The sequence below is a fragment of the uncultured Psychroserpens sp. genome (assembly GCF_947494225.1).
Classification (GTDB): Bacteria; Bacteroidota; Bacteroidia; order Flavobacteriales; family Flavobacteriaceae; genus Psychroserpens.
Window position 1 is genome coordinate 57,672 of the sequence record NZ_CANLUG010000004.1, and the last position, 115,343, is coordinate 173,014.

General features: G+C 33.3%; 114 protein-coding genes and 1 other RNA gene (2 of these 115 cut by a window edge). 63 read left to right on the forward strand and 52 right to left on the reverse strand.

Annotated features, from left to right (window positions below):
* The 10 genes in view from Q0893_RS10610 to Q0893_RS10655 are tightly spaced (at most 59 nt apart) and all read left to right on the forward strand, a layout consistent with a single transcriptional unit that may run on beyond the window.
* On the forward strand, positions 1-236 hold the 3' end of the coding sequence (locus Q0893_RS10610; RefSeq protein ID WP_299275299.1) for an oxygenase MpaB family protein. Its footprint begins 529 nt before the window's first position; the window shows 236 of its 765 coding nt (coding positions 530-765); its start codon lies beyond the left edge, outside the window; its stop codon occupies positions 234-236.
* Positions 237-295: 59 nt separating this feature from the next.
* Positions 296-1,693, forward strand: coding sequence for a DUF4173 domain-containing protein (locus tag Q0893_RS10615; protein WP_299275302.1), 1,398 nt, complete (start codon positions 296-298; stop codon positions 1,691-1,693).
* Between the two features lies 1 nt (position 1,694).
* Positions 1,695-2,069, forward strand: a complete 375-nt coding sequence (locus tag Q0893_RS10620) for a hypothetical protein (RefSeq protein ID WP_299275305.1) — start codon at positions 1,695-1,697, stop codon at positions 2,067-2,069.
* A complete protein-coding gene (locus Q0893_RS10625) occupies positions 2,066-2,557 on the forward strand; it encodes a Coq4 family protein (protein WP_298902650.1) in 492 nt (163 codons plus the stop codon). Before Q0893_RS10620 ends, Q0893_RS10625 begins: the two co-directional genes overlap by 4 nt.
* 1 nt (position 2,558) lies before the next feature.
* Positions 2,559-2,849 carry a hypothetical protein gene (locus Q0893_RS10630; RefSeq protein WP_298902649.1) on the forward strand — a complete coding sequence of 97 codons (291 nt, stop codon included), beginning with the start codon at positions 2,559-2,561 and terminating at the stop codon, positions 2,847-2,849.
* Positions 2,850-2,853: 4 nt separating this feature from the next.
* Positions 2,854-3,483 carry an ElyC/SanA/YdcF family protein gene (locus Q0893_RS10635; RefSeq protein WP_298902647.1) on the forward strand — a complete coding sequence of 210 codons (630 nt, stop codon included), beginning with the start codon at positions 2,854-2,856 and terminating at the stop codon, positions 3,481-3,483.
* On the forward strand, positions 3,480-3,863 hold the full coding sequence (locus Q0893_RS10640) for a DUF2809 domain-containing protein (RefSeq protein ID WP_298902646.1): 384 nt from the start codon (positions 3,480-3,482) through the stop codon (positions 3,861-3,863). The genes Q0893_RS10635 and Q0893_RS10640 overlap by 4 nt, the downstream gene beginning before the upstream one ends.
* Positions 3,851-4,528, forward strand: coding sequence for a DUF1361 domain-containing protein (locus Q0893_RS10645; protein WP_299275311.1), 678 nt, complete (start codon positions 3,851-3,853; stop codon positions 4,526-4,528). Before Q0893_RS10640 ends, Q0893_RS10645 begins: the two co-directional genes overlap by 13 nt.
* A complete protein-coding gene (gene xrtK, locus Q0893_RS10650; RefSeq protein WP_298902643.1) occupies positions 4,515-5,033 on the forward strand; it encodes an exosortase K in 519 nt (172 codons plus the stop codon). Before Q0893_RS10645 ends, xrtK begins: the two co-directional genes overlap by 14 nt.
* Positions 5,017-7,827: an MSEP-CTERM sorting domain-containing protein gene (locus tag Q0893_RS10655; RefSeq protein ID WP_299275315.1), complete on the forward strand. Its 2,811-nt coding sequence runs from the start codon at positions 5,017-5,019 to the stop codon at positions 7,825-7,827. Before xrtK ends, Q0893_RS10655 begins: the two co-directional genes overlap by 17 nt.
* A 6-nt stretch (positions 7,828-7,833) precedes the next feature.
* On the opposite strand, the gene Q0893_RS10660 is transcribed toward Q0893_RS10655, so the two are convergent.
* A complete protein-coding gene (locus Q0893_RS10660; RefSeq protein WP_299275317.1) occupies positions 7,834-9,039 on the reverse strand; it encodes an NAD(P)-dependent oxidoreductase in 1,206 nt (401 codons plus the stop codon).
* A 217-nt stretch (positions 9,040-9,256) separates the two neighbouring features.
* Here Q0893_RS10660 and ssrA point away from each other — a divergent pair.
* The 18 genes from ssrA to Q0893_RS10750 all read left to right on the forward strand — a co-directional run bounded on the left by ssrA (position 9,257) and on the right by Q0893_RS10750 (position 33,654).
* Positions 9,257-9,651: a transfer-messenger RNA gene (gene ssrA, locus Q0893_RS10665) on the forward strand.
* 148 nt (positions 9,652-9,799) lie between these two features.
* Positions 9,800-10,015 carry a hypothetical protein gene (locus Q0893_RS10670; protein WP_298902620.1) on the forward strand — a complete coding sequence of 72 codons (216 nt, stop codon included), beginning with the start codon at positions 9,800-9,802 and terminating at the stop codon, positions 10,013-10,015.
* 418 nt (positions 10,016-10,433) lie between these two features.
* A complete protein-coding gene (nrfH, locus tag Q0893_RS10675) occupies positions 10,434-11,030 on the forward strand; it encodes a cytochrome c nitrite reductase small subunit (protein WP_298902618.1) in 597 nt (198 codons plus the stop codon).
* Positions 11,031-11,044: 14 nt separating this feature from the next.
* Positions 11,045-12,544: an ammonia-forming cytochrome c nitrite reductase gene (gene nrfA, locus Q0893_RS10680; RefSeq protein WP_298902617.1), complete on the forward strand. Its 1,500-nt coding sequence runs from the start codon at positions 11,045-11,047 to the stop codon at positions 12,542-12,544.
* Between the two features lie 72 nt (positions 12,545-12,616).
* Positions 12,617-15,754 (forward strand): cytochrome c biogenesis protein CcsA, encoded by a 3,138-nt coding sequence (gene ccsA / locus Q0893_RS10685; RefSeq protein ID WP_299275349.1) that lies wholly within the window; start codon positions 12,617-12,619, stop codon positions 15,752-15,754.
* 411 nt (positions 15,755-16,165) lie between these two features.
* A complete protein-coding gene (locus Q0893_RS10690; RefSeq protein ID WP_299275352.1) occupies positions 16,166-16,828 on the forward strand; it encodes a succinate dehydrogenase cytochrome b subunit in 663 nt (220 codons plus the stop codon).
* A gap of 7 nt (positions 16,829-16,835) precedes the next feature.
* Entirely contained in the window at positions 16,836-18,746 is a 1,911-nt protein-coding gene (locus Q0893_RS10695; RefSeq protein WP_299275356.1) for a fumarate reductase/succinate dehydrogenase flavoprotein subunit, read from the forward strand.
* 6 nt (positions 18,747-18,752) lie between these two features.
* Entirely contained in the window at positions 18,753-19,496 is a 744-nt protein-coding gene (locus Q0893_RS10700) for a succinate dehydrogenase/fumarate reductase iron-sulfur subunit (protein ID WP_299275359.1), read from the forward strand.
* Between the two features lie 123 nt (positions 19,497-19,619).
* The gene (locus tag Q0893_RS10705) at positions 19,620-20,039 is read left to right on the forward strand and encodes a hypothetical protein (protein ID WP_299275363.1); all 420 of its coding nucleotides are present in this window, start codon (positions 19,620-19,622) and stop codon (positions 20,037-20,039) included.
* A 16-nt stretch (positions 20,040-20,055) separates the two neighbouring features.
* Positions 20,056-21,357, forward strand: a complete 1,302-nt coding sequence (locus Q0893_RS10710; protein ID WP_298902609.1) for an anaerobic C4-dicarboxylate transporter — start codon at positions 20,056-20,058, stop codon at positions 21,355-21,357.
* Positions 21,358-21,383: 26 nt separating this feature from the next.
* Complete coding sequence (aspA, locus tag Q0893_RS10715) at positions 21,384-22,802, forward strand: aspartate ammonia-lyase (protein ID WP_366915886.1); 1,419 nt, start codon at positions 21,384-21,386, stop codon at positions 22,800-22,802.
* 23 nt (positions 22,803-22,825) lie between these two features.
* A complete protein-coding gene (locus Q0893_RS10720) occupies positions 22,826-23,965 on the forward strand; it encodes a porin (protein WP_298902608.1) in 1,140 nt (379 codons plus the stop codon).
* A gap of 63 nt (positions 23,966-24,028) precedes the next feature.
* Positions 24,029-25,636, forward strand: a complete 1,608-nt coding sequence (locus Q0893_RS10725; protein ID WP_299275368.1) for a tetratricopeptide repeat protein — start codon at positions 24,029-24,031, stop codon at positions 25,634-25,636.
* 104 nt (positions 25,637-25,740) lie between these two features.
* Complete coding sequence (locus Q0893_RS10730; protein WP_299275371.1) at positions 25,741-28,065, forward strand: T9SS type A sorting domain-containing protein; 2,325 nt, start codon at positions 25,741-25,743, stop codon at positions 28,063-28,065.
* A 107-nt stretch (positions 28,066-28,172) separates the two neighbouring features.
* Positions 28,173-29,474: a T9SS type A sorting domain-containing protein gene (locus Q0893_RS10735; RefSeq protein WP_299275374.1), complete on the forward strand. Its 1,302-nt coding sequence runs from the start codon at positions 28,173-28,175 to the stop codon at positions 29,472-29,474.
* A gap of 241 nt (positions 29,475-29,715) precedes the next feature.
* A complete protein-coding gene (locus Q0893_RS10740; protein ID WP_299275378.1) occupies positions 29,716-31,002 on the forward strand; it encodes an acetyl-CoA hydrolase/transferase C-terminal domain-containing protein in 1,287 nt (428 codons plus the stop codon).
* A gap of 21 nt (positions 31,003-31,023) precedes the next feature.
* The gene (locus Q0893_RS10745) at positions 31,024-32,844 is read left to right on the forward strand and encodes a pyruvate kinase (RefSeq protein ID WP_299275381.1); all 1,821 of its coding nucleotides are present in this window, start codon (positions 31,024-31,026) and stop codon (positions 32,842-32,844) included.
* Positions 32,845-32,925: 81 nt separating this feature from the next.
* Entirely contained in the window at positions 32,926-33,654 is a 729-nt protein-coding gene (locus Q0893_RS10750) for a hypothetical protein (RefSeq protein ID WP_299275384.1), read from the forward strand.
* 8 nt (positions 33,655-33,662) lie between these two features.
* Here the strand turns inward: Q0893_RS10750 and Q0893_RS10755 are convergent, their stop codons facing one another.
* The gene (locus Q0893_RS10755) at positions 33,663-34,313 is read right to left on the reverse strand and encodes a hypothetical protein (RefSeq protein ID WP_299275387.1); all 651 of its coding nucleotides are present in this window, start codon (positions 34,311-34,313) and stop codon (positions 33,663-33,665) included.
* A 111-nt stretch (positions 34,314-34,424) separates the two neighbouring features.
* Between Q0893_RS10755 and Q0893_RS10760 the strand changes: the two genes are divergently transcribed.
* A complete protein-coding gene (locus Q0893_RS10760; protein WP_299275390.1) occupies positions 34,425-35,441 on the forward strand; it encodes a trypsin-like peptidase domain-containing protein in 1,017 nt (338 codons plus the stop codon).
* A gap of 56 nt (positions 35,442-35,497) precedes the next feature.
* Entirely contained in the window at positions 35,498-36,328 is an 831-nt protein-coding gene (locus Q0893_RS10765) for a universal stress protein (RefSeq protein ID WP_298902598.1), read from the forward strand.
* Positions 36,329-36,393: 65 nt separating this feature from the next.
* Here the strand turns inward: Q0893_RS10765 and Q0893_RS10770 are convergent, their stop codons facing one another.
* Positions 36,394-36,819, reverse strand: a complete 426-nt coding sequence (locus tag Q0893_RS10770; protein ID WP_299275394.1) for a TerB family tellurite resistance protein — start codon at positions 36,817-36,819, stop codon at positions 36,394-36,396.
* Positions 36,820-36,957: 138 nt separating this feature from the next.
* On the opposite strand from Q0893_RS10770, the gene Q0893_RS10775 reads away from it, so the two are divergent.
* On the forward strand, positions 36,958-38,007 hold the full coding sequence (locus Q0893_RS10775; protein ID WP_298902596.1) for an adenylate/guanylate cyclase domain-containing protein: 1,050 nt from the start codon (positions 36,958-36,960) through the stop codon (positions 38,005-38,007).
* Positions 38,008-38,025: 18 nt separating this feature from the next.
* Here the strand turns inward: Q0893_RS10775 and Q0893_RS10780 are convergent, their stop codons facing one another.
* The 7 genes from Q0893_RS10780 to Q0893_RS10810 form a co-directional block, all read right to left on the reverse strand.
* On the reverse strand, positions 38,026-38,436 hold the full coding sequence (locus tag Q0893_RS10780; RefSeq protein WP_299275398.1) for a hypothetical protein: 411 nt from the start codon (positions 38,434-38,436) through the stop codon (positions 38,026-38,028).
* A 332-nt stretch (positions 38,437-38,768) separates the two neighbouring features.
* Entirely contained in the window at positions 38,769-39,668 is a 900-nt protein-coding gene (locus Q0893_RS10785) for a DUF5050 domain-containing protein (protein WP_299275401.1), read from the reverse strand.
* A 5-nt stretch (positions 39,669-39,673) separates the two neighbouring features.
* Complete coding sequence (locus Q0893_RS10790; protein ID WP_299275405.1) at positions 39,674-40,012, reverse strand: DUF2834 domain-containing protein; 339 nt, start codon at positions 40,010-40,012, stop codon at positions 39,674-39,676.
* Positions 40,013-40,026: 14 nt separating this feature from the next.
* A complete protein-coding gene (locus Q0893_RS10795) occupies positions 40,027-40,824 on the reverse strand; it encodes a formylglycine-generating enzyme family protein (protein WP_298902582.1) in 798 nt (265 codons plus the stop codon).
* Positions 40,825-40,827: 3 nt separating this feature from the next.
* A complete protein-coding gene (locus tag Q0893_RS10800) occupies positions 40,828-41,505 on the reverse strand; it encodes a hypothetical protein (protein WP_299275409.1) in 678 nt (225 codons plus the stop codon).
* 12 nt (positions 41,506-41,517) lie between these two features.
* The gene (locus Q0893_RS10805) at positions 41,518-42,567 is read right to left on the reverse strand and encodes a DUF2911 domain-containing protein (RefSeq protein WP_299275412.1); all 1,050 of its coding nucleotides are present in this window, start codon (positions 42,565-42,567) and stop codon (positions 41,518-41,520) included.
* 221 nt (positions 42,568-42,788) lie between these two features.
* Positions 42,789-43,262, reverse strand: coding sequence for a hypothetical protein (locus tag Q0893_RS10810; protein WP_299275415.1), 474 nt, complete (start codon positions 43,260-43,262; stop codon positions 42,789-42,791).
* A gap of 81 nt (positions 43,263-43,343) precedes the next feature.
* Here Q0893_RS10810 and Q0893_RS10815 point away from each other — a divergent pair, with 81 nt between their 5' ends.
* Together Q0893_RS10815 and Q0893_RS10820 are read left to right on the forward strand one after the other, a co-directional pair.
* Complete coding sequence (locus Q0893_RS10815) at positions 43,344-44,447, forward strand: sensor histidine kinase (RefSeq protein ID WP_298902576.1); 1,104 nt, start codon at positions 43,344-43,346, stop codon at positions 44,445-44,447.
* Complete coding sequence (locus Q0893_RS10820) at positions 44,447-45,211, forward strand: LytTR family DNA-binding domain-containing protein (protein ID WP_299275418.1); 765 nt, start codon at positions 44,447-44,449, stop codon at positions 45,209-45,211. The genes Q0893_RS10815 and Q0893_RS10820 overlap by 1 nt, the downstream gene beginning before the upstream one ends.
* Positions 45,212-45,250: 39 nt before the next feature.
* Here the strand turns inward: Q0893_RS10820 and Q0893_RS10825 are convergent, their stop codons facing one another.
* From Q0893_RS10825 to Q0893_RS10860, 8 genes are all read right to left on the reverse strand, one after another.
* On the reverse strand, positions 45,251-46,033 hold the full coding sequence (locus Q0893_RS10825) for a hypothetical protein (RefSeq protein ID WP_298902574.1): 783 nt from the start codon (positions 46,031-46,033) through the stop codon (positions 45,251-45,253).
* Between the two features lie 83 nt (positions 46,034-46,116).
* The gene (locus Q0893_RS10830; protein ID WP_299275421.1) at positions 46,117-46,713 is read right to left on the reverse strand and encodes a hypothetical protein; all 597 of its coding nucleotides are present in this window, start codon (positions 46,711-46,713) and stop codon (positions 46,117-46,119) included.
* 25 nt (positions 46,714-46,738) lie between these two features.
* Positions 46,739-47,269, reverse strand: a complete 531-nt coding sequence (locus Q0893_RS10835) for a hypothetical protein (protein ID WP_299275424.1) — start codon at positions 47,267-47,269, stop codon at positions 46,739-46,741.
* A 38-nt stretch (positions 47,270-47,307) separates the two neighbouring features.
* A complete protein-coding gene (locus tag Q0893_RS10840; protein ID WP_299275427.1) occupies positions 47,308-47,790 on the reverse strand; it encodes a hypothetical protein in 483 nt (160 codons plus the stop codon).
* 21 nt (positions 47,791-47,811) lie between these two features.
* Entirely contained in the window at positions 47,812-49,017 is a 1,206-nt protein-coding gene (locus Q0893_RS10845; protein ID WP_298902570.1) for an IPT/TIG domain-containing protein, read from the reverse strand.
* Positions 49,018-49,174: 157 nt separating this feature from the next.
* Positions 49,175-50,905: a helix-turn-helix domain-containing protein gene (locus Q0893_RS10850; RefSeq protein WP_299275431.1), complete on the reverse strand. Its 1,731-nt coding sequence runs from the start codon at positions 50,903-50,905 to the stop codon at positions 49,175-49,177.
* Between the two features lie 2 nt (positions 50,906-50,907).
* The gene (locus Q0893_RS10855; protein WP_298902568.1) at positions 50,908-51,603 is read right to left on the reverse strand and encodes a LytTR family DNA-binding domain-containing protein; all 696 of its coding nucleotides are present in this window, start codon (positions 51,601-51,603) and stop codon (positions 50,908-50,910) included.
* Positions 51,600-52,424, reverse strand: coding sequence for a sensor histidine kinase (locus tag Q0893_RS10860; protein ID WP_299275435.1), 825 nt, complete (start codon positions 52,422-52,424; stop codon positions 51,600-51,602). Before Q0893_RS10860 ends, Q0893_RS10855 begins: the two co-directional genes overlap by 4 nt.
* A 203-nt stretch (positions 52,425-52,627) precedes the next feature.
* Here Q0893_RS10860 and Q0893_RS10865 point away from each other — a divergent pair, with 203 nt between their 5' ends.
* Complete coding sequence (locus tag Q0893_RS10865) at positions 52,628-53,305, forward strand: type II CAAX endopeptidase family protein (protein WP_298902565.1); 678 nt, start codon at positions 52,628-52,630, stop codon at positions 53,303-53,305.
* A gap of 190 nt (positions 53,306-53,495) precedes the next feature.
* Here the strand turns inward: Q0893_RS10865 and Q0893_RS10870 are convergent, their stop codons facing one another.
* Both Q0893_RS10870 and Q0893_RS10875 read right to left on the reverse strand, forming a co-directional pair.
* Positions 53,496-54,335, reverse strand: coding sequence for a T9SS type A sorting domain-containing protein (locus tag Q0893_RS10870; RefSeq protein ID WP_299275439.1), 840 nt, complete (start codon positions 54,333-54,335; stop codon positions 53,496-53,498).
* 82 nt (positions 54,336-54,417) lie between these two features.
* Positions 54,418-55,155, reverse strand: a complete 738-nt coding sequence (locus tag Q0893_RS10875; protein ID WP_299275442.1) for a hypothetical protein — start codon at positions 55,153-55,155, stop codon at positions 54,418-54,420.
* Between the two features lie 180 nt (positions 55,156-55,335).
* On the opposite strand from Q0893_RS10875, the gene Q0893_RS10880 reads away from it, so the two are divergent.
* The gene (locus Q0893_RS10880) at positions 55,336-57,003 is read left to right on the forward strand and encodes a dockerin type I domain-containing protein (RefSeq protein WP_299275445.1); all 1,668 of its coding nucleotides are present in this window, start codon (positions 55,336-55,338) and stop codon (positions 57,001-57,003) included.
* 69 nt (positions 57,004-57,072) lie between these two features.
* Here the strand turns inward: Q0893_RS10880 and Q0893_RS10885 are convergent, their stop codons facing one another.
* From Q0893_RS10885 to Q0893_RS10930, 10 genes are all read right to left on the reverse strand, one after another.
* Positions 57,073-59,019 (reverse strand): alpha/beta fold hydrolase, encoded by a 1,947-nt coding sequence (locus Q0893_RS10885; RefSeq protein WP_299275448.1) that lies wholly within the window; start codon positions 59,017-59,019, stop codon positions 57,073-57,075.
* Positions 59,020-59,156: 137 nt separating this feature from the next.
* Positions 59,157-59,993, reverse strand: a complete 837-nt coding sequence (locus Q0893_RS10890; protein ID WP_298902558.1) for an AraC family transcriptional regulator — start codon at positions 59,991-59,993, stop codon at positions 59,157-59,159.
* Between the two features lie 331 nt (positions 59,994-60,324).
* Positions 60,325-61,062 carry a hypothetical protein gene (locus Q0893_RS10895; RefSeq protein ID WP_299275453.1) on the reverse strand — a complete coding sequence of 246 codons (738 nt, stop codon included), beginning with the start codon at positions 61,060-61,062 and terminating at the stop codon, positions 60,325-60,327.
* 80 nt (positions 61,063-61,142) lie between these two features.
* Entirely contained in the window at positions 61,143-61,643 is a 501-nt protein-coding gene (locus Q0893_RS10900) for a hypothetical protein (protein WP_299275457.1), read from the reverse strand.
* Positions 61,644-61,890: 247 nt separating this feature from the next.
* A complete protein-coding gene (locus Q0893_RS10905) occupies positions 61,891-62,814 on the reverse strand; it encodes a hypothetical protein (RefSeq protein WP_299275460.1) in 924 nt (307 codons plus the stop codon).
* Between the two features lie 13 nt (positions 62,815-62,827).
* Complete coding sequence (locus Q0893_RS10910; protein ID WP_298902554.1) at positions 62,828-63,331, reverse strand: Pvc16 family protein; 504 nt, start codon at positions 63,329-63,331, stop codon at positions 62,828-62,830.
* A 154-nt stretch (positions 63,332-63,485) separates the two neighbouring features.
* A complete protein-coding gene (locus tag Q0893_RS10915; protein WP_298902553.1) occupies positions 63,486-64,571 on the reverse strand; it encodes an MBL fold metallo-hydrolase in 1,086 nt (361 codons plus the stop codon).
* Positions 64,543-65,307 (reverse strand): hypothetical protein, encoded by a 765-nt coding sequence (locus Q0893_RS10920; protein ID WP_298902552.1) that lies wholly within the window; start codon positions 65,305-65,307, stop codon positions 64,543-64,545. Before Q0893_RS10920 ends, Q0893_RS10915 begins: the two co-directional genes overlap by 29 nt.
* 15 nt (positions 65,308-65,322) lie before the next feature.
* On the reverse strand, positions 65,323-68,229 hold the full coding sequence (locus tag Q0893_RS10925) for a HAMP domain-containing sensor histidine kinase (protein WP_299275465.1): 2,907 nt from the start codon (positions 68,227-68,229) through the stop codon (positions 65,323-65,325).
* A gap of 121 nt (positions 68,230-68,350) precedes the next feature.
* Entirely contained in the window at positions 68,351-70,663 is a 2,313-nt protein-coding gene (locus Q0893_RS10930) for a transglycosylase domain-containing protein (protein WP_299275468.1), read from the reverse strand.
* A 239-nt stretch (positions 70,664-70,902) separates the two neighbouring features.
* On the opposite strand from Q0893_RS10930, the gene msrB reads away from it, so the two are divergent.
* The 6 genes from msrB (at position 70,903) to Q0893_RS10960 (ending at position 73,918) form a co-directional block, all read left to right on the forward strand.
* Positions 70,903-71,364 (forward strand): peptide-methionine (R)-S-oxide reductase MsrB, encoded by a 462-nt coding sequence (msrB, locus tag Q0893_RS10935; RefSeq protein ID WP_298902549.1) that lies wholly within the window; start codon positions 70,903-70,905, stop codon positions 71,362-71,364.
* Positions 71,364-71,915, forward strand: a complete 552-nt coding sequence (gene msrA, locus Q0893_RS10940) for a peptide-methionine (S)-S-oxide reductase MsrA (protein ID WP_298902548.1) — start codon at positions 71,364-71,366, stop codon at positions 71,913-71,915. The genes msrB and msrA overlap by 1 nt, the downstream gene beginning before the upstream one ends.
* 105 nt (positions 71,916-72,020) lie before the next feature.
* Positions 72,021-72,506, forward strand: coding sequence for a peroxiredoxin (locus Q0893_RS10945; RefSeq protein WP_299275472.1), 486 nt, complete (start codon positions 72,021-72,023; stop codon positions 72,504-72,506).
* Positions 72,507-72,509: 3 nt separating this feature from the next.
* Positions 72,510-72,773, forward strand: a complete 264-nt coding sequence (locus Q0893_RS10950; protein WP_298902545.1) for a glutaredoxin family protein — start codon at positions 72,510-72,512, stop codon at positions 72,771-72,773.
* 18 nt (positions 72,774-72,791) lie between these two features.
* Positions 72,792-73,643, forward strand: a complete 852-nt coding sequence (locus tag Q0893_RS10955) for an alpha/beta hydrolase (RefSeq protein WP_299275477.1) — start codon at positions 72,792-72,794, stop codon at positions 73,641-73,643.
* Positions 73,644-73,648: 5 nt separating this feature from the next.
* The gene (locus Q0893_RS10960) at positions 73,649-73,918 is read left to right on the forward strand and encodes a hypothetical protein (protein WP_298902542.1); all 270 of its coding nucleotides are present in this window, start codon (positions 73,649-73,651) and stop codon (positions 73,916-73,918) included.
* A 10-nt stretch (positions 73,919-73,928) separates the two neighbouring features.
* Here the strand turns inward: Q0893_RS10960 and Q0893_RS10965 are convergent, their stop codons facing one another.
* The 5 genes from Q0893_RS10965 to Q0893_RS10985 form a co-directional block, all read right to left on the reverse strand.
* On the reverse strand, positions 73,929-76,322 hold the full coding sequence (locus Q0893_RS10965; RefSeq protein ID WP_299275481.1) for a protein-disulfide reductase DsbD domain-containing protein: 2,394 nt from the start codon (positions 76,320-76,322) through the stop codon (positions 73,929-73,931).
* A 129-nt stretch (positions 76,323-76,451) separates the two neighbouring features.
* The gene (locus Q0893_RS10970; protein ID WP_298902540.1) at positions 76,452-76,850 is read right to left on the reverse strand and encodes a rhodanese-like domain-containing protein; all 399 of its coding nucleotides are present in this window, start codon (positions 76,848-76,850) and stop codon (positions 76,452-76,454) included.
* A 12-nt stretch (positions 76,851-76,862) separates the two neighbouring features.
* Entirely contained in the window at positions 76,863-77,177 is a 315-nt protein-coding gene (locus tag Q0893_RS10975; RefSeq protein WP_298902539.1) for a rhodanese-like domain-containing protein, read from the reverse strand.
* 109 nt (positions 77,178-77,286) lie between these two features.
* Positions 77,287-77,895 (reverse strand): thioredoxin family protein, encoded by a 609-nt coding sequence (locus tag Q0893_RS10980; protein WP_298902538.1) that lies wholly within the window; start codon positions 77,893-77,895, stop codon positions 77,287-77,289.
* A 7-nt stretch (positions 77,896-77,902) separates the two neighbouring features.
* Positions 77,903-78,427: a TlpA disulfide reductase family protein gene (locus Q0893_RS10985; RefSeq protein ID WP_298902537.1), complete on the reverse strand. Its 525-nt coding sequence runs from the start codon at positions 78,425-78,427 to the stop codon at positions 77,903-77,905.
* Positions 78,428-78,535: 108 nt separating this feature from the next.
* Between Q0893_RS10985 and Q0893_RS10990 the strand changes: the two genes are divergently transcribed.
* The 13 genes from Q0893_RS10990 (at position 78,536) to Q0893_RS11050 (ending at position 89,538) form a co-directional block, all read left to right on the forward strand.
* Positions 78,536-78,991: a MarR family transcriptional regulator gene (locus Q0893_RS10990; RefSeq protein WP_298902536.1), complete on the forward strand. Its 456-nt coding sequence runs from the start codon at positions 78,536-78,538 to the stop codon at positions 78,989-78,991.
* Positions 78,992-79,033: 42 nt separating this feature from the next.
* A complete protein-coding gene (locus Q0893_RS10995) occupies positions 79,034-79,606 on the forward strand; it encodes a YceI family protein (protein WP_298902535.1) in 573 nt (190 codons plus the stop codon).
* A gap of 261 nt (positions 79,607-79,867) precedes the next feature.
* Entirely contained in the window at positions 79,868-81,268 is a 1,401-nt protein-coding gene (locus Q0893_RS11000; RefSeq protein WP_299275492.1) for an anthranilate synthase component I family protein, read from the forward strand.
* A complete protein-coding gene (locus Q0893_RS11005) occupies positions 81,265-81,828 on the forward strand; it encodes an aminodeoxychorismate/anthranilate synthase component II (RefSeq protein ID WP_298902531.1) in 564 nt (187 codons plus the stop codon). The genes Q0893_RS11000 and Q0893_RS11005 overlap by 4 nt, the downstream gene beginning before the upstream one ends.
* Position 81,829: 1 nt before the next feature.
* The gene (gene trpD, locus Q0893_RS11010; protein ID WP_299275496.1) at positions 81,830-82,822 is read left to right on the forward strand and encodes an anthranilate phosphoribosyltransferase; all 993 of its coding nucleotides are present in this window, start codon (positions 81,830-81,832) and stop codon (positions 82,820-82,822) included.
* The gene (gene trpC, locus Q0893_RS11015; RefSeq protein WP_299275499.1) at positions 82,822-83,607 is read left to right on the forward strand and encodes an indole-3-glycerol phosphate synthase TrpC; all 786 of its coding nucleotides are present in this window, start codon (positions 82,822-82,824) and stop codon (positions 83,605-83,607) included. The genes trpD and trpC overlap by 1 nt, the downstream gene beginning before the upstream one ends.
* Positions 83,604-84,269, forward strand: a complete 666-nt coding sequence (locus tag Q0893_RS11020; protein ID WP_298902527.1) for a phosphoribosylanthranilate isomerase — start codon at positions 83,604-83,606, stop codon at positions 84,267-84,269. Before trpC ends, Q0893_RS11020 begins: the two co-directional genes overlap by 4 nt.
* A 3-nt stretch (positions 84,270-84,272) precedes the next feature.
* Entirely contained in the window at positions 84,273-85,454 is a 1,182-nt protein-coding gene (trpB, locus tag Q0893_RS11025) for a tryptophan synthase subunit beta (RefSeq protein WP_298902525.1), read from the forward strand.
* Positions 85,454-86,548, forward strand: coding sequence for a carbohydrate-binding family 9-like protein (locus tag Q0893_RS11030; protein ID WP_299275505.1), 1,095 nt, complete (start codon positions 85,454-85,456; stop codon positions 86,546-86,548). Before trpB ends, Q0893_RS11030 begins: the two co-directional genes overlap by 1 nt.
* Complete coding sequence (locus Q0893_RS11035; RefSeq protein WP_299275508.1) at positions 86,545-87,633, forward strand: family 10 glycosylhydrolase; 1,089 nt, start codon at positions 86,545-86,547, stop codon at positions 87,631-87,633. The genes Q0893_RS11030 and Q0893_RS11035 overlap by 4 nt, the downstream gene beginning before the upstream one ends.
* Positions 87,626-88,393 carry a tryptophan synthase subunit alpha gene (gene trpA, locus Q0893_RS11040; protein ID WP_298902521.1) on the forward strand — a complete coding sequence of 256 codons (768 nt, stop codon included), beginning with the start codon at positions 87,626-87,628 and terminating at the stop codon, positions 88,391-88,393. The genes Q0893_RS11035 and trpA overlap by 8 nt, the downstream gene beginning before the upstream one ends.
* A gap of 25 nt (positions 88,394-88,418) precedes the next feature.
* Positions 88,419-88,886, forward strand: a complete 468-nt coding sequence (locus Q0893_RS11045; RefSeq protein ID WP_298902520.1) for a tRNA (cytidine(34)-2'-O)-methyltransferase — start codon at positions 88,419-88,421, stop codon at positions 88,884-88,886.
* A 475-nt stretch (positions 88,887-89,361) separates the two neighbouring features.
* Positions 89,362-89,538 carry a hypothetical protein gene (locus tag Q0893_RS11050; RefSeq protein WP_298902518.1) on the forward strand — a complete coding sequence of 59 codons (177 nt, stop codon included), beginning with the start codon at positions 89,362-89,364 and terminating at the stop codon, positions 89,536-89,538.
* Here the strand turns inward: Q0893_RS11050 and Q0893_RS11055 are convergent.
* Genes Q0893_RS11055 through Q0893_RS11065 form a run of 3 tightly spaced genes read right to left on the reverse strand, consistent with a single transcriptional unit; the run spans position 89,522 to position 91,264 of the window.
* The gene (locus Q0893_RS11055; RefSeq protein WP_298902517.1) at positions 89,522-89,761 is read right to left on the reverse strand and encodes a VF530 family protein; all 240 of its coding nucleotides are present in this window, start codon (positions 89,759-89,761) and stop codon (positions 89,522-89,524) included. The two genes, Q0893_RS11050 and Q0893_RS11055, sit on opposite strands and share 17 nt — an antisense overlap.
* Positions 89,761-89,976, reverse strand: a complete 216-nt coding sequence (locus Q0893_RS11060) for a DUF6500 family protein (protein ID WP_298902516.1) — start codon at positions 89,974-89,976, stop codon at positions 89,761-89,763. Before Q0893_RS11060 ends, Q0893_RS11055 begins: the two co-directional genes overlap by 1 nt.
* A 1-nt stretch (position 89,977) precedes the next feature.
* Positions 89,978-91,264 carry a DEAD/DEAH box helicase gene (locus Q0893_RS11065; protein WP_299275515.1) on the reverse strand — a complete coding sequence of 429 codons (1,287 nt, stop codon included), beginning with the start codon at positions 91,262-91,264 and terminating at the stop codon, positions 89,978-89,980.
* 197 nt (positions 91,265-91,461) lie between these two features.
* Between Q0893_RS11065 and Q0893_RS11070 the strand changes: the two genes are divergently transcribed.
* Positions 91,462-92,439 carry a class I SAM-dependent methyltransferase gene (locus tag Q0893_RS11070; RefSeq protein WP_299275518.1) on the forward strand — a complete coding sequence of 326 codons (978 nt, stop codon included), beginning with the start codon at positions 91,462-91,464 and terminating at the stop codon, positions 92,437-92,439.
* Between the two features lie 6 nt (positions 92,440-92,445).
* Here Q0893_RS11070 and Q0893_RS11075 read toward each other — a convergent pair whose 3' ends face one another.
* The 7 genes from Q0893_RS11075 to Q0893_RS11105 form a co-directional block, all read right to left on the reverse strand.
* Positions 92,446-93,099 (reverse strand): uracil-DNA glycosylase family protein, encoded by a 654-nt coding sequence (locus tag Q0893_RS11075; protein ID WP_298902512.1) that lies wholly within the window; start codon positions 93,097-93,099, stop codon positions 92,446-92,448.
* On the reverse strand, positions 93,099-93,857 hold the full coding sequence (gene yaaA / locus Q0893_RS11080) for a peroxide stress protein YaaA (RefSeq protein ID WP_299275523.1): 759 nt from the start codon (positions 93,855-93,857) through the stop codon (positions 93,099-93,101). The genes Q0893_RS11075 and yaaA overlap by 1 nt, the downstream gene beginning before the upstream one ends.
* 133 nt (positions 93,858-93,990) lie before the next feature.
* Positions 93,991-95,370, reverse strand: a complete 1,380-nt coding sequence (locus Q0893_RS11085; RefSeq protein ID WP_299275525.1) for a DUF5672 family protein — start codon at positions 95,368-95,370, stop codon at positions 93,991-93,993.
* The gene (locus Q0893_RS11090; protein WP_299275528.1) at positions 95,363-96,541 is read right to left on the reverse strand and encodes a glycosyltransferase family 9 protein; all 1,179 of its coding nucleotides are present in this window, start codon (positions 96,539-96,541) and stop codon (positions 95,363-95,365) included. The genes Q0893_RS11085 and Q0893_RS11090 overlap by 8 nt, the downstream gene beginning before the upstream one ends.
* A gap of 151 nt (positions 96,542-96,692) precedes the next feature.
* Positions 96,693-96,935: a hypothetical protein gene (locus tag Q0893_RS11095; RefSeq protein WP_298902505.1), complete on the reverse strand. Its 243-nt coding sequence runs from the start codon at positions 96,933-96,935 to the stop codon at positions 96,693-96,695.
* 61 nt (positions 96,936-96,996) lie between these two features.
* Complete coding sequence (locus Q0893_RS11100) at positions 96,997-98,037, reverse strand: RluA family pseudouridine synthase (RefSeq protein WP_298902504.1); 1,041 nt, start codon at positions 98,035-98,037, stop codon at positions 96,997-96,999.
* Between the two features lie 2 nt (positions 98,038-98,039).
* On the reverse strand, positions 98,040-98,603 hold the full coding sequence (locus Q0893_RS11105; protein WP_298902503.1) for a PASTA domain-containing protein: 564 nt from the start codon (positions 98,601-98,603) through the stop codon (positions 98,040-98,042).
* Between the two features lie 160 nt (positions 98,604-98,763).
* Between Q0893_RS11105 and Q0893_RS11110 the strand changes: the two genes are divergently transcribed.
* From Q0893_RS11110 to coaD, 3 genes are all read left to right on the forward strand, one after another.
* A complete protein-coding gene (locus Q0893_RS11110; RefSeq protein ID WP_298902502.1) occupies positions 98,764-99,741 on the forward strand; it encodes a D-alanine--D-alanine ligase in 978 nt (325 codons plus the stop codon).
* Between the two features lie 452 nt (positions 99,742-100,193).
* On the forward strand, positions 100,194-100,385 hold the full coding sequence (locus Q0893_RS11115) for a hypothetical protein (protein ID WP_299275535.1): 192 nt from the start codon (positions 100,194-100,196) through the stop codon (positions 100,383-100,385).
* Positions 100,386-100,426: 41 nt separating this feature from the next.
* Entirely contained in the window at positions 100,427-100,882 is a 456-nt protein-coding gene (coaD, locus tag Q0893_RS11120; protein ID WP_298902499.1) for a pantetheine-phosphate adenylyltransferase, read from the forward strand.
* A 492-nt stretch (positions 100,883-101,374) separates the two neighbouring features.
* Here the strand turns inward: coaD and Q0893_RS11125 are convergent, their stop codons facing one another.
* Positions 101,375-102,325 (reverse strand): GSCFA domain-containing protein, encoded by a 951-nt coding sequence (locus tag Q0893_RS11125; RefSeq protein WP_299275539.1) that lies wholly within the window; start codon positions 102,323-102,325, stop codon positions 101,375-101,377.
* Between the two features lie 6 nt (positions 102,326-102,331).
* Positions 102,332-104,947 carry an alanine--tRNA ligase gene (alaS, locus tag Q0893_RS11130; RefSeq protein WP_299275542.1) on the reverse strand — a complete coding sequence of 872 codons (2,616 nt, stop codon included), beginning with the start codon at positions 104,945-104,947 and terminating at the stop codon, positions 102,332-102,334.
* A 107-nt stretch (positions 104,948-105,054) separates the two neighbouring features.
* Here alaS and Q0893_RS11135 point away from each other — a divergent pair, with 107 nt between their 5' ends.
* Genes Q0893_RS11135 through Q0893_RS11155 form a run of 5 tightly spaced genes read left to right on the forward strand, consistent with a single transcriptional unit; the run spans position 105,055 to position 108,239 of the window.
* Positions 105,055-106,026, forward strand: coding sequence for a M23 family metallopeptidase (locus tag Q0893_RS11135; protein WP_299275544.1), 972 nt, complete (start codon positions 105,055-105,057; stop codon positions 106,024-106,026).
* Positions 106,027-106,030: 4 nt separating this feature from the next.
* Entirely contained in the window at positions 106,031-106,360 is a 330-nt protein-coding gene (locus Q0893_RS11140; RefSeq protein WP_299275547.1) for a MerR family transcriptional regulator, read from the forward strand.
* A gap of 12 nt (positions 106,361-106,372) precedes the next feature.
* The gene (locus tag Q0893_RS11145) at positions 106,373-106,972 is read left to right on the forward strand and encodes a LemA family protein (RefSeq protein ID WP_299275550.1); all 600 of its coding nucleotides are present in this window, start codon (positions 106,373-106,375) and stop codon (positions 106,970-106,972) included.
* A gap of 2 nt (positions 106,973-106,974) precedes the next feature.
* On the forward strand, positions 106,975-107,412 hold the full coding sequence (locus Q0893_RS11150; protein ID WP_299275554.1) for a TPM domain-containing protein: 438 nt from the start codon (positions 106,975-106,977) through the stop codon (positions 107,410-107,412).
* Positions 107,412-108,239, forward strand: coding sequence for a YgcG family protein (locus Q0893_RS11155; RefSeq protein ID WP_299275559.1), 828 nt, complete (start codon positions 107,412-107,414; stop codon positions 108,237-108,239). Before Q0893_RS11150 ends, Q0893_RS11155 begins: the two co-directional genes overlap by 1 nt.
* A gap of 180 nt (positions 108,240-108,419) precedes the next feature.
* On the opposite strand, the gene Q0893_RS11160 is transcribed toward Q0893_RS11155, so the two are convergent.
* The 5 genes from Q0893_RS11160 to der all read right to left on the reverse strand — a co-directional run.
* The gene (locus tag Q0893_RS11160) at positions 108,420-111,200 is read right to left on the reverse strand and encodes an outer membrane beta-barrel protein (protein WP_298902489.1); all 2,781 of its coding nucleotides are present in this window, start codon (positions 111,198-111,200) and stop codon (positions 108,420-108,422) included.
* 154 nt (positions 111,201-111,354) lie between these two features.
* Complete coding sequence (locus Q0893_RS11165; protein ID WP_366915888.1) at positions 111,355-111,558, reverse strand: helix-turn-helix transcriptional regulator; 204 nt, start codon at positions 111,556-111,558, stop codon at positions 111,355-111,357.
* A complete protein-coding gene (locus Q0893_RS11170) occupies positions 111,552-112,028 on the reverse strand; it encodes a hypothetical protein (RefSeq protein WP_298902486.1) in 477 nt (158 codons plus the stop codon). The genes Q0893_RS11165 and Q0893_RS11170 overlap by 7 nt, the downstream gene beginning before the upstream one ends.
* A 137-nt stretch (positions 112,029-112,165) precedes the next feature.
* Positions 112,166-114,604, reverse strand: a complete 2,439-nt coding sequence (locus tag Q0893_RS11175; protein WP_299275564.1) for a T9SS type B sorting domain-containing protein — start codon at positions 114,602-114,604, stop codon at positions 112,166-112,168.
* A 12-nt stretch (positions 114,605-114,616) separates the two neighbouring features.
* Positions 114,617-115,343: the 3' portion of a ribosome biogenesis GTPase Der gene (gene der / locus Q0893_RS11180; protein WP_298902483.1), read on the reverse strand. 584 nt of this gene lie beyond the right edge of the window; only the last 727 of its 1,311 coding nucleotides appear in the window; the start codon falls outside the window, past its right edge — the gene reads right to left on this strand; its stop codon occupies positions 114,617-114,619.

The following is a 115,343-nucleotide window of genomic DNA, read 5'->3' on the forward strand; positions in this document are numbered from 1 at the left end:
AGTATAGGAAACATTTGGGGTTTATGAGATATAAACTGTTACTAGAGTCTCAGCGACTCATTTGCCCAAAAATGGTTAATGCTTATTTAAATAAGAGAAAAGCATCACTATTAAGACCTCTTATTTATCTATATAAATTATGTAGATCCATAAGGCTAGACGCCCTACTTAAAAACATGCTATTGCCATCAAATTATAAAAAAGAAATCAAATCATTAAACCATATAAACGCCTAGATAACGTCATTTTTTTTAATCTTAAACTTTGAAATTCAAAGTACTTTAAAACAAGCATTATGAAACATATAATAACCATTATTGCCTCCTTAGCATTCAGTACACTTTTTTATGAAAAGCATATAGGACTAAATCTTTCCATTTTTTCTATAATAACGATTGGTGTATTGGCATTTTACAATCTAAGCGCCTTTAAAAACAAACAAACGATACTGCATACGTTTATTTATTTGGTAACGGCTGTAATTGTATTCATGCAACACTCTTACCTTTCAATTATTGCCAATTGCGCCGCATTTTTCACCTTAATAGGTGTAGTTTCACAACGTGATACTTCGGTGTATATCTATTGGCTAAATGGTCTTTACACTTCTATTGCTGGATTTTTTCACAGAAATTTTGAAGCTAGCCAGACGAAAGAACAAGTTAAACCTAAAAAAGAAATAGATTGGATTCACCTCACTAAACTTGTTGGTATTCCGTTGGTGTTTATTATCGTTTTTGTAATGCTCTATAAAAATGGAAATCCAATGTTCAATAATTTAGTCTCTCAAATTAATTTCAACTTTATCAATATACAATGGGTACTATTTTCTGTTTTAGGTTATTATTTATTCAGCAACATTTCTAAACCTATTCAGGTAGAACAGGCAACCTTGGCCGATTTAAAAACAACTAACCATTTAAACAAATCAGAGCACATTTCCGAAGAAAAATTAAAAAAGGAAAAACAACTTGGAACCTTATTGCTTGGATTGCTAAATCTTTTAATTGTAATATATATCATTACCGATATTCTGTACTTAAAAACGCATGATATCACTAAAGCATCTACCCTTTCTTATCAAGTACACAATAGCATTAATACGCTTATCGCTTCTATTATTATTGCCATAATTATCATTCTATATTTCTTTAGAGGCGATCTCAATTTTTACGTCAATAATAAAAACCTTAAAGCCGTTACTTACCTCTGGATTATCTTAAACATTGTCCTTATTGCACTTATTGCTATCAAAAATCAAAATTATATTAGTTCATTTGGACTTACCTATAAACGTATTGGTGTACATGTTTATATTTTCCTTACCCTTATTGGCCTGGTTACGACATTTATTAAAGTCTTGAATATAAAAAACCTCATTTTCTTGTTTCGAAAAAATGCACAAATAGCCTTTGCTCTGTTGGTTATTTTAAGTGCCATAAATTGGGATTATACCATCACCAATTATAATCTTACAAAGGCAAAAGCATATGACATTGATTATCTCATAAAACTCACAAATAGGAATGCTGTTCTACTCCACAACAAAAAAGATGATATCATCATTTCAAATGCCAATAGACTTAGAATCGAAAATAAATACCGGAATTATCTAAGTACGGTGAGACAGCGGGATTGGCAAGAGTGGAGTTATGACAACATTGCATTAGACCATAATACTAGAACTAAATAATATGAATATTCGAAATAACCTTGCAAAATCTTGTGTTTTGGCAGCGCTTGTCTTTTGGATAATCACTGGATTAGGCTTTGAAGAAAGCAATATGGTTCTTCTTGTATTGGTGTCTTTTATACCCATATTTTTTATAGCGTCGCTAGTTATTTTAAGTACAATTTGCTCTGTGTTTTGGATAACAGAAAAAAACGGTTTAAGCAAAACACAAGTTTATAAAAGGTATTTCCCCTACTATGCTATTTTTACTTTTGGGATTGCGGCATTTGGAATCATATCTACCAATTTTAGCATTTTCAGCATCGCATTTTTTTCGTCCGCTTTTATAACCACAAGCCAATCATGGATTTGGTTTGCTAAAAACAAACAGGTATGAAAAACATACGAAAACAATTTATAGAATGGTTATTTGAGCACTCTCAAAACCTTTACACCAAACTATTTAAAAATCATGAAGCCTGGGGTATTTATAGGGCAGAACTCCTCAATTATCCTAAATCTTCATTTGGTAGACATCTAGGTGAGTTTTTAGACACTAACGATTTTGAACTCATTGCCAAAGTAGAACGCCATGATGCCTATCACACCTTAACAGGCTATGGCGTAACAGTAGAAGATGAAATTGCTTTACAATGCTTATGTTTTGGTAACGGAAAACGTAGTCCCTACCTCTATGGTGCCATGATTTTAGGCATTGTTATACTACCCGATTATTACAACTATTACTACCGCTCTTATCATATTGGAAAACAGGCTAACACGTTTCATCACTTTGATTACAAACACCTGCTTCATGTAGATATTAACGACTTAAGACAGGCTATTTTTTCGAGATCACAGCGTAAAACTCTTATACTCAATTAAAATGGATAGACTACAATTTGTGACAAAAGCAGCATTAACATTTTTTAGTATTGGAACCTTACTTTTAATACTACAACTTTGTTTTAAAACCGAATCTGGGATTGCAATAATTGACCTATACTATCTGTTATTTGCTATAGTGATCAATAGTCTGATCCTCTTGGTTTTGATTGGATACTTAATTATTAAAGACAATAAACTAAAAACTTTAAAATCTATAGGCATTTTAATCACTAATATACCCATCGCAGATGGTTATTTCTATGTGGTGATTTACTATAACTTATTTTAATATTATGAAGAAACTTAAACTTTTAGCGCTCCTCGCTGTATTTCTCTTATTTGGTCTCATTATCACCAACTATATGGTAAGTTATCAAGCTAAAGATTATATATATAAGTCGACAAGCTCTATACCAAAAAATAAAGTTGGTTTACTTCTTGGGACAGCTAAGTTTTTATCTAACGGAAATATCAACTTGTATTACAGTTATAGAATTAATGCTGCCGTAGCGCTATATAAGTCTGGTAAAATTGAATATATACTGATAAGTGGTGATAACGGAAGTAAAAGTTATGACGAACCTACAACATTTAAAACCGATTTGATTGCCAGAGGTATTCCCGAAAACAAAATATTTTTAGATTATGCTGGGTTCAGAACATTAGACTCTGTCATACGTGCCAAAGCAATTTTTGGTCAGGATTCTATAACAATTATATCTCAGCAATTTCATAACGAGCGTGCCATTTATCTCGCCAAACATAATGAGATTAATGCCGTTGCATTTAATGCTAAAAATGTTCAAGGGCGTTACGGACTTAAAGTACAGCTCAGAGAATATCTCGCACGAGCAAAAGCATCAATGGATGTATTGTTTAATGTAGAACCGAAATTTTTAGGACAACAAATAGAAATCAAATGACCATCAAATTCAACAAATCCTTTTTTGCATCCAGTCTGTTGCTATTTCTTGTAGAAGTATGTATAGCAATATTTTTATCTGAAGGTTTTATAAGACACACCTTTGGAGATTTCTTGGTGGTCATTTTGATCTATTGTTTTTTCCGCAGTTTCATTCAAACCAAACCCATCTATATCGCTATTGTCGTATTCTTTATTGCTTATACCATAGAGTTTTTACAACTTTTTAATCTGTTAGATTATTTAAACTTGAGGCATAGTGAATTAGCAGTTATCATACTTGGTAGCACTTTTGAAGTTACCGATCTTATTGCCTATACCTTGGGCATTCTAGTCATTTTATTAATCGACATAAATATTAAAAACTCATGGAATCTATAAAAACACTCATTTTTACCCGATTTAAGATCTTGTCTTTACTCACAATCTCAATGGCTTTGAGTATCGTTTTACTCATGATTAGAATGAAAATGCATCAGTCTTTTTATTTATTATTTTTAGTCTGGAATTTATTCTTAGCCATCATTCCATATGCCATTACAATTGGGCTTATAAGTACTCCTAAAACAAACAAATTGGTATTCGTAATATGGTTTAGCATTTGGTTGCTCTTCTTACCAAACGCACCTTATATTGTTACCGATTTACTGCACCTCATAAACTCTAAATCGCATTTAATGTGGTTAGATATTCTTGTGATTCTATCTTTCGCATTTAACGGATTGATTTTATTTTTCCTTTCACTGTCAGATATGGAAAAGCATATAAAACAGTATGTGCCATCAAGGTATATCTTTCCTTTGATGCTTAGTATTTTTGGTCTCACTGCCTTTGGTATATACTTAGGGCGTTTTTTACGCTATAATTCATGGGAAATTATAAACGAACCATTGCAAATATTCTCGGATATTTTCAGAATTATATTGGAACCTAATACCGAAGCTTGGATTTTTACATTAACTTTTGCTTCCTTTTTAGCCATTTCTTATTGGATGCTCAAAGCATTTACAATACCAAAAATAGATCTCGCAGATGATAAAAAATAGTATGTATTACCTTATTGCTTTTGTTTTAGTGGTGATTCTAAAATTCATGTATGCTCATGCAGATAATGATATGGTTTTATTTATGCTAAAACCTATTAATGGTGTCGTCGAAACCATTGCAAATCAGAATGCCACTTACACAAGCGCTATTGGATTTTATTTTGAAAATTTAAACATCATTATAGACAAATCCTGCTCTGGAGTGAATTTCTGGCTTATTAGCTTTATGCTTTTCATGTTTTCATTATTAAAACATACACGCACTCTTTTTGAAAACATAATTGTCTTTCCTATCGCTTTTGCAGTTACTTATCTCTTAACCTTATTTGCAAATATATCTAGAATACTTATATCAATTTTCATTGAAAAAAACACAAGTTTTGACTATACATGGATGCATCAGGCCCAAGGTGTTTTTGTATACCTCACGTTTTTAATTCTGTTCTATTTACTAACCAATCATTTTATTTCTAAATCCAATATACGTCATGCGAAATTTGCTTAACCCAAAATGGCTATTAGCTATAAACACACTTCCAGTAGTGCTTCTAATACTAATTGTATATAGCGATTTTAGCATTATTAAAACCTTATTGTCTGAAGAAAATCTATCGTTGTGGAAAGGGTTTGGTCTAACCTTAATTATCTTAACCCTTTTACATTTAGGATATACAATTACATGTATTGTTAGGAAGCAAAATATCTCCATGTATTATGCTTATATAAGTTTGGTTGTTTATATCGCTTATATATACATCTATAGTTTATATACCCAAGACATATTGCCTTGGAGTATCCCACGATGGATGTTGTCTGGAGACATACTATTGTATGTTGGTACTTTTTTAATGCCTACGCTTGCACATTCCTTGTTTATTATTGTCATTAAATTAACATCAAAAGATAAAGATTATAAAGCTTGGCAGAATATTTTGGCTGCAGTATCCATTCCCATAATTTGCTATCTTTTCTTCCAAATTATTTTACCACTATGGAATTTTACAACTTCGGGGTTTGGATCACACGTGATGGTCGTTTTATCTATTGTAGCTGTTATTTTATTCTTATTCTTCTTAATTCGTGGCATCTATATTCTAGCCACAAAAAAAGGAAAGGCTTGGAAAAAATATCAGCTCTTATGGAAAATACCCATAGCCATTCTTTTCCCTTTATTGGGACTTGCCGTTAACAGTGGATTTCTAATTGACCATTTTAGCGGTACACACACTGGTATTTTTGGAGATTTCAGTCATTACTGGTTTTATGTTTTAGCACTTGTAAATGGTATTTTAATTTGCTTACCTAGCGGCTCAAATACAACTCAAAGGCTTTTTTTATTTATTGCGCGTAGCATTACATTTGCCTATACGCTGTACTTTTTTATTGTATTCTTACCCTATTTACCACTTTCGGTATTTGCTATTATTGCCATTGGTGTAGGGTTTTTAATGCTAACGCCATTGGTACTTTTTGTTATTCACATCCAAGAATTAACCTCAGATTACAACTTTCTAAAAGCACACTTCTCGAAAGCTCTTCTCATAACTTTCGCCCTTTTAGGTTTCTTAGTCATTCCAGCATGCATTACAGCATCATACACCAAAGACAGAGTGGTTTTACATGAGGCGTTAGATTATCTCTATAGTCCAAATTATTCTGAGCGTTATGCTATTGACAAACAATCGCTGCAAAACACATTAAATGTGGTTCGTCATAATAAAGATCGAAATGATGATTTCTTTTCTTCGAGTCAGAAACCATATTTGTCTAAATTTTTTAATTGGATTGTTCTTGATAATTTAACGTTATCTGATGGCAAAATAAATACCATAGAGCGTGTCTTTTTTAACACAGAATCTTTTGGTATTATGCCAGAAAACATAAGAAATACTGATGTAAGCATCACCAATGTTTCATCATCAAGCACCTATAATACTGTTGATAATACATGGACGAGCTGGATTGATTTAGAAATCACGAACGCCAATACCGAGCGTTTATTTTCAGAATATGCAACAACCATAGATTTGCCAAATGGTGCATGGATTAACAATTATTATCTCTATGTTGGAGATAGAAAGGAAATGGGCATTTTGGCCGAAAAGAAATCGGCTATGTGGGTGTTTTCACAAATACGAGGTGAAAATCGAGATCCAGGACTATTACATTATCTCACAGGTAACAAGGTTTCATTTAGAGTGTTTCCGTTTAGTGAAAGTGAGGTTAGGAAAACAGGAATTGAGTTTATTCATAAAGAACCTATGGTTATTGATATTGACAGCCATAAAGTTCAATTAGGTGATTCACTAACTCAAAAAAGCGTAACATCTGTTGAACAAAATGATGTGGCTTACATATCTTCAAAAACAAAAGAGGGATTAACTACAGTAAAACGACAACCATATTACCATTTTATAGTTGATATTTCCGCAGAAAAACAAAACCTTATAGACAATTATATATCTACATTAGACTTGTTTTTAAAGAACGATGCGTTAAAGACTCCGCATAAAATAAGTTTCGCCAATACTTATACCAATACGATAGATTTAGATGACGACTGGAAAACAGCATTAAAAAACCAACAATTTGAAGGCGGTTTTTATCTCGAAAGAGCTATTAAAACTGTTTTTTATAACACGCAGCAACAGATATCTAATACGTATCCAATAATTATTGCTATTACTGATACAATGAACAGCTCGATTATTTCTAAAGACTTTAAGGATTTTAAATTTGCATTTCCTGAAAACAACCTCTTTTATCATCTTAATACAATGAGTTATCTCGCATCTCACGATTTGACTAAAAATCCGAAACAATGGATTGATGATGACACTACAGTACGACTTAACGATTCTGTATTGGCCTGGCCAAACGCAAACAAGACTTTAGCGTATTTACCCAATAACACCAAACCAGATGTTGTTTTAAAAACGTCTAATTTTCAATTGGATGAAGCTGAAATAGAGCCAAACAAATGGACATCTGGGTTAGTCATGGAAGGACAATTTAGATCAAATGTTTTACATCCTGAACATGCCGAACGCGATTGGCACAGCCTTGTAAAATATAGTTTTATGTCGCAAATAATGACACCACACACCTCTTATATTGTAGTTGAAAATGAAGCACAAAAGGCTATTTTAAAGAAAAAACAAGAGGCTGTACTTTCAGGTAAAAAATCATTAGACTTAAATGAAGATACCCAACGTATGTCTGAGCCAGAATTTTATGTATTACTTATTCTAGTGGGCCTATTTTTAGTGCTAAAGCAGAAAAAGTTCAGGTGGTTTTAATAGTTATTAATTACCATCTACATAATCTTGTAAGTACTTAAAGCGCTCTGTAAGTTGGCCATCTGGAGTTGTGATTTTAGCACGTTTTAAGATACCACGTTGGTCATCATTAAAAAATGCAGGAATGACATGTTCTAAAAACATCTCTCCAAAACCTTCACTAGCATCTTTAGGCAACTCGCAAGGCAAATTATCTACAGTCATCATAGTAATAGCGCCTTTAGCATCAAATGCGACCTCACTTTCTGACATCGGGTCATAACCATAAAATGGATCTGCTATAGTAGACGGTCTAATGGTACTTGCTACTGGACCATCAATATCACATGAAATATCGGCTACAAGATTAATTCTAAAATCTGGATGCTTGGCATCTTCTCGTGTAAAAATGAAAGGAGCGCCATCACCATAAAAATGACCTGCAATAAAAACGTCTGACTCTTTTGCGTAAGGCATAAAGTTGCTTTCGTAACCGCTTGGATCTTTATAGAAGGCATACTTATCTCCTACTTTCCCATCTTTACGTTTGGCATATTCCATAACATCTGCCATGACATAAACAGGTTCTGTAAATTGTGAGGTTAGATAGAGTGCATCACTCACTTGCTTTATTTGAAGGTGATCTAAAATCTCTTTGGCTCCTAGGGCTACTTTACCCGTTCCTGTTAAGACTATTTTTATATTTGGCAATGTGATCTTATCGAGTTCGGTCTTTACTTCGTCTAAGTCGGCTAAATGCTCCACCTTAGGTAGTTCGAACAATCCATCACGTAATCCTAAAGCTCTAAATCCGTTATAAGCACCTACCAAACCTGCATAACGTCCAAAACCTATAAGTCTTGCGCCACTTTGCTTAACAATGGTTTCGTGGTCATACATTTCGATATGCTTGTTAAGCATGTCTACTAAGAGCTTTCTATTGTAAGGTTGTTTTTTTATAGTATGGGAGAAGTAGAAATATTTTTTACTAGGAATAAGTGCATCTAATGGCACTTCTTTTACACCAATCATGACATCACAATCAGACACATCATCGGTAACAGTAAATCCTTGAGCGCGATAGGCATCATCTGAAAATACGCGAATATCTGATGATTCTACGACAAATTCTGCTTGCGGGAATTGTGCTCTGGCTTCGGCTAGTTTTTCTGGTGAAAATACAACACGTCGATCTGGTGGATTTTTACGTTCTTTAATAATAGCGAATTTCATAGTGTAAAGGAATTATGACATCAAAACTGACAAGTTTGCCAGAATTGGGATTGGTACAAAATTTGCACGAAAATAACAGTAAATGTAGGGTTATACAAACTTTTTGATAACTTTGCATGCTGCGTTAAGGATGGAACGGTTTGTTTGAGCTCCTCGTAGAGAGCGAGTAGTGAGAGCCTGACCTGAAAGAGAACGCCAACATAAATATTACTACAATGGGGTCGACTGGTTTTGACAGCGAGACTCATTAAACGGTAAGCACGTCGTGTAATGGCATTGAAACACGTTAAAGGCTAGACCAAATTTTAAACGGCGAGAATAACTACGCTTTAGCTGCATAATCTGAATTATAGTAAGATTAAGCCTCGTCCTACTAGGTAGGAAAGCTAAATGTCTCCAGAAAGCCTTGGTTAATGGCGTTCTATTTAGAGGCATCGTAAATATTAACTAAGATGATGTAGCGCTTTGATGCATTTTCGAGATTAAAAAGCTAAGTTGTAAGTAGGTTGTCTTTTGCCAGCTTACAGTCGAAAATCTAATAATAGAATAAGCGTGTAGAAAGCTCTTTAATAGCTTGTTTGGACGAGAGTTCGATTCTCTCCGACTCCACAATTAACCCTTGTATTTACAGTAAATACAAGGGTTTTTTATTTAGGTGTCAGTCATAACTTTTTTTAGGGCTCATTTTAGCCATAAGGCAAATTTTATAAAAGGAAATTCCTAATGTACTTTTATTGAAAAAAATTATTAATAATTAGATATGACAACAATTACAAGTATTAAAGAAGACATTATAGAAGTATTGCGAGATGAAAAAACTAGAACATTCCAAATTGATGAGCAATATTTAAATGAAATTAGTTTGTGGCCTAACGGTATTAAAGTCAAAATTAAATTTGACAATACCTCACAAAAATATATTATCACACCAATTAACTGGATTCAAAATTCTGTAAATAGCATAAAGTTGTATTAGTAGTTTTACTAAGCAAATAAACAGTCAAGTGATATTAAATAAACAAATGTCTAAGCTCATCAAAACAAAAAAAGAGTTAAAACAAAACTCCAAACAACAAGGTATAAATTTAATTGCTCGTTTTGTGTACTCGGAAAATCCTTTAGCTGATTCATGCTCATTTTCCTTTACTAATTTAATTCCAGCCAACTCAACTTTCCACATACAAAACCGTTGGTAAATATTTTAGAAAAAGATCTCATTTACACTAAAATTCTATTGAAAAATGTATCTTTAAACGTTGGTTATTCACAATTATTGCTTCATAAGGTATGAGCTCAATAAAAAACAGAATACGAAATAGCAATGCTAATAATTGAGCTTGGGTTCAATTAAAAGTTATACCGACATTACTTAACAATGCAATAAAACAATAGGATTGATATTTAAGTTCAACATCTTGCCAAAAAACTCTAAATGGAGAAAAACAGCTATGTTCTTTATTGCTGTCGTTATTGGTTTGGGTTTATTTATGGCAAGAGAATCTAAAATAGCCTCCTATTTATCAGATGACCCTCAGGCTTGTGTTAATTGCCATGTTATGACATCCGTTTATAATAGCTGGATGCATAGTTCACACCGCGAATGGGCAAATTGCAATGATTGCCATGTGCCTCATGATAACGTCATCAATAAGTATTATTTCAAAGCCAAAGACGGCTTATATCACGCCTCAGTTTTTACAGCAAGAGCAGAGCCTGATGTTATTGAAATGAAAGAAGCGTCTCAAGAAGTTGTTCAAAACAATTGCATTCGTTGCCATGTTCAACAAGTCACACAAGCCAAATATGATGGTTGGTTAGAAGGTCATAATGAAAATAGAACGGGTCGCCAATGCTGGAGTTGTCATAAAATGATTCCGCATGGTAAAGTACATGGTCTAACTACAATAAAGTTTAACCTAGCGCCTTTACCAACAGATCAAGAAGAAATAGTCATTCCGTCTTGGATGGAAGAACAACTTAAAAAAGAATAATAAAACACTATAACATGAAAAATAAAGTATTATTCATTGTAACCATTATTGTCGTTTTCTTACTTGGGCTTTTGGCTTCAAGTATTGTCAATAGAAAATCAGAGGCCAAGTATCAATATGTTCCTAAAGTAAACATTGCTGAAAATGAGCCTAGAAATGAGGTTTGGGGCGAAAATTTCCCACTAGAATATCAATCCTCATTACAAACATTAGACACATCATTTGCTTCCTATCAAGGCGGTTCTCGTATGCGGGATGTCCTTGAAGAAGATCCCCGCTTAGTCATTTTGTTTGCAGGTTATGGGTTTTCTAAAGATTATAACCAAGGTCGTGGTCATGCCTATGCTATTGATGATATTCATAACACGTTAAGAACTGGAGGTCCAGAAGGCAAAGGAGATGGTCCAATGCCTGCTACATGTTGGACGTGTAAAAGTCCTGATGTGCCGCGTTTGATGAATGAGATTGGAATTGCAGAATTTTATAGTGGAAAATGGGCAGATAAAGGAGAACAAGTTGTAAACCCTATTGGTTGTGCAGATTGTCACGATCCTAACAGTATGAAATTACGCATTACGCGTCCTGCCTTAGTTGAAGCCTTTGATGCTATGGGAAAAGACATCAATCAAGCGACACACAATGAAATGCGTTCTCTAGTTTGCGCACAGTGTCATGTCGAATACTACTTTGATAAAAAGCTCCCAGGTAAAGAAGGTGTACCGTATCTAAAATTCCCTTGGAAAGATGGCTTCACTGTTGAAGCAATGGAGAACTATTATGACAACATAGAGTTTTCTGATTGGACACACAAAATAAGTAAAACACCAATGCTCAAAGCTCAACATCCAGGTTATGAAACCTTCGTAACAGGAGTCCATGCAGACAGAGGAGTATCTTGTGCAGATTGTCATATGCCTTATAAAAGTGAAGGCGGTCAGAAATTTACAGATCATCATATTCAATCCCCTTTAAATAACACATCTAATGCTTGTCAAGTATGTCATAGAGAAGAATCAAAAAATCTTATTGCAAACGTCTATGAAAGACAGCGCAAAGCATCTGAAAATCGTATTAAATTAGAAAACTTATTGGTGAGTGCTCATTTAGAGGCCGCTAAATGTTGGGAATTAGGTGCGACAGAAACACAAATGAAACCGATCTTGACTGATATTCGTCATGCGCAATGGCGTTGGGATTACTCGGCTGCAGCACATGGAGCCTCTTTTCATTCACCAGTTGAAACTGCTCGCGTTATTGGAAGCGGCTTAGTCATCGCACAAGAAGCTCGTGTAAAACTCGCACGAATGTTAGCAAGTCTTGGTCATAATAAACCAATTGAGATGCCAGATATTAGCACCAAAGAAAAAGCACAAGAATTTATTGGGTTAGATATCGAAAAATTAAGAGCTGAAAAAGACACATTTAAAAAGAACCTGTTGCCAAAATGGCTTGAAGAAGCAAAAGCGCGTGAAGCAACTTATCAAACTAAAAATGTAGTAACAGCTACTAATTAACTAAAACAAATCTCTTATTGTAAAAATACCTTTCTATACTTATGAGAAGGTATTTTTTTTAAACTAACTTAAATGAATAAACTCTTTCGACTGCTTGCCTCACCAATTCTGGCTATTGTATTACTTTTTACGTTTGCAATAGCGATGGCTGTAGCAACATTCGTAGAAAATGATTTTGGTACTGCAACCGCTTGGAAATTAATTTATGATGCTTGGTGGTTTGAATTTGTTATGGCTGGTTTAGGTGTTTGTTTCATAATAAACATATATAAGTACAAACTTTGGCGCTTAGAGAAATGGCCCTTATTAACGTTTCACCTTGCCTTCGTTATCATTCTTATTGGAGCCAGTATTACACGTTACAATTCTTACGGTGGTATTATGCGTATTCGAGAAGGGGCTTCCTCAAATGTTATTATTTCTGATGCCAATTTCCTCCATGTGCACCTTACTGATGGAAACACAACAAAATCAGTAAAAAAGCAACTGAGTTTTTCGACTTTAAGTGATAATGATTTTAGTATTCAAACAGAGTTTAATAATAAATCTGTTGCTGTGTCGTACAAAGATTTTATAGCGGATGCTATTCCGCAAATAAAAGAAGACCAACCTAACGGAAAGCCCATGCTTCAAATGGTGGTTTCGGCAGGAAATGGAAGAGAAACGGTCTTTCTAGAAAAAGGTGAAATTGAAGCTATTGGGCAACATCAGCATAAAGTTGGTTTTGAAGTTGATGCACCCGATGTTATAAATATCATAGAAAAAGACGGTGTATTTAGTATGCTTTCACCTAGAAACTTAAGCTCTTTTGTCATGGCAACCGAAACGGCAAGCACTATCAAAAAAGACAGTTTGCACACCATGTCATTACGAACATTGTATCGCGATGGTGACGCGTCTTTTGTACCATTATCCTACCATCCAAAAGCAACGATTGGTTTGGTTAGCGAGGCTGAAAAGCCAAAAGATAACGATGAGTTAAAAGACGATGCCTTAGTTGTAAATGTAAACGTAAATGATACGGAGAAAGAGTCGACCTTATTATACAGACAAGGTTTTCTACCAACAACGCATGATGTCGATATAGATAACATAAAAATCTCATTGTCTTATGGCGCTGAACCTGTAATCACGCCTTTTTCTATTCATTTAGACGATTTTCAATTGGAACGTTATCCTGGTTCTACAAGTCCGTCTGCTTATGCGAGTGAGGTCAAAGTGATCGATAATAATACTGAAACACCGCATCGTATATTCATGAATAACGTTTTGGACTATAAAGGTTATCGTTTTTTTCAAGCGAGTTATGACACTGATGAATTAGGAACTGTATTAGCTGTGAACCATGACGCCATAGGTACAAATGTGACGTATTTAGGGTACTTTTTAATGATGATAGGCATGTTTTTTACGCTCTTCGGAAAAACATCAAGGTTCACTTTAATCAATAAGAAGTTAAAAAAATTGAAAAGCGCCTCTCTTCTTCTATTCATTTTAAGTATTTCAAATGTTGCGCTTTCTCAAACTGAAAAACCTGAAATTCCAGAAGTTACTATTGAAATCATAAATCAACAAACTGTTGATAAGCAACATGCTGAATTATTTGGCCGCTTAATGGTACAAGATTTAGATGGACGTATAAAACCTTTGAATACGCTAGCTTCCGAATTTTTAAGAAAGCTCTCTCGCAAGCCCTACTTCAAATTCACTAAAGAAGGAAAAAGTGTTCGATTAGATGCTAATCAAGCATTTTTGGCGATGCAGTCTTCTGCAAATGTTTGGCAATTTATTCCGATTATAAAAGTTGATGCTCAAAAAGGAGGAGAGCTCTTTAAAGGTTTAGATATAAGTGAAGATGGATTAGTATCCTTTATTGGGTTATTAGATGACAAAGGAAAATACATATTAGGTAAGGTCATTGAACAAGCGAATAAAAAGAAACCTGCCGAACGAAGTGAATTTGATAAAGAGGTTATTAAAGTTGACGAGCGTTTTAATATTTTGTTTAATGTCTTTTCTGGCAACTACTTAAAAGTGTTTCCAAATAGTAATGATGATAATAATACATGGCATAGTCAAACACATCACTTTAAGGATTTTCCAGAGGAAGATGGACAATTCGCTCAACAAATCATTCCGAATTATTTTAAAGATGTTAACGACAAAAACTGGATAGATGCTAGCGAAAAACTAAGCTATATTAAAACGTTCCAAGATGTTTTAGGAAAAGACATTATTCCGAATAGAAAACGTATTGAAGCTGAATTATGGTATAACCAACTCAATCTAAATTTCTGGCTTTTTCAAGTGTTCTTTACTTTAGGAGCCATTCTTTTAGTACTATCAATCATCAAAATTTTTAGTCAGAAAAAGGGTGTCGAATTTGTTTGGAACACCTTCATTATATTGACTCTTATTAGTTTTATCATATTCACAGGAAACATCATTTTGCGTTGGTATGTTGCACAACATGCCCCTTGGAGTAATGGTTATGAAATGCTTGTTTTTGTGGCTTGGGTTTTACTGCTCTGTGGGTTCTTAACGTTCAGAAAATCTGATTTTGCGTTACCGTTGTCTACTTTGTTTTCTGGAGCGCTTTTATTTGTAAGCTATTTGGATTGGCTAAGTCCAGAGATTACCAACTTAATGCCTGTCTTAAAATCATTTTGGTTAAAAGTGCATGTAGCAACAATTGTGAGTAGTTATGCGCCTTTAGCCTTATCTGCTGTTTTAGGATTTATGGCCTTATTACTTTTTATTTTTAGAACAGAAAAAACAAAAGAAGTTATTAATATTCGCATTAAAGAATTGACGTATATCAACGAAATTTCAATGACGATTGGCTTATTTGTTTTAGCAGTAGGCACATTTTTAGGAGGCATTTGGGCTAATGAAAGTTGGGGGCGTTATTGGGCTTGGGATCCAAAAGAAACTTGGGCACTTATTAGTATAATTGTGTATGCCATAGTTTTGCATTTGCGTTTTATTCCAGCATTAAAAAGCCGTTATGTATTAAATGTTGCAAGCGTATTTGCGTTTGGTTCTATTATTATGACATCTTTTGGTGTAAACTATTACCTGTCTGGTTTACATAGTTATGCAGCTGGTGACCCAGTTCCTGTACCTAAATTTATTTATGTGCTAATTGCGATAGTGATTATTGTTTCGGTTTTAGCGTATTTTAGAAAGAAAGCGTTCAAAAAATCTTGATGTAAGTATTCATTTTAAAATTCTTTGTACTTCTCTTTGATTCGTTTTCTTTATCAATATTTCTAATGAAATTATTATTAACTACTGATAGAGCAATTTAACGCCAAATAAAGCATATATTTTGAAGAATTTAAATTTTATAGAAAAATGATTTTTATCATATCCTCCAAGGTTTTATCATACGAACTTTGCATAAGATATTATAAGAAGCCGTTTTATTTAAATATAAAATAATGGAAATTTTACAAATTTGTTTGAAATTATTAATCCTTATAACACCATTAGTTAGTATTGGTTTATATGGATTAATAAAAGTAAATAAAGACTTAAAGAAGTAATGTTTTTTCACTAAATTAGTAGGTAATATTCTAAGATTTAGAAGAAGTATCCAATCAATCAAAATTAACTTCGATGAATCCACTCTTTTTTAGAAAAACAATTATTGCTGCGACAGGTCTTTTTCTGTGTGTGTTTTTGATTGTGCATCTCTCGGCAAATTGTATTTTACTATTACCAGAGGATATTGCCAGAGATCTATATAATTCTTATTCAACAACTTTAAGAGAAAGTCCTTTAATTAAAATCATAGCTTACGTTTTATATGTATCTATTATCCTTCACGCATTTTATGCTTTATTAATAACGCTTAGAAATCGCAAAGCTAAGCCCCAAAAATATGTTGTCAATCACTCAAACGAGAATAGTACCTGGACATCTCAAAACATGGGATTGATCGGTACACTAATATTACTCTTTATTATTGTGCATTTAGCAAATTTCTGGGCACGAATTAAACTCGGTATGGGTGAAGACGTTCGGTTAGATCACATGGGTAATAAAGATGTTTATGAAGTAACATATAGCTTATTTCAAAACATCTATTTTGTGATTTTCTATACCTTAATTTCTATTCCTCTGGCATTACATTTACATCACGGCTTAAAAAGCGCCTTCAAAACCTTAGGGTTTTATCATAAGAAGAGCTTAAAAATTTTAGCAAAAATATCCTTGATATATGCAATTATAATGGGTGTTGGTTTTGGGATTATTCCTTTTATCGTTTATTTCAAATAACTAGAAGATGACATTAGATTCAAAAATTCCAGAAGGAAAACTCGAAGATAAATGGCGTAACTACCAAGTTAAGTCCCGATTAATAAATCCTGCGAACAAGAAAAAACTCAATATCATTGTTGTTGGTTCTGGGTTATCTGGTGCTGGAGCAGCGTCTACTCTAGCTGAATTAGGTTATGATGTGAAGTGCTTCTGTTATCAAGATTCTGCCAGACGCGCCCATTCTGTAGCAGCTCAAGGCGGAATAAATGCAGCTAAGAACTATCAACATGATGGCGATAGTGTGTATCGTATGTTTTACGACACATTAAAAGGTGGTGACTTTAGGTCACGTGAAGCCAACACTTATCGATTAGCAGAATTATCTGCTCCACTCATTGACCATTTTGTACAGCAAGGTGTGCCTTTTGCAAGAGAATATGGAGGCACCTTGGTCAATCGGAGTTTTGGTGGTGTACAAGTCCAACGTACGTTTTATGCTCGTGGGCAAACAGGACAACAATTGCTTTTAGCGGCTTATTCTCAATTATATAAAATGGTTCGTGCTAAAAAAGTGGAAATGTTTCCGCGAAGTGAAATGTTAGACTTAGTTGTTATTGACGGAAAAGCAAAAGGTATTATTGTGAGAGATTTAGTCACTGGAGAGTTAAAACGTTTTGCTGCTGATGCTGTTGTGCTAGCAACAGGAGGCTATTCTCGTGTATTTAGACTATCAACTTTAGCTATTGGTTGCAATGGAAGTGCATTATGGAAAGCACATAAAAAAGGCGCATTATTTGGTGCACCAAGTTTTACTCAAATTCATCCCACAGCATTACCACAATCTAGCGAAGCACAATCCAAACTTACCTTAATGTCTGAATCACTTCGTAACGATGGGCGTATTTGGGTTCCAAAACAAAAGGATGACTTACGAAAAGCAAACGAAATACCTGAAGATCAACGCGATTATTACTTAGAGCGACGTTATCCAAGTTTTGGAAATCTTGCACCTCGTGATATTGCATCACGCGCAGCAAAAGAGCGTATAGATGCTGGTTTTGGCGTGGGAAAACTAAAAAACGCAGTGTATCTAGATTTTAAACATGCTATTGAAAAATTCGGGTTAGAAACTATAAAAGATCGTTATGGTAACCTATTTACCATGTATGAAAAAATAACAGGAATAAACGCTTATAAAGAGCCAATGCAAATCTCACCTGCAGCGCATTTCTCAATGGGTGGACTATGGGTAGATTACGAATTAATGACAACCATTCCTGGATTATATGCCATTGGAGAATGTAATTTTTCTGATCATGGCGCAAATAGATTAGGTGCTAACTCATTATTACAAGCAAGTGTTGACGGTTATTTTATATTACCAAATACAATTAACAATTACTTAGCTTCCGAAATAAAAACAGATCACCCAACTACAGATCATCCAGAATTTGAAAAATCAGAAAAAGAAACCAAAGCGCATATAGAACAAATTCTAACTATAAATGGAACAAAGACAGTCGATCATTTTCATAGAGAGCTAGGCAAAGTCATGTGGCAAGAATGTGCCATGAGCCGAAATAAATCTGGATTAGAAAAAGCAATCACTCAAATCAAAACAATTAGAGATCAATTTTGGAGTGATGTGAAAGTTACAGGTCATGATAAGGAAATGAATACTGAACTTGAAAAAGCATTACGCTTGGCCGATTTCATTGAGTTAGGAATTTTAATGTGTACAGACGCTTTAGAACGTGAAGAATCATGTGGTGCACACTTTAGAGAAGAGTTTCAAACTGAAGATGGTGAAGCTGTACGTGTAGATAAAGACTATAGTTATGTTTCAGCTTGGGAATATGATAATGGTAATTTCAATTTACACAAGGAAGAATTAGAATTTGAATTTGTTAAACCTTCTGTGAGAAGCTATAAGTAAAATACTATGAAAGTAACATTTAAAATTTGGAGGCAGGAAGGTCCTAAAGATAAAGGAGCCATAAGAGATTATGAAGTAGATGGTTTAACTGAAGAGATGTCTTTTTTAGAAGCTCTAGATCATTTAAATGAATTGCTTGTTCTTAAAGATGAGAAAGTAATAGCTTTTGAATATGATTGCCGAGAAGGTATTTGTGGACAATGCGGAGTATTTATTAATGGTCGTGCTCATGGCCCTCATGATAATATAACTACCTGTCAATTACACATGCGTAGTTTTAATGATGGAGATACTATTGTTGTTGAACCATGGAGAGCAGCGTCATTTCCAGTAATTAAAGATTTAGTAGTAGACCGTTCTTCATTAGATAGAATTATTGAACAGGGCGCTTTTATAAGTGCAAAAACAGGAACAGCACCAGAAGCAAATGCAATTCCAATACCAAAAGAAATATCAGATAGAGCAATGGATGCAGCAGCCTGTATTGGTTGTGGCGCTTGTGTAGCAACTTGTAAAAATTCATCTGCTGCGTTATTTACTTCAGCAAAAATAAATCATTTAAATACATTGCCTCAAGGTAAAGCAGAAGAACATAAACGTGTGGCAGAAATGACATTTCAAATGGAAATTGAAGGCTTCGGAAGTTGTACCTTTACTGGTGCATGTGAAGTAGAATGTCCTGAAGGTATTTCAATAATTAATATTGCCGAAATGAATGCTAGAGTTACAAAGTCTAGGATTTTTGGGTAATGAATATCTGACTGCAAAGTAATGTTAAAGTTTTGAAAACATGACGTTTATCATCATTAATAGTAAAGTCTATTTTGAACTTTGCAAGAGTAATTAAATAAATAGTAATCAATTTTTAATCTAATGGATTTAAAGAAAATTTTTATCATCGTAATCAGTTGTTTTTGTTTTCAAACTGTTATAGCACAAGAATTAACTGAAGAACAAAAAGAGCGTCTAGAATACAGAGTAGATGTTTTTTTATCAGACAACGAAGAAATACAGGCTTTGTGGTATGAAGACCTTATGGACAGAATGAAACTTAAGGGTGACACAAGAGTCGTTTATCATAATGTAGTAAAGTATCATGCTTACAAAATGAAGCGTTTGGATAATCCGAATATTAAATTATCAAAAAAACAGATAAAATCGGAAATCCAAAAACAAGTAAAGTTATTAAATGAAGATGTTAAAGAGATTCTTGATAGTGATCAGTTAAAGCTTCACAAAGCTGGTTGGAATGCCATACTAAAAGCGATCACAAAAAAAATAAATGATAACTAATTAAAAACAGATAATTATGATTTGGATAGAATTATTAGTCGTTCTCTTTTTTATCTTCCTGGGATCTAAAATGGGAGGCATTGGTATTGGGTATGCTGGTGGTGCTGGTGTTGTTGTACTCACACTTATCTTTGGATTAAAAGCAGGCTCCGTACCTGTAGATGTTATATTAATTATTATGGCAGTCATCTCTGCGATAGCAGCAATGCAAAAAGCTGGTGGACTGGATTATTTAGTTCATTTATCTGAAAAAATATTGCGCAAAAACCCTAAGCGCGTTACGTTTATTGCGCCTACTGTTACGTACTGGATGACTTTATTAGCGGGAACGGGGCATACTGCTTACGCAGCACTTCCTGTAATTACAGAGGTTGCAAAAGAAGGTGGTGTGAGACCATCAAAACCTTTAAGTATTTCTGTTGTGGCATCTCAAATTGCGATCACAGCTTCACCCATTTCAGCGGCAGTTGTCATATTTGCTAGTTTTTTAGAACCTTTGGGCGTTTCATACTTACAACTACTCGCTGTAGCAATTCCATCTACAATCTTGGCATGTTTAGTAGGTGCAATAGTTGCTAACAAATTAGGAAAACCATTAGCCGAAGACCCAGAGTATCAAAGACGTGTTGCTGCTGGATTAGTAAAAGCGAAAAGTCAAGAAAACTATAAAGACTCAAAAGAAGCAAAACGGTCTGTCGGCATTTTTTTAGTAGCAATTATATTAATTGTTACATATGCAAGTATGATTTCTAAAAAAGTTGGTCTTATAGAGAACCCTATGATTGGTAGAAACGAAGCTATTATGGCTGTAATGCTATTAGCTGCAACAGTAATCGCTTTAGTTTGCAAAATAAAAATGAATGACATTACAAGTATGTCTACTTTTAAATCAGGTATGAGTGCTGCTATTTGTGTTCTTGGTGTGGCTTGGTTAGGTGATACTTTTGTTAGCAATCATATAGAAGAAATTAAGAGCGCAGCTGGTGGTGTTTTAAACGAATATTCTTGGATGTTGGCTGTTGTTTTATTCTTTGCTAGTATGTTATTATACTCGCAAGCCGCAACAACAACCGCGTTAATGCCTGCAGCTTTAGCTTTAGGGGTTAGCCCTATAGCTGCTATTGCTTCTTTTGCAGCAGTAAGTGCATTATTCGTATTACCAACTTATCCTACACTATTAGCCGCAGTTGAAATGGATGATACTGGAACCACAAAAATAGGTAAGTATGTATTTAACCACTCATTCATAATACCTGGCGTCGTCACAATAGTATCTAGTGTCATCTTCGGATTTATATTAGGAGGTTTAATTTTATAAACAATCATCACAAAAAACAAAACATCATGAAAACAAGAAAAGAAACAGACCTTTTAGGAGACTTAGAAATTTATGACGAATTATATTATGGTGTTCATACGCAAAGGGCAATTAACAACTTTAAAATTTCTGGCTCTAAAATTGGTGATTTTCCAATTTTTGTTAAAGGCCTAGTTCTAACCAAAAAAGCATGCGCAGCTGCTAATAAAGAAATTGGAACTATTCCATCAGACAAGGCAGATATGATTATTCAAGCTTGTGATCACATACTTGATAACTTAAGAAAATATGCACAATTTTTCCCTTCAGATGTATTTCAAGGAGGTGCTGGAACTTCAGTAAATATGAATGCTAATGAAGTTATTGCAAATGTAGGTCTTGAACTAAATGGTCATGAAAAAGGAAGTTATGACATTTTACATCCTAACGACCATGTAAATAAGTCTCAATCTACAAATGATGCATATCCAACAGGCTTTAGAGTTGCTGTTTATTATTATATGAATCAGTTGTTAGAACGTATTAACCTTTTAACATCGAGTTTAGATAAAAAAGCCGCAGAATTCAAGAAAGTTCTTAAAATGGGAAGAACACAATTACAAGATGCTGTACCAATGTCTTTAGGTGACGAATTTGGGGCTTGGTCTGCAAATTTAAAAGAAGAAACAAAGAATCTAAAACACTGTCGTGATCTTATTTTAGAAGTTAATTTAGGCGCAACTGCTATTGGTACAGGTGTAAATGCACCAGATGGCTTTACACAATTATCTATAGGATATTTACAACAATACACTAAGGCAAGTTTTGTTCCTGCAGAAAATTTAATTGAAGCCACTTCAGATTGTGGTGCTTATGTTATGATTTCTGGAGCATTAAAACGTACCAGTGTTAAGCTATCTAAGATTTGTAACGATTTAAGATTATTATCTTCAGGACCACGTTGTGGGTTCAATGAAATCAATCTACCAGAAATGCAAGCAGGTTCTTCAATTATGCCTGCCAAAGTAAATCCGGTAATACCTGAAGTTGTTAATCAAGTTTGTTTTAAAATTATTGGTAATGATGTCACAATTTCTTTTGCTGCAGAAGCTGGACAATTACAATTGAATGTTATGGAACCAGTAATTGCACAATGCATGTTTGAGTCTGTAGAATTACTATCAAATGCTTGCATTACACTTGCTGAAAAATGTGTAGATGGAATAACTGCAAATGAAGAGCATACCAAACAAATGGTGTTTAATTCAGTAGGTATAATTACATTTTTGAATCCATATATAGGTCATCATATGGGTGATATTTTAGGCAAAGAGGCTGTAGAAACTGGTAAAACAATTCGTGAATTAGTGCTTGAGAAAGAATTACTTTCTGAAGAAAAGTTAGATGAAATCTTAAGTGTAGATAATTTAATGAATCCTAAATACACGGCAGCATTACATAAATAATTTGTTAATCAAAAATTATCGAAATGAAAACTCATTTTAACATATTCACGAAAATGACATTATTGTTGGTGTTATGTTCCATTCCTTGTCATACATATGGGCAAGAAAATAATAAAAAAGAAACTGAAACTAATACAAATTGGATAGAAGAAATAACCTCTCGAGTAACACCTTACGGAAGTATAAGACTTGGTGCTGGTTTTGCAGATGAAGGTGAGATAGGAGTTTCAAATAATGCACCACGAATAGGTTTAAAATTTAATCATCGACTCTCCCAAAATGAAGATGATAATTTTAATATTATTGGGCGTGTCGAATTTGGATTGAATTTAACCTCTAGAGATGACACTGTCCAATTTGCTGTTGATGCAGATGAAGGTATAGCTCAAGTGGGAGATGCCGTTTTTACAAGAATTGGTTATGCAGGGGTTTCTTATAAAGAGTTCTCTCTTATTTTTGGAAAAAACAATTCTATATATTATAGCCTAGCTGCAAGTGAATTGGATAATTTTCTAGCTTTTGGTGGAACTGGATTAGGTGTATGGAACATCTCTGATGGTGGCATTTCTGGAACAGGTAGAGCAAATCAAGTATTACAACTAAACTATAAAAAAGAGGGGTTGAGTCTTGCTGCGCAAGCACAAACTCGAAACATTTCTGAAAATAGTGAAAGTATTGACACCTATGGATTTGGAGCCAATTACAAAATAAAGGGGTTTGCTATAGGTATAGCTTATAACAAAGTAAATGACGGTGTAGAAGACCCTGAACCCAACCAAGCAAAAGTAGATGATGAAGCCTTTATTACTGCGGCTTCTTTTGAAAAAAATCGTTTTAGAGTAGCCTTGTCTTATGGTATCTTTAAGAACCATCATAGAACAGGAGATATGTTCTACGACAGTAAAGGCATAGAGTTTTATTCACGTTATAAGTTTTCTACTAATATGAGATGGCATGTAGCAGCTGGATTTAGTTCATTAAAACCAGACTCAGGACAAAATTTAGGTGATTTCGATACTAAATTTGGGATCACAGAGATAGGGTATAATTTCAAAAAATCAAGCCATATTTTTATCAGTACTAAACAGGATTTTAGTAAAAATAGCTCAGGCGAAGATAGAAGTCAAAATATTTATGGTGTTGGGATTCGCTTTGCCTTTTAAAAACTTTCAAAAACTATATTAATAAAGATGTAACTTTGTTTTTAATCTCTGATTAACATTTCTATGACATTCATTATGAGGTTCTATCTTTTTTTAGTATTTACTTTATCTTCAGCGATAATAAGTTTAAAGGCGCAAGAAGAAGCCAATCTAATTATTAAAGATGGCGTAAATGCTATGGTAGAAAAGGATTACTCAAAATCTCTTGAACTACTCAACCAAGCCAAAGAATTGGCAATTAAAAATCAATGGTACGAACAACAATTTCTAGCCATTAATAATATTGGTGCCAATTATTATAATATGCTCGATTATGGCAAGGCTCTAGAATATTATTTGGAAGCATATACCATTGCAATTAAAGACTTAGAACCTCAGCAAGAAATGATTGTTCTAAATAATATTGCAATTCTCTATTCTAAGGAAGAAAAGTTCGATAAATCTGAAGAGTATTTTCTCAAGGCATATGACATCGCTAAAAAAAATAATGCAGCTGTTAATTTAAGTATCTATGCTATTAATCTAGCCTCTGTTGCAAACAAAAAAAATGAATTATCTAAAGCGAGATCATTTTTAGATGAAGCCATTAATTTGTCCCAAGAATCTCCTGATTTTTTATTAGAAGCTAAAGCCTTGTTAGTAGAGAATTATTTATTAAGAGATAATACTGAAAGTTCAAAAAAATTAGCTTTTGAATTACTACCACAATTAAATGATGTTACTAATTCTGAACTTAAAAACAATTTATTATTATTGATTTCTAGGGCTTTTGCAAAGGAAAACCATATAGAAGATGCTATTACTTATGCCGAAATGTCTGTGGAAGCTAGTATCACTTTAGAAAGTAAAATAAATGCTTTCGAACAACTTTCTAATTTGCTAACCAAAAATGAATCCTATATGGCAGCTTTAAATATAAAAGATTCATTGATTATTGCTAAAGAGAAATTAAATACCATAAATGATGGTCAATTATTTGAAAGAAGTAAAGAAAAATTTGAAATTGAAAATTACAAAAAAAAGCTAAGTGATCAGCAACAAGAAATTAAAAAAGAGAGAAAGACCTTCTATACAATTTTGGGCGCAGCTTTATTATTGTTCCTTCTAATTATTTGGGCTTTAAGAAACCAAGTTTTAAAAAATAAACAGCGTAAAATTCTTGAAAAAAGAAATCAAGAAATTCTGACTTTAGAATTAGAGAAAGAAAAAAATGAAAATTTATTACTCGAAAAGCAACTAAAAAGCGAAATTGAGTCCAAAAACAGAAAACTCTCGGCAAAGGCGCTTTTCTTATCAGATAGAAATAAGCTTGTTACAACTATTATTTCTGAATTAGAAGCAAACAATACCTTGGAACATTCTTCAACGATTAAACAGCATATTAAAAACCTAAAGAGCTACTTAAAAACAGATGAAGAATGGGACAGCTTTATTAAGCATTTTGAAGAAGTGAACCAAGGATTTTTAAGTAACCTTAAAAGAAAGCATACTTCAATTAATGCTAATGATATTCGGTTCATTTCTTATGTATATATGGACCTTTCTCCAAAAGAGATTGCTACAGTTTTTAATATCACCCCCGAAGCTTGTAGAAAACGAAAAGAGCGTATTTCAAAAAAACTTGGATTAGGTGAGAGTAACGATCTCTACCACTATTTAGCTTCCCTATAAAGTATTGTCACGTTATTCTAATAAAATGTCACACTATTTCGGTCTACATTTTTGCTAGATATTTTGGTTTTTAGAAAGATTTGTCAAAATCTAAATTAATTACCATGAAAACAACTTTACAATCATTATTTACACTAATATTAATTATTAGCTGCACTTATAGCTCATTTGCTCAAATTAGCTATGAAGGAAGCACCACATACGGAAGGTTAGACGATGTAACCTATGACCTTAATACAGAAAATACATTATATGCAGTTACACTTGGAAACCATCTAATGAAGTCTATTGACAATGGTATTAATTGGGAAATCATGTATTCGTTTCCTGAGAGTGGTACTCAAATTAGTGACTTAAGATTAATGGAGAACGACACCCTTAGTTTTATTATTAAAAACTCTGGTCAGAACGCAAATAATACTATTTATTTTTTTGATTTAAACACTCAAAATATATCACAACAGATTACAGCACCTAACCCTGGTCTATCAGATCAACAATGGGTTACATCCTATGATATTTATAATCAAGACCCAAACATTATCTTGTTTGCTCAAGGGTTTAATTACCAAAACATAAATTATGTAAAAGTGTTTTACACTACTAACGCTGGAAATACTTGGTCTGAAATATATTTTAATACTAATTATGATTCTGTATTTGTTAATAATGTTGCTATTAACCCAAATAATCCTGACAGTTTATATATTTCGAGAACTTATGGCCCAAATGGAGTTGATGGTGGCTTATTTGTATCAAATGATGCTGGTGGAACATGGACTGAAAAATTAACAGGTATTGTATTGAGTCCAATTACTTTTAATCCTCAAAATGCATCTGAAATGTTATTAGGAACTTCTTCATCGTTTGGTGGTGGAGATCAGAACTTATACCATTCTTTAGATAATGGTGACACTTGGCAACCTATGACTATAACATGGACCAATCTATATGACTGGGCTGAGGACGACATCACCCGAATAGAATATGATCCAACCGATAGCAATAAGATAATCGTACTAGACACCAATGAAATGATTATATCAAATGATGGAGGTGCAACATGGACTAACCATGTTTACCCGCTCAATGATGACTTCACTGAGAACCCAGACTCTTATTTTTATGGACTTAATGTGTCCTTCAATCCTTTCAACAGCAATGAATTGATGGTCAATGCTAACTATCATCCCTTTAAATCGACTGATGGTGGTGTCACTTTAGAAAAATTAGAGAATCCTTTCTTTCTTTCTAATAAAGTAGCAGTCTCTGAAATTGGATCTGAAAATTTATATTATGGTGTACAAGGTGGTTTAGTACATAAAGACATGACTACAAATTTAGAAACAGCACATAATATCATACCTATTAACATTGGAAATATTGGTAATGGAAATACGTATTTTATAGATAGAACTATGGAGGGAAGAGTATATAGTTTTACAAGTGGTGGCTTTGGCAATACATTACTCAATGTGAGTAATGAATTTGGAGCAAATCCATTTCCTATTTACGGTGTACAATTTGACAATCTCCTTAGTACTACTACAGATCCATCTAATAATAATATTGTTTGGGCGTCTTTTCAAAACTCAGGAACCTATAAAATTGATTTTTCAGATCCAATGAGTCCTACACCTACACAAATTACACTTCCTGAAAGTGGATTACATTGGTCAACAGCTTTTGATAGCCAGAATCCTAATACTGTATTCGTTTCAGTGAGTACAAACTTTTACAAATCTTCAGACAATGGTATTACTTGGGAATTGAAGAGCGACGGAATTTCTTTAACACCAAATAGTGATGCTATTTTAGATATTAAACAAAATCCAAATAATAACCAAGAAATCGTAATTGCAACAACTCAAGGTATATATAAAACAACCGACTATGCTGAAAACTGGACACAAGTTTACTCAGGTGATAACGTTACTTCTATTAAATATTCTGGCACTAATCATCTTGCCGCTTCAATATATTCATCCCCAACAACTGAAGCGCAAGTTTTAGTTAGTTTAGATAATGCGGACACATGGATTGAAATTCCTGTTCAAGCCATTGAAAATGTCGGTTCTCAGAGTATGGACTTTATTTTTGATAACAATTCTATTGTGGTATATATAGCAACTCCCGATCTTGGAATTATGACCTATAATATTGATACAAATACCTTATCAACTCCAGATCATGAATACAGTGAATTAGATATTAAAATGTATCCAAATCCTGCAAAAAACACTTTAAATATTCAAATCCCAGAACATTTAAATATTGATAACGTGAGTATATTTTCAGCAACAGGTCAAAAAGTCAATGACTATAACACACTTCAAAATATAAACGTGTCTTCCCTATCAACTGGGTTATACTTTGTACGTATCCAAAGCGGAAAAACGGTTTGGATAAAAAGACTTAGCAAACTCTAATCTTAACCTTCTATATAAAAGTATAGACAATCATATTCTTATTTCATTTGGAACTAATTGTATAATTGATTAGCACCTTATTTTTTTAACTACTAAATCTTATTTAAATGAAAAGAAACATACTTGTCATTAGTAGAATTGTAACTTTTATCATAATTCTATTTATGTATTCGAACAACTGTAGCGCACAGTTAATTATTCTTGAGCCTGGATTAATATTAACAGATGTTAGCAACGATGGCTCCATTGCTGTAGGGCATAACAATATGGAAAATTTTATATGGACTGAAGCTAATGGCGTTACCTTTATTGGAGGTGTAGAACCATCATTTTATGGTGGGCAAACTAAAATTAATGGAAATGGATCTTTAGTTGCAGCTACTCGTATTAATCCAAGTAATAATCTTGGAGAACTAAGCTCGTATGATATAACAAATCAGACGTGGACATCACACGGTTCTTTAGGTTCCTCGTCTCAAGGTTCTGCAAGTTCTGCCTGGGCAATCTCATCAGATGGATCCACAATTGTTGGATTAGGTTGGGTCAATGCTGGATCGGCACATGCCATAAAATGGACTGAGGTTAGTGGCATAGAAGATCTTGGAAGTACAGTATCTGGTCAAAGTACAAGAGCGAATGCCGTCAATAATGATGGTAGCGTAATTGGTGGATGGCAAGATAATTCAGATGGAATTCGGCAAGGCGCTATATGGACCAATGGCGTTCAGACCTTATTAACCCATTCTAATAATGACCCTGCTGCTGAGGTAGGCACTTTGTCTGATGATGGTCTTTGGGCAGGTGGCGGTGGACAAGGATCTGCAAATAATTTTCAGGCTTGGAAATGGAGCCAATCAACAGGAATTATTAATATTGGGCCTTCTCCAGTAAATGGATGGAGAGGAACCACAACTGGCTTATCATCCGATGGTGAAATAGCAGTTGGTTATTACAGACAATGGCCAGGACCAGCAGCTTTCGGAAGAGGTTTTATACATACAGAAAGTGAAGGATTGGTGGACCTTACCGATTATGCTATTTCATTAGATATAGATGTTCAGGGTGCAATATTAGCACTACCTTTAGGGTTGTCTGATGATGGCTCTACCATAGTTGGAGTGACAAATAACGGAAGTGGATTTATTTTTAGATTACCTCTACTTGGAGTTGAAGATCATGTATTTGATAGTTTTTCATTTTATCCAAACCCAGTAACAAACGTTTTGACTTTTCTAAACCCAGAAGGTATAAAAATAGATAACGTAAGTATACTTTCTGTAACAGGTCAAAAAATAAATGAGTTTGATACGCTTCAAAACATCAATGTATCTTCACTCTCAACTGGATTATACTTTATACGCATTCAAAGTGGAAAGAACGTCTACATAAAGCAATTTAGCAAACTCTAACTCTCTAATTTTTTTTATAAATTATAGATAATCCCTTTAATTTATTTGAGCTGGCATCAATTTTAATTGGTGCCAGTTTTGTATTTAATAAATTATTATGATTCAATTTTCTAAATGGTTAATATTAAAGTAAATTTAAAGAATAGATTATTTTAATATCATTTTGAATAATTAGGAAGATTGAAATTTAATTCTCTAATTAAGAAAAGTGGTTTCAATTATCGTTTTAAAAAATATTCCTATGAGTTATAATTCATTAAAAATAGTTGATATTGACACCTCAGTTTCCATTGTGAAATCTGGAAATCGTGTTTTTTTTCAAGGAGCAGCTATGACACCCAATTTATTAATAGATGCACTATGTAATCGTTACAATGAACTGAAAAATGTAGAAATTTTACAAATTCATACTGACGGCGAAGCAAAATACATGGAAGCCCCTTATAGTGAATCTTTCAACCTGTGCAGTTGTTTTGTTGGTGGTAACGTTAGAAAAGGAGTTAACTCAAATAATGGTGATTATATTCCTATTTTTTTAAGTGAAATTCATTGGTTATTCCGAAGAGACATCTTGCCCATAGATGTTGCTTTCATTCAAGTCTCTCCTCCAGACAAACATGGGTATTGCTCGTTAGGGGTTTCTGTAGATATTACAATTCCAGCAATTGAAAAAGCCAAAACAGTTGTCGCTTTAGTAAACCCAAAAGTACCAAGAACTCATGGTGATGGGATTATTCATATTAGTAATATTAATTATGCCGTAGAAGTTGATACACCTATACATCAATCCATAATATCTGAGCCTTCATTTATTGAGACACAAATAGGCAAACATGTTGCTGATTTGATAGAAGATGGTGCTACGCTACAAATGGGTATCGGTAATATTCCCAATGCTGTATTGAATAATTTAACGAACCATAAACGTTTAGGTATTCATACTGAAATGTTTTCAGATGGCGTACTTCCATTAATAGAAAAAGGTATTATAACTGGTGAAGACAAAAAAGTAAAACCCGGAAAAATACTAACTACGTTCGCTGTTGGCTCACAAAAACTATATGATTATATAGATGACAATCCTGTGGTTCATTTTAAAGAAGCATCTCATACTAATGATACTTCAATAATAAAATTGAATCCTAAAGTAACAGCTATAAACAGTGCCATTGAAATAGATTTCACTGGACAAATTTGTGCAGACACTATAGGTGCTTATCAATATTCTGGTGTTGGTGGGCAAATGGATTTTATACGAGGTGCCGCATTATCAAATGATGGTAAAGCAATTATAGCAATGCCTTCTACGACAAAAAAAGGGGACTCTAAAATTGTACCATATTTAAAACACGGAGCGGGTGTAACAACAACTCGAGCTCACGTGCATTATGTCGCCACAGAATACGGTGTTGTAGATTTATTCGGGAGAAGTTTAAAACAACGGGCTAAAGCGCTTATTAATATTGCACATCCAGACCATAGAGAAACATTAGATCGTGAAATGCACAATAGATTTAAATTAATATAACTTAACATTTATAATTAAAAAATGAAAGTTAATCCTAATAAGATAAACAAACTTATAGTACAAATTGAATCTCTTATTCAAACTCTTATTCATGAAGAACAGCGCTTTAAAGATCCTTTTAAATCTGCTCACGTCTACTATTTAGAGAGTGCCAGAAATTTAGTCCATTACAACAGTCTTAGGAAAGTAGATTTAAGATCCCTTCAAAAAAAATTGCAGAATTTAGGTCTTTCGCGATTAGCAAAAGCAGAAGGGCACATTATGTCTAGTTTGATAAAAACTAGATTTGTTCTCTATAAACTATTGGATGAGCAACCGCCAAATACAATTAAACCTGGATTATCAATTAAAAATGGAAAACGTTTATTAAACAAGCATTCAAAAGAACTTTTAGGATTTCGGTCTAAAGGGAGACGCGTCAGAATAATGGTAACTCAGCCAACGCAGGCTGCCTATGATTATGATATGGTTCATAAAATGGTTGATTTAGGAATGAACTGCGCTAGAATTAATTGTGCGCATGACGGACCAGAAGTTTGGCAAAAAATTATAAACAATATAAAAAAGGCATCTAAAGCTCATGGTAAAACCATAAAAATAACAATGGACTTAGCAGGGCCAAAAATTAGAACTGGCCATATTACTCCTGGTCCAAAAATCAAAAAATTCTCACCTAAAAGAGATGGATCAGGCAAAATAACTAATCCTGCTATAATTGAACTCATTCCGATCATAATGGAAAATTCAGAGTACAACTCATTACCTATTTCCGAAGAATGGCTAAATAAGTTAGAGAAGGATGATGTTTTATTTTTAAAAGATTCGAGAGGCAAGCATAGAGAACTCAAAGTCATAGAAGCATCAAAAAATAAGGCAACTGTTCATTGTTACGAAACGTTATACATAGAAACAGGAACATTAATTTGTTGTAATAGATCTGGCATGTTGGATACTCCTGTTGGAGAATTACCTTCAATTGAGCAACACATATTATTAAAGACAAATGATAGTCTTATCATTACAAAAGAAAACGTTCTTGGTAATCCTGCTGTATATGACGATGAAGGAAAGTTAATCGAAAATGCTCATATCTCTTGTCAAACTCCAGAAGTGTTTAATCGTATCAAAGAAGGTGACATCATTCTATTTGATGATGGCAAAATTGAAGGCCGCATAGATACGATTCTTGATGACCGTATGGAAATACAGATTACAAGAGCAAAAGATACAGGCTCTAAGTTAAAAGCCGAAAAAGGAATGAACTTTCCAACAACTAATCTTGGTATTAGTGGTTTGACAGAAAAAGATAAGATTGATTTAGAGTTTGTAGCTAAGAATGCTGATGTCGTTAATTTTTCTTTCGTCAATTCTAAAGAAGACGTTGAAGAATTACTTGTGGAATTAGAAAAATGGAATGCCACTAATTCTTTAAGCATTATCTTAAAAATTGAAACGCGGTTTGCCTTTGATAATCTTGTAGAGATATTATTAACTGCCATGAAGGTGAAACAAATTGGCGTTATGATCGCAAGAGGAGATTTGGCCGTTGAAACTGGCTGGGAAAATATTGGTAGAATTCAAGAGGAAATATTAGCACTATGTAGTGCTGCTCATATCCCAGTAGTTTGGGCAACGCAAGTATTAGAAAACTTCGCAAAAAAAGGATTACCATCTAGGTCAGAAATCACTGATGCAGTATACTCACTTCAAGCTGAATGTATTATGTTAAACAAAGGACCTTATATGGGTGATGTTCTCCAATTATTAACCAAAATTCTATCAAACATGGAACATTATCATGAAAAAAATGAAGTCATGCTTCCTAAGATGGAAAAAGCTTAACTTGTCTAACTCATAACTATATCACTCAATTTTTGTTCAGAAAAACCAACACCTAAAGCACTGTCGTCAAACCTTATAAAAATGAAACCTAATACATATATTTATTTACTCACTTCCGCTTTAATCCTGATTTCACATAGTAGTTTTGCTCAAGATGAAGATTTAGACATTGTAAAAAACTATATAAGCGTTGATCCAATACTTCCACTTTTCGGAACATTTCAAGCAAATTATGAACGTGGCATAGGAACTAATACATCTTTGGGTGTGTCTTTTGGATATAAAGGGTCTTCTGGCGTATTTGAGGTTACTCAAATAAGTTTTGATCGCTTTGATTCTAATGACTTGAATTTTTCAGGGTTTAAGATTATTCCTGAATTTCGATGGTATTTTCAAAAACGTAAATCAGGTCTCAATGGTTTGTATTTAGGTGCTTATTTTAAATATCAAGACGCAAGTGCAGATTTAGGAGGCGTATATAGATCTAGAAATGATGAAGTCAGTGAAATTTTAATTGATGCAAACTTAAAATCTTCTGTTTTTGGAATAGAACTTGGATATAAATGGCAGCTAAAAAAAGGTTTTTTTATTGACTTAATTTTTGCAGGCCCTGGATTTAGTACTAATAGAATTACCTTAACAGAAATAAGTGCTGTACCTCAAGCATTTTACGATGATTTATCAGAAGCATTGCAAGATATAGGCATCATAGATTTTATTGATCCCGATTTTAGAGTTAATGGTAATCAAGAAACTAAAATTACGCTTCCTGCTTGGCGCTATGGAATAAAACTAGGCTATGCTTTCTAATGAGAAAATTATTTTGGAATAATTATTTCATCTTTAATAATCTGTCCAACCATTTCTCGTGAAAAGGTTAGCGCAGCAGATTGCAACGAAGAAGGATTAACCAAAGCAGATTCACCTGTCCAAACCCAAGTTTCCTTCCCTTCTACCAATTTCCCTTTTAAGTTATATAAAACAGCTTCAATAACATATGATTTTGTAGGCACATAATATCCTGGTTCATTAACGGTAATATAACGTGTATAAATATGTCTTCCAACTCTATAGTAACCAGCAGGCACAGAGTAACTATTACCTTGTTGGTAGCGATGATCATCATTCGTATCAATTAAGCTCATGGTAATAATACCATCCAAATTATTATCCTTAATTATTTTCATCAGGTTTGCTGGTTGTTGATCTTCCTTACTCATATTTTGAGGAAACATGTCTATACCATGAACCGCATTAATGCCATTGTCTTTAAATAAACTAACAGCTGTTCTTTCGAACGCTAATCTAGGTGTCAAATCATTACTTATCCCAATAACTGCTATTTTAGAATATGCTTTATCTGTATACCCTTCTTTTACAAAACTAGATGACAGTCTTGGAGCGCAACTAAAAATCAAAAAAGAAATAGAAAAGATAATAAAACCACTTTTTATGGATAAAATTTTCATAACGTAATTAGAAATTAAAAATGAATATTTCAGTTCAGTTATACTAAAAATAGCCTAACTTAGACCTATATAAAGATATTCATTTTCTATCAAAACACATTTTATTTTCCTATGAAAAACAAATTGATTATCATCACTTTTTTCTTCAGTTTTGTGCTCAATGCTCAAGACCTTTCAAAAATTTACGAACGAGTAAGTCCTGCAGTAGTCGCAATTTTAACTCAAGAAAAAACCATCACAACTAACCAAACCAATAATTCGCAGAAGGTAAGTACAAATGGTTTGGGTTCTGGTTTTATGATTTCTAATAAATTAATAGTTACTGCTGCTCATGTTGTTACAGTGCCAGAATCTTTAGTCGTAAAATTTTCAGATGGAGAAACAATACCAGCAAAAGTGGTATCCTCATATGAAAGTGCCGATATCGCATTAATCGAATTATTTAGACCAAAAATAAATGCGGTTACTGTTTCATTTGGAGATTCTGACAAAATGAAAATTGGTCAACAAATATTTGTAATAGGTGTTCCTCTTGGTGTTGGCTTTTCATTATCATCTGGGTACATTAGTGCTTTCAAAAGACAAAATCTAGGGAAAAACCCATTTACAAACACAGAATTTATTCAAACAGATGCTGCTATAAATCAAGGTAACTCAGGAGGTCCGATGTTTAATTTAGAAGGTGAAGTAATTGGAATCGTAAGTCACATCAAGTCAAAAACGGGAGGGTTTGATGGTATTGGGTATGCAAGTAGTTCTAATCTGGCCGCCAATCTTCTATTGAATAATAAAATGCCTTGGTTAGGTGCTGATTTATATTCTTTAACAGCCAATGAGGCAAAAATTTTCAACTTACCACAAAATAGTGGCTTACTTGTTCAACGCGTTGTAACTTTATCCATATTTGGTGAAATGGGAATTAAAGGTGGTGATACCGAGCTTGTTATTAATAATAAAAAACTTATTGTTGGAGGTGATATCATCTTAGCATTTAACCACATTAAATTTGAATTGACAGATGAATCACTTGTGAAATTAGCTGAATTTGCAAAAAGTTTAGCAGTAGATCCAAAATTTGAAGTTACCATTTTAAGGGCAGGTAAAATTATGACTCTAAAGAATAATTGAATTATTATGAATGTTCATTTTTTTCATACTTTTACATTTAATAAAACCAAAACACTATGAATAAAATCATCCTACCTGTGGACTTTTCAAAGCATTCAGAATATGCTCTAGAAACAGCTGCAGCATTAGCAAGAAAGCATAACGCACAACTTATCGTAATGAATATGTTGGAATTATCAGAATCTATATTTTCTGAATCTAGCTCTGACAGACAAGAAGAAATGTTATTTATGTTAGCATCAGCAAACAAAACTTTTGAAAGTTTCCTTGATAAAGATTATTTAAGCGGTATTGATGTTGTTCCAATGATCAAACATCATAAAGTATTTAAAGAAGTAGATACTGTTGCTAAACAAGAAGGTGCTGACTTGATTGTAATGGGTTCTAGAGGTCATAGTGATCATGATGGGATCTTCACAGGTTCTAATACTGAAAAGGTTGTAAGGCATAGTGATACTCCTGTTTTGGTTGTTAAATCTAAGAATACAAACGTAGATTTTGACAATATTGTTTTAGCTACTGATTTTTCAGAAGATAGTATTCCTGCGTTTCAGAAAGCGAGTAATTTATTAAATGTTTTAGGTAACAATGTTACATTACTGCACGTGAATACACCTCACAATGGTTTCCAAAGCACTGATGAAATTGAAACTAAAGCGAATCAATTCTTGGAAAAAGCTGATGCTAAAAACTGGAAAGAAAGCATTAAATATACTTCTGATTATTCAATTGAAGATGGTGTTTTAAATCACTCTAAAAAAACGGGAGCTCATTTATTAGCTATGACAACTCATGGTAGAACAGGTTTAAGTCACTTTTTTGGAGGAAGCATCTCTGAAGATGTTGTAAATCATGCAGTGCTTCCTGTTATTACTTTTAAATTATAAATAGAATCAAATTTGAATTATAAAAAAAAACCTAAATTATAGTTTAGGTTTTTTTTATATAATAATCATATCATCATATTATCTATACCTTCTTTATAGCTTTCAAAATCACAATTATGATTAAATAGATCCAATGATTTTGCTACAATATACTTAACATTACTCGGGTCAAACCCCATTGCTGTAGCCATTCTTGTTAACCATTTTGTTTGTTTGTCTCCATCAATATCTTTATCTGAATAAACAACCTCTACAACTTTATAAAAATGTTCTACTCTCTGTTGATGTAAATATGGTGCAACAATATCATAGTTCATATAAGTATTGTTTATGGTATCATACTCATTTTCAGATATTCCTAATTTATTAGATAAATGCTTAAGAAATAATTGTTCCGTTTCTGAAGCATTTCCATCTCTATATGTAATCTTCATTATAGCTGCAAAGGCATCATGATATTGACTTTTAAAATGTGCATTTTGTGAACTCATAAGTTAAGTTTAAATATTTATAAGATAAAGATAAGATATTTTAAAAATTTAATTCAACTAATCGTTTCTAATTATTTCATAACAATTTTATTCATTAATTTAGATGCACATAAAGTTATTCCTCACTAATTATAATGTATGAAAACATATTCCAGTACTATTAAAAATTATTTTATTGGATGGTTTCTTGCAAGCATTATTTGGTTAATGATTCAAAAGTTCAATCCAGAAACGAATAACGTACTTAACCTAAATATAGTTAATCAAACTATAACTTTTTTTATCACTTGGTTTTTACAAGCCATTGTATTTGGAAGTCTCCAATTTTTAGTTGACCGATATGTAAAACACAGGGTGTCTTTCATCAAATTACAACTCTATTCACTAATCTTACAAATTATTACGGCTGTACTTTTGGTGTTTGTTATTTTCTATAGCTTCAAGATTTTCACCATAGTAGAAAAAAGTAGATCAATAATTGAGTTTCTAAACAATTTAGAAGGACTTTGGATTGCCTTTGTATATGCCTTAATTGTTAATTTTACCATTAACCTAGTCACCTATATAGATTTAACCTTGGGAAAAGGGAATCTTTTAAAAATGATGACAGGTAAGTTCTATACGCCTAGGGAACGTATGAAAATCTTTATGTTTTTAGACTTAAAAAGTTCTACCACTTACGCAGAAAAATTGGGGCATGTAAAATACAGCAAGCTCATACAAGATTGTTTTTACGATTTAGCTATTGTCGATAAATACAAAGCAACAATATATCAATATGTTGGAGATGAAGCGGTCTTGACCTGGAATATGAATACTGGAATAAAAAACAACAACTGTATTGAATCTTTTTTTGCATTCAAGGAATCATTGCTCAAAAGGAAATCTTATTATTTGAAAACCTATGGTGTTATTCCAGAGTTTAAAGCTGGCCTTAATGCTGGAAAAATCATGCTTACTGAGGTAGGAGTTTTTAAGCGTGAAATAGCATATCATGGTGATACAATTAATACAACTTCCAGATTAGAGGGAGAATGTAATCGTTTAGATGCCGAAATGATAATTTCGAAAGAGGTATTAGACCAAATTCAAGAAGACAAAAACTTAAAAATCACCTACGAAGATGATATATTACTTAAAGGGAAAAATAAAAAAGTTAAAATGTACTCTGTAAAAAAAATAAAATAATCTTTTTGATCAATAATATCATTCACCTATTTTTTTGATTTCAGTTTTATAGAATTCTAAATCGCAACACTCTCTAAATAGCTCTAATGATTTGGTAATAATATCTTTAGCGTAACTCGGATCAAATCCTATAGCAATAGCCATTCGTTCTAACCATGTGATGCGTGTACTTTTCATCATCGTCTTTTCTGAATAAATTATCTCAACGATTTTGTACAATGCCTCCATTCGTTCTTCATAAGTGTAAGGCGCAACTATTTTATGACTCATGTAATTTTCCGAAATGTCAAAATACTCTGAAGACGTAATTCCTATTTTCTTTCCAAAAACTTGAAGGAAGCTTTTTTCCTCCTCTGAGGCATCGCCATCTCTAAGTGTAATCTTCATTACTGCAGCATAGGCCTCATAATATTTACTCTTTGTACTCATGTATAAATATTTAGCGTATCTCTTTTATTAAACTTTTTTTCCTTTACTCATTAAACCAAATGCAATAGTAGGTTTAATATACAATTTTTATAGATACAGTATGACACTATCCATTACTCCAACAACGAGGTTTTATTAATCTCATCAGCTAGAAATTTTTGAACCGAATTCATCTTCATTTAAAAATAATTTTACATAAAAAATCATTTATTTATTTTTAGTAAGGATAAGGACCTTAAATCCTTATCAAAATAGTTCGACTTTTGTCCCGTTGACTCCACAATTAACCCTTGTATTTACAGTAAATACAAGGGTTTTGTTTTTTTGCTAAACTATTTTTCTTTCCATATGTCAACAGTATTTGGAACGAACGATGGCGCATAATTGTAATTGGAAAACGTTAATTGTTTCACATTTTTACCATTAGCATCCATAATAAACACATGATGATTATCACCTTTATTACCGCGTTCAAAAACTATTTTCTTATCATCTGATGACCATCTAGGCCTCATATCCATTAAAGGGTGATTGGTAAGACGTGTTTTTGAAGTATTAGCAATATTGGTTGTATAGATTTCAAAATTTCCATCTGCATTGCCGTAATACAATATTGTCTTACCATCATTTGATAATTGTGGCATTAATTTATCACCTTTATCTTTAGTGAGTACTTCTTTGTTATCTCCATTTGGAGACATTCTTACTATCTGATAAGTTCCGTTAATTTCAGAAGAATAATATATCATATTATCCATTCCCCAAAAAGGCATGGTGTCTGAAACTTCATTGTTAGTGATATTTTTTTTGTTTTTCCCATGCTTATCCATCACAAAAACTTCGCTATTCCCAGTTTGTGAGGACACGAACAAAATATGATTCCCATTTGGCGACCATGAAGGGCTATAGGCTGCACTGCTGGCAGTTGTAAGTTGTTTGTACTCGTTTTTTTTGAGGTCTAAAGTCCATATTTTCCACCACCCAACACGCTCGGATGTAAATACTATAAAGTTTCCGTCGGGAGATACTATCGGACTACTGTCTTTTCTTGAATGATTTGTAATTTGTTTTGTATTTCCATTGGTATCTATAAGACAGATGTTATCAGAATTGTTAATCTGTTTTGTATATAAAATACGATAGGTTTGTGCTTTGATATTTGTAACCCAAAGCGCCATTAATAGTGCGATAGAGAACTTCTGAACCGTAATCATTGTATTGAATAACTTCATTTATATTAATGTGTTTGAGGTGTTAATTGCTTTTCTCTAAAATAGAGAAATAGAGGAAACCCACCTGCCAAACCAAAAAGCATGGTAAGTATCCAAACTAGATATACTTGTTTTGTTTTATACTTTCTAGCTTCATTATATGACCAAATAAAGAACACGCATACTGCATAGAGAAGGTCAATTGAAAATATAGTAGAAATCCGATTTCCAAACATACCGTTAAACGTTGCTGAAAAATCTGTATAAAGTAAAATATTCCCTGTTTCAACAGATTCTATCACTACTAAAATTGAAGGCCATATGAATCCTACAATGGCGAGAACTAAATACAATCGTTTTTTCATGTTCAATGCTAATTTTAATTTTCTAATGTGCTATGTGCTAAACGAAAACCCACAAAAAAATCTCGGGCTTCGGGCAAAGCTCTTTGTCTATCTGCTGCTCTGGTATGCTTAGTACGACCCGTAAATTGACCACCACGTTGTACGCGATACATGCCTTTATCTGGTCCTTTAGGATCGAGATTATCATTCGAATAATCTTCTTGAAACCAGTCTGAACACCATTCTAATATATTGCCTTGCATATCATAAAAGCCCCATGCATTGGCTCTTTTTTGAGCTACGGGATGCGATTGCCTCCCAGAATTACCAATATGCCAAACCATGTTATCTTTATGTTCTGTGGCATATGGTTTTTCTGAATCTGCTCTACAAGCATACTCCCATTCGGCTTCTGTAGGTAATCTAAACCGACCTCCTTTACTATTAATTTTTGTTAGAAACTGCTGAATATCTTTATAGGACACTTGATCAACTGGCAGATTATCACCTTTATTAAAGCTTGGATTATGCTCCATTATTTTTTCCCACTGCCGTTGTGTTAATTCTGTCTCGGCCAACCAATACCCTTCACTTATAGTTACTTTATGCTGTTTTTCTCTTGCTCCTGTACGTCCTAACTCATCATCTGGGCTTCCCATTTTAAAGGTTCCTGGCGCAACCCAAATCATTTTAATTTTAACGTTTTCAGCGAGATCAAAGCTTTTAGTTTTAGGTGTTTGCTGCGCTTGTTTGACATTTTCAAAAGACTGAAAACCAAACGCAAAGAACATTAAAACAATGCATGTCGTAAAAAAATAAAATGCCTTTTTCATAACCTAATGTCTCAATCGTTCGGCTCTATCTAAAAACCCCTTTCCAACAAGAGGCTTCATAACATGCTCGCCATTTTTGATGATTTCTATTCTACTGTCTACTCCAAAATCTAACAAAAGCTGGTGGCTTCGCTTGGCAGACCGCATCCAGTATGGGTCTTTATCTCCTACTACAAATTGCACTTTGACACCTTTTAACTGTTTCAATTTTTCTTTATTACCGTTATTAGGGTTTCCTGCCATTCCTGTTATTCCAGCAAAATATTCGGGCATTTCCATAACTAAATCAAAAATACTGGCACTGTTTGCACTAAAACAAACCGTATGGAACTTATTGCCTTCTACATGATATTTCGATTTTAAATGTTCGAATAAAGCCTTTACCTCTCCAAGTCTATTTGTAGCGTTGTATACTTTATAACCAATAAGTATCCAGCCTTGACTGTCTTTAGTTCCTCTCCAATAAAAACTTTGATCATCTGCAGATTCGGTATCTGAAGGCCCTACCATTACAGGATAGGTTTTGATTGCATCATAATCTAATGGTAAAAGAATTGTGTAGTTTAACTTCTCACCCTCGTACAAAAATGTCTCCAATGTTTGCTGGGCTGCAACGTTTTTACAATTGAAACCAAGAGTTATCAATACTAATAGCGTTAAAATTGTTTTAAGTTTTTTCATGTCGCTCATTTTTTATTTAATTCCTGCAATAACACCATCTAAATAAGCGTGCTGATTTTGTGGCGCCTTTGTTTTTGCCATTTTATAATATTTTAAGGCCAATTTTTTATTTCCGTCCTTTAAATGTGCTTCCCCTAGGCTATCTAAAAAGCCCCAAATAAATGGATGGTTTTCATTGCGCTCTACATTTAATGTAAATACTTCTATAGCTTTTTTTGTTTTTCCTAAACCCAATAATTGATAACCATAATTGTTTAATTGGTTTGGACTACCAGTAGGAATGGCTTCATCCATTATTTTTTCGGCTTCTTCAAGTTGTCCTTTATTGGCCAATAATTGTGCTTTTACAGCAAGGTTACTGAAGCCTTTACTGTTTGCAATAGATTTTTCTATCCATACCATAGCTTCCTCTAAATTGATATTATTTTGCGCACAATACGAAGCTGCTTGCATATGACCTCTCCATCCAAAACCTGCGACACCTTTAAGCTCTTGACGGAAATTATCAACCATTATGGTCTTTACATCAAATTCAATAGTAAAGGGAATTTGTGTTTTTTCCCATTGCAAGGCTGCCGTAAGACTTTTACTTCCACGGTCTATAAAATTGTAACTCAACCATTCTTGAAAAGGAATTGTTTTAGATTTTACTGTAACCATTAAAGCTAAATCTTTTTCGTCTGGTGGATTGCTTCCCCAAGATTTTGAAAATTTTGAAAAAAGAAGTTTAACGTCTCCATCGCTATCTGGCAACATATATAATCCATACGTTCCTGCTGCAATTTTTTTGCCTTCAATCGTAGCATCATGTGTGAATTGAATGGTTGTATTTTCATTAGCTCCTGCCCTCCAAATTTGACCATAAGGAACAATGCCACCAAAAACTTGTCGTCCTTGCACACTCGGGCTATGGTAGTTTATCGTTACGTCAGACAAGCCTAAACGTTGTGTAATTGATGCTTGTTGACTCACTCTGGGCAAGGTCACGTTTTGTGCAAATGATACTGCTGTAAATACTAGCGTAACTAGTAGTAATCCTATTTTTGATTGTAGTTTTTTCATCTCTTAATTGATTTAAATTATTGAGACAAAATTAGATAGGGTCTACCTTGATTAAAAGTAAATTGTGCTAGCTGGTTAGTTTTGTGGCAGATGGTTTATAAATGGATTTAACCTATTTAAAACCACAAATTATCATACGAATTAACCAACCATCACAAAGTAAACGAAACAACACATTACCTTTTATTAATGCTTAAGAAGCACATAAATTTGTATGAAGTTTAATTTTTATTAAAGCCTGCAGAGGTGATTTCTTTTTTAATGTTATAGTCTTTTCCATTATAACATAACTTAGAGTTACCTACAGATAGTTTTTTATTAGGTGGTATTTTGTAAGCTCTAAGCATTTCTTTGTTAGGATTGCCTGGGAAATTGAAACTCGATTTTAAAGCTAATGTTATGCTATCTTTAGACGTATTAAGTAAATACATGATGTTTCCGCATGAATCAGGTTCTTCGGAAAAAGATAAATAGGAAATAGCATCTTGTCCATACAAATCACCATGAGCATCAAAGCCTCCATTACCATCAACAAACAGTGTACGATAAATCTCAATATATGATAATTCACTTATGTCTTTTAATTTGGTATCTGTTATATTTGAATCTGTATCATTTGAATTCGTTTTATCAGTCTTGCAACCTAGAAAGAAAATTGTAGCGACTAAAAACAAATAAAAGTTATGTAATTTCATAAGGACGTATTTAATTAGACATATTAGATAAAGATATTAAATGTTAGCATTTAAAAAGAGGTGACCTTTGGTTAAACAATAATGATAAGAAAGATTTACTCATACTATTCAAATTTACCTGTGCGTTTCAATAAAATCGTATGGGCGAGTTTATTAATTAGTTTATTTTTTATCCTAAAAGCCTATACTAATCACTTAATAAACGACTATAATTATTCATTTAGTTGGTTATTGGTCACACTAAAAATAAGTATTAGTTATTTACTTTGGATTATTTTAACACCTCTAGCCTATTCTTTAACAAAAGTCCTGCAATCTTTAGTTCGCTTTAAACTTTATAAAGTTTTTCAGTTTCTATTAGGCTGTTTTATTTTGGCTATCGTTCATCAGTTAATTGCCTCTAGACTGGACGATCTTATCAATTTCGCAAATAGTGGTTACTTAAAATCTTTTTTGGGACATAATAGTATGGTCGTTCTTGTTATTGGTAGTTTTTCAAGTTTTATTGAACTTCTAGTCATCATTGCTGTTTTTCTAGCTTTCGATTATCAAAAGAAATTTATTGTAAATCAAAAAGCACTAATCGCATCGCAGTTAAATGCTTTACGTATGCAATTGCAGCCACACTTTTTGTTTAACACCTTACATTCAATTGCAGCAATGATTGATATTGACACCAAAAATGCTCAAAAGATGTTAAGCAAACTAGGCATGTTATTAAGGCATATATTAGAATATGACGCCGAACAAATGGTTACTGTAAAAGACGAGCTTAACTTTATAAAAGACTACTTAGATTTGGAGCAAGTGCGTTATAAAGATCGTGTAACGATAACATATAATATTTCACAAGAAGCATTGCACTTAAAAATTCCCAATATGATCTTTCAGCCCTTAGTAGAAAACGCAGTTAAATACGGGATTATACCAACAGTAAATAATGGTGAAATCAAAATAAACATTGAATTGAATCATAACGACATAATGCAAGAAAATGCTTTAACACTTGAAATATCGAATACGTTTAATAATAAGAATCAAATAAAACCTGAAGGAACAGGTACAGGCTTATTAAATATTAAAAATAGACTTCAGCAGTTTTATGGGAATCGGTTTTGGTTTAAAGCCGATTTCAAAACTCCAGAATTGTATAATGCTAAAATTGTTTTACCAATTATTGAATAATGAAATTAAGATGCCTTATCATAGATGACGAATTTTTAGCAAGACAGCGCTTACTAAAATTATTAGAACCTTTCGATTCTATATTAGTTATTGGTGAATGCAAAAATGGTCAAGAAGCATTAGAAAAAATAAGTCTAAAAGAGCCCGATTTGATTTTCTTAGACATACAAATGCCAGACATCGATGGTTTTACCGTTTACAATACAATTCAAAAAAAACCATATGTTATTTTCACAACGGCATATGACTCTTACGCTATAAAAGCATTTAAGATCAACGCTGTAGATTACTTATTAAAACCTTTTGACGAAGAACGTTTGGCCATTGCAATACATCGTATTTTAGAGATTCAAAAAACGAATAAATCTTCAAAATTGGAAGAGCAAATAAAGCGTCTTTTATCAAGTCTACAACAAGAATCTAGCCCATTTATAAACCAAATATCGTTGTCTTCCAAAGGAAGGGAAACCATTATTAATATTGACGATGTGATATATTTTAAAAGCGATGGGAATTATATTCAACTCATTACAAGCGAAAAATCTCATTTATATCGAGAGACTATGAACGCCTTATATAGTCAATTGGACCCCAGTCAATTTTTGAGAATTCACAGATCATTAATTTTGAGTATAGTTTACATTAGGAAATGTATCTATATCAACAACAATGTGTACAAATTTGAATTAAAAAATGACATAGAGGTTTTATCTTCACGATCATTTAGCTCTCAAATTTCTGAATATCTTTCAGATCAACCGTAATTCTCTTGATTGCATCTGTTCATACCTATGAAGATGTTTTTAGTTATGCTTTAATGTGTTTATTTTATTTTTAATAGCAACTATTTCTTCAGGAATCCAATCAAAAGACTTATTTAATTCGTAGGCTTTTTGTTTTAATTTTAGCGCTTCATCATACTTTTCGAGCAAGAGCATTAAATCGCCTTTAGAATCGTAAGGGTTCCCATTCTCTGGTTCGCATCGTATAAAGTTATCAAAAGCCTTTTCAGCCTTGTCAAATTCGTTGTTATTTATGTACGCATACCCTAAAATATTATATCCCGAACCATAGCTATTGTCTAGTGAAACAGACTTTTCTGCCGCGACAATAGCTAAGCTAGGATTCTTTCTAAAAAGTAAAAAACTAATAGTATGCTGAAGGTATTTGTCTGCCGAACATAGTTTAGCTAATTCAAATAGTTTTTTCTCATTAATATCATTAGGGTTGTTTAATCTGAATTCTGTAGCATCAACTAACATTTGCTCTTCTTTAGAAGCGAAATGTTTATACTTCTTGGCAAGCTCATGGTTCAATTTCCTAATCGAGTCATTTGGTGAATAGGTAGATATATAGTTATACATTCTTACAAATGAACTGTCTAATTCAATCGCCTTTTTATAATGATCTTTGGGGTTATTATTTAATCCATTTTGAACTAAAAATCTTGCCTTTATAAAATGCTCTTTTGCTTCTATAGACGATGTTGTAATAGGCACTGTATTCAAAAGCGTCTCTTTTTCAATTATTTGATTGTTTTTACAAGACATCAATACAGTTAAAAATAACACGAGTTTATACTTCATTTTTCACTTTTAAATCTGATTATTAAAACCTGCTTGACCATTTTGTCGTACCATTCAATGGGAGTCTATCATAAATTAGAAACCTATTCTATAGTAAATTCATACAGTCCATTTTCATTTGTATCTACGATAGATGTAAACACTCTTACCTGTCCATTGCTTCCATTATATGGAATAATTTTCACCTTTTGTAGATCTGTATAACCATCATAATATCCACCACCAATATAGTAAGTTCCTAGTTCGGAAACTTTAAATTTAACTTGGCTTATAAAAGCATTTTCTTCTTGGACAAATATATTTGAAATAGACATGCCATGATCTAATCCTTCATAGGATACGTCGCCTATTTCGGCTTGAGCAAATGCTATTGGCATGCCTTGAAGTTCGCCATCAGCTCTGTCTTTATATACGTATAACCAATAAGAAAGTGATGCTGTACTTTCATCCATGTAATCTGTAAGCGTAAGATTTTCATTGTTTTCACTAGTTACAACATTTGGTATTTTGGTATTAATAATAATCTCTTCATCTACAGAAAATACATTTTGATTGCCTTCTATGTTCAGTAAATGAGGTTTATTTACAGTTGCAATAATTTCGGGTTCATCTTCATCTGAGCTACACTGAAAAGGTGACGCTCCTAGTATAATTAGGCAAAAAATTAAATTTCTAAGCATTTTAAATAACTTTAATTAATGATTACTATTCTCTATTTAAAACCAGAGTCACAGATTCTTCAACCTCTTCGATAGCCGTACCATCAAATACTTCAACAACATAAACTTGATCAAAAACAAAAGTCATTATATCACCATTAATTGTACCTGTTAATTGCTCACCATCTATGATGAGAGTAACTAAATTGCCTTGTTGTGACCAAGTAAGTGGCTCTGAAAAAGAATCATCATTAAGGCAATCAATTATGTATTCTGATTCATTTGAATTAGAATCAACAGTTAACTCTATATCTAAAGTTTCCGAAGAATTATACATTCCATTCCCGTTATTATTAAATGTATAGACTTCATTTTGTAAGCAATTTGTTTCAGATATAAGGTTATTGGAGGCGATTCCATCACCATTAAAATCGTACACCGATCCTAATTCTAATGACTGCATTCGCCAAATACCTTCGGCCGTATGCATTGGTTCACTATTATTATCATCATCTGATTGGCAAGCATTAAGGACAAATGTCATTGTCACTATTAAAATTAATTGTATTCTTTTCATAACTGTTTAAATTGTTTTTACATTCTTTATTGTAATTTCTAATTGGCAATTGTAGTAATAGTATAGTACCAATCTCGAGAGGTTTTGAACGCCCCTAATATATTTGGTGATTTTAAACCTATATTGATCATGGCCGAACCGGACACTATCAACCACAATGCTTGAGCTTCTCCAGTAAACACATATACAAGCCCTCCAATTCCTGTTGCTAGAACACCTCCATAAACCAAAATTGAGCTTGAGAAAATTGAAAGTAATAATGGATCACGTTTTAGTTTTTTTATATCTGAAAGTTTGATTTGATTTCCTTTTATAGTTATCGTTTTTGCATCAACGATATCAAATCTTCCAGATATCCTTTGGCCCGTTTTAGTTAATACTCTAATACGCCTATTTTCTTTTATATGAACCTCTTTGTTTGTTTTTGAATTAAAAATTTTAATTCCTCTTTTTCCTTGTGTAAAAGATAATGTTGTAACAAACAGACATACTAACAGTAGAGTGCTTCTTTTTGTAAGCATTTATTATGTATTTTAAATAGTCTATAATATTGTTTTCTTTAGTAGTTCTCCTCCACTAACAACATGTAGTGTAGATCCTAATGAGGTTGCTGCCGAAACGTCATCCGTCTCCAAATAGAACAATGCCCAGGTTTCGCCACCGTCATTTGTGTAGAGACTTCCTCCTTTATCGGTAAGAACATGTCCTCTCAATTCATCTAAAATTGTAATCTTTATAATACTTTCTGAGAGTTCTGGAATGTCAAGATTTTCCCATGTTTGTCCTTGATTATCTGTTTTAAATAAACCGCCTGGATTATCAATTAACGGACTCACATACAACCAAGCTTCATTTTGATTTGTAAAATCAAAAGTAATTGGACCTGTAGTACTAATATTAGCGTCACTTATTAACCAGTTTTCTCCTGCATTTTCAGTTGTAATGAACTCATTATTCATACGATCTAATAGTAGAATAACATCTTCATTTTGATAAACAACTTCAATATTATGGGTTGGCGTATCTAGTACTAAAATTTCGGTCCATGTAACTCCGCCATCAACAGTTTTAAAAATTGATGATTCGTCTAACTTTTGAGTTAAAATAAATCCCTCCAATTCATTCTTAAAAAATAGCTTTTCAACTAAATAACTTAAGTCTAACAACTCACTATCTTGCCAAGAAAGCCCGCCATCAACTGTTTTCTTAAGCGTATTAGACGTTGTTCTGATATAGGCGACATTGGATGATGCAACTTCCATAGGAGAACTAGGAACTGGCACTTCTAATATTGAGAACCACGTATTTCCGCCATCCATAGTTTTATCTATAATATGCATATCTGCTTCTCTTCGTTTTGCATAACCGACATCATTTGAAACAAATTCAACTTGAAAGTAATTTGACGCTCCATAGACACTCCAATCTGTATCTAAAATCTTTAAAAACGCCTCTGTATTATACGCTTCTTGCTGAAACTCGATCTCTAAAGTACCACTTGACGCATTTTCTGGAATTGTAATGGTAATTGTAGAGCTTGTTATTGAAGTTGGAGTAATAGCCTCTCCATTGAGAATAATTGCCGAGTTCTCATCTAAATATTCTCCTGTAATTATAAGTTCGGAACCAGCAGGAATTGGTTCTGTTGTTATAGCATTAACAACAGGTGATTTTGGGGTAATGATATCATCGTTTCCGCCACAAGACAACATGGAAATCACCAATATCATCGTCATAATTTTTTTCATTTTTTTTCTTTTTAATGTTAATCTTTAAATTCAATTTTGAGGGGCAAACTTATTTAGAAAACTTTGAGGGGAAAAAAGAAGTTTATTTCAATTCATAAATTGTAAGAAAATCGATGAAAAAGGGCATATAAAGTAGTGTAAAACATGACGTTTATGCCTAGTTTTTATTTAAGATTCTCTTGATGTAATACGATGGTGTTACTCCTGTATTTTTCTTAAAGGCGCGATAAAAAGAATTCGCAGAAGTGAACCCTGACTTTTCTGCAATATCTTCAATTGTTAATTTCCTATAGTAAGGACTAATCTCTAATTTTTTAAGCGTAAAAGTTATTCTTAAATCATTGATAAAGTTCGAAAATGATTTTCCATATTCTTCATTTATAATTTTAGATAAATAGGTAGTATTTGTCTCTCCATCTTTCGCCATTTTTTGCAGTGTTATTTCTTTGCTTAAATAATCTTTGTTTTCTATAAACTCATAAATAAACTGTTGTATTCTGGATTTGTCTGCAATCTCAGAAGGTGGAGCATTGTTCTTTTTTTTATGTTGTACTTCTAAATTTTCTATTCTTCTAACCAACTGTTGGTTTTTAAGGAATAACTGTTTTTTCTTTTTATTCTGCTTTTTATAGAAGTGTATTATCAGACTTGCTAAACTCGTTAATAAAACCAATAAGAGCACTGCTAAAATAATTTGATGCTTTTGTTTTTTTATTAAAACCTTATTTAGATCATTTTTCTCATTAAGATTGTCAATTTTAACTTGTTTTTTGTCAGATTCAAATTGTTCGGTTATTTCGACAATCTCTTGCTTCACCTTTAAATCGCTTAGCGAATCTTTTAATTTCAAAAGCAAGTCATTGTAATGCAATGCTAGTTTATACTTTTTTGTTTGTCTGTTAAGCTCTCTTAGGTTTTTATAAACTTCTAAAGTTTGTTTAGGCGTGGATGAATATGTAAGCGCGGTTCTAAAATATTCACTAGCTTTTTCATAATTCCCTTGTATTACATATGCTTCGCCAATATTATTATTTAACTGGTCAAGTCTGCAATATTCATTATACTTTAAGCCTTTTTTCGCAAAATAAATTGCACTATCTGCATGATTTTTTTTTAAATAGTATCTGCTAAGACCAGTGTAGTAAGTTGGCAACATGAGTTTCCAGTTGTTCATTTCAGCCTCCCCTAAAGCACCCAATGCGTGCTCAATAGCCTTATTGAAATCCTCTTTCTTCTCGTATAATGATGACATATCAAACAACAACGCACTTTTCATTTTAGAATTAGGAGTCAATTTCAACGCCTTAGAAAAGTAATTTTCAGCATACTCATAATTCTTTAATAGTTGATTTAACTTGCCCATACTAGCATAACAACTAAAAATTCTTGTGTCTCTTTTTTTCCAATTCGGTAGGTTAATCGCTATTTTTTCAGCTTTTGTAAAATGTTTTAATGCCAAAACATAATCGTCTTCATAACTATAAACTTCTCCTAGGTACAGTTGCGCTAATACTTTGGTAGTGTCACTAACAACAGTTCTGTCTGCATAATATGTTAATTGTTCTTTGGCTTTGTTTATATCGGCTTTCCAGAATTGTACTCTGGCGTTTGCTATTGCTACGTAAGCAATAAGGCTGCTATCATTAGATGCTTTAGCGAAAAGCATTGCCTTCTTCGAGAAATGTCTGGCACTATCAAACTTTTTTTCTAGTCCGTAATTGTAAATACGATTTACTATTTTAAATAGTCCCGCTTGGTCAACATTTTTTAATGAATCATGGTTTTGAGCCCTTAAAACTGAATTAAAAGACAGCAAAAACAGTAAAAAAACAGATGTTCTTTTCATTGGTACTCTTGACAAACCATTAGAATAAAGATCTTTTAACAAAATCAGAATAGCTTATTAAGATTGCTTTTGTACACTTTTCCTATTGGAATAATAAAGTCCTTAATACATATTCTATTTCCTTCAATAGATTTGATATGAATTTTGGAAATAATAAATGATTTATGAACTTGAAAGAAGCGATCTGTAGGCAGTTTACTTATATAATCGGAAATTCTATCTCGCACTTGTATCTCATCACCTAGCGTTATTATTTTGCAATAATTCCCAATAGCTTCTATAAATAGAATGTCGTTTAAGCTAACTTGAATTAGTTTTTTATTCGACTTCACAAAAATGCTTTCACTTTGTCTGGTTATAGTCGATTCTGATGTGCTTTGTTGTTTCACTTCTTTAGTTTCAACTTTATTAATTGCTTTTACAAAGCGCTCAAAACTAAATGGCTTTAGCAAATAATCTATAACATTAAGTTCAAAACCTTGTAAAGCAAATTCTTTATATGCAGTTGTAACAACAACTTTTGGAGGGTTTTCGAGCGTTTTTAGAAAGTCGAAGCCTTTAAGTTTAGGCATATTTAAATCCAAAAAAATTAAATCGACATGATTTGATTGTAAATATTCTAATGCTTCAATAGCATTATAACAACTTTTGGCTAATTTAAAATTAGAAAGCATTTCGGCATAGCCTTTTATAATGTTATGTGCTACATGCTCGTCGTCAATAATTAAATAGGTCGTCATAACTGTATTTCTAATGTTGCTCGAAAGGTATCCTTAAGTATTTCGGTTGAAAATTTATGTTTTTTCGGACATACCAATTCCAGACGTCTTTTTAGGTTTTTCAACCCAATTCCTTTTTCGATTTCATTTGTTATATCAAAGTTATTTTCGATTTCGAAAAAAACCTTATCATCATTGGCTACAAGTTTAATTCTAATAAACGCGTCATTTTGTAGTGCTTCAACGCCATGTTTAAATGCGTTTTCAACTAAAATAATAAATAATAAAGGCATTATTTCAATTGTATAATTTTTTACATCTGTTTCAAATGCGACATCTATGCTTTTATGATATCTCATCCTATGTAATTCAATATAATCAGAAATAAAATCTAACTCTTCTTTTATAGTTGTTGTATCATTCTGTCCTTCATAAATACTATAACGCATCATGTCTGACAGTTTCAATATAAGCTGTTTTGTTTTATTGGGGTCAATGTCCACTAATCCATAAAGATTATTAAGCATGTTGAAGAAAAAGTGAGGGCTAACTTGCGATCTTAGAAGTTTTAATTCTGTTTTTGCCTTTTCATTTTTCAAATTAACGATGCTTTTAATATTCTTAAAAACCGAATACAAAGCATATGCCATTAGCGCTACTATTAGTATGATATAGTAAGCAAATATAATATTGGCAAATACCGAATCTATACTAACCGAAACCTGGGTAGAATCTTCTTTGGCGGTTGCTATTATATATGTAATATAAAATAGCGGAATTAACATGGAAATTCCTCCAAAAACAAGAAGTCCTTTTTTATATCTATTTATCCATTGAATCATGCCGCAAAATAACGAATTGTTCTTCTGTGATAAAGCTCTTGTGACAAACACTTGTTTAAGTATAGTAAACGAACAAAAAAAAGGTGCAAAGTAACTTTATCATGCATTTATCATTGTCTATCTCATTTCTCATTATGTATGTCCCAAAAAGTTTTAAAGTTATTTGATTACAATCATATTTGCTCGAACAAAATTTCAATGAGATGAAAAATAAAATATACACTGCATTAACAAAACCATATATTGTAGTTCTCGTAATGCTTTTTGCTCCTTTGCTAGGCTTCTTTGACAGAAATTTTAGCTTTTTTTTTGGACTAGCAATTACATTTTTAATACTCTGGTCCAGTCATTATAAATGGTCTCTATTTGGGTTTTCTAAAAAACTTACGATGAAGACTGTTTTAAGGGCACTTGTCTTTTCGGTTTTGTTACTCATAGCATTTGTACCGTTAAATTTAGTTTTAGACCATTACTTAGGAGAAGCAAATTTATCGTCTTTAGAAGATCTAAAACATAATACAGTAGGATATATTATAACGTTAATTATTGTTTGGGTTTTTGCCGCTTTTGGCGAGGAAATACTGTTTAGAGGTTATTATCTTAAATGGTTAGCAGAATTGTTAGGTAATACTAAAAAAGCATGGATTATTTCGGCTATAATATTAGCAATATACTTTGGAATATCTCACTCTTATCAAGGTGTTTCAGGCGTTATAAGTATCATCCCATTCGCATTTGTATATTCATTAATATATTTAAAAAACAGGGATAATTTGTGGCTATTAGTTTTTATGCATGGTATTCACGATACTATCGGATTAACATTTCTATATTTAGATATGACGGATCCAATATCAACATTTTTTGAAAGCCTGTTTTAGGAACAATGTTATCTAGCGTATTTAACAAAAGTCCTGCAATCTTTAGTTGGCTTAAACTTTATAAAACTTTTCAGTTTCTATTAGGCTGTTTTATTTAGGCCGTCGTTCATCAGTTAAGCGAACAAATGGTGTCCTTTTACCCTTTTTTAATAATGCCAATAGCTAACAATAATTACGCATCATAAACGCCTTACTCTTTTATAAGTTTTATTGTTTTATTCGCGCCTGTTTCACTGTAAATTTTTACGAGATATACTGCCGACTCTAATTGACTAACATCAATAGCACTAAGTGGGTTATCTACCTTCATAATACGTTGCCCGTGGATGTTAAAAATTTCGGCATAATTTATAATAGTATGCTCTGACAATATTGTAACCTCGTCTTTTGCTGGATTAGGGAATAATGTGACGTCTGCAATAAAAGTTTCTGGAGTTTCGGTAGATAATGTCTCAAAACTAAAAGCTTCATCTCCATTAAGTTTATCAAACTCATTATTAAAATTTACAGTAGAATCATCGGTAACATCGACTTGAATAAAGGCATCTAAAGAACCATTGATGGCAGGATGACTCGCCAGAATTGAATTATTATCTAAGATCCTTATCTCTCCTGTTGATGGGTTGCCATTTACTGTGATAGTTATCAATGGGATTGTTGTCCCATCTGCATGGGCATTAAACAGTGCTCCAGACGTATCTGTTGTAATCAAAAATAAATCCTTGTCTGACATACTTGGGTCTAATGCTGCCACATTCGTCCCGGGTATTGAGGTTACTGTTTCGCTAGCTCCAGTTGGTAATACATTATCTACAGTAATGGAAATACCATCTGGAAGGACCAACACAAATCCGTAAGATTGTGTAATGGGTTGAAAACTCCCTGAATCAAACTGTGACACAGCCGATATGGTAAAATTATAATCGCTGTTTTGTACTAAGGTAAAACTATAATTCTGTGCTATTGAAGTATAAGATAACAGACTTATAAGCATGCATCCTATAAATTGTAAAGGGGTGAAAGTTTTCATTGTTTTAAATTTTAAAGTGTTATTGCGTTCAATCGCTATTGTTTTTTTAAGTTCGATATATTTTAATTCTGATATCATTGGTTTAGTTTTTGGAGTTTTCAAAATCATTCCTTAGTTGCATATAACGTCCTAAATTTGCTGGCAACTGTTCTTCTATTGGCCACGTACTCAATCCTAAGAAATTAGCAGGATAACTCAGTACATTTTGCAGAACAAAAGGCAATTCTGAATTACTTCCTGCATATTGGGTGACACCATCCATATTCACATCTGTATTGGAATAACCACTTGTTTGATGCGTTGGGAGATTTAAGAAGTTTGCAGGATCGTTCAACACATAAGACAATACTCCTGGTGTATCTGGCATACCACCTGAATATTGCACAATGCCATCACTATTAGTATCACCTGCCCAAAGGCCTTGAATTCCAATTGGCATGCCTAAAACTGTTTGTCCGTTGCTACCGTAGGTAGAAATACTACCATCTGTAAAATCAACTAGAGTATTTGTGCTGTTTAAAGAAATGGCAGCACTACTCATAATACCTAAATGGTTTCGGTGATTGACAGCTACATAATAATTACCTGAATCTAAGTCTATATTTAAAGGATTAACGCCATCTAAACTAACAATATCCCCATCTCGTTGTAATAAAGCAGATTGACCGCTTAAGACTAACGCACTATTATTTTCATCGCGCAATTCTATCCAAACCCAGTCTACGATAGCATCTGCGCCTACAACCGCAAACACAGATGAGCTTAAAAAAAGGGAATCTTCCTTATATAATATCTCAAAACATAGGTTTAAATCTAACAACCCTAGATTAAAATGGTTTAACTTTTGTTTGATTAAGTCTAGCAATACGTACAACTAAATGGCAACGAACAGCATAAAATAAAAATGACATTCACATTTTCTAAGTCGTTGATTTTTAGTATCTTTAATATCTCCGCTTTTATACATCTATAATTTCCATGACACTAAACCTTTTATGTTATGAGAAATACAATACACATTATTTTATTAGGATTGCTTGGCTTACTGTTATTAGTTGCATCTTGTAAAGACTCAACTAGCACCAATCCCAAAGGTGGCTTAGATATTACACCAGAAGAAATGCCACCCATTGAAGACTACGAATTTGGTTATGGTGGTGACCTAAACGACGATGGAAATGTAAATACATCAGACTTAATTATCATTCAATCTGCCTTTGACGAAACAATATCTCCTTATCCCGAATTAGATGTAAATAGAGATGGCAAAATTAATCAAGATGACATTCAGTTTATGGAGGATGTCTTAAGCGGAAAAAGGCCGTCACTAATTTATGCCGATTTTATTGAAGACGATATCGAGACTGGAGAGCCTGCAGAATTAATTATTGCTGGTGTCAACCTTAGTCCTGAAACAGAAATACATTTCATGAATCAAACTTTACAGCCTTCAAAATTTATTGAAGGTGGCATTGAAGCCGATAGTCTCTATGTTTATTTTGAAGAACTTCCAGAAATTTCAGATGATGGCACATCGGTAAGTTTGCAATCTAATGGTATTAATAGCTTACAACTCCCAGTCTATAAATATGGAATGACACCAGGCAATATTGCCTATTCTGAAATTTCCAAAAACATCATGTTTCAAGAGGTTCCTGAAATCCCTGAAGAAGAGTATGGTGTTAGTGAAGATAGTTGTTGCATTACTAGAATTGTCTTTAAAGGACACATGAAAGGCATTAAAATATTTGCCTATAATGACAGTGGTGAGGAGGCAGAAGGAAGTGGTAAAAAATTAAAGCCAAAAAAAGAGCTAACACTAAGGTCGAAAGCTAAAAACATCACGATTCTTATTGTTAAAAACAAAGCTCCTTTTGCCACGTTCAATTTTGATTGTGAGACCATAAAAAAAGGAATATATAAAGAAAATTTTCAACCCGCTGGCGAAGGCGCAACACAGGTAAGACCTCAAGATATTTTTGAAATTGTGGATTTTACTATAAAAGATCCTTGTATTCCAGAATCTATGCCTTTTCCTAAAGATGTTACAGGAGGTGCCATACGACGTGATAATGCGAATTGGGACACTCCAAAACCTCATATTGGATCTGGAGGACTTGCCAAAATATCTGTACCACGTGCTAGTATTACAGAAATGGGCTGCAATGAAGCATGTTGGGTTCAATTTGTATCCACTAAAATCACTAAAAATGGGGAGTCTAAAAAACCATTATACGATTCTAAAGGCTTTCATGTTGATAATAACACCCTTGGGACTGATGCAGACTGGTTTTGTTATCAGGCACAATATGAAGAAAACGGCAACCTTGTATTTGCCGATGGGCCTCATATTGTTCAAAATGACACCGTTTGGGTTGGTGGTAAAAGGCATATCTTTAAAAAAGGAGATGTGGTTCTCAGAACATCAACTTTCCTTACGCAACTCATATGCATTGACCCTACTCCAGAAAAGGTACTCGCTTCCTTTATGTGGTCTGTTAACACCACATATACAGTAGACCCAGATGACATAAGTGTTGGTGGTGTTACCGATACTATAATCATAAAGCCTGTTAACTTAAAACAAGTGCCAACCAAAAAAGATTGGGCTAAACTCAAGGCTAAACTCAAGAAAAAGAAGCGTGATAAGAAGAAATGTCCAGACTAATTAAAACTCGAATAAACGATATACGTCAACAACTTAATTGAGAGACATCATACTGTTTCTAATAATCTTTTAATTTCTATTCAATTTGGCAAGCAATGCTTGTGTTCTTGGGTCAAAAAAATCAAGGGCTATTGCCTTCACTAAATTGTCTTTAGCTTTTGTCTTATCATTATTATGATAATATGCTTCTCCCAAGTTGCGATAGAGTTTATGACTGTTCGGGAATACAGTTAGTGTGAATTCTAGAAATTCAATGGCATTTTCATAGTCGTTTTTATTGGCCAAAACATCGTAAATATCATCGATAGCGTCTTCACTAAAATTGAAAATATAATCTGGCACTGACGCATATTGATTATGCAAATTCTGATATAAGTCTATGGCTTCTTTAACTCCAGACACCTTTATTGTATTGATAATAGTATCATTAATAGCATAACGATAAGGCACAGGAGATTTGAATTCTAATTTTCGATGAATAACGACCTGCTTCTTTAATGAATCCTCTTTAATAAAAGCCACAATAGTATTCATTATATCATTATCCAGTAACCCATTATGTCCTGCATTTTCAACTATAATTCGATTGTAATTTGGAAATCTCTTTATCATATCTTCAACTTGGTTTGGCGGTGTTCTCCCATCTAGAGTCCCCCCAATGAGCAAGGTTTTAGTTGGAGCTGAAACAGGAGTATTTAAATTGTTGATTTTTTTAACTCCAAATGCATTGTACACCTCAGGAAATCGTCCGCAGGAAATTCCGAAGTGAGAAAACACCGAAGATTGCTCGTGTTTTTTAGCCGTTTCCCAGCGTTCATCTGTATATCCTGAAGCAGCATTTGCCGTAAAGAATAAGGCATTTGGTAATCGTCGTCGTCTAAAATTCCTAAGTAAATTACCCACGTTGCGACAATTATCCTGACTTATTTGATAGTAAAAGCTGGGGAAATCTTTTATCCATTGATCTTTTCCTATTTGATCTGAAACCATCATTTGAAGATGCTCGTCTGTTAGCGTCATATCCCAAGTGGGCCTCACTTTTGAGATAATATCTCCAAGAAATCGTTCTGACGTATCGTCCTGATCAAATGCATCCTGCAAAGGAACCTGAATAAATTTTGGTTGTGCTTGCAAACCACTATGCGTAGACTTTACTAATTGCATAAAATCTGGAATATATTTAGACAATTTCTTATCTAGCTTAATCAACGAATCCATTTTTTCAAATTGCCCTTGCACTTCTAGCGGTAATTTCAGCCCATGATCAGGACCTAAAGGACCAGCAAGAATCACTTTATCAACATTTTCTTGAAAATATTTAATATAAAGTTGAGCCAATTCGGTTCCATAACTATATCCATATAATGAAATCTTGCGATAGCCTAGTGCTTGTCTTAAATTTTCAATATCTAAGACACTCTGATACGAATTATAAGCACTTAAGTCTATACCCATATCAAGAAATTCATTAGCACATTCTTTACATTTTGCCACAAGATCTTTTAAAATCTCCTGTTGTACGTTATGGGTTATTTCGGTTGGTGTATCTAAAGAATTTCGACATGATAAATTTGGGATCGAGTTCCCAACTCCTCTTTGGTCTAATAAAATGACATCGGCATATTTTGACAACGCTCTAAACAAATAAAAATACTCTGAACGGCCTATACTTGTAGACGCAGAACCAGGACCTCCTGCTAAAAACACAATGGGTGTTAGTGGGCTTTCAGAAGTGCATTTAAATCGTTCAAAATAGAGCTCAATGTGATTTGATATTGAATCTAACTGGTCTTCGAGAACAACCAACTTTCCTTGTTCTATAACGGCAAGTCTATTATTTAAATAATCGTGTAACGTGTCTTTTGTAATTTCTAAAGTATTTATGTCTTTGTGATTCACATTAGGCTCAGTAATAGGAATATCGCTCACAAAAATCACATTGTATAACAAATAACCGCCTAATCCTAAAACGATTAATAGCACCCAAATTCTCTTTTTAATCTTTATTTTCTTCATTGTTACATATTTACTTATCCTTGTTATAACCTTCATATACCAACAAGACTAGAAAATTAAGAATCTGTTTCAGTGAAAATGTATAGAAAAGCACACAATTTATAAATTGAGTGATTAAAGCGCCTATCAAACTAAAGTTAAGCCTCTTGCTGTTTTTTATACTGTGAAGGTGTAATCTTGGTATGTTGTTTAAATACTCTTGTAAAAGCATTCGCCGAATTAAATCCAGACATATTAGCTATACCCAAAAAATTAAGATGATTGTATGCTCCACTCGCAATAATATTTTGAGCATATTCTATACGATACGAATTAATTAAATAGGATAAATTACATTGAAATTCAGTATTGACAATTTGTGATAAATATTGAGAGTTAATTTTTAAACGACTACAGAAATCACGCGCAGATAAATTACTGTCTAAAAAAAGTTGTTCGTGCTCCAAAATATTTATAATCTCTTTTTTTAAGTCTGTTATACGATCTTGAGTCAAAATGCCCAACTCATTATGTGTTGTAGACATATGACTTTGTACAACTCTAGATTCTTTTATTGCCCAATAGGCGATATAATGTATTAACATTGAAGACGCAAATACTGTTGCTAACATCACATAGAACTGATAAAAATCTGTGAAAACAAAAATGAGCATAGCAACTATAAAACAGCATATAAAAATTAAGAATACATTAGTATATTTCTGTAACCACAGCAATTTCTCCAGATAGTTTTTATTGGCTCTACCATCTAAATTCTTATGTTTTGATCTTATAAATTTCCATGAAATCCAACAATATAAAAGAATAGAGATTAAAATTGGAATATAGTAGAACATCTTAGTAGAAGCCACATTAAAGTTATCTGGTTCTGGCGCACTATAGATTGCTAATTTCTCTACCCCAGATTTGAGATAAAACGGAAGTAAGATCAATAAACAAACTAATGCTGGAATAAAATGTAAGAGATCCTTCATTTTAAATCCATCGTCCTTATTTGCGGTATACCTAATGTAAAAGTAGAATAATGGTCCAAGCAAAAAATGGAACGGTAAAAAAAACTGTATTAAGAACGGAAATGAACCATAATAACCCTCTAGAACAATTATTGCCTTGATTTGATAAAGTGAAATTATAATAATCAAAAGCACTAAAAAAACAACACTCTTTCTTTGTTTTGCACTATTAGTTAATAGAATCGTAGCCAAGAAGAACCCATGGATAACATTAATCAAGAATAAAACAGATAAAACGTTCATCAATACTAATATTATTTAACTAAGGAAATCACTTTTAAGGTCCTAGATATCAATATGAATTCCAAAATAACTTCCCGCGTTCTGGAACTGGTAATTCTAACTGAATCACATAAGGTGCTGCTTTTGTTACCCAGAAAACGAGCCCATCACTACATTTTATTTTCCAAGTTTTTATTCGTTTTTCGTTGGCATTAATCACTTCTTCTTCACCCTCAATAGTCGCTACTAAATAGGCTAATTTCTTGGTATTTGCATCGTAATACGGGAATTTGTAAATGGCCTCTTTTTCTAACGGAAGGCCTACCAACAACATACCATAAAGGTTCCAATCGAATACAGGTTTCTTTAGACTTATGGTATCAGATTTTTGAACTTTCTCTTCATTTTTATTCGAATTGATAACTAATTCAGTATCCGAAAATTGGTAAAACGTATTACTTCCTGAAGCATTCGTTGAATAAAACTGCCATGGCTTCAATGTTGATTTTTCAACCATATTGACCCAAGTATCTATATGAACCAAATCTGGAGAATATATATCTTGAACACGATGAAAATATGTTTTACCACCTAATTCTACCATCTCTCCGTAATCTGTCCATACTCTATTTGGTGTTTTTTTTCCTTGCAAATCGATAAAACTAACCTTCCATTTATTGGTGTAATTTTTCAAAAATGACCCATCAATATATTTAGATCCAGGTTCTACAAGAAGGGTGTCTATTTTTTGAGCTGTTATGTTTAGACAGGCAAATAGACTCATTGCAATGAGTAGTGTTTTATTCATATCATGTATTTAAAAGACGAGCGGTTGGTAAATCCCTTTTCTCACAATACTGAATATAAAAAATAAAGAATGTAAAAACGTTAATAAAATGTTATTAAACGATGAGCCATAGCTACTGTAAAGGCAGTCAGAGACTCATTTGTTTTTCCTGAAAAATAATAACTATCTGCGGCGTTTGTATAAAGCCGTCCTAAAAGATCATAATCTTTACTGTTTGTGTTTTTTGTTTTAAAATCTTCAAAAACCTTTACACCTGCTTGGGCATTAGAAGCCCTATTAGCATAATAAAACATAAGGTTGGAAGTGTGTCTCAATGCCATATTGATTGAATCCAACTCGTAAGCATAATCTATAGTTATTTTGGCAATAGAATCGAAACTATATTTTGTTTTATTATTGACAAGCCATGAAAGACTATCTAATAATTTAAGTCGTTTTCCTTCTTTAGAGGATTCAATTTTTTGCTTCAGTTCATTAACCTTTTGGTCTAAAGACTCTTTGGTGAGGTCATTGCTCTTAGTTTGAGCAAAAAAAGATTGACATAATAGCACAAAAAAGAAGCCTACGAAAAAACGTTTCATTTAAAGGGGGTGTACATTTATACTATAAATGTATAAAAACAGTTTTTACTAAGCTAAATGCATGGGGTTACAAATGGGCTACAAAAACACCAAAAAGACGCAAAATACAAGTGACTCAACGGGCTGAACAACAAAATTTAAAAAAGACAGAAAAGTTATTTAAATCATTATTAACGCTAGATTTTATTTAAGATTTAGGTTTAAACTTTCTTATCGACCCATCTCTTAGTTGCGCGTTTCCGAAATTTTAGTCTTCAGAATACCCTAAAAACAGTTTTTCAATGTCATCCATGTTAGCGTCATCCCACTTAAAATAATTTAGAGCCGTATTAGGGTTTAAGGCATTTGCTGGGAGCATATCTAAAATACTAGTTCCAACATTAGGAAATCCAATGGACGGCATGACTCCAGAACTCTCATAACGAGCTTCAAAGAAACTGTGAGCCCAATCGTCTTTATTTCCGTATTCTTGAGTCATATTATTGATGAAATTTTGAATTTTATCCACTTGTACAACTAATTTTTTGGCTCTAAAGAAACTAGGAATACGTTTATTTTCTCTGTGATGGTATGCAATATCTCTAGAACTAATTGTCTTAGTATCTTGATGCCCAAATAAATCTAACAATTCATAATTGTTATTTTGGACAGCTAACTCCAACTCTGCCTTTTCACGTTCTGCAATAGCCAAAGCCCAATTGCTTGTAGTTGTAGATTCTGTTACAACATATACCTCTCTAAACGAATAATATGTTTGCGTCAATTTTATGATTAACTCCTGTTCAATAAAGCTCCAATTTGAGAGTTTTACACTTTCTGGATGTTCTCCTTTAAATAAAAAACTTCCAGCTTTATCAAAAGCTAAGATTTGCTTAGCGAATTCAAAATCCCCATCTATTATATTATGTTCGTTTCCTCTCCCTGAATACGGCTTAGTAACGCCATCACTAAACACCCAATTCATGGCGTTTAGTTTTAAATTATACGTCAAATCTGCATCGTCCGCATTAACTAATGACCCTTTAAAAATATTTCCTAAAACGACCATTTCACCATTCCTTATTTGGAAGAAATCTCCTGGGTATATTTTTTGGTTTAATGGCATAGACGGGATATATCCTCCTGTTTTCCAATAAAAAAATCTGTAGAATTTCTTAAATATGGTATTCATAGTACTTTGTTGATTAAGACGTTGTGATGCGCAATTTATAAATGATACAAGGTTGGTGTTTTGTTCCAAGAATAGTCCAAATGCTTTCCATTTCAGCATAATTAGTAGCTTCAAATTCGAAACTTAATTTTAATAATCCTTCAGGCAAATTAGGATTGCTTTCGGGGCTAATTAATGCATGTTTTTGAAAGAAGCGCATGGCTTTATCCAAAAAATTTAGAGCCTCCAAATAATCCTCAAAAGAAGATGTGACCAATACATTAATACTATATTGTTCTGGTTGATTTGACACTATATCGGCGCTATGGGTATTTCTACTAATATTCATCATAGATCGCGATGCTTCTTGTTGAATATTTAATAAAGACAAAACTACTTTATTTTGATTTTGCATCGGAATAGACCCATCTGTATTGATGACAGGATTACAAACGACGTGGTTTTCATTTAAAGACAATGTTTGTCTCAAGTATTGTTCTAATTCGTTAGAAATAAATTGGAAGACATTTTTTATCATTATGGTACAAATATTTAGTTAATAACATCTATGTTAGAAATTATGGCTTCTGGTCTTTGAAGGACAATATTGTAATTTTAAAAGAATATTTTCATCAAATCACTTAATTTCATTTTCTGTGCTTTTATCATTGCACACCTGTAAATTACACTAATTAGCCATCATTACAATTACCATTTGAAATAGTAAACGACTTTGCTCCTTTATAGGTAGTTTCTAGGCTTTCTAAACCAATAATATCATTAAGATCAAGGCAGTCGACTAATTCGGCCAACGAACTCTCTTCGTTAAAAAATTGATTTTCTACTTTATTGGAGTCAATACAATCTCCTGTTAAATGTAAATTTTTGAAATTCAAATTATAGTATTTAACGACTTCATCCTTAGGATGGCCATAATTATTACTTCCTACAGATATCACAGCGATACAATCTTGCTTATAGGGCATTTGATTCAAACACGTTTTACAAAATCCATTTAAAGAACCATGATGAGGCACTTGCATGAGTTGTAAATCGTCTAAATTAACAATGTGTTTTTCAAAAATGCGTTTCTTTTCTTTAGACGTTAAATCTGAGGTTAATAAAACATTTCCTTGTTTTGACAAAAGCAATAAGCAACTGCTCAAAAGGTTAGCATCTGGATTTTGAGTTAAGTCGTTTTTTAAAGTCTTCTTTAGTTTTCTAGTTTTAGGTGTAAAAGTAAAATCTATAAACGATTGTGTGGACTCTACAATGTCAGGAGCTAAGACTTTAAGTTGATATTCTGAATTAAGAGAAATGGTTTTATCTTCAAAAGCAAACTTTAGTATTGATTCTTTGGCGTTATGCCTTCTATCAATTTCTGCCATGAGCGCACATAACTCATCCAGTAAATATACATCTTTCACGGCTCCCTTTATAAAGTCTTTTTGAGATATTCCATTTTCACCATTTAAAAATGCTCTAGCAAAAAGGAATGTAATCCATATTTCCTTTACCACAATCTCTTGTTCTTTAAAGAACTCTAAAAGTCGTCTCATACCATAAAAATGATCTGAATGAGGATGAGATAGCACTAAAAAGTCAATTTCTTTAATCGCTTTGTTTTCAAAATACAATCGACTCTTATCAAAGTTTGCACAATCCACAATTCCTAGGCCAGGGCTTCCTTCGTCTTTTGTCCAATTTAGAACTATGCAATCACCTTGACCAACGTCAATAAACTCAACTTTAATTTTTTCTTTTGTTCCTTTCTTCATTATACTTTTTATAAACTTCATCAAATGAGTTTCCAATATTTTCATCAAATTTTGAGAACAATTCTGACTCTTTTTTAGTCTCACCTGTGTTTTCAAATTTCAGTCTAATATCTCTTCCATCTTGACTAACAATTTTCACAACCCTAAATACTTGATTAACTTTAATTCCTTCAATTCCTCCTAACCGTTTGGCATGAACATCTTTATATACAAAATCTTCACTTTTTTTGGGGTTTTGAATTCTTAAGCTTACAGTTTCTTTGTCTTTATTAAACCCTGAAACAATTGCCTCAAAAGTTGTTTTAACAATTCTCTTTTTATTTTCACTATTTCTTTTAGAAATGCTTACGATAATATCAATAATATAATCGTGCATTGCCTTATATTCTTCTTCTTTCGGGGTTTTTTCACAAAACCTGTCTGCGCCTGCCCTTATCGCTTCTTCTCTATAATTTGCTGTTGCCGAATATGCTATGACTGGAGAATATTCATGATCTATAGTCCTTATATCTTCAATGGCCACAAGGCCATCTCTATCTTTACCTCCTTTACGAAGGGACTTATCAACCAGATATGATTTTTCTCCTTCATAATTGATTATTTCTTTTTCCTTTCGTTTATGATAATTATTCAAACTAGGAAAAACAACAATGTCATATTCTGGCTTACGTTCCTTCAATTCGGCGACCATAAACTGGGCTTGGTCAGGGTTATCTTCAAAAATATAAAGTCTCATAGTTTCTTAAATAAATTAATTATGTTCATTTACAAAGTTGGCTTTGTAGGGGATCTCAATAATAAACGTGGTCTTTTCTGTACTGGAACTGCACTTAATTGTTCCTAAATAATTTTCTTCAAGTATAAGTTTCACAAAATGCAAACCAATACCTGTACCTTTTTCATTGTCGTTCTTCCGTTTCGAAAAACCTGCTATAAAGATTTTTTCTTCAATACTTTTATCTACGCCTATACCATTATCTGTAACCTCTAATCTATAGTTGTTTTTTATCATTTCGGTTCGAAATGATATTTCCCCCTTTCTTTTAGCATTTGTGCTTATCCTCAAATCATTTATAGCACTAATAGCATTAGTAATTAGGTTATAAAATATCATCACAAATTCAACACGATAGCAATTCAATTCTTCTAAACCTTCATCCAGTTCAGACACATCATATTCGATATTTTCATCCTCATCATTATCTCTTTCAAAGAAATTAACTACTTCAATAACAATTTCATTTATACTATATCTCCGTCGTTCTCTTTGCTTAAAATCAAACAGCTTTAAAAGATTGTAAATCATATCGACGCCAAAATTCAAATCTTTCTTTCTTTTCTTAATTAAGTTTTTTTCTTTTTTAAATAATCGATCAGAATTCTTTTCAATTTGGAGTAGTGAAGACGTCATTCTCATAAGCAAATTCTTGATCTCATGATTGATACCTTCTAAGATTAAATAAAAGGAGGTTCTTGTTGCCTTAAGCATCAATTGTTCGGTCAATTCAGCATAATATTTCATATCAACTATTGCCTTATCTCGTTCAAGAATAGCATCTTTGAATGTTTCATCTTTTTCTAAGGCATTAACCATATTTTGGGCAAAAAGAATAATAGAGTTCTTTTGAACATCATCAAAAAACTGAGGTTCTCTGTAATTGAGAATCATCAATGCTAAAATTTCAGAATTACTATTTTTTAGCTGAACAATGGCACATGAGTTTATATTTTCCCTCTCCCAAAAACGTACTTTAAATATATCTGAAGACCAAGTATTCTCAAACTGATTGTAATAGTTTGAAATTTCTTCTTGCGACTTTAACCATCTGGTTTCTTTACTCCTTATAATAGCTTCTATTAACGGAATGTTTTCATCTTGTCTCTCCTTATAATAATTATGAATTTCATTGTTAAAAAAAGAACCTGCTTTGTGGCCGTTAGAGAATTTAACTACGCCATGCTTTTGTGGTTTATAGGTAAAAGTAATATCAGATTGAAGTGATTTTAGTGACTCTTTAGTTATACTTTCAAAAATGCTCTCAGCAGACTTTGTTCCTATAAAATTTTGAATCTTCTCCAAGGATTCGAAATAATTTTTATTAGAAACAAACGCAACAAACTTTTCGCAAACCATCGATATAAACCCCTTATCTAGTGGAGTTAGTTCATCTTTTCTTCGTTTTAGATAAATGCTCACTACACCTAAAAATCGTTGTTTATTGAATAAAGGAAATAGAATAATTGTCTTAAAATCATTTGCTTTTGCAAATTTTCTGAACTTAGGATTAACCTTATAGGTGTCTTCTTTATTGTCACATAAAATTAGCTTAGGGTTCTCAAATTTTGAAACAATAATTCGTTCCTCACTTGTAAGTAAACAATCTGATTTAATCTCTTTAGTTTGGTATATTCGCTCTAATGAAATAGCATCTGTAGGGTTATTATTTAAATTTTGAAATGTTTCCCTAAACCAAAAACTCACGTATGATGTCCTAAAATACTCTTTACAAAAAGCAATAAATGGGACTTCCAACTTTTGATATAGACTAGGATTTACAGGAACTACTAAACGACTCAGTATTTTATCAAATTTCAATACCTCATGATATTCTCCCGCTTCAGACAAAAGATTTACAGCAAAGTTGTTTTTATGTGAATTCTTATTCCATGTACCATGAGTGCTCATTAATTCTAATATCCCAATATATTCTTCACCAGAGACGATTGGTACAACCAGTCTTTTATATCTTTTATCCCTTGAGAACATTTCAGAGTTGCCTCTAACTATTTTACTCTCGCTCATTAAAAGATCAAAATCTTCACTTAAAGTATGTGCTAATCGTTCTTTATTTAGAATAAGAGATTTATCAGAAATTTTCGAATAGTGTGCATCTTCAAATAATAACAACCGCATTGATTTCGCATGTGTAGATTTGAAAAGGTAATCAGCAACATACTCCAAAAAAGTATCCTCAATCAACATCGAGTTATCTTCTACCTGAACATAGAGTTGATTTAAGGTTTGATTGATTCTTAAAACTTCATTTTTCTCATGTATTTTTGCTATAACCTGAGCTAAGTTATCAATATATAATTGAAGTCTTAGACGAACACTTGGATAAAATACATTCTTTTTTGATTTTATAACTCCAACATGAAAAACACCTAAAACACGCTTGCTATTGGACCCTTTAGAATGGTGTATTATTGGTATAAATATTCGATTACATTCTCTCCCTAAAATAGGGTTTTCAACAAATACTTCTTCCTTAAGGAGAATACCATAATGTTCTAATTCCGCTCTGGTTTTATTCTTTGATTTCTTACCATCTTTTATGAAACAAACACTTCTTCCGTTAACCAAAACTGATTGTCTAGTTCCAACCACAAAGGATAAAATATTCTTATCTTTTAAACTATAATCAATATTCTCTGTCCATATTCTAATATCGATTTTATCGGTTATGGATTTACCTCCATATACTTTATGCACCTTGATTCTTTCTGAAATCTCATCTATTAAGGCTATAGTATAAAACTGAAAATTTAGACCTCCATGTTGAAGATGATCACTAATGATTGATGATAACTCTTTTAAGCTCTCAGCCCGAGTTATCTCATTAATTTCATTGATTAATGTTGTGATGATTTTGTTCAAGTATATACAATATATAAACCCACGTAATAAACTAATGTCGTGGTTCTTATAGGGAGGAAACCAAATATACTTTTTTTTATTTAGTAAGTCAAATCTTTAGAATAAATCTTCATAGATAAAATTAGTCCTCGTCCTTCTTCTTCAAAAAACCAAACAAGCCTTTCTTCTTTTTCTTCTTACTATCCTCGCTTTCAATATCGAACTCTCGTTCTTTACGATCTTTTTTGAACAGACGTTTTAAAAAACCATCTCGCTTTTCTTCATCACAGGCGAGCGCCTCTTTTACCGATTCTGAAGGCGTTTCAAATGTGGCCTGAGTAATATAATTAAATCGTTTATCTCGATTCATCTGCTTTAAAAACAAGGCTGTGGTTGGCAATGCCGAATTAGCGCCTTGACCAATAGATGTATTACTAAATCCAATGCGATGATCATCATTTCCAACCCACGACAACATAACAAGTTTTGGGCTCACAGCAACAAACCAACCATCCTTATTGTTTTGAGTAGTCCCGGTTTTTCCTGCCAAGTCATTTTTAAGTCCATAACACGAACGCATCCGATTTGCCGTACCAGAATTAATGGTAGATTTCATCATTTCAATCATAGTCTGCCTCGTCTCCTTAGAAAAGGCTTCTGGCATAGGTTCTGCTTTAGGGCGCTCATAAATTACCTCTCCAGACTTATCAGTTATTTTGGTAATATAAAATGGCTTAGACACTCGCCCATCGTTGGCATAACTTGTATAAGCTCCTATAAGTTCTAACATAGATAACTGAGCCGTACCCAATGCCAAAGAAGGTACATTGGGTAGTTCTGATAAAATACCCATTTTTTGTGCTTGTTCAATAACAGGATCTATGCCTACATCCTCTAACACTTTTACCGCAATGGTATTAATAGATTCACTCATAGCCTTCTCTAATGAGTAATTGAGGTGCCTATCTGCTTCTTCTTTACCTCCATTTGTTGGAGTCCAACCCTTTTGGTTGGTATATGTCACTTCTTTTACCGAATAGTAACTACAAGGTTCAATTCCTCTTTCTAAAGCCGTAGTATATACTATAGGTTTAAATGTAGACCCTACTTGTCTTTTCGAGGATGCCACATGATCAAACTTAAAATGCTCAAAATTTATACCACCAACATAGGCTTTTATTGCTCCCGAACTAGGATCAACAGCAACGAAACCAGTATTTAAAAATTTCATCGTATGTTTTAGGCTATCAATAACAGATCCCTTTTTAAGGGTCTCATCTTTATTCCATGAAAACAAATTAAAGGTTCCTTGAACCTTAAGGCTATCCATGATATCCTTATCACTCCATTTTTTATTTTTCAATGATTTATAAAGTTTCAGACCTTTGATACGCTTGTTTATTAATGCTGTATTTTTTATCCATGGCGCATTCTTGCCATAGGCCTTTTCAAATTGTGCTTGTAACGATTTCATATGCTCTTGCATCGCTGTCTCAGCATAACGCTGCATATCAATATCGAGTGTCGTATAAATTTTTAAACCATCTTTATAGAGATCATAAGATGTTTTATTCTTTGTATTTATACTGTCCAACAAACTTTTAACTTCTAATCGCACTTTCTCGCGAAAATATGGGGCAACACCGTTATTAGCATTAAACTTTTTATAGTTGGTTGTCAAAGGAATATCACTGGTGGCTACTTTTAAGTCTTCATCAATAAAGCCATATTTCTCCATTTGCTGAAGCACAACATCTCGTCGCAACTGACTTCGCTCTGGAAATAATCGAGGATTAAAACTATGGGTTGCTTTTAACGTTCCGATTAAAGTGGCCGATTGCGCCAAGTTGAGATCTTTAGTTTTACTATTAAAAAACCGTTGAGAAGCGCTTTCTATACCAAAAACATTCTCACTAAAAGGCACAGTATTTAAATACATGGCTATGATTTCGTTTTTAGAATAGATACTTTCAAAACGCTTTGCAAGAATCATTTCCCTGACTTTATTTACAGGCATCGTAAACCAACCATGCTTTTCCCTCTTATAGATATTTTTAACCAGTTGTTGGCTAATGGTACTCCCACCTCCAGATGAGTTATTTTGCATCAAAATAGATTTGAAAAACACACGGATTAAACTCGTATAATCTACACCATTGTGTTCATAGAAACGTGCATCTTCCGTAGCGACAAGAGCATTTACCAAATGCTTAGGCAGGTCATCATATTTTACTATTTGCCTATCAAAAACAAAATATTTACCTAATAATTCGTCGTTTGCATCTAAAAGCAACGAGGCTTCGGCTTGTTTAAGACTTTTAATGTCTTCTTTAGAAGGTAATTTTCCCCAAAAACCCATGTAAACAGAAAACCAAAATAATAAGACTAACGAAAAGCCTCCTACTGCAGCTTTAAGAAAACGTTTGAGCCACACAGATTTTAAGGTAAATTTCATAAATAGGATTTAAATTATAGTCTTATTTTTATATACGTGGTAATTGTAAGAATAGATGTTTACTATAAGAAATAGATCATACTATATAATTTATCTTGTAACTTTATGAGTCATTATTAGTCTCATTTGATTAGAATATAAAACGGTTTTACATTGTAAGAAATCTGTTTTAATTCCGACTATTAAAGTAAGTTAATTATACCATATTTATTAATTAAAAACAGAAAGGACAAATAGTTATGTTAACTTGGAAAGAAGTTATTAGCTTCGCTGTACATGGAAACCCAATTCCAGATCGCAGAGTAGAAAAAACAGATGCCGAATGGCGTCAACAATTAACCCCAGAACAATTTCGAATTACACGTCAGAAAGGTACAGAACGCCCTCATAGTGGTGCTCTATGTAGTATCTATGATGAAGGTCAATACAACTGTATTTGTTGTAACACGCCTTTGTTTGATTCAACGATTAAATTCGAATCTGGTTCCGGTTGGCCTAGTTTTACCCAACCTATCCAGCCTAATGCGATTAAGTATGAAAAAGATGATTCTTTTGGTATGGTTCGCGTAGAAGTGATGTGCAATACTTGTGATGGCCATTTAGGACATGTTTTTCCTGATGGACCAGAACCAAGTGGATTGCGTTATTGTATTAATTCAGAATCTATGCAATTAGATTCTAAAGTAGAGGAGACAAAATAATGAGAAACAGAGTTTTAGAACAATTTACTGTTGGCGCAGGATGCTTTTGGTGCATTGAAGCCGTTTATAATCAAGTAAAAGGTGTTGAAAAAGTAATATCAGGATACAGTGGTGGAACAGTTCCTGGCACACCAACCTATAGAGAAGTGTGTTCTGGTTTAACTGGTCATGCCGAAGTGGTTCAAGTTACTTTTGACCCTGAAATAATTACACTTGAAGACTTGTTAATCATTTTTATGACAAGTCATGATCCAACAACATTAAATCGTCAAGGTGCTGATGTTGGGACACAATATCGTTCTGTAATTTTTTATCATAATGACGAACAGAAAACCATTGCAGAAACCGTTATAAATGAAATGTCAACTTACTATGACAACCCAATCGTGACCGAAGTAAGTCCGCTTGGTGAATTCTTTGAAGCTGAAGCTGTGCATCAAAACTATTATGCAAATAATCAAACACAAGGTTATTGTAGTTTTGTGATCACACCTAAACTAGCGAAACTTAGAAAGATGCATGCCGACAAGTTAAAAACACATGTTGCATAATGCATAAACTAAGGTACCATGTCATGGTTGTCAAACGTTATTTGATGATCATGATATGGTATTCATTTTAATCTTTAATTCATAAAAAAGAAAGGACATAATCACATGTCAAATCAAACAGAAAATACCATATTTAAAGCACCTGAGTTTCAGGTCAAAGATTGGATTGATGCTAAAGGAAATACGATTGACCCGATTACTTTGTCAAATTTAAAAGGACAATTTAAAGTGTTATATTGTTTCCAAAGTTGGTGTCCTGGTTGCCATAGTAAAGGGCTTCCAGATTTAAAAACAATGGTCGAGGCATTGTCTGAGCATACTAATACTACATTTTTAGCCATTCAAACGGTCTTTGAAGGTTTTGAATCTAATACCTACGATAAAATAATAGAGATACAAAAACAATATGACTTGAGCATTCCTTTTGGTCATGACGCAGGTGATGATGGTAACTCACGTTCTAACATTATGACTAATTATCGAACGGGAGGTACACCATGGTTTATATTTATAGACAAACACGATAATGTTGTGTTTGCCGACTTTCACCTTAATTTGGATGCGGCTATCGCATTTTTAAAAAGTCTCTGATAAATGAACACAACACAAACCATAACACTATATGGAGCAGAACGTTGCCACAAAACACAGTACTATATTAGTGTTTTAAACGATACAAATTTGCCATATACGTTTTTAGATGTTGAAATCAACGAAGACCACGCAAGAGCATTGCGTGGTCTTTATCTCAATGGAAACCTTAACTTTCCTACAATTACTATTGGTTCAAAAAAACTTCGAAATCCATCTCGACGAGAACTCGATAAATGGCTTAATAAACTAACGTCAAAAGACTAAACCAACACGATAACCATAATGACCTATAATGAATTTAAAACCAAACAGAAATCGTTAAGATTACCAGAAGGTCAGCTCGCCTACATTGATGAAGGACAAGGAGAGCCAATCATGTTACTTCATGGTGTGCCCACTTCAGGATGGTTATACAGACATATATTTCCTGAACTTGTTAAAAAAGGATATCGGGTTATTGTACCAGACATGTTTGGATTTGGGTCTAGTGATTCGCCAAAAGGCTATGATAAATATCATGAAAAGCATCAGGCTCAACGCCTTTTGAAACTCATGGAACATTTGAAAATAGACGAATGGACACATATGTTCCATGATGCTGGAGGGTTATGGACATGGGAGCTTTTAAAAATACAACCACAAGCAATTAAACAACTTATTATATTAAATACTATAATATTAAAATCAGGATTTACACCTCCAATGCGCTTTGGAAATAACTTTGTAACCAAATTTATGATTAGTCTGTATTCCTATAGACTTACAAATGGTATGCTAATGAAAGGGTTATTTAAGTCTGGTTTACTTCACAATAATCTAAGTAAAGCAGACATTGAAGGTTATAAAACGCCGTTGCTAAAAGGAAAAATTAAAGGCATGTATTATTTTTTCTCTAAAACCTGTCATAACCTACCAAACTATAGTGCTTTACTTCCAACATTAAAGCAACCTGCACTTGTGATTTGGGGGAAACATGACGAATTTTTAAAATGGGAACCTCAAGAAGACACCATAAAACATGCACTCCAAATAAAAAACGAAAACGTTCATTCTATTGAAGGGAAGCACTTTATACAAGAGGAAGTACCTGAAAAAATAATTAAATTAACACATCAATTTATTCAAAAACAATAAGACCTATGTCACTAGTGGATAACATCAAAAACTACTTCAATAAAAAAAGAAATAATGAAAGTACAGGACCAGCTCCAGAAGGTATTTGTCCAAATTGTTGGGGAAAACAACAATGGGAAGGCGAGTTTTATGATTTCATGAAAGGCAGTAAAAATGAAAAACGCGATGACACTTACAACAACTTCATCAATAAAATTGTGGAAACTAACATTTCCGGAATTTCAATTGACAGAGACACTTATACGTGCAAAACTTGCCAGATAAAGTACAATTAGGTCCCTTATCTTATTCTTCAAAATTCTTTATACCATTAGTTAACCAATCATAGTATTCATCGGCATCTGGAGTATAACCAACTGGTTTTATCAGATTTTCTTCATTATGATTCATCAGCACATAAAAGGGTTGCGTATTCGTTTTATATTTAATGGTTTGTAATTCGCTCCATTTTTGGCCAATATATTTGAGTTTCTTACCAGGACGTAATTTAGAATCGGTAACCTCGCCTTCAGGCAACTTTCGTTTATCGTCCACATACAACGAAATCAGTACAACATCATTTTTAAGCGTAGACAATACATTAGGTTTCACCCAAACATTCTGTTCCATTTTTCGACAATTTACACAGGCCCAACCTGTAAAATCAATCATTATAGGTTTTCCAACTTCCTTTGCATATGCCAAGCCTTTATCATAATCATTAAACGCCAAAATATCATGAGGAGCTAATAGATGCCCTCCGTCGGGTAAATCTGAATGATCAGCAGAAGTCGTTCCTGTTCCTCCTTTCGAATTTCCTACACCATAAGGTGATTCGCTATAATCTAGAGGCGGAGGAAACGCACTTATTATATTTAATGGTGCTCCCCAAAGTCCAGGAATCATATAAATGGTGAACGACAACGTCAATAAACCTAATAGTAACCTTCCTACGGAAATGTGCTTTAAAGGTGAATCGTGTGGTAATTGTATTTTACCAAGAAGATATAAAGACAACGTACCAAAAATTGCAATCCAAATCGCAATAAATACTTCTCTCTCTAATAAATGTAACTGTAATACCAAATCGGCTTGTGATAAAAATTTGAATGCTAAGGCCAATTCTAAAAATCCTAACACCACTTTTACAGTATTAAGCCATCCTCCCGATTTCGGAAGTGAATTTAACCAACCTGGAAACGCAGCGAACAGGGTAAATGGTAGTGCAATTGCTAAAGAAAAACCTAACATTCCTATTACAGGAGCAATCCCTCCTTTTGAAGCGGCTTCAACTAATATGGTTCCTACAATCGGACCTGTACATGAAAACGACACTATGGCCAAAGCCAATGCCATAAAGAAAATCCCTACGAGTCCTCCTCTATCGGCTTGCTTATCTGCTTTATTCGCCCAAGAATTAGGCAATACAATTTCAAAAGCACCTAAAAAGGATATGGCAAATACCACCAAGAGTGCAAAAAATATAAGGTTAAACCAAACATTTGTTGCCAAGGCATTTAGTGCATCTGCTCCAAAAATTGCAGTAATAATTGTTCCTAGTAACACATAAATAACAACAATTGACAATCCATAAATAATAGCATTTCTAATGCCTTTGGCTTTAGATTGACTTTGTTTAATGAAGAAACTTACTGTCATTGGTATCATTGGAAATACGCATGGCGTCAATAATGCCACGAACCCCGAAAGAAATGCTACTATAAAAATAGACCATAATCCTCTATTTTCACCTTCATCATCAGAGGTTCCTTTATCTGTACCTTTTACTGCTTTCGTTAAATCATAATCCAAATCTATAAAAGTAGGTGTTAAGCATTGTTTATCATCACAGGCCATAAACCCTACTTCGGCTTTCACTGTTTTGATATCAGCATTGGCTACTTTTATTTTTTGTCTAAACTCGGCTTCATTTTCAAAGTATTTCACTTTTATGCCAAAGACTTTGTCTTCTACTGTTTTCCCTTTGTCTTCAGATGTTTTACCTATTAGCTCAACACCTTCTCCTACTTCATATTCAAATGTTGTTGGTATTGGACCAGCTTCTTTCGGAGGTACCTGAGAGTAAAGGTGCCAGTTCTGATCAATAGTAGCTTTTGATACTAAAACATATTCGTTGTCTGAAAGTTTTTCTACAGAAGACGACCATTTTACAGGTTCAAGAATTTGCGATGTGCCATCGGTAGCTCCAAATGGAGATAAGCTTACCCCTTCTTTAGAAGCATCATTTTTTTTTATAGTGAAATTTAAATCAACATAATCTGGTGGTAAACATTTTTCGTCATCACAAACCATGAATTCTACCTCGCCTTCAACGATAGACAGTTCTTCATTTAACACTTTAATTCGTTGTCTAAACTCGGCCTTATCCTCGAAAAATTTAATCACCATTTGAAATACAGGATCGTCAATGGTGTGTCCTTCTTCTTCAATGGTTTTACCAATTAATTCGAAATTAGCGTTAGTTTTATACTTAAATGTTGTTGGTATTGGGCCATCTTCAGGAACACTTTGAGAATACAAATGCCAACCAGAATCAATAGTTGCAGTGGCAATTAAATCGTATTCATCATCTGAAATTTTCTCAACAGACGTTTCCCATGATACGGGTTCGAATATCTGCGCATGGCTTGTCATTGAAAAGATGATTGCAGCACAAAGCGTAATAATTAAATTCTTCATTAGAAATAATTAGGTTTTTGAAAGACGCTAATTTATAAAAAACCAAGGGATTAATTGCTAGGATTAAGATATTATTAAACGGCAGTCTTGAACATAAAAAAACCGAACATTAAGTTCGGTTTAAATTATTTACTGATAGGTTTCAATGGGGTTGCCACCAAATTTCCATTTTTCGAAGCCACCTTCCAAATCATATATTTTTACAAAACCTTTCTCTTTTAATTCTTTCGAACATTTAGAACTTCGAGTTCCAGATTTACAATATACAATAACTGGTTTTGTTTTATCTAACTTAGCAATGTCTTCGTCAAACGTTGACGATCTAAAATCTATATTTTGTGATTGTTCTATAAAACCTTCTTTATGTTCTTCGGGAGTTCTTACATCTACTAATTGAATGTCCTCCAGTTCTAGGCGCGATTGCATTTCTTCTGCAGAAATCATTTTAACTTCACTCTGTGGCTCTTCTGTGCAACTAAATGCTAAAGTAAAAACTGCAAAAAAGTAAATAAGTACCTTGTTTTTCATCTTGATTGATTTTTAAATTGAAGCAACTTCACCTGTCCATTCGCTGAAGCCTCCAATGAGATTATATGTGTTTTTAAATCCTAACTGATTCATGACACTACAAGCTTGAGCACTACGACCGCCTGCTTTACAATACACATAATAGTTTTTAGATTTATCAAGTTCTTCAACTTCGTAAATAAATCCTTGACCTTTATAAATATCAATAGCAATAGCATTAGGTATAATTCCTTGTGCTACTTCTTCTGGTGTCCTAACATCTAATACTACGGCATTATCATCTGCATGTAATTTAGAAGTCCATTCTTGTTGTGTTAAATCAGCCATATTTTTATACATCAATAATCGTGCAAATTTAACGTTTCCTTATGATAAAGACGAAAAAAAATCCGAAGTGTTACATTTCGGATTCTAAAATTTTAAAATAAAATTGAATTTATACCTTAATGGAGCAGCCAATAGCTCTTGTTTTTGCCTCTGGTACTTCTTTTCCTGCTAATAGCGCATCAACAGCATCTTCAACATAAGTTTTTGTTACTGCACTTGCATCTTTATAGTTATCATCTATGGCTCCAATGTATTTTACTTGAGGCCCCTTTTTTGTTTTCTCCAATATATAAACATGTGGTGTCTTTGTTGCTCCATACTGCGGATAAATTTTCTGACCTTTATCCATTAAATATGGAAATGTAAACCCTTTTGCCTTAGCTCTTGCCTTCATAGCAGACATGTTATCTCCTGGTTTTACATCTGTATTATTAGGCATAATAGCAATAACAGGATAACCTTTATCTGCATATTTTTTGTTTAGTGCTTCTACGCGATCTTCATAAGCCACGGCATACGGACACGTATTACAAGTGAATACAACAATAAATCCCTTAGCATCTTTAAAATCTGCCATTGAGACCATGTTACCATCTATGTTTTCTAGTTTAAAATCTGTAGCGATATCTCCTATATCATACCCAGACCCAACTGGTGTAAACGCCGATGTTGCAATTAATACAACTAAGGCTAAAAGTGTTTTAAGTGTGTTTTTCATGGTTATTCTATTTAATAAATTGTTTTAATTCGTTTTCTAATTCTTGGTAATTAAAAGAGCGTTCGTAAAATGCTTTTTTATTTTTATTATATATAAGTGTCGCAGGAATCGCCCCTGACCAATCTTTATTCACTTTTGGAATCCATGTATTGGCATCTACATCATCTAAGACTACCACTTCGCTTTTAAGGGCCTTCTTTTTAAGAAATGGTTTTAATTTGGTCTCTATTTGCCTCGGAAAATCTAAACTAACTAAAATGACTTCTACATTTTTATTAGAATAATTGGTATTCAATGTTTCAAAATAAGGAAGTTCTTTCACACAAGGTGCACACCAAGTGGCCCAAAAATTAATGACGTAGGTTTTATTGGCATCCTTAGCACTTAAATACGTTTGAAGTTCATTAAAATCAAAAACCTTCAAACTATCATCACTTTTTCTTATCGTCTCTTTATCGGACGAATGAGCCTCGTAGCGTCCATTTCCGTAAGACATCAAAAGCAAAGTTATAATTAGCGCAACCTGTTTCATTCTATAAATTTATGAATCAAATAACGGACATTGATAAATTTAACAAAATATTAAAAGCACTGTTCAATTTTTGTATTACATTTGTATACACAACAATTGTATATACAAATGTCAATAGAAAGTGAAATAAAAAGTACGATTAAGCTAGATATAAAAAGTAAAACCGTTATTAATTTAATATATACTACAAACTGGCTTAAAGAAAAAACACAGGCATTTTTTAAAGATTATGATTTATCGTCTGAACAATATAATGTGCTTAGAATTTTAAGAGGTCAAAAAGGACATCCTGCAAATCTAAGTACCATTCAAGAACGTATGCTTAACAAAATGAGTAATACGACCCGTTTAATTGATAAACTATTAAAAAAAGAATTAGTAACCCGACAAACATGTCCGTCTAACAGACGAAAAATAGAAATACTAATCACACAAAAGGGCTTAGACTTATTAACCGAATTAGACGTTATAGTGACTTCGAGTAATTTAGAAATCACAAAAAGTTTAAACCACAAAGAACTAACAACACTCAACGAATTGTTAGATAAATTAAGAACTCATTAAATAACAACAATAACCCAAACACAAATTTTAATAACAAAAACAATGAAAAACAACACTTTAAAATTAGCAGCAATACTAGTATTAGCTTTATCGTTTGCATCCTTTACCAGCATTATTAAAAAAGAAATAAAAGTTAAAGAATCAACAATTACTTGGAAAGGTCATAAAGTTACTGGGTCTCATGCTGGTAGCATAACTTTGAGTGATGGCACACTTATGTTTGAAGGAAAAAAACTAACTGGTGGACACTTCACGATAGACATGTCTAGTATTTCGGTAACAGATTTAGAAGCAGGAAAAGGAAAAGAGAAACTTGAAGGTCACTTAAAATCTGATGACTTTTTTGGAACTAGTACTTTTCCAAAGGCAACATTTACCATTACCAAAGTAAAAGGAAAAGATGGTAATTATAAAGTTACAGGTGATTTAACGATTAAATCAAAAACAAACACGATAACATTCGACATGAATGTTAATAAAAACACGGCAACGGCCAACTTAAAAGTTGATAGGTCTAAATTTGATGTACGATATGGTTCACCTAGCTTTTTTAATAATTTAAAGGACAAAGCTATCTATGATGAATTTGATCTAAATGTCACATTGAAGTTTTAAATAAATTTTGATTAATAGCAACATTTAGTGATTAAGGTTCCCATTAACGTGGGAATCTTTTCTTTTTTATAGAATTAAATTTGAAAACTAAATTTTGATTTCTATATTTGAACTTTAATACAACAATGAACACAAATTTAAATCATACTTGGTGGTGGATGTCTCGAAACGAAAAAGTCGTGAACTAAACCTGTAGGTATATTTAAAATAACATATACAAAAGGCTTGTCAATCACGACAAGCCTTTTTTAATATCAAAAAATGAAAACATTTAGTTTATATACACATTACAAGAAGATTTTAGCAGATACCATAACTCCTGTTAGTATCTATTTGAAGATTAGAGACAAATTTCCTAATAGTATTCTATTAGAGAGTAGTGACTATCATGCAAACGATAACAGTTTTTCCTACATCTGCTTTAACCCTATTGCCTCGATTACAGTAGATGAATATGTGATTAAGCAACAATATCCAGATGGAAGCACCAAAACAAATAAGGCGAAAAACATTTCGGTAACAGAAGAAATTCACAAGTTTACCAAACGCTTTAAAGTAAACTCTGATGAAAACTTTAAGTTTATAAACAACGGAATTTTTGGCTATACGGCTTATGATGCAGTCAAGTATTTTGAAGATGTCGACATTAGTAAAAAACCAAATTCATTAGATATTCCAGATATTTACTATGCTGTATATCAAAATATCATTGCCATAAATCACTTCAAAAATGAAGCCTATATTTTTGCACATTGCTTTGAAGCCGAAAACAACATAGACGAAGTTTTACAACTTATTAACTCTAAAAATTTTGCTACCTATAATTTTAAAAGAGACTCTGAAATCTCTTCAAATCTAACCGACGAAGACTATAAAAGTCATGTGGAACTTGCCAAAAAGCATTGTGCCAGAGGAGATGTATTTCAATTAGTACTTTCTAAAAAATTCGAACAGGCTTTTAAGGGTGACGAATTCAATGTATATCGCGCTCTTAGAAGTATCAATCCATCTCCATATTTATTCTATTTTGACTACGGAAATTTTAAAATCTTTGGGAGTTCGCCCGAAGCTCAATTGGTTATTCATAATGGTCAAGCCGAAATTCATCCCATTGCTGGAACTTTTAAAAGAACAGGAAATGATGAAGAAGATCAAAAATTGGCAAAACAACTCTCTGTTGACGATAAGGAAAATGCAGAGCATGTCATGTTAGTTGACCTCGCAAGAAACGACTTAAGTAGACATGGAAGTAGTGTTAAAGTAGAAACCTATAGAGAAGCGCAATTTTTCTCTCATGTAATCCACCTCGTAAGCAAAGTCACAGGGAAAATACACAAAAACACAACAACCATGGAAGTGGTTGCCGACACTTTTCCTGCTGGAACATTAAGTGGAGCGCCTAAACATCGTGCTATTCAACTTATTGAGCAATATGAAAAAACGAGCAGAACATTTTATGGTGGCGCTATAGGTTTTATGGATTTTAACGGCAACTATAATCACGCCATAATGATAAGAACTTTTATGAGTCAAAATCATAAATTACATTGGCAAGCTGGAGCAGGATTAGTATCAAAATCTAATCCAGAACACGAATTACAAGAAGTATATAACAAACTTGGCGCTTTAACAAAAGCTATAGAATTAGCAGAAGATATATGAAAGTATTAGTAATAGATAACTACGATAGTTTTACGTATAATTTAGTTCATTATTTGGAAGATTTAAATTGTGACGTTACAGTAAAACGAAATGACAAACTCACCATTGAGGAAGTAGATGCTTTTCAAAAAATAGTGCTCTCGCCTGGACCAGGAATTCCTGATGAAGCCGGACTACTAAAGGCCATTATAAAAACGTATGCACCAACTAAAAGCATCTTAGGTGTATGTTTAGGGCAACAAGCTATTGGCGAAGTTTTTGGTGGTTCACTCATAAATTTGGATACTGTACATCATGGTGTCTCAACGCAAATTAATATTAGCGTAACCGATGAATCTCTTTTCAAGAATTTAAATAATTCTATCCAAGTTGGCCGCTACCACTCTTGGGTTGTTAATCCCGATTTGCCTGAAGTATTAGAAGCAACATCTTTTGATGATAACGGACAAGTAATGTCTTTAAGACATAGAATTTATGATGTTAAAGGTGTACAATACCATCCAGAATCGGTTCTAACGCCAGATGGAAAACAAATTTTAGAAAATTGGATTAATAGTTAACATGAAACATATATTAAATAGATTAATTAACCATGAGAGTATCTCTAGTGAGGAAGCAAAAAATGTTCTAGTGAATATTTCCGAAGGCAAATATAACCAAAGTCAAATTGCCTCCTTCCTAACCATATACATGATGCGCAGTATTACCATAGAAGAACTGCAAGGCTTTCGAGATGCTTTATTAGAACTATGCATCCCTGTGGACTTATCAGATTTTAATGCCATTGATTTATGTGGAACTGGCGGTGATGGTAAGGACACTTTCAATATTTCCACATTAGCATCATTTATTACAGCTGGAGCTGGTGTGAAAGTTGCAAAACACGGTAATTATGGTGTATCGTCTGCATCTGGATCCTCAAATGTAATGGAAGCACTTGGTGTTAAATTCACCAACGATGTCAATCAATTAAAACGCAATATTGATCAGGCAGGAATTTGTGTTATGCATGCACCTTTGTTTCATCCTGCCATGAAAAATGTAGCTCCAATTAGAAAAGAACTTGGCGTAAAGACGTTTTTTAATATGCTCGGCCCAATGGTAAATCCGGCATTTCCTAAAAACCAAATGGTAGGCGTTTTTAATTTAGAATTACAACGCATTTATGGTTATTTATACCAAGCCACAGACAAAAACTACAGCATTGTACATGCTTTAGATGGTTATGATGAAATTTCTTTAACCGGTAATGCTAAAATCATTTCTAATACGTCTGAAGTAATGCTAAGTCCATCAGACTTAGGCTTAAAACAAATAGAGGCTTCTGAAATTTTCGGAGGAACCAACGTTAAACAAGCAGCTAAAATTTTCAAGACCATTATAAATGGAAAAGGAACAGAGGCTCAAAACAATGTGGTTTGCGCTAATGCCGGATTAGCAATTGCCACCGTGAACCAAATATCACATGTAGAAGGGTTTCAACATGCCAAGGACAGTCTAGAAAGTGGACGAGCGAAAGCAAGTTTAGAAAAACTCGTTGAATTAAGTAACTAATGGATATTTTAACTAAAATAATAACAGACAAACGTATTGAAGTTAATCTTCGAAAACAGTTAATTCCTATTAAACAACTAGAGCAATCTGTTCTGTTTGAGCGCGAGACCATTTCGTTGGCCAAAACACTTCAAAAAAGTAATACAGGCATTATTGCAGAACATAAGCGTCGCTCACCTTCCAAACAGACTATTAATAATAGTTTAAATGTATTTGACGTTGCCAAAGGTTATGAAAATGCTGGTGTTTGCGGAATGTCTGTCTTGACAGATGGTAAATACTTTGGTGGTAGTTTAGACGATTTATTAACCGCACGTTCTTGTAGTAATTTACCATTACTCCGTAAAGAGTTTATAATTGATACGTACCAAATTATAGAAGCTAAAGCTCATGGTGCCGATGTTATTTTATTGATTGCATCTATTCTATCTAAAGCAGAAATCAAACTGTTTTCAGAACTCGCCAAACAACTACATCTAGACGTACTTCTCGAAGTTCATAATGAAGAAGAATTACAGAAATCAATCATGCCTAGCCTTGATATGTTAGGCGTAAATAATAGAAATCTTAAAACTTTTGAAGTCAGTTTAGATACAAGTATGGAGTTAAGTGAATTAATTCCTAATGATTTTGTAAAAGTATCTGAAAGTGGAATTAGCAACATCGAAGCTATTAGAACTTTACGCCCTTATGGATATAAAGGTTTTCTCATTGGCGAAAATTTTATGAAAACGAAAAATGCTGGTGAAAGTGCTGCTCAATTTATAAAAGACCTCCAACAATGAAACTGAAAGTCTGCGGCATGAACTATAAAAATAATATTCAGGAGGTTGCTCTATTGCGGCCCGATTATTTAGGGTTTATATTCTACGAAAAGTCTAGTCGGTTTTTTAATGGGGAAATTCCCACATTGCCAGATTCAATAAAAAAAGTTGGTGTTTTTGTAAACTCTTCTTTAGAAAGTATTGCAGAAAAAGTCATGACCCACAATTTACAAGCCGTCCAATTACATGGTAAGGAATCGCCAGAATTCATTAAAGAGCTCATACGAATGTTTGCAGACTCTAACTTTAGTTTGGTTGAAATCATAAAAGTTTTTAGTATTAAAGATGATTTCGATTTTTCGGTATTACAACCCTATGAGTCGCTTTGCAATTATTTTTTATTCGATACCAAAGGAAAATTACCAGGCGGAAATGGGTACGCATTTAATTGGGATATCTTAAGCAAATACCCTTCAAGCAAGCCTTACTTTTTAAGTGGTGGTATTGGTAATAGCGAAATAGAAAACCTAAAACAATTTAAAGCCACTCAGGCTTCTAAATATTGTTATGCCATTGATGTAAACAGTAAATTTGAAATCAAACCTGGACTAAAAAACATATTTGAATTAGAACAATTCAGAACAAACGTTGCTTCAATTAATTTTCGAGGAACAAAAAAATAAAACATGAGTTATAACATTAACGATAAAGGATATTACGGTAAATTTGGAGGTGCATATATTCCAGAAATGCTCTATCCTAATGTAGAAGAGTTGCGGCAAAATTATCTTAAAATCATGTCAGAGCCTTCATTTAAAAGTGAATTTAATCAATTACTCAAGGATTATGTTGGTAGACCATCTCCTCTTTATTTTGCAAAGCGATTAAGCGAAAAATACAACACAAAAATCTATCTTAAACGTGAAGACTTAAATCATACAGGAGCGCATAAAGTCAATAATACGATTGGGCAAATTCTAATGGCACAACGTTTAGGTAAATCAAGAATTATTGCCGAAACTGGAGCTGGTCAACATGGTGTGGCGACGGCAACTGTTTGTGCTTTAATGGGATTGACCTGCATTGTATATATGGGAGAAGTTGATATTGCTCGTCAAGCGCCAAATGTAGCAAGAATGAAAATGTTAGGTGCCGAAGTGAGACCTGCATTGTCAGGAAGCCGGACGCTTAAAGATGCTACAAACGAGGCAATTAGAGACTGGATTAACAACCCCATAGACACGCATTATATTATTGGTAGCGTGGTTGGCCCTCATCCCTATCCAGATATGGTGGCTCGTTTTCAAGCTGTAGTTTCAGAAGAAATTCAATGGCAACTTCAAGAAAAAGAAGGAACAACCAAACCAAACTATGTATTAGCTTGCGTTGGTGGCGGCAGTAATGCTGCTGGTGCTTTTTATCATTATTTAGACGATATTGACGTTAAACTTATTGCTGTAGAAGCAGCTGGCAAAGGCATTCACTCTGGTGAAAGCGCTGCTACCTCAGCCTTAGGTCGTGAAGGTATTATTCATGGAAGTAAAACCTTATTAATGCAAACCCATGATGGGCAAATTACAGAGCCTTATTCTATTTCTGCCGGATTGGATTATCCAGGTGTTGGACCAATGCATGCACACCTCTATACTTCTGGTCGTGCCGAGTTCATCTCCATTACAGATGACCAAGCCATGACTGCTGGATTAGAGTTAAGTCAGTTGGAAGGTATTATTCCTGCCATAGAAAGTTCGCATGCATTTGCTGTTCTTGAACAAAAAACATTTGAACCAGATGACATTGTAATTATCAACCTTTCTGGACGCGGTGATAAAGATTTACAGAATTATATTGATTATTTTAGTTATTAATGAAATATTATATATACATCATTTTATGCGTTTGCATTTGTTCCTGTAATGAAAAACAGCAGATAGAACCATTACAGGTTTCTGTTATTGATGACATCGTGAAGCCAAAGCATTATATTGTTTCAAAATCTATAAATCCAATAACTATAGATGGAAATGCTAATGAAGAAAGTTGGAAACAATCTAGTTTTACCGATAAATTCATTGATATTGAAGGGATTAAAACGCCTAAATTTGATACAAAAGTTAAAATGCTTTGGGACAATACTTTTCTCTATGTTTACGCCCAATTAACTGAACCACATATTTGGGGAACCTTAAAACAACGCGATACCATCATATATTACAATAATGATTTTGAAGTGTTTCTAGATCCAACAGGTGATGGTATAGGATATGGTGAAATTGAAATAAATGCTTTAAATACGGTTTGGGATTTGTATTTAAACAAGCCCTATAGAATTGGTGGCAAAGCGAATTTTCAATGGAATCTCGATAATTTAAAAACAGCCGTCAAAATTCATGGAACATTAAATAACCCTAGTGATAAGGACTCTATTTGGACGGTTGAAATGGCCATTCCATTAAAGCCTTTTATTGGTTTAAAAAACAGACCACAAACCTTACCAACCGAAGGAGAGCAATGGCGAATTAATTTTTCAAGAGTACAATGGGATCATGATATAATTGATGATCAATATCATCGTAAGAAGGAGAAGGATAAATTTCTAAGAGAATACAATTGGGTATGGAGTAATCAAAAGGTCATTAACATGCATGAACCCGAAAAATGGGGTTACCTACAGTTTACAGAAGCCTCCTCATCTCGCGATATTGCATTTATCCAAGACGAAGATCTAGATATTAAACAAACAGCTTATGCCTTGTTTCGAAAAACAAGATATGGAGCACTTAAGTTTTTATTAGAAGACATAAACAGCAACTCGAAACCACTATTAGTAACTTATGACGAAAACAAAAGCCTAAACGCTGTATTTTATAAAACACTTTTTGGTTTTGAATACAAAATTAAAAGCCCTAATTCTGATAAAGTCTATATTATTAATCAAGAGGGAACACTAAAATCGATATGAAATATCTAACACTAATTCTCACTGTATTTTTCGTCATGTCTTGCAAAGAAAAGCAAGAAGTTCCAAAACCTACTGAAATGGTTAAGGACAAATTTATTTTTGCAACTTGGACCAACCCAGGAGGCGTGTTTAATAAAGAAAAGTGGGAAACTAAATTAGCTTCTTATGATACTTTAGGAATCTCTGAAGTCCTCGTTGGCGGTAGTCCTGATTTCTATAGACAACTCATTCCGATCGCTGAAAAAAGAAACATCAAAATCCATGCATGGATGTGGACTTTAAATAGACCAAATGATACAACAGCAAATAAACATCCCGAATGGTACGCCGTTAATCGAAAAGGTAAAAACTCATTAGATTATAGGGCTTACGTAGATTACTATCAATGGCTTAGCCCTTTTCATCCTGAAGCCAGAGACTATATCAAAAATAATGTAAAAGAACTTGCGAAAATTAAAGGGCTTGCCTCGATTCATTTAGATTATGTACGTTATGTCGATGTTATTCTAGGTGCAGATTTACAACCAAAGTATGGGCTAGTTCAAAATACCGAAATGCCAGAATATGACTATGGCTATCATCCCATTGCACGCGAAGGATTTAAAGCAATTTTCGGAAAAGACCCTCTAGATTTAGCACATCCAGAACTCAGTACAGAATGGCGTCAGTATCGCTTAAATGCGATTACATCTTTAGTTAATGAACTTGTAGATATTGCGCATAAGCATGAGCAAAAAATGAGTGCAGCAGTTTTTCCTTTTCCTGAAATGTCGCGTCAAATGGTAAGACAAGCATGGAACGATTGGAACTTAGATTCAGCCTTCCCAATGGTTTATAATAATTTTTATAGAGAAAATGTGAATTGGATTGGTTTTGCTATTGAACAAGGGGTCAAGGATGTGGAGTTTCCAATTTATGCTGGCCTCTATAGTCCTGCCCTAACTAATCCTAAAGATTTAGAGAAAGCTATTCGGCTCGTTAAAGAAAAAGGAGCAAAAGGGTTTTCATTTTTTACAGCCGATAATTTAAGTGACGAACAAAAGTCCGTATTTATAAAGTTAAAAGAAGAGTTTAAAAATGAATAGAATACAGAAAAAACTTCAAGAGAATCACAAACTCTTATCTATATATTTCACTGCTGGTTATCCTAGTCTGGAAGATACCGCGTCTATTATCCAAAGTCTCGAAAAAAATGGTGCAGATATGATTGAGATCGGATTGCCATTTAGCGATCCATTAGCCGATGGACCAACAATACAAGCGAGTTCAACTCAAGCCTTAGAAAATGGAATGACCACAAATGTACTCTTTAACCAATTAAAAGACATTCGCAAAACGGTTTCTATCCCGTTAATTCTTATGGGATATTTTAACCCTATGTTGCAATATGGCGTTGAGGCTTTTTGTGCTAAATGTCAAGAGATTGGTATTGATGGTCTTATCATTCCTGATTTGCCTGTTGATGTATTCAATGAACACTATAAAGCTATTTTTGATAGACATGGCTTAATTAATGTCTTCTTAATTACACCGCAAACCTCAATAGATCGTATCAAATTTATAGATTCTATATCGAAAGGATTTATATATATGGTAAGTACAGCGAGTGTCACAGGAAGTAATTCTGGGTTTGGAACTGAGCAAACAACATACTTTAAACGCATCGCAGACATGAAACTAAAAAATCCACAAATTGTAGGTTTTGGCATCTCAAATAACGAAACATTTACCCAAGCAACGCAATACGCAAAAGGCGCTATTATTGGTAGTGCATTTATAAAGCACTTAAAACATGCTGGCACTAATAAAATAGGAGAATTTACAGCGTCTATTCTGAATAAATAAAAGAACATATAAACAACATTACATTATGCCATTAAATATTGTTCTTATAGAACCCGAAATTCCAAACAATACAGGTAACATAGGAAGGTTGGCCCTAGCCTCTGGCTCTAAGTTACATCTGGTAAAACCCTTTGGTTTCGAATTGAGTGACAGCCGACTTAAAAGAGCTGGATTGGATTATTGGCAACATTTAGATGTACATATATACGAATCTATTGAGGGTTTTTTTAATGTACATAAAAATGCAAAATTTGTGTTTCTATCAAGTCATGGTTCTTCACCACACTGGGATATACCGTTTCAAAATGATTTGTTTATGGTCTTTGGAAAAGAATCTGTTGGCCTACCTAAACCTTTAATTGAACAACAGCAACAACAGTTATATAAAATACCCATAAACAATGAACATGTTAGAAGTTTAAATCTAGCCAATGCCGTGAGTATTGTGGTCTTTGAGGGTTTGAGACAATTAGGTAATATTTATGATTATTAGATTATATATTCGTTATATTTGAATATGCAACCGTTGAAAAAATTAAGCCTTTTATGTTTTGGGCTAACACTGCTAGTCGGTTTAGGCTCTTTTTCTGGCGTAGAATTACAACCGCAAATTGAGGGGGTAAAAACGACTTTAGTTGTTGGTCAATCTAGTAATAATTCGCGCTTTTCCATATCATTTCAGAAAGCCTCAGAGTCCCTTATAAGCTGTTTAAATAATCAGGTAAACTTTTCTTTTTATGCGATTAGACTTTTCCATAGTCATAATCAAGTTACCGCTTTTAAATCTTATACAAATAAAGCATTTAATATAAAGTTTAAGAAACTTCACTCCGAAGTGTACGCCTTGTATCACAACAAAACTTTTTACCACAACCACATAGTATAATAGAGTTCACTAACTCCATTGGAGTTTACTTTTTGCTAATAGCATCAAACAACCGTTTGACTGCTCTTTCATTCAATATACTATGAAGATAAAAAAAACCTTAAGGCTAATGGCCTTGATTTTTATGATTTTTTTGGCTTGTATTGTCCCATTCCCAATACAATTTAATCAAAAAGACAATTTACCAAAACATCTAATAGAACAAGTAGAAAAACGAGAAGACGAAGAAGATGAAGACACTCTTAAAGAGGTCTTTTAGATGGGTTTTTCTGTAACATATCCAAATACAAACGTTCAACTTTGGCTCTAGCCCAAGGCGTACGTCTTAAGAACTTTAAGCTAGATTTTACGGATGGATCGTGAGTAAAACATCTAATATTAATTTGATGTCCCATATACTCCCATCCGTAATGCGCTTCTAGTTCGGTTACAATTTGTTCTAAATTCACACCATGTAATGGGTTGTTTTTTTGAGTTGCCATTAGCTCTTTAATACAAGATTTTTGATTTTTATTGCTTTTTCGAAATGGTCTAATTGATGTGTTTCAATCCACCATGTTGCAGCTTCCATCAAAAGTTCTGGAGTGTCATTCTTATTCTTGAAAAAAGCATAAAATGAGACACCTACGCTAGTTCCTTTTTTAGCGATTTTTTCATCACAAATCTTAATTATTTTCGCTTTTAAAACAGGTGTCATTTTAATTACGTTTATCTTTATGCCTCCTTGAATTCGTGTTTTTATTTCGTCTATTTCTATTTTGATTTCTTCCAGAATTATGAGACTTAGATTTTCTAGAATTATTACTCCCTTGTCTATTTTGTCCAGGTTTAATAGGCTCGGTAGATGCATTTGGATCGGGTTCAAAGCCTTCAATAATTTCTACTTCAATACGTTCTCCTATTAGTTTTTCAATATTTTTAAGGTATAACGTCTCATCGGCACTCACTAAAGATAATGCCTGACCATTGGCCCCAGCTCTACCCGTTCTTCCTATTCTATGCACATAATCTTCAGAAATATTAGGTAATTCAAAGTTTACAACATGAGGTAACAATGGAATATCTAATCCGCGAGCTGCAATATCTGTTGCTACCAATACTCTAACCGTTCCTTTTTTAAAACCAGCCAAAGCCTTGGTTCGTGCACCTTGACTTTTATTGCCATGAATCGCAGCAGCACTAATACCTGCAGAGATCATCTTTTTTGTTAATCGATTAGCGCCATGCTTGGTTCGTGTAAAAACTAATGCTTGTTTCCAATTGCCATCGGAAATTAGTTTAATAATAAGGTCTGTTTTTTTGTTTTTAGCCACGCGATATACTTTTTGCGAAATCGCTTCTACTGTAGAATTTTCTGGCGTCGCTTCAACTTGCACTGGCTGATTAAGAATACTGTTTGCTAATTTCCTAATATCTTTTGAAAAGGTTGCCGAGAACATTAAGTTTTGACGCTTATTTGGCATTAAGTTCATAACACGTTCAATATCTCGTAAAAAACCCATGTCTAACATTCTATCGGCTTCATCTAATACAAAGACTTCAACACGCTTAATAGATAATAGATTCTGATTCTGTAAATCCAGCAAACGTCCTGGTGTCGCCACTAACACATCAACACCTCTGCGAAGTGTTGCAACCTGAGGTTTCTGATTGACACCTCCGAAGATAACTGCGCTTTTAATATTTAAAAACTCGCTATAATCTTTAACGCTTTCATAAACTTGAGCCGCCAGCTCTCTTGTTGGCGTTAAAATTAGAGCACGAATTGGTCTAAACTTATCTTTAGGGTTTTCTGATAAATAATGTAATAGTGGCAATGTAAAGCCTGCAGTTTTACCAGTTCCTGTTTGAGCCGAAGCTAACACGTCTCGACCTTCCAAAATTGGAGGAATTGCTTTTTCTTGTATTGGACTAGGTGTCGTGTATCCTTTTTTGCTAATTGCTTTTAACAAGGCGTCAGATAAGCCTAAAGATTGAAATGACATAAAAATTAATTGGGCCTATTATTGGCATTTAAGATGACTCTTAATTATAACATCATCTCTCTTATTTTAAACAAAGGTACTGCTTATTTGCTTGTTAACTCTACATATTTCATTTAGTTAAAAAAATAATCTGTTTTAATTTTTGTCTGCATGTCTATTGGTTAACTTTGTAATACAGGATTGCTGTAAGTTTCGATATGAGATTAATTACATTAGACGATTTTAAAGACACCTTATTAAAAGGTAAGCAAAGAGGTTGGGATTTTATTCTTTCCAAATTTACCTTTCAAAATAATGCGCGTACAAAAAGTGCTTTTAATAGTTCTGCTGTAATTAGTGCCAATTGGTGGGAAATTCCATATGTAAAAAAGCGTTGGAATAAAATGATGACCAATGATGAACATCAAAACTATAAGCAATATCTCATGGAGACTGTCCTAAAAGATCATTCAAATTTAAAGCTCTTATCCCTAGGAAGTGGTACTTGCAGTCATGAACTTGAGTTGGCACAATATAAGCAATTTGAAGCCATTACTTGTGTTGACTTATCTGAATATAGAATTTCACAAGCCGAGAAAAAGGCCGCACAAAACAATCTACAAAACATCTCATTTGTATGTTCTAATATTGACAATTTCAGTTTTAAAAAGGAGCACTATGATGTTGTACTTTTTAATGCTTCACTTCATCATTTTAGACATGTGGACACCTTATTGTCAGAAAAAATAGTTCCTTGCTTAACGAGCTCTGGCTTGCTTGTTATTAACGAGTATGTTGGACCAAATCGTTTGCAATTTCCAAAGGCACAAATACAGAAGATTAACGAGGGTATTCAATTGCTTCCTAAAAAATTCAGAAGACGGTATAAATCCTCACTATACAAAAACAGCTTTTCGGGATCAGGACTACTAAGAATGATTATTGCAGATCCTTCAGAATGTGTCGATTCATCTAGCATCATGCCTTCAATCAATAAGCACTTTAAGGTGATTATAGAAAAGCCCTATGGTGGGAATATTTTAATGAATGCTCTTAAAGATATTTCTCATCATTTTATCGATCTAGATGACGAAAAGACAAAAGCTCTTGATGCTATTTTTGAATTTGAAGATGAGTATTTAAAACACAACCCTTCAGATTTTGTTTTTGGTGTTTATAGAAAACCTGAGCACTAAATTACTTTAAAAAAACTCGCGATATTGAAGTACTCTAAAATCGAAGGTATTAAACTTAGGGTTCTTAGCTTTAAGTTGTTTGTACAGCGGAAGTCTACTTATTGAGATATTTGCCGCACCAGAGCCAGAGGTTAATGATACCGTTTTTATAGTTCTTCCATCTAGGTTAAATTTATGGATTCTGGGAACCTCATTAGATATTAATTCTAGTTTCTTATTATAGTTTTTGAGATGTCTCCTAAAGAAATATTCTGGTCCGTTTTTACTGTTGCCACCTGTAAACAGCAGTGTGTCAATTTTAGGGTATTGCTTTAAGTAGTTTACGACATCACGTAATTTGATATTTTTCATACCCAAATCTGAGGCATCAATTTTCTCACGTTCTGCACTTTCAACGATATCACAAACGCCAATATTATGCTGAATTAAAAACGCTTTGCGTTCTTGGATTGCTTCTTGAGAATTATCATATCTCAAACCCAATTTATGAATTTCGTCTATAAATAACCAGAGTGAATTGTAGTAACTTCCGTAGCAAAAATCAACATCTTTTTCAAGCAATTCTCCAGTACTAAACCTTGGAGGTGGCAAGGTGCCTACAATGAGTTTGGTGGTTTCTTTTTTAATAAATGGCGTATAAGGATGCTTATGAAAAAACATTATCTTGTAAATACAAGTTCGGTTGCACTAGATAATTCATCTGAGAATCGATAATTTTCATAATTAAACCCTTTTACATCATCTATACTTTTTGCATTAGAATCAATAATATAGCGTGTCATATAGCCTCGTGCTAGTTTGGCAAAGGTCATTATTGTTTTATACTCTCCGTTCTTAAAATCTTTAAAATTTGCAGTAATTACTGGCACTTTTAAGGCTTTCGTATCTATGGCCTTAAAGTATTCGTTGCTAGCAAGGTTTAAAAATAATTCATCTTCTTCAAGTTCTTCATTTAAGGCTTGAGTTACTTTCTTTCGCCAAAACTCGTAGAGGTTTTTATTCTTTCCAACGGGAAATTTTGTTCCCATTTCCAATCGATAAGGCTGAATTAAATCTAAAGGTTTTAAAACACCATACAATCCTGAAATGACCCTTACTGTATCTTGGAGTTTGTCTATTTTTTTTGAATCAATAGTATAAGCATCTAGTCCTCTATAAACATCTCCGCTAAATGCATAAATGGCCTGTCTTGCGTTGTCTTGTGTAAAAGGTAAGCTCCAATCCTGATTACGTTGGTAATTTAGTTGACCCAAATTATCAGATATTTTCATCAATTTAGACAAACTTTTTGCAGATTTCTTCTTTAATAACTTGTTTAGACGTACGGCTTCATTTAAAAAACAGCCTTCAGTTGTTTTTGTAGTAGGTAACTTGCTTTCGAAGTCTAATGATTTTGCTGGAGAGAGTACGAGTTTCATAAACGATATTTTTCGTTAACTAAATTACAATATTTCTTTGTTTTTTTCAGGTTAAAGATACAACCATAAACTCATACATTTGAACAGTTACAAATGCAATATTAAATACTATAATAATAAAAATTAATGATGATTACTTCTGTACTTCTTCTGAAACCACTTCCCATTCAAAATTAAGATATAACTCACTTCTAGCATCTAATGGATTTTTGGATGTTGCAATAATTTCTAATTTATCTGCAATGAGTTTTTCGTTAATCTCAGCATCTCTTATTAAACTATTATGTTGAGTTGCTTCGGAATCTTTATGTTCTTTATGAACTATATTAGAATAACTATACAAATAAAACTTTGTTCCAATTGCTTTTTGTTGATGATAAAAGAATATATCTTCATAACCATAATTACCACAGAATTCTTCGTCGACGCCATTAGTTTTCATATAAATAGATTTCGTCATAAAAAACACATTCACATGAGGTCTTACCGTTTGCAAGTTGGAAATAGTATTAAATTTAAATATCGAATTATTAGGCAATTTATAATCTGTTAATCTACCCAATAAGTTTTCTGGAAACAGAATATCTAAATCTGTAACAATGATATTTTCAGATTTTGCGTATTTCACGCCAAGATTTCTGGCGCCTCCTTGATTCCATTTTATGTCTGTTTTAACTCTTAGCAACGTATAATTTAAAACGATATCCTCTGGGATATGAATTGGAACGTTAGAATGGTCATCAACAAACACGAAATGAATTTTTTTTAAAATATCTCGGCTATAGCTACTGTAGACTCTTATTAGTTCTTCTAAGGGGTTTGATTTATTATCTTCAAGATAAAACTGTACGACGTAACTCAATTTTAGATCATTAGCATCAGGCCCTTGGTTTTGAATTTTATCAATAAATAATTGCTGCGCCTTAGTATTAATAAACTTGTTACTATCCCAAAGTGAAATATCTGCATTATGAAATCCAAACTGTCCATTCCATGCATTATTTTCTACGCTAAATTTATGAGCTATTTCTTCTGGTGCAAATTGAATGCCTTTAGATTCTAAAGAAGATCTATATGTCTTACATATTCTTAAATCTTCAGGGTGGAATTCTTCAATATCATTAGTTTCGCTAAGAATACTGAGTAATTTTTTAGACCTAAGGCTAAATCCGCCATTTCCCATACCCCAAAAAGCTGGAGCTCCGATATAGTCATATTCTAAAAAGGTTTCAGACCAACGATTAGGGTTAAGTACAAATCCGTCATATTGAAAAATTAGTACAAACTCAGTATCTACATACTTTTCGAGTTCTTTAATCATAAACTTACTATACCCTTCAATAGAATCGATTTGTGGGATTCTAACAATTCTTTTGTCGCTAGACTCTAGATGTGTAAGTAACTTTACCGATTTGAAACTTACAAATTTTTGTGATATATCTGCAGCTTGTATCAATCTATAAATATCAATACAATCAACACCAAGTAAGGTCACATTATCTAAGTTAAGCATTGGCCGAAGTGTTATGATTAATATTAGGATAAGGATAAAACACATCTAATTGCTCTAAAGCCTTAAAAGTTTCGAGAAACTGTGTTGGCATATATTCAATATCAATGTCTTTATCAGAAAGATTATTGGCTAAAAACTTTCGGCTTTCAAAATCTTTAATTTCAAGTAAGAACTCTTTGTCATTACTTTTAAATATATAACTATCATCCTCTATTATAATCCTAAAATCTGGATTTAAAATATACAATTGGGAGGTAGATTTATAAATCTTATTGAGTAGCTTTAATAACTGAAAGAGCATTTTTTTAGGTAAAACTTTGTTTAAACAAACCTTATCTTCACAATTAATAATAACTTCATAATTGCATCTCAAATTACAATTCCCACGTTTTCCCCATATAAGCTCGACTTTCTCAGAGAATGCTCCCCATGATCCAGGACCTGTAGGTCCGTAGATGGTGAGTATAGGGATATTAAATGCACCTGCCAAATGTGTTATTCCAGCATCATTTCCTATGTGAAACTGAGCGCCAGAAACGACATGCCCAACTTCATCTATATCTCCAGTAACTAATTCGTAGTTAAGTGCTTTACTTTTAAAATAAGGTTCTGGATTTGGGTCGTTAGGACCAATAATTATCTTCGCTTTTAATTGAGGATAGTGCTCATAAATTAACTCAATTAAACTAGCATAATAGTCAATTGGCCAAGCTTTTAAAATAAAACCTGCTCCTGGGTGCACTGTATAATAGATCTCGGAGGCTTTTCTTTTTTTAAAATATGGATACGCTGTTTTTGTCTTAACAATATCTGGAAATTCTGAAACTATACCATCCTTATAATGCTCAATGGAATGCTGTTTTACTTTTTTATGCGTATGATAAACTATTTGAGGTTTCTTCTCTAGGTCATTATTAAATCGAGGATAATTGCCTAATTCTATAATAGTATCATAATGAGATTCATCTACAGTAGTTTCGTCTATAACCAGAATCCCTTCCAAATGGGTTTTAAAAAGATTAACTAGTCTTGGTTGCGTTGCATAAGTTACCTCATTAAACTTTTGTTTTAGCATGTATAATGATGGAACCGTAAAAAAGATATCTCCTATACCTCCATAACTTTTATAGACTAAAATAGATTCTTTTGCAGCACTTTTGAGAGCTTCCATTCTTAAAGTTTTTGATTTGTTAAAAGCGAAGTAATATTAATAAATATGTTTATTAACTAAAAGTGTTTTCCAAATTATACCAAATTGTATAACTCAAAAAACACCATATCTAGAATCTAAATTCTATTTTTTATAAGATCATTTGAATGGATTAATACCCCCCATCGTAATAACCGTCATCATAGTAACCATCGTCATAATATCCATCATCGTAATAACCGTCATCATAGTAACCATCGTCATAATAGCCATCATCATAATAGCCATCATCAAACATTCCATTATCGTCATCAGAATCGGACGAACATGAAACCGCCGAAAGCCCAACAATACTGGCTACTGAAGTTATTACTAATGTTTGTCCCGATTTCTTTATAAAGTCTCTTCTTTTCATCTGTTTGAACTAAATTTCTTACACAAAAATAGTATTTTTTTTGAATTATAAAACTAAATTTTCAATTTGTATCTTGATGTCTTGCATAATGTCTCCATTTATCAATGCACTGCTGCATATCATCAGGAATTGGAGAGTCAAAACTCATATGTTCACCCGTTCTGGGATGTTCAAAACCTAATGTTTTAGCATGCAATGCTTGTCTTGGTAACACTTTAAAACAATTATCTACAAATTGTTTGTATTTAGAAAAAGTTGTCCCCTTTAAGATACGCTCGCCTCCATAACGTTCATCATTGAAAAGCGTATGTCCAATGTGTTTCATGTGTACGCGTATTTGATGCGTGCGTCCCGTTTCTAATTTACAAGACACTAATGTCACATAACCTAAACGTTCGATAACTTTATAATGCGTAACTGCGGGTTTTCCTTTATCTATATCGTCTCCTTCGAAAACTGTATTCTGCAATCTGTTTTTAGGATGACGACCAATATGCCCTTCTATAGAGCCTTCATCTTCTGACATATTTCCCCATACTATAGCTACATATTCGCGTTCGCTTGTTTTATCAAAAAACTGCTTAGATAAATGGGTCATTGCTTGCTCGGTCTTTGCCACAACAAGTAAGCCACTGGTATCTTTATCTATACGATGTACTAAACCTGGTCGCTCACTAGAGTTATTAGGTAAGTTTTCGAAATGATAAACCAAGGCATTAATTAAAGTTCCTGAATAGTTACCATGACCTGGGTGCACAACCATTCCTGCAGGTTTATTAAGAACAAGTAGTTCATCATCTTCATAAACTATATCTAAAGGTATATTCTCTGGTGTTAGTAAATACTCATAAGGAGGATGCTCAAAAAGTACTCTAATCTTATCAAATGGCTTAACCTTATAATTTTGTTTTACAGGCATATCATTTACATAAATACTTCCATCTTTAGCCGCAGCTTGTATTTTATTTCGAGTAGCATTCTCTATACGATTCATCAAATATTTATCAATGCGCAGCGGAGTTTGGCCCTTATCTACTATAAAAGCGTGATGCTCGAATAACTCATCGTCATTCTGTTCAATGGATGTATTTTCTGTGGTCATTATTAGTTAGATCCGCCGCGTTTTCCGTTTCCTAAAACGACGTCAATTTTAGAAGTTAGCGGAAGTAATTTTCCCGCTTCAATTGTTTCTCCTTTGTACTTTATTGAAATCACTTCATCTTTACCTATATCATCAACATAGGTCACTTGTCCAACATTAAAACCTAGGGTTTCCAATGTAGGTTTTGCTTGACGAAATGTACGACGTACAATATTAGGAACAGGAACTTTACGATATCCCGATGGATTTAAAGTAAGATATATTTTTCTATCTTCTTTTACTTGAGCTCCAGCTTTAGGGTATTGTTCTATAACCGAATATTTTGGGTATTTAGGATTATAGTTCGCTGAATCTTGAATTTCCATCACCAAATCATTATCATTTAATTCTATTTCCACTGTTTGGAGTGTCTTACCTTTTAAATCAGGAACTTTAATAAATTCACCATGATTTGTAGTGCTTTTTAGCCATTGCATAGTCAAAAACAAAATAATCACTAACGCAACAATTGCTAATCCTAGTTGTTTAAAAAATGTTTTACTCTTAAGAAACTTTATAAGACTCATGTAAAAAATTTACTGTGCGACAAATATATAAAAACGAAAGCGTTTTTTTTATGGGTTTAATATGCTATTTTAGCTTAACTCGATTTGAAGCGTATTATTGTTAAATAAGATATACGATTGAACATAAATAAAAAGACTATCTCTTGAGTACAATTGGTTTATGAAAAAGAATATAGCCATCATAATGGGTGGGTTTTCAAGTGAATATGAAATCTCTCTCAAAAGCGGACAAGTAGTTTACGACACCTTAGACAAATCTAAATATAATGCGTATCGCATTCATATTTTTAAAGACAAATGGGTTTTTGTAAATGATCTAAACGAAGAATTCCCGATCGATAAAAATGACTTTTCGGTTGTGGTAAATGAAGTCAAAATCAATTTCGACTGTGTTTTTAATGCCATTCATGGTTCTCCTGGAGAAGATGGATTCATGCAAGGTTATTTTGAGTTACTCGGTATGCCTCATACAAGTTGTGGCATGTACCAAGCGGCTCTAACTTTTAACAAAAGAGATTGTTTAAGTGCTTTGAAGCCATATGGTATTAAAACAGCAAACTCTTATTACGTCAATTTTGGGGATACCATTGACGAAGATACTATAGTTAAGACCGTTGGACTTCCTTGTTTTGTAAAAGCAAATAGAGCCGGAAGTAGTTTTGGAATTACTAAAGTCTATAAGAAAGAAGATATTCAGCAGGCTTTGGAAGTTGCCTTTAAAGAAGATGATGAAGTTATTATAGAATCCTTTTTGGATGGTACAGAAGTTTCTGTTGGTGTTATTAACTATAAAGGTGAAATAAAAGTTTTACCAATTACTGAAATCGTCTCTAATAATGACTTTTTTGATTATAAAGCAAAATACTTAGGTGAGTCTCAAGAAATCACTCCTGCCCGAATAGATGATGTTTCAGCAAAGAAAGTAAGACAAATTGCAAAAAAAGTATACGAAGTACTTAAATTAAAAGGGTTCAGCCGCAGTGAATATATTTTTAAAGATGGTGACCCACACCTTTTAGAAGTCAATACAATTCCTGGTTTGACAGCTGCAAGCATTTTACCTCAACAAGCGGCCGAAGCAGGAATTAGTTTAAGTGCATTATTTGAAAATGCCATTGAATCTGAACTAAATTCCTAACATAGCTATTATGATACTTTGGGGGATTGAGAAAAACAAACTTGATGAAGGAGAACTAAGACATGTCACTTGTCCAAAATGTCAAAGTAAAACCTCCATGTCATATGAAGTCTTTGGTAAATACTTATACCTCTTTTGGGTTCCTATGTTTCCAATAGGTAAAAAAAAAATACTTAGAATGTGATACCTGTGCCGAGCAATTTCAATTAAAAACCCTTCCTAAGGATATACAACAGCATTTTAAAAATAGAATACGCACAAAATATCCGCTTTGGTATTTTAGTGGTATTGCCATATCGACTATTCTAATTTATCTACTTTCTGTACTTTTTGCAGACCGTGAGATTAAAGATCAAAATCTTATAGATCATCCAAAGATTGGTGACATATATACTATTAAGGTAGATAAAACTAAGGAACATATTAATGATTATTCGTCTCATTATACACTTATGAAAGTAATTGATGTCTCTAATGATAGTATAACGGTTATGTACAACACCAAGACCGTAAAAAAGGTCTACAAAAGTAGACTTATTGATAAGGCCAAGTTTTATGACTCAACATTTACTAATCGCTTTTCGCTTCAAAAACTAAAAGAATACTACGAGACAAAATATATTAAAGTCGTAAACAGAAGCTAGTTTAAGCGTCTTAAATAAAAACAGAATTGTATCTTTAACCTATGAAACGAGCAATCTTTCCTGGATCTTTTGATCCGATTACACTTGGTCACTACGACATTATAAAACGTAGTGTTAGGCTTTTTGATGAAGTTATTGTTGCGATTGGCATTAATGCCGACAAAAAGTATATGTTCTCACTTGACGAACGTCAACAATTTATTGAAGAAGCCTTTAAAGATGAACCTAAAGTAAAAGTGGTGACTTATAAAGGGCTTACCGTAGACTTTTGTAAAGAAAATAATGTAGAATTTATTTTAAGAGGCTTGCGTAATCCCGCAGATTTTGAATTTGAAAAAGCTATAGCCCACACTAATCGAGACTTGGCTCCTATTGAAACGGTATTCTTGTTAACTGCTGCAAGTACGTCTTATATTTCATCATCAATAGTTAGAGATGTTATAAGAAACAATGGCGATTACACCAAGTTGGTTCCTAAAAGTGTTAGAGTCAAATAAGGTTGTTTCGTTTGGCTTTCTAGTATAGTTATAATTTAATATAACCTTTGAAATTGTTGTAAAACATTTTTCAATGCACTTAGATATTTCTTTAAATACATTAGCTGCTATTTCATAATATTATAATTTCAGAAGAGTAACTTCAAATGAAAAGAAAAACAAGTGCTATAATACTCAATAGAATGCATAAAAAAAGCATCAGATTTGAAAGGCCTTTTGGGACAACAAAATTAACTGACGCTTTTTATAAAAATTGATTAATAGCATGACGAATATATAACTTAGTTCGAGGTTCTGTATGATTTTTTCGACAAGAAGCAATTAAAAAAGATTAAGCGTAATCTTACAAAAATCACACCTAAACATAATTTCTGTAACACTATCTTAATTATTAAGACAATTTAGATATACCGCTTTATCCTTGTCTCGACAGCATAAATAGTTTCTATTTTATAAGAAGATGTCCTTATTTAGAAAAATAAAAAAACAGGATTAGAATTCGATATGAGGAAACTTCGAATTGATAATTGATTGTTGATGGGTAAGCTGATGAAGAAATGTTTGATGCGCTTCAGATTTCGGATTAAATGGTCGATGCGCCAACCCCTTTTGAATTGAATCTATAGCGTTCATCGTTTTTTGTGTCTCTTCGGAAATCCATGTGTCATGAAAACGATTCCAAATATATTGAACTGCAGTCGCATTTGGGTGAATCATGTCATCACTATAGAATCTGTAATCTCGGAGCTCATCCATCATAATTTCATACGATGGGAAGTAATAATTATGATGTCTAGGATCGGCAACCTGATGAATAGCAGCTATACAGTGCGCTTTACTTAAAGTATTCTGAGTAAAACCATCTTTTGTATGTCTTACTGGTGATACCGTAAAAATAACGGACGCTTTAGCATTTATACTTCTTATCAAGCTAACAATAGCCTCCAATGACTGAACGATTTGATCTACTTCCAAAAGCTCTTTTAAGAATTTCTTCTGTGGTATCTTATGGCAATTTGCAACAAATTTATCGGTTTCAATAAATCGATATGCCCATGCCGTTCCCAATGTAATAATTACATGAGTTGTTTCACTCAAAAACTGGCGCGTTGCTTCGAGATGGGTATTCAAATTTTGAAGCAATTCTATTTCGGAAGGACTGCCTAATTTAGAATGCGCATCAAAACAATGCCATTGCTCATTATGAAAAACAATATCATCCTTAGTATATATTTTTTCATTAATAGCATTAGTAATTAAACGTTCTATTGCCAAAGGATGAAATAAAATACCAAATGGGTTTTGAAATTTCTGAAATTTGAAATAACTAAACTTATCACCTATATTTTCCGAAAAACATGATCCCAATAACAGCACTTTAGAATGATAATCAATTTGATTAAACTGTTGCGGTTGTATGGGTATGTTCGTTTGAAAATTCAAATTAACTTAGTTTAAATAGTCTTTGACAGCCTTAAAAGCCTCATCGATGCCCTCTGGGTTTTTACCTCCAGCTGTTGCAAAAAACGGTTGACCACCACCTCCACCTTGGATGTATTTACCTAATTCTCGCACAATAGTTCCTGCATTTAAATCTTTGCTCGCTACTAATTCTTTAGAAATATAACATGATAAAATAGCTTTGCCGTTGTTATCTGCACCAAATAATAAAAACAAATTATCAAACTGACTTCCCAATTCGAAACATACGTCTTTTATTCCGGCTGCATCTAAATCCAATTTTTTAGCTAAAAATTGAACACCATTTACATCGGTTAGTTCATTTTTCAGATCGCCTTTAATAGATTTTGCTTTTTCTTTTAATAAGGTATCAATTTGTTTTTTCAAACTCACATTTTCATCTTGAAGACTTTGTAAGGCCTTTACTGGTTCCTTAGCATTATTAAGTAAATCTTTCATTTCAAAATATGCTCTATTATTATCGAAATAGAAATCTTTAACAGCATCACTCGTTATAGCTTCAATACGACGAATACCTGCCGCTACAGCACCTTCAGATACAATTTTAAAATGCCAGATATCACCAGTGTTTTTTACATGTGTTCCTCCACAAAGTTCTATAGATTGCCCGAAACGAACAGCACGAACTGTGTCGCCATATTTTTCGCCAAAAAGTGCCATTGCACCTTCGTCAATCGCTTGTTGCATTGGAATATTACGTTGTTCTTGCAAAGGTAACTTCCCTTCGATACGTCTATTTACAAAGTTTTCTACTTCGCGTAATTCATCTACAGTAAGTTTAGAAAAATGTGAGAAGTCAAAACGCAAATATTTAGAATGGACAGCCGATCCTTTTTGTTCCACATGAGGCCCCAAGACTTCGCGCAATGCTTGATGCAATAAGTGCGTTGCTGTATGATTACATTCGGTTCTATAGCGCTGCTTCCCATCAACGACAGCTTTAAATGTTTCATTAAGATGCTTAGGTAAGCTCTTAGCAAAATGAATGGAAACGTTATTCTCCTTCTTAGTATCAATAATATATACCACATCACCATGCATATCTTCTAGATATCCCTTATCTCCTACTTGACCTCCTCCTTCAGCATAGAAAGGCGTCATATTAAACACCAATTGATAGAGTTCGCCATCTTTCTTAGATGATACTTTTCGGTATTTAGTGATTTTCACTTGGGCATCTAAAGTATCATAACCAATAAACTCTTGATCTTCGTCTTCTACAAGTATGGTCCAGTCATCCGATTTTAACTCAGATGCTTGTTTTCCGCGTTCTTGTTGTTCCTTGAGTTTCTTTTTAAAATCTTCAACATGGTATGTAAATCCTTTTTCACGAAGTATAAGGTTCGTTAAATCTTCAGGAAACCCGTAAGTGTCTTTAAGTTCAAACACTTTAGCTCCAGAAATTTCTTTAGTTTTTGCATTCTCAATAATGCGATCTAGGAGAATTAAACCTTGCTCTAGCGTTCTTAAAAAAGAGGTTTCTTCTTCCTTAATGACATTCTCTACAAGTTGTCTTTGTTCTTTTAATTCTGGAAAAGCCTTGCCCATTTTTTTAACAAGAACATCAACTAATCGATATATAAAAGGTTCTTTTTTATCGAGAAATGTAAATCCGTAACGTACGGCACGACGTAAAATTCTACGAATCACGTAACCTGCTCCTGTATTACTAGGTAGTTGGCCATCAGCAATAGAAAAAGCAACAGCACGAACATGATCTGAAATCACACGTATAGCGATGTCGGTCTTTTCATCTTTTCCATAATCTTTATCTGTAATGGTTTCGATTTCTCGAATGATGGGCGTAAACACATCTGTGTCATAATTGGATTGAACACCTTGCAACACCATACATAAACGTTCAAACCCCATCCCTGTATCGATATGTTTATCTGGAAGAATCTCCAAAGAGCTATCGGCTTTACGATTGTATTGCATGAATACGAGGTTCCATATTTCAACCACTTGAGGGTGATCCATATTTACCAAAGATTTCCCATCAACTTTTGATTTCTCTTCTTCAGAACGTATGTCGACATGAATTTCACTACAAGGTCCACAAGGTCCTTGATCTCCCATTTCCCAAAAGTTATCTTTCTTATTTCCCATGAGGATACGATCTTCAGGAATTATCTTCTTCCATAGATCATAGGCCTCTTGATCCATTTTTAAATTATCAGCATCATCGCTCCCTTCAAAAACGGTTACATACAGGCTATTTTTATCTATTTTATAGACTTCAGTCAATAATTCCCAGGCCCAAGCGATCGCCTCTTTTTTGAAATAGTCCCCGAAACTCCAGTTTCCGAGCATTTCAAAAAGCGTATGATGATAGGTATCATGTCCAACTTCTTCCAAATCGTTTTGTTTACCTGAAACACGTAGACATTTTTGCGAATCGGTTAGACGATTGTTTTTAGGTTGTGCATTTCCGAGGAAAAATTCTTTAAAAGGTGCCATCCCAGAATTGACAAACATTAAGGTTGGATCATCTTTTAAAATCATTGGCGCAGATGGCACAATGCTATGTTTTTTTTCTTCAAAAAAATTCAGAAAAGTATGTCGGACGTCTTGAGACTTCATAATCAGTTGTTAAGTACCTTGTTCTTATTTAATTCCTTTAAATAAGAAACAATTTATATATTTGTGTTACGTTCTATTATTCTTGCAAAAATAGAATTTTTTAAGATATGTCTAAAGTAAAATATTATTACGATTCTGAAACCCTGTCTTACCGCAAAATTGAGCGTAAGAAAGGTAAGACCATTAAGTTTGGAATGCTGTTTTTATTAGCTTCTGCTCTTTTTGCGTTTTTAATTCTCTTTATTGCAAGTCAATATATCGAATCTCCAAGAGAACGTGCTTTAAAACATGAGCTTGCTAATTTACAGCTACAGTACGACGTATTAAACAAAAATATAGACAATGCCTTTGCCGCTTTGGAGAGTGTTGAAGAGCGCGATAATAATATTTACAGATTATATTTTGAAGCTAATCCTATTCCGATGGAGCAGCGTAGAGCTGGTTTTGGTGGTATTAATCGTTATAAAAAATATGAAGGGTTTGATAATTCTAAGTTGATTATTGAAAGTAATAAACGTTTAGAGCTTTTACAAAAGGCCATAGATGTTCAATCGCGTTCTTTAGATGAGATTAAAATTCTTGCTGAAGACAAAGAGAAATTTTTGTCGGCTATTCCTGCAATCCAACCTGTAAGGAATGAGGATTTAAAACATATGGCATCGGGTTATGGTTATAGAACTGATCCATTTACCAAGGTGCGTAAATTTCACTATGGTATGGATTTTACGGCACCAAGAGGTACACCAGTGTACGCAACAGGCGATGGTGTAGTGAAACGTGCAGATGCTAACTCATCTGGTTACGGTAAACATATTAGAATTGATCATGGTTACGGCTATGTATCCCTATATGCTCATTTATACCGTTATAACGTTAAAGCGAATCAAAAAGTGAAGCGTGGAGACTTAATAGGTTATGTAGGAAGTACAGGGCGTTCTGAGGCACCACATTTACATTACGAAGTTTTTAAAGATGGTGATCGTATTAACCCAATAAATTTCTATTACGGCAATTTAACTGCCGAAGAATACGCACGACTATTAGAAAAAGCATCATTAGAAAACCAATCTTTAGACTAGGACTATGCACATTGATCTTCCGGAAAAACGTTACTATGGCATTGGCGAAGTCGCTAAAGCATTTAATGTTAACACATCATTGATTCGTTTTTGGGAAAAGGAATTTGATGTTCTAAAACCTAAGAAAAACGCTAAAGGCAATCGTAAGTTTACACCCGAAGACATTAAAAATTTAAAATTCATTTACCATTTGGTAAAGGAACGTGGATTTACGCTTGAAGGTGCTAAAACACATCTTAAAGAAGGCAAAAAACAGTCTCTAAGTACTTTTGAGATTATAGAAAAACTAGAAGGTGTTAAGGCACAACTTTTAAAAATAAAATCACAACTTTAAAACACTATCATTATGAAAAAATGGTTACCATGGATTATTATAGCTATTCTGGCTGTAGGCCTATATTCTTGGGGAAAGGGATTTAATAATACAGCTGTAGAACTCAACGAAACGGTAAAAAAGTCTTGGGGAAATGTAGAAACATCCTATCAACGACGTTATGATTTAATTGATAACTTGGTTAACACCGTAAAAGGCGCTGCTAATTTCGAAAAATCAACTTTAGAATCGGTAATAAACGCAAGAGCTAAAGCTACTTCAATAAATATTGATCCAACTAATGTCACACCAGAACAACTTGCTCAATTTAATGAAGTTCAAGGTGGTTTAAGTGGTGCCTTAAAAAGTCTTTTAGTTACTGTTGAACGTTATCCAGAATTAAAATCGAATCAAAATTTCTTAAAACTTCAAGATGAACTTACCAGTACCGAAAATGAAGTAAGAACAGCTAGAGTGCGTTATAATGATGCTATAGAACCTTACAACAATCATGTAAATACTTTTCCAAATATGTTATTGGCAGGTGTTTTTAATTTTGATGAAAAACCATATTTCGAATCGGATAATGCAGCGAGCAAACCAGTAAAAGTAGATCCTGACTTCACCAATTAATCATGTCAAAAGTTGAAGACTTTTTAACGTCTATTGAGGAACAAGAGATTATTGAAGCTATAAGGATAGCAGAGAAAAACACTTCTGGAGAAATTCGCATTCATATAGAACGCAATTCTAAGATTGAAGCTTTTGAACGTGCAATGGAGGTATTCCATTATTTAAAAATGGACAACACCAAACTTCAAAATGGTGTACTTATTTATATTGCGGTTGACGACAGGACCTTTGTTATTTATGGCGACAAAGGTATTAACGACGTGGTTCCAACAAATTTTTGGGATGCTACAAAAGATGTGATGCAATCCCATTTTAAAGCCAATCGGTTTAAACAGGGCCTTATAGAAGGTGTCCTGCAAGCTGGTCAACAACTGGAAGAACATTTCCCATGGATTCATGGTGATACCAACGAATTACCTAACGAGATATCTAAAGGATAATGTTAAAACTAAAACATACAACCACTCTTATTCTAATCTGCTTAATCACCAGTTTTTCTCATACGGTATTTGCTCAATATGACATTCCTAAAAAGCCAGATTTCATACATCCAGTAATTGATAGTACTGAAACCCTCACAAAACAAGAGTATAAATTCTTATATGATAAATTAAAAAATTATAACGACTCAACTTCAACTGAGGTTATGATTGTAATCATAGCAACTACCAAAGGAGAAAATATTGGTCTTTTAGCTCCAAATTGGGCGCACAAATGGGAAATTGGTCAGGCCAATGAAGATAATGGTGTTTTTATATTATTAGCTAAAGATGATAGGGATATTTGGATTTCTCCTGGTTATGGCGTTGATGACCGACTTACGGCAGGAACCATTGGGCAACTCACTAGAAATGTAATTATTCCTGAGTTCAAAAAAGGCGACTATTTTGGAGGTCTTAACAAAGGAACAGATACCATATTTCAAATTTTAGAGGGTAAATATACGGCTTCTAAAAATGTAGAGTCAAACGACGTTTTTCCTATTGTCATTTTCCTAGTAATGGTAATTGTTTTCATCATATTTGTTATCGCCATCTCCAAGAATAGAAGAAATGGTGGAAATGGTAGTGGAGGCCAACGCACCAATGGTACTAGTATTTTAGACGCTATCATATTAAGCAATATGGGACGCGGTAGCTATGGCAGACGAAGTAGTTCTAGTGGCGGTATTTTTGGTGGTGGCTTCGGTGGTGGTTCATCTGGCGGTTTTGGTGGCTTCGGTGGTGGAGGTGGCTTCTCTGGTGGCGGTGCTGGTGGTAGTTGGTAGTTGGTAGTTGGTAGTAAACGATGAAAAAAGTTGTTCTTTTACTTCTCTTTGTAATTGGTATCTCTTGTAGAACCAAATCTGTTAAGACATTATTGATAAGGTCATGATCGCCAAATTTAAAGAAGGCAACTATTACCTAGGCATCTCTTCTGGATTAGATTCGATTATGAGTGCCTGGCGTTAGTCTAAAATGAAAAAACTGTTTTTACTCACCTCTCCTTTTGAACCTAAACTATTAAATTTCCAACTAAAACTAAGCATAAAGTACTGTTGTAATACTGTACTCTGTCTATCTTCAATATAATTTTGAGTGGCACGTCGTCTAGCATTTGTGTTTTGATTGAGTAAATCGTAAACCTTTAAGGTCATTACTGCCTTGTCTTTCATGAAAGAATAGGCTAAAGTGGAGTTCCAAAACCAAGCGCTTTTTTGAAATCCTGGAGCCACATTAGGATTATAGGCAAAATCCACAGTATTGGTCCATTCAAACTGTTTTGGCAAATAGGTTGTGAAATTTAAATCAACATCATGTCTAAGAAAATCTACGTCCTCAAAGGTTTCAATATCGTAAGTGTTTTTGGTGAAAGACATGCGATATCTTGGTCTAAATTCTAGGACTTCTTTCCAATTAAAGCGCAATCCAATGCTTGGTGTTAACGAGCTAACGTTACTTTCATATTGTACCTCATTATTGAAATTAATATTTCGGTTAAAACTAGCTGATAGTCCAATATCATATTTGATCGTTTTTAAAGAATCAGCCTTGAAAGTTTTACTGTAATTAACATTTCCGAAGACATTATAATTACCATTAACATTGGCATAAGTTGTTGTTCGTTTTAGGGTTTCTGGATCAACAATAGTTCTTGATACGACTTGATTTCTACTAAAATTCACACTAGCATAGCTATATACTCCTGTTTTCTTCTGAAAATCGAAAGCATTATATCCCATATACAAACGGTGTCTATTTGTAGGCTCTAAGTTTGGGTTTCCTGTAATTGTATTTAAGGGATTAGACACATTCTGAAATGGTTGCAGTTGAGACAAACTTGGCGGTGAATTATTAAGTGAATACCCTGTATACATTGACGACTTAGGGCTAAACCTATAATTAAAATTTCCTCGTAATTCTACAGCTTGAAAGTTTCGTTTAAGACTTAATTCAGGTCTTAGAAAATCTCTATTCTCTAAAGTTCTAAACACATAACTGGAAGTGATACTTGTAGACCATTTTTCTTTTCTAAGCGTTAACTTCACCGATGGCGTATTTTCTTGATTAAAATATTCGAAATCTGAACTCAAATCTAGATTAAAATCGTCGTACAAATTAGTCGTCATATCGCGATCAAAGGTACTTCTTAAGTTTGTTCGTTTCTCGTCTCTAAAGGTATATTTGAAATCTAAAAACAACTCCTTGGCTTTTATGGGTAACCTATAGGTAGACGACAATCGTAATGTTCTATTTTCCGTTTCAGAATCGGTAAACTGATCTCTTATAATATCATCATCTGTGGTATTAAAAAAATTAGTCTCAGAAGTTAGAAAATCATCAGATTCATTTTTATTAATATCATTATCAAACTCAAATTTCAAAAAGGCTCCATCATTTCCAAAACGTTTGGTAAGGTCAAATTCGGCACCAAAACTTTGGGCATTGCCATCTACAAAAGAACCCGTTGTGGATTGGTTTGTTAAGTCGTTATTTTCGTCACGGGTTTCTTCATCTTGAGAAAAAGAGGTCTTAGATGTAGACCATCGGAAAGATGGATTAACCGTAATTAAAAACGTGGAATCTACTTCGATATCAAACCCTAAATTAGCGCTATGATTCTGACCATCGTTAATAGATCTCGACCGTGAATCTGAGAAGAATCTCGAATCTGGCAGAATGTTTTCGCGTTGCGTTAACGTTTCGTTTTCAGAATCACTTCCTGAATAAAAATAATCGGCTGTAACTTCTACTTTTTCACTTAATACATCGGCATAATTTGCACCAACATTTTGTGAAGTCGTTATGCCTTGTCCGCCACCAAAAGAACGTCCATTTATAGCAAAAGATCCATTACTACTAATGCTCATACTATTAGCATTACCAAACATTTTTTGAATTTCGCCAAAACTAAATCCAGGAGAATTGGTGTTGTTTCCGCCCGCCAATATACTTACGCGTCGATCATTATCAAATAGATTAACCATTCCTGCCAATTCATAACGTTCATCCGTTCCTGCTCCAGCGGCTAGTCGTCCAAAAACACCTTTATTATTCTCTTCTTTTATTGTAAGGTTTATGGTTTTATTTTCTTTATCTCCCTCTTCACCTGAAAAGGCCTCAGATTTTGTTTTGGTATCGGTAATTTGAACTTTTTCTATAATATCTTTAGTTAAATTACGCGTGGTAATGGTTGGGTCATCTCCAAAAAACGGCTTTCCATTAACCAAAATTTTACTGACATCTTTTCCATTTACTGTAATCTTTCCATTTTCGTCAACCTCAACACCAGGTAGCTTTTTAAGTAGATCTTCAACATTAGCATCCTTTTTGGTTTTGAACGATTTAACATTAAACTCGAGCGTATCTTTTTTTATGGTAATTGGTGCTCTAGATTTGATAACCACTTCATCCAAAGCATTGCTAATTTTTAATGCAATCGTTTTTAAATCGATCTCTTCTTTATCTATGGAAATTTGCTTAAAATAAGTTTGATAACCTACATAGTCTATAAAGAGATTGAGCTTATCATCATAAGTTTCATTTTCTAAGACAAAGTTTCCGCTCTTATCTGAAATTGTATAGGTTACCAGACTGCTATCCTTGACGCGTTCGAGATAAATTGTGGCTGATTCTAAAGGCGATTTATTGTCGTTAGCAACAATGTTTCCAGAAATCTTAAAAGATTTTGATTGTGAAAACGCTAATGAAACAGTTAAAAGCGCTATGAAAAAAAGGAATTTCTTCATGTGGTTGATTGATTGATGGTTTATACGTTACAAGTATAACTATAAAAACAGTTATAAAACTAAAAAAATAGTTAAATGATTTTTTTTATCAATTTCAAAACGAAAATAATATTGTTTTCGTATGAATTTTCTTAATATTATTATAAAATTTAGTTTATTCTCCTTCCTCTAGAAAGAACAATTCTTCTACGGGTAGTTTGAATAGTTTGGCTATTTTAATTGCCAATAAAGCTGAAGGCACATATTTCCCTTTTTCAATAGCATTAATTGATTGTCTACTCACGCCTATTTTTTCGGCCAAGTCTCCTTGAGTCATATCATGTCGAGCCCGTTCTATTTTTATATTGTTCTTCATGATCTATGCTTTAAAAAATTAAATCTAATTATAAAAAACAACAAAGGTGTAAACATATTATAGACCAGTATATTGAAAAATGAAAAATTGTAAACAAAAATGATAGCAAAAATTAATACAATATAGTTTAGAATAATTGCCCATACCAAAGAGTCTTTTCTTAGTTTATAAATAAATTCATCTTCTACTTTTTCCTTTGAGAAGCCAACAAATAAGCCACCAATAATGATCATTAATGCAACAATTTCATCAAAAACACTGTTTTCAATAATTCTAAAGTAATCACCAACAGCACCAGTATTAGAACTACTAAAAAGACCATTTCCTCCGCCTAAAATTGCTAAAACTTTTGTTTCTAGAATATCAGATTCCATTCCTGATACTATTAAATATACGCCCAAAACTAGTCCTGAAACTAATAATCCCCATCCCGGAATTTTATATTTATTTGAAAGTAAATAATTAGATTTCATAATAATTTAATTTAAATATTAGATTTCAAAAGTAAACAAAAATTTACAAAATGTAAACTTTACTTTACTTTTTATCAAAAATAATTGCTATTTAAATTGTAACATGTTAAAAATCAGTATTTTACACAAAGTTAAAATTATCGCTTTAACGTGAAGTGGTTTTTAAACGTTCTGCCATCTTCTAAGGTTGCAGAAAACCAGTAGTCGCTAGCAGGTAGTGGATTCCCCTTAAAAGTACCATCCCATGCATCTATTGGTGAATTTAATGTGTAAAGCAATTTTCCGAAGCGATCAAAAATAAAAACCTTACTATTAGGCTGAAACTGTTCTGAAATTCCCATGAGTTTCCAGGTATCGTTGTAACCATCATTATTTGGTGTAAAAAATTTAGCATAACCAATTACAGAAACATTCTCTGTTGCAACACCACAATTGTTTTTTATATCTCTAACATAAACCGTATAAATACCTGGAACCACATCTGTAAACGTATTTGAACTTTGATATGGACCGTTAACGCTCGTAATAGAATAGTCGTACTCTCCTTCACCAGAGACCAATATGGTTATCGAATTATTTGCAGATACGTCTTCAACCTCAACGTTATCAATAGTTGCCACGTTAGACGCTATGACATTTATGGTTCTTTCATTTGCACATCCATCAGGCTCAGTCACTACTACCGAGTATGAGCCAATTTCGTTGATTTCAATAGCCATTGTTGTTTCTCCTGTAGACCAATTATAGTAATAGTTATTTGGAATGCCATCTATAATACCACCACTTAATGTTATCGTTTCTGGAAAGTCGTTTAAGCAGTAATACACTTCTTCAATCGTATTAACATTAGGAAGTGGTTTCACTCTTAATAGTACTTCAGAAATGCGATAACATGCTTCTCCGTTGTTGATTCTGGCATATATAGTTTGCTCATTTTGAATGGTATTGAAATATGCGTTAGGTAAGCCATTAAGTTCTAAAGATGCATCATCGTAAGTTTCATAATAACTAACCGTTGCGTTTTGTGGCGCACCAGATAATACTTGATTATTTGCTTCAGACAAATCAAAAAACACAAAACCATCTTCTACCAAATCATCACAAGTTTCTATAAGTGCAGAACTACCATTTGACGACACAATCACTTCTAGAGTTACCTCTGCGATATTGGCACAGCCATTTAGAATATCTATAACTTGCGCATATATAATTTGTGGATTGGAACTATTTGTATAATCACTGCCGTTAATCGCGTTATTCAAGTTAACATCTTCAAAATAATTTATAATCCTGTTGTTAATGATCCCGCCAGTAATTAACTCAAAAGCATTGTCAATATTAAACGATGTAATACCATCTTGAGTACTATCATCACACTGCGTAATTGAAATATTATTTGCATCTGGCACATCTGGTACTGTAACCGTAATTGGAGTTCTTGGCCCTCCTACACAACCATCAAATACAGGTAGTACCCAATATGTTGTTGTGGTTGTAATGAATTCACTAAAAGTAAACCCATCATTTAATAACGTTGTTGAGGATGGTGTTTCATACCAAAGAACAGTATCTGTATTGGCATTAATATTCACGCTAACCTCTCCTTCATTGCATACTACAATGGTATCATCAAAAGTCATTTTTGGTGTTATAATAATAGAACTGGCCGATAAATTCACGACAGGATCTCCTGGCATTCCTCCAAACTCAACAAAAAAACCTCTAGGATAATAGGGATTCCCAGGTCCCGCTGGATCTCCAGCATTAGGTAAGTCATTCCATGATCCTATATTCCCAATACTTGGATCTGTTATATGCGCATAATCTTCATTTCCAAAATTATTTGGCTCACCATTATTCCAAAATGAGTATTCTCCATTAACAGGTTGGCCATTTGCTGTGCCCATCCAAAAAACGGTACCAGCTTCGGGACCAGTTTCCCATCTCCATGTACTTTCAACTCCAACGTCACTAGCACCAATCCACCCTGTTCCTGGACTTTGCTCTCCTGCAAACGTCGATTCTTCTTCAGATGTCAAGGTCGCTAAATATCCTTGTAATCCAAAATAGTCTAAATTCTCGGCGGCATCACGAGCTGCTGTCCATGTTATACCATCGCTAGATACATACAAATAATAATGTCCTGTAGACGGTAAATAATTAGCATCTCCTAAGTTAATCGAAAACGATTTATCTTGAGTGAAATTAGTTTGTGTTGTTTGAAATGTGACATTACTTATCGCATCGATAAATTCGGTAAAACTTGCAGGTCCTTCTAAGGTTAGTTTACCTTCTTGAACTAACCAACTTGATGTAATATTTGGATAGATGCCATTTAAAACTAGAAGATCTTGATTTATGGTATAACCTTCGGAAATTTGAATAAATACATTTTCTAAAGTAGTATCACCAGCATCAGCATCTGTTATACTTACGCTCGTCACAATGTTCATTGGAGCGTTTCCGCAAAACTCTTGGTTTCCTTCTACTGTAATTACTGGAGGGGCATTTTGTGCAAAACCATATTCAGAATAACCGAATATAAGTATCAACACAAAAAACACCTTGGTTCTCATCCTTTTAACAAATTACTTCTTTCTCATATACACACTAACAGGTACACCTTTAAAATCGAAATGTTCTCGTAAATTATTCTCTAGAAAACGCTTATATGGATCTCTAACATATTGCGGTAGGTTACAGAAAAAAGCGAACTGAGGTTGTGGTGTAGGCAATTGCATTATATATTTTATTTTCACAAACTTACCTTTATATGCTGGAGGTGGATAGTTTTCTATAATTGGTAATAAAACCTCATTAAGTTTACTCGTCTTAATTTTCTTAGTTCTATTTTCATACACCTCAACAGCAGTCTCGATAGCCTTAAAGATACGTTGTTTATTCAATACCGAAATAAAAACGATGGGCACATCTGTAAATGGTTCGATTTCCTTTCTAATCACACGTTCAAAATCTCTTGTAGATTGTGTGTTCTTTTCGATAAGGTCCCATTTATTAACTAGTATTACAATACCTTTACGGTTACGTTCTGCTAACCAAAATATATTTTGAACCTGACCATCAAAGCCTCTTGTAGCATCTAAGACTAGTAAACATACATCACAATGTTCAATAGCTCTAACACTTCTCATTACTGAATAAAACTCTAAATCTTCTTTGACTTTTGATTTACGTCTAATCCCAGCGGTATCTACCAAATTAAATTCAAATCCGAAACGGTTGTATTTAGTATCTATAGAATCTCTAGTTGTACCAGCAATATCTGTTACAATGTAACGATCTTCACCTATTAAG

Bases quoted from the DNA above. Each gene is read 5' to 3' on its own strand.
- Q0893_RS10615 (WP_299275302.1), top strand. From the start codon at position 296: ATGAAACATATAATAACCATTATTGCCTCCTTAGCATTCAGTACACTT.
- Q0893_RS10620 (WP_299275305.1), top strand. From the start codon at position 1,695: ATGAATATTCGAAATAACCTTGCAAAATCTTGTGTTTTGGCAGCGCTT.
- Q0893_RS10625 (WP_298902650.1), top strand. From the start codon at position 2,066: ATGAAAAACATACGAAAACAATTTATAGAATGGTTATTTGAGCACTCT.
- Q0893_RS10630 (WP_298902649.1), top strand. From the start codon at position 2,559: ATGGATAGACTACAATTTGTGACAAAAGCAGCATTAACATTTTTTAGT.
- Q0893_RS10635 (WP_298902647.1), top strand. From the start codon at position 2,854: ATGAAGAAACTTAAACTTTTAGCGCTCCTCGCTGTATTTCTCTTATTT.
- Q0893_RS10640 (WP_298902646.1), top strand. From the start codon at position 3,480: ATGACCATCAAATTCAACAAATCCTTTTTTGCATCCAGTCTGTTGCTA.
- Q0893_RS10645 (WP_299275311.1), top strand. From the start codon at position 3,851: ATGGAATCTATAAAAACACTCATTTTTACCCGATTTAAGATCTTGTCT.
- xrtK (WP_298902643.1), top strand. From the start codon at position 4,515: ATGATAAAAAATAGTATGTATTACCTTATTGCTTTTGTTTTAGTGGTG.
- Q0893_RS10655 (WP_299275315.1), top strand. From the start codon at position 5,017: ATGCGAAATTTGCTTAACCCAAAATGGCTATTAGCTATAAACACACTT.
- Q0893_RS10660 (WP_299275317.1), bottom strand. From the start codon at position 9,039: ATGAAATTCGCTATTATTAAAGAACGTAAAAATCCACCAGATCGACGT.
- Q0893_RS10670 (WP_298902620.1), top strand. From the start codon at position 9,800: ATGACAACAATTACAAGTATTAAAGAAGACATTATAGAAGTATTGCGA.
- nrfA (WP_298902617.1), top strand. From the start codon at position 11,045: ATGAAAAATAAAGTATTATTCATTGTAACCATTATTGTCGTTTTCTTA.
- ccsA (WP_299275349.1), top strand. From the start codon at position 12,617: ATGAATAAACTCTTTCGACTGCTTGCCTCACCAATTCTGGCTATTGTA.
- Q0893_RS10690 (WP_299275352.1), top strand. From the start codon at position 16,166: ATGAATCCACTCTTTTTTAGAAAAACAATTATTGCTGCGACAGGTCTT.
- Q0893_RS10695 (WP_299275356.1), top strand. From the start codon at position 16,836: ATGACATTAGATTCAAAAATTCCAGAAGGAAAACTCGAAGATAAATGG.
- Q0893_RS10700 (WP_299275359.1), top strand. From the start codon at position 18,753: ATGAAAGTAACATTTAAAATTTGGAGGCAGGAAGGTCCTAAAGATAAA.
- Q0893_RS10705 (WP_299275363.1), top strand. From the start codon at position 19,620: ATGGATTTAAAGAAAATTTTTATCATCGTAATCAGTTGTTTTTGTTTT.
- Q0893_RS10710 (WP_298902609.1), top strand. From the start codon at position 20,056: ATGATTTGGATAGAATTATTAGTCGTTCTCTTTTTTATCTTCCTGGGA.
- aspA (WP_366915886.1), top strand. From the start codon at position 21,384: ATGAAAACAAGAAAAGAAACAGACCTTTTAGGAGACTTAGAAATTTAT.
- Q0893_RS10720 (WP_298902608.1), top strand. From the start codon at position 22,826: ATGAAAACTCATTTTAACATATTCACGAAAATGACATTATTGTTGGTG.
- Q0893_RS10725 (WP_299275368.1), top strand. From the start codon at position 24,029: ATGACATTCATTATGAGGTTCTATCTTTTTTTAGTATTTACTTTATCT.
- Q0893_RS10730 (WP_299275371.1), top strand. From the start codon at position 25,741: ATGAAAACAACTTTACAATCATTATTTACACTAATATTAATTATTAGC.
- Q0893_RS10735 (WP_299275374.1), top strand. From the start codon at position 28,173: ATGAAAAGAAACATACTTGTCATTAGTAGAATTGTAACTTTTATCATA.
- Q0893_RS10740 (WP_299275378.1), top strand. From the start codon at position 29,716: ATGAGTTATAATTCATTAAAAATAGTTGATATTGACACCTCAGTTTCC.
- Q0893_RS10745 (WP_299275381.1), top strand. From the start codon at position 31,024: ATGAAAGTTAATCCTAATAAGATAAACAAACTTATAGTACAAATTGAA.
- Q0893_RS10750 (WP_299275384.1), top strand. From the start codon at position 32,926: ATGAAACCTAATACATATATTTATTTACTCACTTCCGCTTTAATCCTG.
- Q0893_RS10755 (WP_299275387.1), bottom strand. From the start codon at position 34,313: ATGAAAATTTTATCCATAAAAAGTGGTTTTATTATCTTTTCTATTTCT.
- Q0893_RS10760 (WP_299275390.1), top strand. From the start codon at position 34,425: ATGAAAAACAAATTGATTATCATCACTTTTTTCTTCAGTTTTGTGCTC.
- Q0893_RS10765 (WP_298902598.1), top strand. From the start codon at position 35,498: ATGAATAAAATCATCCTACCTGTGGACTTTTCAAAGCATTCAGAATAT.
- Q0893_RS10770 (WP_299275394.1), bottom strand. From the start codon at position 36,819: ATGAGTTCACAAAATGCACATTTTAAAAGTCAATATCATGATGCCTTT.
- Q0893_RS10775 (WP_298902596.1), top strand. From the start codon at position 36,958: ATGAAAACATATTCCAGTACTATTAAAAATTATTTTATTGGATGGTTT.
- Q0893_RS10780 (WP_299275398.1), bottom strand. From the start codon at position 38,436: ATGAGTACAAAGAGTAAATATTATGAGGCCTATGCTGCAGTAATGAAG.
- Q0893_RS10785 (WP_299275401.1), bottom strand. From the start codon at position 39,668: ATGAAGTTATTCAATACAATGATTACGGTTCAGAAGTTCTCTATCGCA.
- Q0893_RS10790 (WP_299275405.1), bottom strand. From the start codon at position 40,012: ATGAAAAAACGATTGTATTTAGTTCTCGCCATTGTAGGATTCATATGG.
- Q0893_RS10795 (WP_298902582.1), bottom strand. From the start codon at position 40,824: ATGAAAAAGGCATTTTATTTTTTTACGACATGCATTGTTTTAATGTTC.
- Q0893_RS10800 (WP_299275409.1), bottom strand. From the start codon at position 41,505: ATGAAAAAACTTAAAACAATTTTAACGCTATTAGTATTGATAACTCTT.
- Q0893_RS10805 (WP_299275412.1), bottom strand. From the start codon at position 42,567: ATGAAAAAACTACAATCAAAAATAGGATTACTACTAGTTACGCTAGTA.
- Q0893_RS10810 (WP_299275415.1), bottom strand. From the start codon at position 43,262: ATGAAATTACATAACTTTTATTTGTTTTTAGTCGCTACAATTTTCTTT.
- Q0893_RS10815 (WP_298902576.1), top strand. From the start codon at position 43,344: ATGATAAGAAAGATTTACTCATACTATTCAAATTTACCTGTGCGTTTC.
- Q0893_RS10820 (WP_299275418.1), top strand. From the start codon at position 44,447: ATGAAATTAAGATGCCTTATCATAGATGACGAATTTTTAGCAAGACAG.
- Q0893_RS10825 (WP_298902574.1), bottom strand. From the start codon at position 46,033: ATGAAGTATAAACTCGTGTTATTTTTAACTGTATTGATGTCTTGTAAA.
- Q0893_RS10830 (WP_299275421.1), bottom strand. From the start codon at position 46,713: ATGCTTAGAAATTTAATTTTTTGCCTAATTATACTAGGAGCGTCACCT.
- Q0893_RS10835 (WP_299275424.1), bottom strand. From the start codon at position 47,269: ATGAAAAGAATACAATTAATTTTAATAGTGACAATGACATTTGTCCTT.
- Q0893_RS10840 (WP_299275427.1), bottom strand. From the start codon at position 47,790: ATGCTTACAAAAAGAAGCACTCTACTGTTAGTATGTCTGTTTGTTACA.
- Q0893_RS10845 (WP_298902570.1), bottom strand. From the start codon at position 49,017: ATGAAAAAAATTATGACGATGATATTGGTGATTTCCATGTTGTCTTGT.
- Q0893_RS10855 (WP_298902568.1), bottom strand. From the start codon at position 51,603: ATGACGACCTATTTAATTATTGACGACGAGCATGTAGCACATAACATT.
- Q0893_RS10860 (WP_299275435.1), bottom strand. From the start codon at position 52,424: ATGATTCAATGGATAAATAGATATAAAAAAGGACTTCTTGTTTTTGGA.
- Q0893_RS10865 (WP_298902565.1), top strand. From the start codon at position 52,628: ATGAAAAATAAAATATACACTGCATTAACAAAACCATATATTGTAGTT.
- Q0893_RS10870 (WP_299275439.1), bottom strand. From the start codon at position 54,335: ATGAAAACTTTCACCCCTTTACAATTTATAGGATGCATGCTTATAAGT.
- Q0893_RS10880 (WP_299275445.1), top strand. From the start codon at position 55,336: ATGAGAAATACAATACACATTATTTTATTAGGATTGCTTGGCTTACTG.
- Q0893_RS10885 (WP_299275448.1), bottom strand. From the start codon at position 59,019: ATGAAGAAAATAAAGATTAAAAAGAGAATTTGGGTGCTATTAATCGTT.
- Q0893_RS10890 (WP_298902558.1), bottom strand. From the start codon at position 59,993: ATGAAGGATCTCTTACATTTTATTCCAGCATTAGTTTGTTTATTGATC.
- Q0893_RS10895 (WP_299275453.1), bottom strand. From the start codon at position 61,062: ATGAATAAAACACTACTCATTGCAATGAGTCTATTTGCCTGTCTAAAC.
- Q0893_RS10900 (WP_299275457.1), bottom strand. From the start codon at position 61,643: ATGAAACGTTTTTTCGTAGGCTTCTTTTTTGTGCTATTATGTCAATCT.
- Q0893_RS10905 (WP_299275460.1), bottom strand. From the start codon at position 62,814: ATGAATACCATATTTAAGAAATTCTACAGATTTTTTTATTGGAAAACA.
- Q0893_RS10910 (WP_298902554.1), bottom strand. From the start codon at position 63,331: ATGATAAAAAATGTCTTCCAATTTATTTCTAACGAATTAGAACAATAC.
- Q0893_RS10915 (WP_298902553.1), bottom strand. From the start codon at position 64,571: ATGAAGAAAGGAACAAAAGAAAAAATTAAAGTTGAGTTTATTGACGTT.
- Q0893_RS10920 (WP_298902552.1), bottom strand. From the start codon at position 65,307: ATGAGACTTTATATTTTTGAAGATAACCCTGACCAAGCCCAGTTTATG.
- Q0893_RS10930 (WP_299275468.1), bottom strand. From the start codon at position 70,663: ATGAAATTTACCTTAAAATCTGTGTGGCTCAAACGTTTTCTTAAAGCT.
- msrB (WP_298902549.1), top strand. From the start codon at position 70,903: ATGTTAACTTGGAAAGAAGTTATTAGCTTCGCTGTACATGGAAACCCA.
- msrA (WP_298902548.1), top strand. From the start codon at position 71,364: ATGAGAAACAGAGTTTTAGAACAATTTACTGTTGGCGCAGGATGCTTT.
- Q0893_RS10945 (WP_299275472.1), top strand. From the start codon at position 72,021: ATGTCAAATCAAACAGAAAATACCATATTTAAAGCACCTGAGTTTCAG.
- Q0893_RS10950 (WP_298902545.1), top strand. From the start codon at position 72,510: ATGAACACAACACAAACCATAACACTATATGGAGCAGAACGTTGCCAC.
- Q0893_RS10955 (WP_299275477.1), top strand. From the start codon at position 72,792: ATGACCTATAATGAATTTAAAACCAAACAGAAATCGTTAAGATTACCA.
- Q0893_RS10960 (WP_298902542.1), top strand. From the start codon at position 73,649: ATGTCACTAGTGGATAACATCAAAAACTACTTCAATAAAAAAAGAAAT.
- Q0893_RS10965 (WP_299275481.1), bottom strand. From the start codon at position 76,322: ATGAAGAATTTAATTATTACGCTTTGTGCTGCAATCATCTTTTCAATG.
- Q0893_RS10970 (WP_298902540.1), bottom strand. From the start codon at position 76,850: ATGAAAAACAAGGTACTTATTTACTTTTTTGCAGTTTTTACTTTAGCA.
- Q0893_RS10975 (WP_298902539.1), bottom strand. From the start codon at position 77,177: ATGGCTGATTTAACACAACAAGAATGGACTTCTAAATTACATGCAGAT.
- Q0893_RS10980 (WP_298902538.1), bottom strand. From the start codon at position 77,895: ATGAAAAACACACTTAAAACACTTTTAGCCTTAGTTGTATTAATTGCA.
- Q0893_RS10985 (WP_298902537.1), bottom strand. From the start codon at position 78,427: ATGAAACAGGTTGCGCTAATTATAACTTTGCTTTTGATGTCTTACGGA.
- Q0893_RS10990 (WP_298902536.1), top strand. From the start codon at position 78,536: ATGTCAATAGAAAGTGAAATAAAAAGTACGATTAAGCTAGATATAAAA.
- Q0893_RS10995 (WP_298902535.1), top strand. From the start codon at position 79,034: ATGAAAAACAACACTTTAAAATTAGCAGCAATACTAGTATTAGCTTTA.
- Q0893_RS11000 (WP_299275492.1), top strand. From the start codon at position 79,868: ATGAAAACATTTAGTTTATATACACATTACAAGAAGATTTTAGCAGAT.
- Q0893_RS11005 (WP_298902531.1), top strand. From the start codon at position 81,265: ATGAAAGTATTAGTAATAGATAACTACGATAGTTTTACGTATAATTTA.
- trpD (WP_299275496.1), top strand. From the start codon at position 81,830: ATGAAACATATATTAAATAGATTAATTAACCATGAGAGTATCTCTAGT.
- trpC (WP_299275499.1), top strand. From the start codon at position 82,822: ATGGATATTTTAACTAAAATAATAACAGACAAACGTATTGAAGTTAAT.
- Q0893_RS11020 (WP_298902527.1), top strand. From the start codon at position 83,604: ATGAAACTGAAAGTCTGCGGCATGAACTATAAAAATAATATTCAGGAG.
- trpB (WP_298902525.1), top strand. From the start codon at position 84,273: ATGAGTTATAACATTAACGATAAAGGATATTACGGTAAATTTGGAGGT.
- Q0893_RS11030 (WP_299275505.1), top strand. From the start codon at position 85,454: ATGAAATATTATATATACATCATTTTATGCGTTTGCATTTGTTCCTGT.
- Q0893_RS11035 (WP_299275508.1), top strand. From the start codon at position 86,545: ATGAAATATCTAACACTAATTCTCACTGTATTTTTCGTCATGTCTTGC.
- trpA (WP_298902521.1), top strand. From the start codon at position 87,626: ATGAATAGAATACAGAAAAAACTTCAAGAGAATCACAAACTCTTATCT.
- Q0893_RS11045 (WP_298902520.1), top strand. From the start codon at position 88,419: ATGCCATTAAATATTGTTCTTATAGAACCCGAAATTCCAAACAATACA.
- Q0893_RS11050 (WP_298902518.1), top strand. From the start codon at position 89,362: ATGAAGATAAAAAAAACCTTAAGGCTAATGGCCTTGATTTTTATGATT.
- Q0893_RS11055 (WP_298902517.1), bottom strand. From the start codon at position 89,761: ATGGCAACTCAAAAAAACAACCCATTACATGGTGTGAATTTAGAACAA.
- Q0893_RS11060 (WP_298902516.1), bottom strand. From the start codon at position 89,976: ATGACACCTGTTTTAAAAGCGAAAATAATTAAGATTTGTGATGAAAAA.
- Q0893_RS11065 (WP_299275515.1), bottom strand. From the start codon at position 91,264: ATGTCATTTCAATCTTTAGGCTTATCTGACGCCTTGTTAAAAGCAATT.
- Q0893_RS11070 (WP_299275518.1), top strand. From the start codon at position 91,462: ATGAGATTAATTACATTAGACGATTTTAAAGACACCTTATTAAAAGGT.
- Q0893_RS11075 (WP_298902512.1), bottom strand. From the start codon at position 93,099: ATGTTTTTTCATAAGCATCCTTATACGCCATTTATTAAAAAAGAAACC.
- yaaA (WP_299275523.1), bottom strand. From the start codon at position 93,857: ATGAAACTCGTACTCTCTCCAGCAAAATCATTAGACTTCGAAAGCAAG.
- Q0893_RS11085 (WP_299275525.1), bottom strand. From the start codon at position 95,370: ATGCTTAACTTAGATAATGTGACCTTACTTGGTGTTGATTGTATTGAT.
- Q0893_RS11090 (WP_299275528.1), bottom strand. From the start codon at position 96,541: ATGGAAGCTCTCAAAAGTGCTGCAAAAGAATCTATTTTAGTCTATAAA.
- Q0893_RS11095 (WP_298902505.1), bottom strand. From the start codon at position 96,935: ATGAAAAGAAGAGACTTTATAAAGAAATCGGGACAAACATTAGTAATA.
- Q0893_RS11100 (WP_298902504.1), bottom strand. From the start codon at position 98,037: ATGACCACAGAAAATACATCCATTGAACAGAATGACGATGAGTTATTC.
- Q0893_RS11105 (WP_298902503.1), bottom strand. From the start codon at position 98,603: ATGAGTCTTATAAAGTTTCTTAAGAGTAAAACATTTTTTAAACAACTA.
- Q0893_RS11110 (WP_298902502.1), top strand. From the start codon at position 98,764: ATGAAAAAGAATATAGCCATCATAATGGGTGGGTTTTCAAGTGAATAT.
- Q0893_RS11115 (WP_299275535.1), top strand. From the start codon at position 100,194: ATGAAAGTAATTGATGTCTCTAATGATAGTATAACGGTTATGTACAAC.
- coaD (WP_298902499.1), top strand. From the start codon at position 100,427: ATGAAACGAGCAATCTTTCCTGGATCTTTTGATCCGATTACACTTGGT.
- alaS (WP_299275542.1), bottom strand. From the start codon at position 104,947: ATGAAGTCTCAAGACGTCCGACATACTTTTCTGAATTTTTTTGAAGAA.
- Q0893_RS11135 (WP_299275544.1), top strand. From the start codon at position 105,055: ATGTCTAAAGTAAAATATTATTACGATTCTGAAACCCTGTCTTACCGC.
- Q0893_RS11140 (WP_299275547.1), top strand. From the start codon at position 106,031: ATGCACATTGATCTTCCGGAAAAACGTTACTATGGCATTGGCGAAGTC.
- Q0893_RS11145 (WP_299275550.1), top strand. From the start codon at position 106,373: ATGAAAAAATGGTTACCATGGATTATTATAGCTATTCTGGCTGTAGGC.
- Q0893_RS11150 (WP_299275554.1), top strand. From the start codon at position 106,975: ATGTCAAAAGTTGAAGACTTTTTAACGTCTATTGAGGAACAAGAGATT.
- Q0893_RS11155 (WP_299275559.1), top strand. From the start codon at position 107,412: ATGTTAAAACTAAAACATACAACCACTCTTATTCTAATCTGCTTAATC.
- Q0893_RS11160 (WP_298902489.1), bottom strand. From the start codon at position 111,200: ATGAAGAAATTCCTTTTTTTCATAGCGCTTTTAACTGTTTCATTAGCG.
- Q0893_RS11170 (WP_298902486.1), bottom strand. From the start codon at position 112,028: ATGAAATCTAATTATTTACTTTCAAATAAATATAAAATTCCGGGATGG.
- Q0893_RS11175 (WP_299275564.1), bottom strand. From the start codon at position 114,604: ATGAGAACCAAGGTGTTTTTTGTGTTGATACTTATATTCGGTTATTCT.